This window comes from Frigoribacterium sp. AC512 (assembly GCF_979258295.1).
In genome coordinates this window covers 795,405-909,730 of the sequence record NZ_OZ409850.1, presented here as the reverse complement: position 1 = coordinate 909,730, position 114,326 = coordinate 795,405, and the positions used below count along the sequence as shown (strand labels likewise).

Here is a 114,326-nt window from a genome sequence, read left to right as displayed (position 1 = left end):
AGGCCCTGCTTGCCCGAGTTGCCCCGGAAGATGTCGCCGAAGCGCGAGCTCAGCACGACGTCGAAGCCGAAGTCGCGGAGCGCCCAGACGGCGTGCTCGCGGCTCGAGCCGGTGCCGAAGTCGGGGCCGGCCACGAGCACTCGCGCGCCCTGGTACTCCGGGCGGTTGAGCACGAAGTCCGGGTCCTGGCGCGCCGAGAAGAAGAGCGCGTCCTCGAAGCCGGTCTTGGTGACCCGCTTGAGGAACTCGGCCGGGATGATCTGGTCGGTGTCGACGTTCGAGCGCTTCAGGGGCGCGGCCACGCCGGTGACGACGGTGAACTTCTGCACTAGGACGCGCCTCCTGCGGTCTGGCCGGTCAGCTCGGCGGCGACCTGGTCGTGGATCAGGGTCGCCGAGGCCGGGTCGGCCCCGCCGAGCGCGCCTGCCTCGTCGGCCGACAGGTCCCACGGGGACGACAGGGTGCCGCGGACGGCGGTCGCGGCGGCGACCAGCGGCGACACGAGGTGGGTGCGCCCGCCCTTGCCCTGGCGGCCCTCGAAGTTGCGGTTCGAGGTCGACGCGCAGCGCTCGCCCGGGGCGAGCTGGTCGGGGTTCATGCCGAGGCACATCGAGCAGCCGGCGAAGCGCCACTCGGCGCCGAAGTCGGTGAAGACCTTGTCGAGGCCCTCGGCCTCGGCCTCGAGCCGCACGCGGGCCGAGCCCGGCACGACCATCACGCGGACGCCCTCGGCCTTGGTCTTGCCCTGCACGATCGACGCGAACGCCCGCAGATCTTCGATGCGGCTGTTCGTGCACGAGCCCATGAACACCGCGTCGACGGGGATCTGCTTCATCGGCGTGCCGGCCTCGAGGGCCATGTACTCGAGGGCGCGCTCGGCTGCGGCGCGCTCGTTGGGGTCGACGACGGTCGAGGGATCGGGCACCGAGTCGCTCAGCGAGACGCCCTGGCCCGGGTTCGTGCCCCAGGTGACGAACGGCTCGAGCGAGTCGGCGTCGAGGAACACCTCGGCGTCGAACACGGCGTCGTCGTCGGTCGGGAGGGTCTTCCAGTAGGCGACCGCCTCGTCCCAGTCGGCGCCGGTCGGGGCGTGGTCGCGGCCCTCGAGGTAGTCGAAGGTGATCTGGTCGGGGGCGACCATCCCGGCACGGGCGCCGGCCTCGATCGACATGTTGCAGATCGTCATGCGCCCCTCCATCGAGAGGGCGCGGATCGCGCTGCCGCGGTACTCGAGCACGTAGCCCTGGCCGCCGCCGGTGCCGATCTGCGCGATGACCGCCAGGATGACGTCCTTCGCCGTCACGCCGGGGCGCAGCGTGCCCTCGACGGTGACGGCCATGGTCTTGAACGGCTTGAGCGGCAGGGTCTGCGTCGCCATGACGTGCTCGACCTCGCTCGTGCCGATGCCGAAGGCCATCGCGCCGAACGCGCCGTGCGTCGAGGTGTGCGAGTCGCCGCAGACGACCGTGATGCCCGGCATGGTGAGGCCGAGCTGCGGCCCCACGACGTGGACGATGCCCTGCTCGGCGTCGCCGAGCGGGTGCAGGCGGACGCCGAACTCGGCCGTGTTGCGGCGGAGCGTCTCGATCTGCGTGCGGCTGGTGAGGTCGGCGATCGGCTTGTCGATGGCGAGGGTCGGGGTGTTGTGGTCCTCGGTGGCGATCGTCAGGTCGGTGCGCCGCATCGGCCGCCCTGCCTGCCGGAGCCCGTCGAAGGCCTGCGGGCTCGTGACCTCGTGGAGGAGGTGGAGGTCGATGTAGAGAAGGTCGGGGGCGCCGTCCTCGCCCTTGACGACGACGTGGTCGTCCCACACTTTCTCGGCAAGCGTCCTGCCCACGGGCACGCCCCTCTCCTCGGGTGTCTCGGTCGGAATGATCGTCGAAGTCTACGCCAGCGCCTCCCGGCCCCTGCCCGACGCGCTGCCGGGTGCAACGCGGCCGCGGGCGCCCGGCATTCCCCCCGGCGAGCGCCGCGGCCGAGGTCTCCGAACACGAGGTGGGCGCGCGGCACCTCGCGGGTCCTGACTGGTACCAGGTCCCCCGTCGTGCGGCGGCGGGCCCGCCCGACGAGGAGGTCGACCGAGCATGGCGCGAGACGACGCTCCCTGGCTGCCGGCCCGTCCGGCCGCGGGCCGCCGTGCCGACGTGCCGGAGGCCGGCGCGGCGCAGCCCGCCTCCCTGCCGTCCGGCTCCCGCCCCTCCCCTGCCGTGCCGCACGAGGAGGCGCCCCGACGTCGCCGCCGGACGACCGCCTCCTCGTCGTCCCGCCTGCGCTCCGCCTACCTCGCCCTCGCCCTCGCGACCACGGCCGTGCTCGTCGCCGGCGTCGCGGTCGTCCCTCGCTACGGCAGCGGCCCGGCGACCGGCACGCCCGTCGCGGACGAGCTGCGACGCCTGCCCACGGACGCCGCGTGGAGCCTCGACCTCGCCGGCCTCCTCGCGCCCGACGTGCCCCCGAGCTGCGTGCACGTCTGGCCCTCCGCCGCCGTCGACGGCCTCGTCGCGGTGGGCACCTCGGTGGACCTCGAGACCGACGACGCCGCGTCGTCGCCGGGCTGTCGCCGCGCTGCCGTGTCCGGGAACACGAGCCGCGTGGCGCTCGTCGAGGCCGGGACGGGCCGCGTCCGCTGGGTGCACGACCTCGCGGAGGACGTGCCCGACGCGGACGCCCTGGCCATCCCGGCGACGCAGGTCGTCCCGGCCGCCGACCGCGTGCTGGTCCAGGTCCAGACCTCGGGCGGCGCCGCCCAGGTCGCTCTCGACCTCGACGGAGGCGACTCCCGGGAGGTGGCACGCGGGCGCCGCGACCTGCCCGCCGTGAGCGTCGCCGCCGTCGGGCGCCTGCAGCTCCGGGCCGTCGGCGGCACCGACGACGCGTCGCGGCGCTTCTCCCTCGTCGACGCGGGCGACCTCACCGAGCCCGTCTGGCAGGGCCGGGCCGACGTGGGCACCACTCCCCTGCTGCTGGAGTCGGGCGTCGTCCTCGAGGCGGACGGCCGCAGCTCGTTCGTCGACGGCCGCACCGGCGCGGCGCGTCCGCTCGAACGGGGCCGGGGCCGGGGCACGACCCTCGAGACGGCCGCCGTCGGCCCCGCCGGCGACGGTTCCCTCTACGTGGTCGAGCGGGCGGGACGGTCTCGTCCGACCGTGTCGGCCGTCGACCCGCTCGGCGACCGGCGGTGGACGACCCCCGTCGAGGCAGGAGCCCTCGACGTGACGGACCGGTGCGTCCTCGCCCTGTCGCCCGACGCCTCCTCCGTCACCTGCCTCGACCGGGGAGACGGTCGGGTGCTCTGGACCCGCGACCTCGGCGGCCCTGCCCGGGTCGTGCCCGTGCCGGGGCAGTCGCGGGACGACGTCTGGGTCGTGGCGCAGCGCGACGACGGCCCCGAGCTGGCCGCCCTCGACGTGTCGGACGGCTCGCGCCGTGTCGCCGTGCCGCTCGGCCCGTCCGACGAGGTGGTCGCCGCGTCGCGCACCGTCGTCTACGTCGTGACGGACGACTCCGGCACCAGCCCCGACGCGGTCAGCGCCTACGACGCGTCGAGCGGACGCCGGCTCTGGACGTCGACGTCGCCCGGCCGGGTCTCGTTCTGGGGCGGCGCCCTCGTCGTCGTGGACGACTCCGCCGCCGCCTCCCGCCTCGTCGACCGCACCCGCGTCGGGAGCACCTCGTGACGGCGCCGGGCGCCCCGTGGCAGCCCCCGCGGCCGAGGGCCGCGGTGGTCTGGGAGACGCCGACGACCGGGGCACGGACGACGGCCGCCGAGGAGGCGGAGGGCGGGCAGCAGGTCCCGCCCCCGTCCGGGAGCCCGTCGGGTCGTCCGCCGTCGCCCGGCCCGCGCTGGTGGCGCCGCCTCGCGCCCGGCCGTCGTCTCGCCCTCGGCTACCTCGCCCTGGTGGTGGCCGCCGTGGCCGTCACCGCCGCCCTCGTCCCCGGCCAGCCGGTGTACGGCGGGCTGTCGCCCTGGCAGGGCACGTCGACCGTCGACATCCGGGAGGCGCCGACCGCCTCCGGCTGGACCGTCGACCTCGCCGGGGCGCTCGCCCCCGGCGCACCGGCCCTCTGCCTGCGGTTCCCCTCGGTGCCGGTCGGCGACGACGGCCTCGTGCTCGTCCGCGCCGCACCGGCCTGGACCTACGGCTTCGCGAACGACGCGGGCTGCGGCAGCGACACCCGGCAGGTCGGGTCGCGGGTCGGGCTGCTCGACACGCGGGACGGCCGAATGGCCTGGGTGCACGACGCCCGGGACGACTTCGCCGACCTGGGCGACCTCGACGGAGCCGAGGTGCTGTCGGCCTCGGCGATCGGCCCGGCGGGCGACCCCGACCGCCTCCTGCTGCGCACCTCGGGCGGCGCCCTCTCGAAGCTCGTGGCGCTGGACCCCGCGACGGGTCGGGTCGTCGACGGCTCCGCGCCGTGGACGACGACGGACAGCGACCAGTTCCAGTCGGAGGGGCAGGTCGTCCTCACGGGACGCCAGCCGTCCGCGGGCGGCGCCTACCGGTACGAGGTCCGCGACGCGGACGACCTCGGGCACGTGACGTGGCGGGGCGCCGGCACGACGACGGGCGTCGTCCTCGCCCTGCCGGACCGCGCCCTCGTCTCGACGCCGGGCGGCACGGTGGCCGTCGACCCGCGGACGGGTCGCGAGCGCGACTGGGGCACGAGGCTCGACACGCTGGTCGGGCCGCTCGTGCACGACGACCTCATCGTGTCGCCGTCAGGTCGGTCGGGGGGCTTCAAGGCCGTCGACCTCGACGGGCGCACCCGGTGGACGACCTCCCCCGACGTGCAGGGGGCGCCGAGCGCGGCACGCACGTGCCTCGTCGTGACCGACGTCGCGGACGACCGCGTCAGCTGCGTCGACTGGGACACGGGCGAGACCCGCTGGAGCCACGACCGCCGGGGAGCGGTCAGCGTCGACGGCCTCGCCGGCCAGACCGACGACGACCTCTTCGCCGCGGCGCCCGACGGGGACGACGGATCGCTCGCCCTGCGCGTCCTCGACGGGACGGACGGGGCCGCGAGGTCGGTCGTCGAGCTGCCGGGCGGTGCGGTGCCGGCCGCGACCGGACGCACCGTCGGCTACGCGTTCGCCTACGGCAGCTCGGGCGGCCGGTCGACGGTCGTCGCCTTCGACCGGTCGTCGGGCGAGCGGCTGTGGGTCTACCAGGGCAGGCTGCAGGTGTCGTTCTGGGGCGGAGCGCTGGTCGACGTCGACGTCGACGGCGTGGCGCACGAGCTCACCGGACCGGAGGCGTCCGAGGTCGTCGCGCCCCGGTGGTGATGACGACCCTGTTCGAACGCGTGTTCGAACGATCGGCTAGGCTGAGGGGCATGAGCACGACCTTCACCTCCTCCCTGCTGGACGGCCTCGACGACGACGCCGAGACGGGCGCGGACCCCGTCACGAGGCGGGGCACCGGCCTGCGCGGCCTCGACGGGGCCGTGCAGCACCTGCCCCTCGACGACGGCGCGTGGCTCGACCTCGTGCCCGGCTGGGCGACGGGCAGCGACGCGATGTTCGAGCGCCTCGTCGCCGAGGTCCCCTGGCAGGCCGACACGCGGACGATGTACGACCGGGTGGTCGAGGTGCCACGGCTGGTGTCGTCCTACGGCGAGCGCGACGTGCTGCCCGACCCCGTTCTCGGCACGGCGCGCGACGAGCTGAACCAGTGGTACTCCAGCCGGCGCGGGGCGCCCGACGAGCAGCTGTTCCGCCGCGCCGGGCTCTGCTTCTACCGCACGGGCGACGACAGCATCGCCTGGCACGGCGACCGCGTCGGCCGCACGATCGACCGCGACACGATGGTGGGCATCCTGTCCCTCGGCGCGCCGCGCACCCTCGCGATCCGGTCACGTCGCACGGGCAAGGTGCAGCGCTTCCCCCTCGGCCACGGCGACCTGCTGGTGATGGGCGGCAGCAGCCAGCGCACGCACGAGCACGCGATCGCGAAGACCCGCAAGGCGGTCGGCCCGCGCATCTCGGTGCAGTTCCGACCGGTGTGGCCTGCGTAGGCCGCCCGCGGCCGGAGCGGGCCGCTCGGGTCTGGACAGACAGGAACAGCGACCGGTGTGGCCTGCGTAGCGGCTCCCTCCCACCCGACGCTCGTCGCTCATCCGGGCCTGCGCTCGTATGCTGTGCGCACGACCGACGACGAGGTGGACGAGCATGGCACCAGCGACCCGTGACGACGTGGCGCGCCTGGCCGGCGTCTCGTCGAGCACCGTCTCGTACGCCCTCAGCGGCCGTCGGACGATCTCGGACGCCACCCGCCGTCGCGTCGAGGCGGCCATGGCCGAGCTCAACTACACGCCGAACGCCTTCGCGCGCGGCCTGGCGGGGTCGCGGGGCGGCATCCTGGCCCTGCACTACCCGTACGGCAGGCGCGGTGTGACGTCGTCCGAGTTCGAGTACGTCGCGGCGGCCACGGACCGGGCGCGGGAACGCGGCTACCACCTCCTGCTCTGGTCGACCCCGATCGACGACGTCGAGGGCCTGGAGAGCCTCGTGAGCGAGGGCCTGGTCGACGGCGTCGTCCTGATGGAGCTGACGCCGGAGGACGACCGCGTGCCCGTCCTGACGGAGGCGCGGGTCCCTTTCACGAACATCGGCCGCCCCGACGACGTGGCCGGCCTCTGGTTCGTGGACGCCGACTACGACGCGCTGGGGCGGCTCGCCGTGCAGCACCTCGTCGACCTCGGCCACGAGCGGGCGTTCTTCCTCAGCCAGTCGGTCGGCTCGCACGAGCGCGGCTCGGGCCCCCTCGCGAGGGCCTCCCGCGCGCTGGACGACGCCGCACGGCGAGCGGGCCTCGTGCTCGAGGCGCACCACGCCCCCGTCTCGATCACGGGCGGCCGGTCGGCTTTCGACGCGTTCGTCGCGTCGTCCGCACGGCCCACCGCGGTGGTGGCGTTCAACGAGACGGCGCTGGCGGGCTTCGTGCAGGCGGCCGCGTTCGCCGACTGCTCGATCCCCCGTGACGTCTCCGTCGTCGCGCTGAGCATCGGCGACCTCGCCGCGGACATGACCTCGCCGCCGCTCACGACCGTCTCGCCCCCCGGGGTCGAGCTCGCGGCGGCCGCGGTGGACCACCTGGTCGACCGGCTGGAGGGACGCCGACTCGGTGCACCGCACCTCCTCGTGGCCCCGCAGCTCGTCGTCCGGGGCAGCTCGGCGCCCCCGTCCCACGACGGGCGCGGTGCCCTCCGCGCCGCCGTTCGTCCCGCTGCGACGCGCCGCTAGCACGCGTTGTTGCGCGCCTCCTGCGCGTGTGTGACACTCATCGTCGACGCGCGTCGACGACGACGCGCGCGGCAGTGGCCCGGCTCGGCAGCACGAGCAGGCCACGTGCATCGCAACTCGACGAGGAGATCACCATGCGAGCATCCCTGCACCGCAGGTTCACGGGCCCCCTGGCCATCCTGGCTGCATCCAGCTTCCTGCTGGTCGGCTGTTCCGGCAGCGCCGACCCCAACGACCCCAACGCGGGCGGCGACGCCGGCGGGACGGTCGGCACCGCCGACGGCGTCGTCAACGTCTACGGGACGATCAACGGCGACGAGGCGACCCTGCTCGAGGAGTCCTGGGCCGACTGGGAGGCCGAGAACGACATCGAGATCAAGTACACGGGCGACAAGGAGTTCGAGAAGCAGATCGGCATCAAGGTCCAGGGCGGCGACACCCCCGACCTCGCGATCTTCCCGCAGCCCGGCCTGCTCGCCGACACGGTGAAGTCGGGCAAGGTGCAGGAGCTCCCGGCCGACGCGCTCGCGAACGTCAAGGAAGGCTGGTCGGAGGACTGGCAGAAGTACGGCCAGGTCGACGGCACGCAGTACGGCGCTCCGCTGATGGCCAGCGTCAAGGGCTACGTCTGGTACTCCCCCGCCAAGTTCGCGGAGTGGGGCGTCGAGATCCCCAAGACCTACGACGAGCTCGTCGAGGTCTCGAAGACCATCCAGGAGAAGACCGGCACCGCTCCCTGGTGCGCCGGCTTCAACTCGGGCGAGGCCTCGGGCTGGCCCGGCACCGACTGGGTCGAGGACCTCGTGCTCCGCGGAGCCGGACCCGACGCCTACGACTCGTGGGTCTCCGGAGACATGAAGTTCACCGACCCCGAGATCAAGGACGCGTTCGACTCCGTCGGCACGATCCTGCAGGACCCGACCATGGTCAACGCCGGCTACGGCGACGTGAAGTCGATCAACTCGACCGCCTTCGGCGACGTCGCGACCAACGTGGCGAACGGCAGCTGCGCGCTGACGCACCAGGCCTCGTTCTTCGAGGGCTTCCTCACCGCGGCGAACAACGCCGAGGGCACGCCCGCCACGGTCGCCGAGGACGGCGACGTGTGGGCCTTCCTCACCCCGCCCATGAAGGAGGACGACCCGGCTGCCGTCACCGGCGGCGGCGAGTTCGTCGCCGCGTTCTCGAACGACGACGACACCGCCAAGGTGCAGGCGTACCTCGCCAGCGCCGACTGGGCCAACAGCCGCGTCTCGCTCGGAGGCGTCATCTCGGCCAACAAGGGGCTCGACCCCGAGAACGCCGGCAGCGACCTGCTGAAGAGCGCCGTCGAGATCCTGCAGGGCACGGACACCACGTTCCGCTTCGACGGCTCCGACCTGATGCCGAAGTCGGTCGGCTCCGACAGCTTCTGGAAGGGCATGGTCGACTGGATCGACGGCACGGACACCGACTCGGTGCTCGAGGAGATCCAGGCCGGCTACACCAGCTAGCCCGCAACCCCACCGTGAGGGGCCGTCGCCGTGCGGCGGCGGCCCCTCACGCGTCCCCGTCGCGCGCAGCCGCCTCCTCTCGCCTGCGTCCGAGCGCCCCCGTACCCGAACGTGAAAGGGACAGCGATGTCCAGTTTCTTCCAGTGGTTGGCGGGCATCCCGCCCCTGGCCCAGATCCCCCTGATCCTGCTCGCCTTCGCTGCGCTGGTCGGCGTGGTGCTCGTCTTCGTCGAGTTCGCGCCCCGCCGCGGCCGGCAGTACACGATCCTCCGCCTCGCCGTCTGCGTCGTCGTCCCCGTCGTGGTGCTGCTCGCCTTCGGCCTCTACCAGTCGGTCATCTGGGTCGCGGCGATCGCGGCCGTCCTCGGCGGCGGGCTGTTCCTGCTCGACTACCGCTCGAAGCGCGGCGCCGGCTACTCGCTGCAGCTCATCGCCTTCATGACCCCGGCGGTGTTCTTCCTGCTGATCGGCCTGATCTACCCCACCATCACCACCGCGGGCCAGGCCTTCATGAAGAACGACGGCTCGGGCTTCGCGGGCCTCGACAACTTCGTCTGGGTCTTCACGAGCCCCGACGGCCTCACCGCCTTCGGGAACACGCTGATCTGGGTGCTGCTCGCCCCGATCACCGCGACCGCCATCGGCCTCGCCTACGCGGTCTTCATCGACAAGAGCCGCGGCGAGAAGTTCCTCAAGCTGCTCGTCTTCATGCCGATGGCCATCTCGTTCGTGGGCGCGTCGATCATCTTCAAGTTCTTCTACGACATCCGCCAGGGCGACCAGATCGGCCTGCTCAACGGCATCCTCGTCGGCTTCGGCGGCCAGCCCGTCGACTGGCTCGGCCTCGAGCCGTGGAACACCCTGCTGCTCGTGATCGTGCTGATCTGGACCCAGGCCGGCTTCGCGATGACGGTGCTCTCCGCCGCCATCAAGGGCGTCCCCGCCGAGCAGCTCGAGGCGGCCTCGCTCGACGGGACCAACGGATTCCAGGCCTTCCGCCACATCACCGTGCCGGGCATCCGCACGACCATCATCGTCGTGCTCACCACGATCTCGATCGCGTCGCTGAAGGTCTACGACATCGTCTCGGCGATGACCGGCGGCCGCAACGACACGACCATCCTCGCCTTCGAGATGGTCCGCCAGTTCCAGCTCGGCAGCCGCACCGGCTACAGCTCGGCGCTGGCCGTGATCCTGTTCGTGCTCGTCCTGCCGATCGTCGTCTACAACGCCCGCCAGATCCAGAAGCAGAGGGAGATCCGATGACCGCCACCCCCACCCCCGTCGGGGTCGCCGTCGGCTCGGGCACCGAGCGTCAGCTCAAGCGCGGCCTCGCCGCCGTCGAGAGCTCGAGCGGCAAGCTGAAGAAGGGCACGACCAGCCGCGGCGCCACGATCGCCGCGCTCGTCATCGCCGCCATCTGGACGCTGCCGACGGCCGGTCTGTTCATCTCGTCCTTCCGACCGGCGAACGACATCAAGACGACCGGCTGGTGGACCGTCTTCGCCAATCCCGGGTTCACGCTCGACAACTACGTCAACGCGTTCAACTCGGGCGACAGCCTGACGCTCGGCAAGGCCTTCTTCAACTCCCTCGTCATCACGCTGCCCGCGGCGCTCATCCCGATCACGATCGCCAGCCTCGCGGCGTACGCGTTCGCGTGGATCGACTTCAAGGGCCGCAACACGATGTTCGTGCTCGTCTTCGCGCTGCAGATCGTGCCGATCCAGATGGCCCTCGTGCCGCTGCTCCGGCTCTTCTCCGACGGTCTGCGGGTCGGGGGCCTGTACATCCTCCCGGGCCTCGGGGTGAACGGGCTCGACGGCTCCTTCGCCAAGGTGTGGATCGCGCACACGATCTTCGCGCTCCCCCTGGCGATCTTCATGCTGCACAACTTCATCTCCGAGATCCCGGCGGAGGTGATCGAGGCGGCCCGCATGGACGGCGCCGGACACGGCCAGGTCTTCTTCCGCATCGTGCTGCCGCTGTCGATGCCGGCCATCGCCTCCTTCGGCATCTTCCAGTTCTTGTGGGTGTGGAACGACCTGCTCGTGGCGACGGTGTTCACCTCGGGGCAGGGGTTGCCCATCACGAAGGCGCTGCAGGACCTGTCGGGCTCGTACGGCCAGTCGTGGGAGCTGCTCACGGCCGGGGCGTTCATCTCGATCATCGTGCCGCTGATCGTGTTCTTCGCCCTGCAGCGGTTCTTCGTCCGCGGTCTGCTGGCCGGCGCCACGAAGGGCTAGATCGCCCTGGCGGTGCTCGATCTGCCTCTCGGCGGGACGGCCCCGGCGACGTCACCCCGACGTCGCCGGGGCCGTTCGCGTTCGAGCTGCCCTCGCCCTGCCCCGCCTGCTCCGTCAGCCCCGCCTGCCCCGTCAGCCCCGGACCGGCCACGCCACGCCGCGCCGACTGGTCACGTGCGGTCCCGCTGCGGCGCCCGGAGGACAGCAACTGACCACTCGCCACAGGGGCCATCCGGAGGCGAGGGCCAGGTCGGCTCGTGGGCTGGCGGATTCGGCCCAGGAACGACGAAACCGCCCGGCTGAGTGCCGGGCGGTTCGTGGTGGTGACCCCAACGGGATTCGAACCCGTGTTACCGCCGTGAGAGGGCGACGTACTAGGCCGCTATACGATGGGGCCGTATTTGCAACTCGTCGAGTATGCCACAGCTGTCGAGCCGGTCACAAATCGAGGCCGCCCCGCGTGTCGCGGGCGGTCTGCGGGCGCTCAGGAGGCGGGGTCCCGGTCACCGACAGGGGGTCGCCGCGGCCTGCGGCGGGCGTACAGTCGGCCTCATGCGCCTCACGAAACTCGAACACGCCTGCCTCGTCGTCGAGAAGGACGGGCGCAAGCTCGTCGTCGACCCCGGCTCGTTCACCGCTCCCCTGGTCGACCTGCACGACGTCGACGCCGTCGTCGTGACCCACGAGCACGCCGACCACTGGACGCCCGACCAGCTCGCGCACCTCCGCGAGACGAACCCCGACGCAGTCCTGTACGGACCGCAGGGCGTCGCGGACGCGGCGGACGGGTTCGACGTCCACGTCGTCACCGACGGCGACACGGTCGAGGCCGGTCCCTTCACCCTCTCGTTCCACGGGACGCGGCACGCGGTGATCCACGAGAGCATCCCCGTGATCGACAACGTAGGCGTCCTGGTCGACGGCTCGCTGTTCTACCCGGGCGACCAGTTCACCGTGCCGGACGTGCCCGTCGAGACCCTGGCGACGCCCGTGGGGGCGCCGTGGCTCAAGGTGGCCGAGGTGATCGACTACGTGGCGGCCGTGAAGCCCAAGCTGGCCTTCCCGACCCATGAGCAGACCCTCTCCGGCCCCGGCCTGGCGATGCACTTCGACCGCATGAAGGCGAGCGCGCAGTCGGTCGGCGGCGACGCGGTGCAGCTCGCGGCCCACGAGTCGATCGAGCTCTAGGCGCGGCCGCTCCCCCACGCACAGCACGACGCCCCGGCGCCGGTCGCGAGACCGGCACCGGGGCGTCGTGCTGTGGTGCAGCCTGTCGGCTACAGCGTGACGTCGATCTCGCGCAGCAGCTCGGCGTCGATCGCCGTGCGCAGCTTCTCGAGCAGGTCGTCGGGCGCGGGGCTGTCGATCGTGAGCACGCTGAGGGCCTGGCCCCCGGCGCTGCGGCGGGCGATCTGCATGCCGGCGATGTTGATGCCGGCGTCGCCGAACTCCTTGCCGTAGACGGCGACGATGCCCGGGCGGTCGCCGTAGACCATGACGAGGTGATGGGCCGCGATCGGGACCTCGACGTCGTAGCCGTTGATCTCGACGATCTTCTCGACCTGCTTCGTGCCCGTCAGGGTGCCCGAGACCGAGATCTGGCCGCCGTCGGCCAGCGAGCCGCGGACGGTGAGGACGTTGCGGTACTCCTCGCTCGTGGGGTCGGTGAGCAGGCGCACGGTGATGCCGCGCTGCTCCGCGAGCAGCGGCGCGTTCACGTAGCTGACCGACTCGCTGACGATGTTCGTGAAGATGCCCTTCAACGCGGCGAGCTTGAGGACGCTCACGTCGTACTCGACGAGATCGCCTCGGACCTCGACGTCGACGCTGGTGAGGGGCGAGTCGGCGAGGGCGGCGAAGACCTGACCGATCTTCTCGAGCAGCGGGATCCCGGGGCGCACGTAGGGGTCGATGACCCCGCCGGCGACGTTGACGGCGTCGGGCACCAGCTCGCCGCCGAGGGCGAGGCGCACCGACCGAGCGACCGAGACGCCGGCCTTCTCCTGGGCCTCGTCGGTCGAGGCGCCGAGGTGCGGGGTGACCACGACGTTCTCGAGGCCGAGCAGCTTCTGGTCGACCGGGGGCTCCGACACGAAGACGTCGAGGCCCGCACCCGCGATCTCGCCCGTGGTCAGCGCCGTGTAGAGGTCGTCCTCGTCGATCAGGCCGCCACGGGCCACGTTGACGACGAACGCCGTCGGCTTCATCGCCTTCATCTGCTCGAGGCCGATCATGCCGGTCGTCTCCGCCGTCTTCGGCATGTGGATGGTGACGAAGTCGGCGGTGGCGAGCAGCTCGTCGAGCGAGAGCAGCGTGACGCCGAGCTGCTGGGCACGGGCCGGGGTGACGTAGGGGTCGTAGGCGACCACGTTGACGCCGAAGGCCTGCAGGCGGGCCGTGATGAGCGCGCCGATGCGCCCGAGGCCGACGATGCCCACCGTCTTCTCGAACAGCTCGACGCCCGTGTACTTCGAGCGCTTCCACTGGCCCTGCGCGAGGGCGGAGTGCGCCGCGGGGATGTGCCGCGCGAGGCTGAGGATGTGCCCGACCGTGAGCTCGGCCGCGGAGATGATGTTCGAGGTGGGCGCGTTGACCACCATGACGCCGGCCGTCGTGGCCGCCTTGATGTCGACGTTGTCGAGCCCGACGCCCGCTCGGGCGATCACCTTGAGGCCGGGAGCCGCCGCGATGGCCTCGGCGTCGAGCTGCGTCGCGGAGCGGACGAGGACGGCATCGGCCCCCGCGAGGGCGGAGAGCAGGGCCGCCCGGTCGGTGCCGTCCACCGACCGGACGTCGAAGTCGGGGCCGAGAGCCTCGACGGTGGCGGGTGAGAGTTCTTCTGCGATCAGCACGACGGGCTTGGCCACGGAGACGATGTCCTAACGAGAGGGGTCTGGGGTGAACGCCGCGACGCGCCGTGGGCGCGGCTGCTGTGCACTCTATCGACTCGGGCGGCGCATGACGCGCACATGACGCCGGCGCACGGCCGGGCCACGCCCGCGGCATCGGGCACGGCCGCAGCGCCGACCCGGGGCCGGTCAGCTCAGATGCTGAGCACGTACGCGGTGATCGTGAGCGACACCGAGCCGACGAGGGCGAGCGCCGCGACGAAGGCGAGCACGACCTGCCAGAGCGGCCGTCGGCGCGCCACGACGAGGGCGCCGACCCACGCGACGACCGGCAGCAGCACGTTGGCGACGAGCGCGGCCCAGGGCGGGGAGGCGGCGAGGCCGTCGACCCCGACCTCGTCGAAGAACTCGTTGTTCTGGTAGCGGACGTCCTGCGGCACGAGCACGAGGTTGGTGATCGCCTCGTACAGGTCGTAGGCGAAGAACAAGGCGGCCAGGGCGGCGACCACGACGACGCCGATGCGGGGGCCACGACGGCGTGAGGCGGCGGCGGGGCCGGCCGGCTGCGTGGCCGGGCCGGTCTCGCGGGCGGTCACGCGCCTCCTCCGATCACCAGCGGCCACGGCGCCAGGGCGACCGCCCCGACGGCGAACACGAGGAGGCGGCGCGACGACCGCGACTGCGGCACGAGCAGGATCGTGGTCATGAACCACACCGCGGGCGCGACGATCGCCAGCGCGACGCCGAGCAGCCACAGCGCCGTCTGCACGCGGTCGACCGGGGTGCCGCCGAACGAGAGGAGGAACTGGTCCCTCGACACGATCCAGCCGACGCAGGACAACAAGGCGACTCCGCCGAAGACCCCGTGGCCCACCAAGGAGGCGCTGCTCATGCCCCCGGGGAGCTCGTCGTCGGCCTCGGGATCGGCCTGCGAGACGGGCACGGGGCCCTCGACGTGGCTGGCGTCGCGCTCGTCGCCCCAGCTGAGGGCGTCGTCGTGATCGTCGATCTCGTCGTGCTCGTCGATGTCGTCGTGCTCGTCGATGTCGTCTGGCTCGGGGCGTGCCGGGGACGGGTCGGTCATGCCGCCGTCTTCGACGAGACCGCCTCCAGCAGGGCCGAGAACAGCGGGTGGCCCTGCTCGACGCCCGTCAACGTGACCGTCAGCTCCTCGTCGGGGAGGCCCGACGCGAGCAGCGCCTGCAGCTCGACGCTCTCGGAGTCGTCCGGCACGTCGAAGTCGAGCGCCGCACGGACCGCACGGACCAGCGCGTCGTGGCCGAGCCCGCGCTCGGCGAGCTGCGTGGCCGGGCCGACGAAGCGCTCGTGGCGGCTGAGCTTCCGCAGCGGACCGCGGCCGACCCGCTCGGTCGTGTCGGGCAGGTGCGGGTTCGAGATGCGCACCAGGTTCTTCTCGACGTAGGCCTGCTGCTCGTCGAGATCGAGGTCGTGCTTGGCGACGAGCAGCTCGGTGGTCTCGCGGAGCGCGCCGCGGACCTCGGCCAGCACGGCCTCGTCGGCCAGTGCCTCGCGGATGCTCTCGAGGCCGCGCGAGAAGCCGTGGTAGGCGGCGGCCGCGTGGGCGGTGTTGACCGTGAAGAGCTTGCGCTCGATGAACGGCGCCAGGTCGTCGACCCAGGTCACGCCGGCGATCTCGGGACGATCGGCGCCGAAGGGCGCGCTCTCGACGACCCACTCGAAGAACGACTCGATGGTCACGTCGAGCGAGCCGCCGGCCTGCTCGGGGACGATGCGGTCGATCGCGCAGTTGGCGAAGACGGCGTTCTCGGCCGGGTCGGCCTGGCGGACGGCCTCGGCCAGGGAGTCGGTGGCGTTGATCGCGTTCTCGCACGCGATCACGGCGAGCGGCGCGAGGGAGGCGTCACGGGCGGCGAGCCCGCGCGCGATCACCGGAGCGACGAACGGGAGGATGCGGGCGCCCACGGCGGTGGTGACGACGTCGGCGGTCGCGATCTCGGCGACCAGCGCCTCCTCGTCGGTGCGGCTGTTGATCGCCCGGTAGCCGTCGACCACGGTGGTGCGGCTCTCTTCGCCGACTTCGTGCACCTCGAACGACGGCTGCTGCTGCAGCAGGCCGATCAGCTCGTCGTTGACGTCGGCGAACACGACCTCGTAGCCGCTCGCGTGCAGGAACTGCGCCACGAAGCCCCGACCGATGTTCCCCGCACCGAAGTGCACTGCCTTCTTGCTCGCTGCCATGCCCTAGATCATGCCACGACAGCCCGTGAGCCCCGGACGGCCGAGGGGCCCCGCTCCGGGTGGAGAGGGGCCCCTGCGGGTGGAGAGGGGGTCAGCGCGCAGCGCTGCCGTCGCCCGTCGGCGGAGCCGACCAACGTGGCCGGGTCGCCCCGGACTGCGTCGACGTCAGCGCGCAGCGCTGCCGTCGCCCGTCGGCGAAGCCGACCAACAAGGCCAGGTCGCCTGGACTACGTGGGCGTCAGCGCGCAGCGCTGCCGTCCACGTAGTCCGTGTCGGTCTGCTTCCAGGCGAAGAGTGCGCGGAGCTCCTGGCCGGTGGCCTCGATGGGGTGCTCCTCGCCCTTCTTGCGCAGCTCGGCGAACTCGGGCGCGCCGGCGTCCTGGTCGTCGATGAAGCGCTTGGCGAAGGCGCCCGACTGGATGTCGGCCAGGACGGCCTTCATGTTCTCCTTCACGTCGGGCGTGATGACGCGGGGGCCCGAGACGTAGTCGCCGTACTCGGCGGTGTCGGAGACGCTCCAGCGCTGCTTGGCGAGGCCGCCCTCCCAGATGAGGTCCACGATCAGCTTGAGCTCGTGCAGCACCTCGAAGTAGGCGATCTGCGGCTGGTAGCCGGCCTCGGTGAGGGTCTCGAAGCCGTACTGGATCAGCTGCGAGGTGCCGCCGCAGAGCACGGCCTGCTCGCCGAAGAGGTCGGTCTCGGTCTCTTCGGTGAAGGTCGTCTTGATGCCGCCGGCACGGAGGCCGCCGATGCCCTTGGAGTACGACCAGGCGAGGTCCCAGGCCGAGCCGGAGGCGTCGTTCTCGACCGCGACGATGACGGGGACGCCGCGGCCGGCCTCGAACTCGCGGCGGACGGTGTGGCCGGGGCCCTTGGGCGCGACGAGCAGCACGTCCACGTCGTCGGGGGCCTCGATGTAGCCGAAGCGGATGTTGAAGCCGTGGCCGAAGACGAGCGCCTTGCCCTCGGTGAGGTTCGGGGCGATGTCGTCCGCGTAGACGTGGCGCTGCACCTGGTCGGGCGCGAGGACGACGATCACGTCGCCCCAGGCCGAGGCCTCGGCGGGGGTGTGGACCGTGAAGCCGGCCTCCTCGGCCTTGGCGCGGCTCTTCGAGCCCTCCTTGAGGCCGATGACGACCTCGACGCCCGAGTCGCGCAGGTTGAGCGCGTGGGCGTGGCCCTGGGAGCCGTAGCCGATGACGGCGACCTTCTTGCCCTGGATGATCGACAGGTCTGCGTCGGTGTCGTACACGATCTCAGTCACGGTGGTGGTTCTCCTTGTGTGGGGCGGTGGGGTGGAGCAGGGAGGCGGCGGGTACGAGCCCGCGCCGGTCACTGGGCCTTGGGGACCCTGTCGGTGATCGCCTTCGAGCCGCGGCCGATGGCCAGCAGGCCGGACTGCGAGATCTCGCGGATGCCGTAGGGCTCGAGCACGCGCAGCAACGCCGTGGTCTTGCCGGTGTCGCCGGTGACCTCGATCACGAGCGAGTCGGTCGAGACGTCGACCACGGACGCACGGAAGAGCGTGACGGCCTCGAGCACCTGCGACCGGGTGGTGGCGTCGACCCGCACCTTGATCAGCATGTGCTCGCGCTGCACCGACTGCGAGTAGTCGAGCTCGACGATCTTGATGACGTTGATCAGCTTGTTGAGCTGCTTCGTCACCTGCTCGAGCGGCAGTTCCTCGACGTCGACGACGACGGTGATGCGGCTGAGGCCCTCGACCTCGCTCTTGCCGACCGCGAGGCTCTCGATGTTGAACCCGCGGCGGGCGAAGAGCCCCGCGACTCGGGTCAGCAGACCGGGCTTGTCCTCGACGAGGAGGCTCAGGACGTGGCTCATGCGTGCTCTCCTGTCATGTCGCCGTCACGGGTCGTGTCGGAGGCGCTGCTGCCGGGGGCCTCGTCGTCCCACTCCGGGGCGAGGGCCCGGGCGTGCTGGATCTCGGAGTTGGAGACGCCCTGGGGCACCATCGGCCAGACCATCGCGTCGCGGCTGACGACGAAGTCGATCACCACCGGGCGGTCGTTCGTCTCGAGCGCGAGCTGGATCGCGGCGTCGATCTCGTCCTCGCGCGTGACGCGGATGCCGAGAGCCCCGTAGGCGTCGGCGAGCTTGACGAAGTCGGGCACCATCCGCGTCTCGTGGCCCGTGTTCAGGTCGGTGAACGAATGGCGTCCCTCGTAGAACAGGGTCTGCCACTGGCGCACCATGCCGAGCGACGAGTTGTTGATGATCGCGACCTTGATCGGGATGTCGTTGATGACGCAGGTGGCGAGTTCCTGGTTCGTCATCTGGAAGCAGCCGTCGCCGTCGATGGCCCACACGACGCGGTCCGGCTGGGCCACCTTGGCGCCCATCGCGGCCGGCACCGAGTAGCCCATCGTGCCTGCGCCTCCCGAGTTCAGCCAGGCGTGGGGACGCTCGTACTCGATGAACTGCGCGGCCCACATCTGGTGCTGGCCCACTCCGGAGGCGTAGATCGCCTCGGGACCGGACAGCTGCCCGATCCGCTGGATCACGGCCTGCGGCGAGAGGAGGCCGTCGTCGGGCTGGGTGTAGCCGAGCGGGAACTGCTCGCGCAGCCCCTCGAGCTTCTGCCACCAGGCCGAGGTGTCGGCGCGGTCGGCGGCGGGGATCTCGGCGAACGCCGCAGCGAGGTCGGGGATGACGACCTTCGCGTCGCCCACGATGGGCACGTCGGCGAAGCGGATCTTCGAGATCTCGGCCGGGTCGATGTCGACGTGGACCACCTTGGCGCCGGGGGCGAAGAGGTCGGCCTTGCCGGTGACGCGGTCGTCGAAGCGGGCGCCGAGCGCGATGATGAGGTCGCTCTCCTGCAGGCCGAGGACGGCCGGGACGGTGCCGTGCATTCCCGGCATGCCCAGGTGCTGCGCGTGGGTGTCGGGGAACGCGCCGCGAGCCATCAGCGTCGTGACGACGGGGGCGCCGGTCAGCTCGACCAGCGTCTTGAGCTCGGCCGACGCCCCGGCGCGGATCACCCCGCCGCCGACGTAGAACACGGGCTGCTCGGCCTCGGCGATCATCTGGGCCGCCGCGGCGATCTGCTTGCCGTGCGCCTTCGTGACCGGCCGGTAGCCGGGTAGGTCGACGACGGGCGGCCAGACGAAGGGCGCCGAGTTCTGCTGGGCGTCCTTGGTGATGTCGACGAGCACGGGGCCGGGCCGGCCGGTGCTCGCGATCTGGTAGGCGGCCGCGAGCGTCGCGGGGATGTCCTCGGGCTTCGTCACGAGGAACGAGTGCTTGGTGATCGGCATCGTGATGCCGACGATGTCGGCCTCCTGGAACGCGTCGGTGCCCATCAGGGTCGAGAAGACCTGTCCCGTGATCGCGAGCAGCGGCATGCTGTCCATGTAGGCGTCCGCGATGGCGGTGACGAGGTTGGTGGCCCCCGGACCGGAGGTGGCGATCGCGACGCCGACCCGTCCCGAGGCCGCGGCGTAGCCCTCGGCCGCGTGGCCGGCGCCCTGTTCGTGGCGCACGAGGATGTGGCGGATGGCGGTCGACGCCATCAGCTCGTCGTAGAAGGGGATGATCGCGCCGCCGGGGAGGCCGAAGACGTCGGTGACCCCGAGGTGCTCGAGCGACTTGAGGATCGCACCGGAGCCCGTGAGGACGACCGGCTGCGTGGTCGTCGCGGAGCTCGTGGGGCCGGCGGCGGGGGCCGGCCGGGCGCCGGGGCGCGCGGGGGCGCCGGGCTGAGGTGTCGTGTCGTTGGGCATCAGTGCCGATTCCCTCTTCGTGGTGGTGGTGGAGCGGTGACGACGGTGCCGGTCGACGGCGGTGCGCTGTGCGGAGCGGCGAGCCGGGCGCCCCGTCCGGCGCCGGCTCGGGCGGCGGTGCCGCGCCGAGCCGGTCGGGACGAGATCAGTACGTGACTGCGCCCTCGGCCGCGGACCGGACCTGGCGTGCGTACTTGGCGAGGACACCGCGGGTGTAGCGCGGAGGGAGGGGGGCCCAGCCTTCTCGGCGGGCCTCGAGCTCAGCGGCGTCGACGAGTAGGTCGATCGAGCGAGCGGCGATGTCGACACGGATGAGGTCGCCATCACGCACGAAGGCGATGGGACCGGAGTCCACCGCTTCGGGTGCTATGTGGCCGATGCAGAGGCCGGTTGTGCCGCCCGAGAATCGTCCGTCCGTCAAGAGTAGTACATCCTTGCCGAGCCCAGCGCCCTTGATGGCCGCCGTGATGGCGAGCATCTCGCGCATCCCCGGGCCGCCCTTCGGGCCCTCGTAGCGGATGACGACGACGTCGCCCGCCTCGATCCGACCGGCGGTCAGGGCGTCCATCGCGCCGCGCTCGCGCTCGAAGACCTTGGCCGGGCCCTCGAAGACGGAGGCGTCGAAGCCCGCGGTCTTGACGACGGCGCCCTCGGGGGCGAACGACCCGCTGAGCACCGTGAGCCCGCCGGTCGCGTGGATCGGGTTCTCGAGGGTGCGCAGCACCTCGCCGTCGAGCGGCTTCGGCTTGATCGCCTCGAGGTTCTCGCGCACGGTCTTGCCGGTGACGGTGAGGCAGTCGCCGTGCAGCAGGCCCGCGTCGAGCAGGGCCTTCATGACCACGGGGACGCCGCCCATGCGGTCGACGTCGTTCATCACGTACTTGCCGAAGGGCTTGAGGTCGCCGATGTGCGGGATCGTGTCGCCGATGCGGTTGAAGTCGTCGATGGTGAGGTCGACCTCGGCCTCGTAGGCGATCGCCAGCAGGTGCAGCACGACGTTGGTCGACCCGCCGAAGGCCATGGCCACGGCGATGGCGTTCTCGAACGCCTCCTTCGTCAGGATGTCGCGGGTGGTGATGCCGAGGCGCAGCAGGTTCACCACGGCCTCGCCCGAGCGGTGGGCGAAGTAGTCGCGACGGCGGTCGGCCGAGGGCGGCGACGCCGAGCCGGGCAGGCTCATGCCGAGCGCCTCGGCGACGCTCGCCATCGTGTTGGCGGTGTACATCCCGCCGCAGGCGCCCTCGCCGGGCACGATGGCGCACTCGATGGCCTTGAGGTCGTCGTCGCTGATGGTGCCGGCCTTGTGCGCGCCGACGGCCTCGAACGAGTCGATGATCGTGACGTTCTTCTCGGTGCCGTCGCTGAGCTTGACCCAGCCGGGGGCGACGCTGCCCGCGTAGAGGAACACGCTGGCGAGGTCGAGGCGCGCGGCGGCCATGAGCATGCCGGGCAGCGACTTGTCGCAGCCGGCCAGCAGCACCGAGCCGTCGAGGCGCTCTGCGTTCATGACGACCTCGACGCTGTCGGCGATGACCTCGCGCGAGACGAGGGAGAAGTGCATGCCCTCGTGGCCCATCGAGATGCCGTCGGACACGGAGACGGTGCCGAACTGCAGCGGGTAGCCGCCGCCGCCGTGCACTCCCTCTTTCGCGCCCTGGGCGAGCCGGTCGAGCGACAGGTTGCAGGGGGTGATCTCGTTCCAGCTGCTGGCGATGCCGATCTGCGGCTTCTCCCAGTCCTCGTCGCCCATGCCGACGGCGCGGAGCATGCCGCGCGAGGTGGTGGCCTCGACCCCGTCGGTGACGACGCGGCTGCGGGGCTTGATGTCGATGGGCGCTGCGTCGATGGGCGTTGCGTCGATGGGCGCTGCGTCGATGGGCGCTGCGTCGATGGGCGCTGCGTCGATGGGGCCTCGGGCGGCTGCGTCCGACGGCTGGCTGTCATTCACGGGCATGGGTCGAGTTTAGGGCCAGCCGGCGACGCCCTCAGCCGAGGCCGGGATCGGGGGCGTGGTGGTGCCCGCCCTTGACGTGCAGCGGGGCGTCGTGCTCGCGCTCCCGGGCCTCGTCGTCGTGGGCGTCGTCGTCGCCCTCGGAGTCGTCGAGCCCGTCGGCCCGGTCGAGCTCGACGGCCAACGCGTCGGCCGACCCCACCGGCAGGGTCGACGGGTCGACGTCGGAGAGCGACTGGCCGTCGGCCACGAGTTCCTCCCCTGCCCGGGCGACCGCCTCGTCGAGCTCGTCGACGACGAGCATGTCGCGGCGGAGGTCGCCGTTGCGGTAGCCGGCCCGGCCGATCATGTGCGCCGAGATCGGCGCCGTGAGCATCTGGAAGACCAGGACGACCACCAGGGAGGCGATGGTCCCGAGGTTGTGCTGGTCTAGGGCGATCGCCGACAGCATCAGGATCAGCCCGAAGATCTGCGGCTTCGTGGCCGCGTGCATGCGAGTGAGGGCGTCGGGGAACCGCAGGAGGCCGACGCCGGCGGCGGCGGACAGCGCCGCACCGGCGACCAGCAGGACGGCGCTCGAGATCGTGTAGAACTGGTCGCTCATGACGGGTCCTGCCTCGACACGTAGCGCGCCACGGTGATCGAGCCGAAGACGGCCGTCAGGGCGAGCACGATGATGACCGGCAGGGTGCGGGTGTGGTTCCCGAGCACCATGTCGGCGGCGAGCACGCAGATGAGGGTCGTGAGCAGCATGTCGCTCGCGATCATGCGGTCGAGGATGGACGGCCCCCGCACGATGCGGAGCACCGAGGCGAGCGCGGCGAACGCGAAGAGCACGCCGACGACCCAGGAGACGATCGTCACGAGGCGACCCCCTTGTTCTTCTCGTTCACGGGCAGCTCGGCGCCGGACCGGTCGGTCGGGGCGTCCTCGGTGGCGGGCGTCCCGTCGGCGATGCGGCGGAGGTCGTCGGCGCTGCCGAGCGCACGAGCGATGCGCTTCTCGAAGCCGAGCACCCTCTTCCGCACCTCCTCCACTCCGTCCGCGTCCTCGACCGCGAGAGCGTGCATGTAGAGGATCGACCGCTCGCGGTCGGCCTCGACGACGAGCGAACCGGGCACCAGCGACACGGCCTCGGCGACGAGCGTCATGATGAAGTCCGACCGGGTGTGCAGCTGGACGGCGACGATCGCGTTGCTCGTCACGCCTCGGGGCCGCACGGCCGTCCAGGCCACCTCGACCGACGCGACGACGAGGTCGAAGACGAAGCGGCCGAGGAACACGAGCGCCCAGCCGAGGTTGAACCGCCCGCTCAGCTCGACCGGCGGCAGGAAGAAGACCCGCGTGACGAGCAAGGCCACGAGGACGCCCGTGACGAACGAGAGCACGGTCAGCTGGTTCCAGAGGAACATCCAGAGGACGACGAGGCCGACGAGGAGGGGCAGCTGACGGAGCAGGCTGCGTCCGACCTCGTGGGCCGAGGGCCGGGCGGTCACGGTGCGCTCCCCTCGTTGTCGGCGGTGTCGCCCTCGCCCTCGGGGAAGACGAGCTGCACGTACGAGTTCGACCCGTAGACCTTGCCCGCCGCGCGCTCGGCGACCCCGTAGAGCGGACCCGCGAAGACGGTCAGCACGAGCGAGACGCCGACCATGCCGACGGTCGCACCGATCATGGTGCGCGGGTTGGCGCGCTTCGCCTGGACGGCGGTGCGGCCGGGCGCCTCCTCGAGACGCTCGGTGAGGGGCGACTCGTGGTCCTCGACGTCGCTGCCGGGACGCCAGAAGGCGAGGTTCCAGGCCCGCATCAGGGCGTAGAGCGTGAGCAGCGACGTCACCGCGCCGGCACCGATCAGCACGTAGACGAGCGGGTCGTCGAGGCGCGCGCCGGCGTCGAAGAGCGCCACCTTGCCGATGAAGCCCGAGAACGGCGGGATGCCGCCGAGGTTCAGGGCCGGGATGAAGAAGAGCACCGCCACCACGGGCGCCGCCTTCAGCAGCCCGCCGAGCCGGAGCACCGAGGCCGTCCCGCCCCGCCGCTCGATCAGCCCCGCCGCCAGGAAGAGCGTGGTCTGCACCGTGATGTGGTGGACCACGTAGTAGATAGTCGCGGCGAGGCCCTCGACGGTGCCGAGCGCGATCCCGAAGATCATGTAGCCGATGTGGCTGACCAGGGTGAACGACAGGAGGCGCTTGATGTCCGCCTGCGCCACCGCGCCCAGGATCCCGATCACCATCGTCAGCAACGAGATGATCAGCAGGTAGACGTTGACGTTGCTCTCGACGAAGAGCACCGTCTCGGTCCGGATGATGGCGTACACGCCGACCTTCGTCAACAGGCCCGCGAACACCGCCGTGACCGGGGCCGGCGCGGTCGGGTACGAGTCGGGCAGCCAGAACGACAGCGGGAAGATCGCCGCCTTGATGCCGAAGGCCGTCAGCAGCATCACGTGGATGATCGTCTGGACGTCCGGCGGGATGGTGTCCATCTTCTGCGCGATGTCCGCGATGTTGACCGTGCCGAGGGCGCCGTAGATCATCGCGATCGACGCCAGGAACAGCACGCTCGACAGCAGGCTCACCACGATGTACGTGACGCCCGCCCGGATGCGCTGCTCGGTGCCGCCGAGGGTGATCAGCACGTAGCTCGCGATCAGCAGCATCTCGAAACCGACGTAGAGGTTGAAGAGGTCGCCCGCAGCGAACGCGTCGAAGACGCCGGCGGCGAGGATGAGGTACGTGGGGTTGTAGATCGAGACGGGGGCGTCGCCGTCGCCGTCCGCCGAGCCCTGCCCGACGGAGAACACGAAGACCGCCAGCAGCACGATCGACGAGATCGTGAGCATCAGCGCCGCGAGGCGGTCGACCACGAGGAGGATGCCGAAGGGCGCCTCCCACCCGCCGACCTGGACCGCGATCGCGCCGTCACGGTCGACGACGACGAGGAGGACGGCGCTGATGGCCACGACGACCGCCAGCGCGGCGATCGTGAGGACGGCCTGGAGCCGGGGCCGCCGGGTCGCGACCAGCGCGGCGCCCGCACCGATGAGGGGCACGAGCACGACGAGCGGGACGAGGAAGTCGAGGTTCACGGTCGGCCTCCTCTCGGATCGTCACGGTAGGTGCCGCGGTCGCGGTCTCGTTCGGGGTGGGCCGGGTCGTGGTCGGGAGCGTGCTCCGGGTCGGCCACCGGGATGGTCTCGCTCGGGGCGTGGTCCCAGGGGTCGTCGTCGTCGAAAGACGACTTCGGCACGGCGGCCTCGGCGTCCGGGCCGAACTCCGTGTCGCCGTCGCTCTCGTCGTCGCCGTCGCCCTGCGTCTCGTCCTCCGCGGGCACCCCGCGGATGCCGATCTCCAGGTCTTCGAGGTCGTCGGCCACGTCGTCCTCCTGCGCGAGCCGCCAGGAGCGGTAGATGAGGGCCAGCAGGAAGGCCGAGACGCCGAACGTGATGACGATGGCCGTGAGGATGAGCGCCTGCGGCAGCGGGTCGGCGAAGCTCGACTCGGGCACCTGGCCGTCGGCGATCGGCGCCTCGCCGCTGCGGCCGGACATCGTGAGGATGAGGATGTTCGTCGCGTTGCCCACGAGCAGGAAGCCGAGCAGCACACGGGTCATGCTGCGCTCGAGCATGAGGTAGATGCCGCAGGCGTAGAGCGCTGCCATCACGACGATCAGGATCAACGACGCGCTCATGCGGGGCCCTCCGCCTTGGTCGTCGCCGTGACCGAGGCGTCGCCGCGGTCGTCCTCTTCCTCTTGCCGGTCGACCTCGGCCCCCAGGCTGCGGAGCACGTCGAGCACGAGGCCGACGACGACGAGGTAGACGCCGATGTCGAAGAACGTCGAGGTGACGAACTCGACGTGGCCGAGCAGCGGCACCTCGCCCTCGAACCAGGTCGAGGTGAGCGCGTCGGCGCCGAAGAAGAGGGGCACGACGGCGGTGGCCACGATCACGAGCAAGCCGGTGCCCAGCACCTTGCCGGCGTCGAGGGGCGCCGCGGCGCCGAGCTCGAAGCGCCCGCCCGCGAGGTAGCGCGCCACGAAGGCCATGCCCGCGACCAGGCCGCCGGCGAAGCCGCCGCCCGGCAGGTTGTGGCCGGCGAAGAGCAGGTAGATCGAGACGACGACGATGGCGTGGAAGAGCAGCCGGACGACGACCTCGAGCAGGATCGAGCGGTTCTGCGGCGCCAGCTTGCGGCCGGCGAGCAGCCAGGCGCGTCGGTCGCCCTCGACCTCGGAGCCGACCGCCGTGCTCGACGAGGCGTCGGCCCGGTCGGCCTGGCTGCCGCCGGCCTCGGAGCCGGGGACGACGGGCGCGGGCTCGAGGGCCGGGCGCACCCGGGCGAGGAAGCGCTGGGCACGCGTACGGCGGGCCGGACGCGGCAGCATGTCGGTGCGCGAGGTGAGGAACACGAGGCTCGCGACGCCGGTCGCGGCCGCGATCAGCACGCTGATCTCGCCCATCGTGTCCCAGCCGCGGATGTCGACGAGGGTGACGTTGACGACGTTCTTGCCGTGGCCCCCGACGACGGCGAGCTCGGGGAACGCGCTCGAGATCGTTCCGCCGCTGCGGGCGCCCAGGGCGACGACGGCGATGGTCGCCATGACGCAGCCGACCGAGACGCCGATGACGGCGCGCAGCGCGCGGTGCGAGCGACCGTTGCGGTCGCCGAGGCGGGCCGGCAGGCGCCGGAGCACGAGCACGAAGGCGATGAGGGTGATCGTCTCGATCAGGGCCTGGGTGAGCGCGAGGTCGGGGGCGCCGTGCAGGGCGAACAGCGCGGCCATGCCGTAGCCGGTCACGCCGACGAGCACGACGGCCTGGAAGCGCTTGTTCGACCGCGCCGCGGCCACGGCGCCGACGATCATCAGGCCGCCGACGGCCAGCTGCGCCGGGTAGTCCCAGATGACGGCCGCGTCGGGCCAGCTGCGGTTGGACGACAGCGTGACGATGCTCGACACGACGAAGACGACGAGGATCGTGCCCAGGTAGAACGGCAGCGAGCCGCGCTGGGTCGCCGCCGTCGTGCGCGACGCCGTCTTGTCGATGCCGGTCATGATCCGGACGTAGCCGTCGGAGGCGCGGGGCAGGAACGAGACCGCCTTCTGCGCTGCGGACACCCGCTCGCGCTGCCAGAACATGACGGCGCCGAGGACGAGCGAGAGGACGGTCAGGCCGAGGGCCGGCTCGAGGCCGTGCCAGAGGGCGAGGTGGTAGGGGCCGTGCTCGCCCTCGACGTGCGGCAGGGTGTCCGCGTAGCGCGCCATGACGGAGTCGACGGGGGCCGCGACGAAGCCGAGCGCGAGGCTCAGCACGGCGAGGACGGCCGGCGCGGCGAGGAAGTCGATGTGCTCGCGGACGAAGTCGACCGGGGCGACGTCGCGCTTGCGGGCGAACGCCCCCCAGAGGAACCGCAGGCTGTAGGCCGTGGTGAGGACGGAGCCCACGACGACGCCGACGAGCGCGACCACGCCCCAGGCGCTGCCGTGCTCGGCGTCGGCGAGCAGGGCGGAGAGCACCGCCTCCTTCGCCACGAAGCCGAACGTCGGGGGCACGCCCGCCATCGACGCGAGCGCGATCACGGTGATGACGACGAGGACGGGAGCCTGCCGACCGAGGCCGCTCAGCTTGCGGAGGTCACGCGTCCCGGTGCGGTGGTCGACGATGCCGACGACGAGGAACAGCGTCGCCTTGAACAGCGCGTGCGCGACGAGCAGCGCGAGCGCCGCGAGCCCCGCGTCCCGGGTGCCGTAGCCCGCGATGATCGTGAGGAAGCCGAGCTGGCTGACCGTGCCGTAGGCGAGGACGAGCTTCAGGTCGTGCTGGCGGAGGGCACGATAGCCGCCGAGGAGCATCGTCACGACGCCGACGGTGACGACGACCTCTTGCCAGCCGGGCGAGTCGTGGTAGCCGGGAGCGAAGCGGGCGACGAGGTAGATGCCCGCCTTGACCATGGCCGCGGCGTGCAGGTACGCGCTCACCGGGGTGGGGGCGGCCATGGCCGCGGGCAGCCAGAAGTGGAACGGGACGAGGGCCGACTTCGACAGCGCGCCGACGAGCACCAGGATCACCGCGACGGTCACGGCCGTGCCGCTCGGCGGCGACGCGACGAGGGCCTCGATCGAGGAGGTGCCGCCCTGGACGCTGAGGACCACGAGGCCGACCAGCATGGCCAGCCCGCCCGCCGTCGTGACGATGAGGGCCTGGAGCGCGGCCCCGCGGCTCGCCTGCTTGTTCGTGTAGTGACCGATCAGCAGGTACGAGAAGACGCTCGTGGCCTCCCAGAAGACGAAGAGCACGAAGACGTCGTCGCTGGTGACGAGCCCGTACATCGCCCCGGCGAAGGCGACGAGCACGGCGGCGAAGCGGGCGAGGCTCTTCTCCCCGGGCTTGAAGTAGCGAGAGCAGTACACGAGCACGAGCCCGCCCACGCCGGTGACGACGAGGGCCAGCACCCACGACAGGACGTCGAGGCGGAGGGTCAGCGTGATGCCGAGCTGCGGGATCCACGGAACCGACTCGACGACCTGCCCCTGCGACAGGACCTGCGGCCCCTGCAGGGCGGTCATCACCATGGCGGCGAACGGGACGGCCGAGGCCCACAGGAAGAGCGACGGCCCGAGGCGGCGCCCCAGTGCGGCGACGACGATCGAGGCGACCGCGAAGGCCGCGAGAGCAGCGATCATCATGGTGCACCTCCGTCGGCTGGCGAGTTCGTCGGTCGTTCGGGCTGATCGGCGACGAGGAGTCGGGCGGAGAGGTCAGCCTACCTTGCAGTCACCTGGGAGGACCGCCCGACCACGGCGACGCCGGTGGACACATGCGTCCTCAGGCATGCCCCAGGTGCTCGCGCAGGTCGGCGAGCTCGCCCAGCAGCCGCCCGATCGCGGCCGGGTCGGCGACGCGGTGGCTCGCGGCGGTCTCGCCCGGCCCCACCCGGATGCCCAGGTCGCCCTCGCCGAGCGACCGCAGGGCGTCCTCGTCGGTGACGTCGTCGCCGGCGAAGAGCACGGCGGTGGCGCCGACGGCCTCGCGCAGACGGGCGACCCCGTCGTCCTTGCCGGTCGGGCGGACGGCGTACTCGCGCACGTTCTTGCCCTCGCGGCCGTGCACGCCGGGCTCGTCGGCGAGGCGCTGCCGGACGGCCTCGCGCACCTCCGTCGTCGTCGCCTCGTCAGCGAGCCGCGTGTGGAGGGCGAGGCCCGCCGGCTTCTCCTCGACGAAGACGCCCTCGCGGCCGTCGGCCGCCGTGTGCAGCGCCTCGGAGATGACGGCGCGACGGGCGAGCTCGTCCTCGGTCAGGGAGGTCACCTCTCCCCCGATCCGCACCTCGATGCCGTGCGAGCCGACGAGCAGCACCTGCTCGGGCATCTCGCTGATGCGGTCGAGCGACGCGAGGTCGCGACCGGAGACGAGGGCGACGGAGGTGCCCTCCATCTCGAGCAGGCGACGGATCGCCTCCTTCGACTCGGGCAGCGGGCGGGCCGCCATCGGCTGGTCGACCTCGGGCGCGAGGGTGCCGTCGAAGTCGAGGGCGACGAGGAGGCGCGGGGTCGTCGCGAGACGGCCGAGCGCGTCCGAGAGGGCCCGCGACTCGTCGTCCGTGGTCAGGGGGGTCGTGGTCACGAGTCGTCCTCCTCGGCGGGTGCCGTGATCTGCTGGCCGGGGCGCACGTTCTCGAGCGCCTGCAGGAACGACGCGGACCAGCTGGCCACGTCGTGCTCGAGCACGCGCCGACGGAGGGCGCGCATCCGCGTCGTCCGGTCACGGCGCGGCATCTCGATCGCCCGCATGATGGTGTTCTTCAGGCCGCCGATGTCGTGCGGGTTGATCAACAGCGCGCTCTTGAGCTCGTCGGCGGCGCCGGCGAACTCGCTGAGCACGAGCACTCCGTCGTTGTCGCGGCGCACCGCCACGTATTCTTTCGCGACGAGGTTCATCCCGTCGCGGAGGGCGGTGACCAGCATGATGTCGGCGGCGAGGTAGAGGGCCACCATCTCTTCACGCGGGTAGCCGTGGTGGTGGTAGCTGATGGCCGTGTGGCTCATCGTCGCGTAGTCGCCGTTGATCCGGCCGACGGTCAGCTCGATCTCGTCGCGCAGCGTCTTGTACGTCTCGACCCGCTCGCGGCTGGGGCTCGCGACCTGCACCAGCGTCGCGTCCTCGACGCTCAGGCGGCCGTCGGCGAGCAGCTCGCCGAACGCCTTCATCCGGTGGCGGATGCCCTTGGTGTAGTCGAGCCGGTCGACGCCGAGCATGACCGTCTTCGGGTTGCCGAGGCCGGCGCGGATCTCGGCAGCCCTCGCCTGGATGTCGGGCCGCGCGGCCAGTTCTTCGTAGCTGGCGGCGTCGATCGAGATCGGGAAGTGCTTGGCGAGGACCCGGCGCACCTTCGTGCCGCGGCGGGACAGGTGCGAGGACCCCGTGGTCGCGTCGTCGTCGACCGGCACCTCGACGTAGGGGCGGGTCGTCCCGTAGCCGAGCAGGTGGCGCACCGCCCGCGAGAAGTTCGAGGCGTCGTCGCCGCGCTGGAACCCGATGACGTCGGCGCCGAGCAGCCCCTCGAGGATCTGGCGGCGCCAGGGCAGCTGCGAGAAGATGCCGAGCGGCGGGAACGGGATGTGGTTGAAGAAGCCGATCGTCACGTCGGGACGCGCCTCGCGGAGCATCTTCGGGACGAGCTGCAGCTGGTAGTCCTGCACCCAGATCGTGCCGCCCTCCTCGGTGATCTCGGCGGCACGGTCGGCGAAGCGCTGGTTCACCTGCACGTACGCCTCCCACCAGAGCCGGTGGTACGTCGGTGCGGCGATGACGTCGTGGTAGAGCGGCCAGAGCGTGTCGTTGCTGAACCCCTCGTAGTAGCGCTGCACCTCTTCGGCGCTGAGGGGCACGGGCACGATGTGGATGCCCTCGTCGACGAACGGCTCGAACTCGAGCTCGGGCTGGCCGGCCCAGCCGACCCAGGCCCCGTCGTTCGCCTTCATGACGGGCTCGAGGGCGGTCACGAGCCCCCCGGGCGAGTGCTGCCAGGACGCGGAGCCGTCCTCGGCGACGACGCGGTCGACGGGGAGGCGGTTGGAGACGACGACGAAGCCGTAGCGCTCAGCGGTGTCAGACATGGGGGTGATCAGCTCCGTTCGACCCCCGGGAGACGGGGGACGGCCAGATTATCAGCGCGCCCGTCCGGCCCCCCGGCGCGGCCTGTCCCCCGGGCGTCCAGCTCAGACGAGCCGCAGCACCTGTCGCGCCGCCTCGGCGAGCGCGCGGCCGTAGCTCCGGCCGTGGCCCGCCGCGTGCACCGCGAGCGGGTGCAGCTGGTGGAGCGGCACCCGGTCGCGCCAGCCGTCCCGGAGGGGCGACGCGTCCTGGTAGCCGGCCAGCGCCTCCTCGAGGAAGGGCAGGCCGAACAGCTGCAGCATCGCCAGGTCGGTCTCGGGGTGGCCCCCGTGCGCGGCCGGGTCGATGAGGACGACGCCGCCCGCGTCGACCAGGACGTTGCCGCTCCAGAGGTCGCCGTGCAGGCGGGCCGGCTCGACGTCGTCGTCGAGGGCGCCCGACGCGACGGCCCCGCAGGCACGTTCGACGAGGTCGAGCTCGTCGCGCGTCAGCGCCCCTGCCTCGACGGCCGTCCGGGCGAACGGCAGCACGCGCTGGGCGGCGTAGAACGCGCCCCAGCTGTCGCGGGGCGTGCACTCCTGCTGCCGTCGGCCGATGAAGACGGGGCCCTGCCAGCCCGCGGGAGGCGCCCCGAAGGCGTCTGCGCCGGCCGCGTGGGTGGCGGCGAGCGCCGCGCCGAACCGCCGTGCCGCCTCCGGCGTCGGTCGGGTCTCGTGCACGGCCTCGAGTGCGATGCGGCCTGCCGAGACCGACTCGACGGCCACGATCCTCGCGCCTCCGCGGGGCGTGGCGTCGGCCAGCCAGGCGAGCCCTGCCGCCTCGGCCTCGAAGAAGTCGTCAGGGGCGTCGGCGCGCTGCTTCACGTGCGAGGTCACGTGGATAGCATGCCCCCATGACCGAGGCCCCGACCGCGACCCGCACCCCGACCCGGACCCGGGCGTACCGGGAGGGGCGGCTCGTGGCCGAGGGGTTCCCCCTCGCCGACGTGAGCGACCACCTCGCCACCGACGGCTGCACCGTGTGGGTCGACCTCACCGACCCGACCGCGGCGGATTTCGACGACCTCGAGGACGAGCTGGGGCTGCACGAGCTCGCCGTCGAGGACGCCCTGCAGGACGGCCAGCGGCCGAAGGTCGACCGCTACGAGAACCACCTCTTCGCCGCCCTCTACGACGTGTCGTTCGACGCGGCGTCGGGAGAGCTGACGACGAGCGAGGTCAAGGCGTTCGTCACTGCCAGGGCGCTCGTGACGATCCACCACGCCGACTTCGACGCGCGACGGCTCCACGAGGCGTTCGACAGGAGCCCCGGTCTCGCCTCCCACGGCGTCTCCTTCTTGCTCTGGGGCGTGCTCGACGTGGTCGTCGACCGGCACTTCCACGCCGTCGACGCGCTCGACGACGAGATCGAGGGCATCGCCGACGACCTGTTCGACCCCGCGCCTCGCACCCTCGACGTGCAGAAGCGGTCGTTCGCGCTGCGCAAGAGCCTCGTGCGGCTGCGACGCGTCGCGTCGCCGATGCGCGAGGTGCTTAACACGCTCCTGCGGCGCGACCTGCACGACCTCGACCCGGTGATGCAGCCCTACTACCAGGACGTCTACGACCACGTGGTCCGCGTCGCCGAGCAGAACGACTCGCTCCGCGACCTCGTCTCGACCATCCTCGACACCAACCTCAACCTGCAGTCGAACCGGATGAACGGGATCATGAAGAAGGTGACGAGCTGGGCGGCGATCATCGCGGTGCCCACCGCCATCACCGGCTTCTACGGCCAGAACGTGCCCTACCCCGGCTTCAGCACGGTCGGGGGCTTCGTCACCTCGTGCGTGCTCATCGTCGGCGTGGGCGGCGTGCTCTGGTGGCAGTTCCGCAAGCGCGACTGGCTGTAGGAGGCGGTCGGCGGCCCCGAGGGCGTTCCCCGGTCGTTCGCCGGACGTTCATCCCTGCTCGGCTCCCCCGCCGCGGGCCCGGTCGTAGCCTGGCCGCGTGATCACGGTCGGAACGAGCACGTCCTGCGTCTCCCCGCTGCCCGTCGACGAGGCGTTCCGCCTCGCGAGGACCACAGGCTTCGACGGGGTGGAGGTGATGGTGACCGCCGACCGGGCGAGCCGGGACGCCCGGCTGCTCCGCGCCTCCTCGGCTCGCTGGGGGCTGCCCGTGCTGTCGGTGCACGCACCGGTGCTGCCGCTCGCCCACTTCGCGCTCGGCCGCGACCAGGGCGAGAAGCTGCGGCGCTCGGCCGAGCTCGCAGCCGAGCTCGGCGCGGCCACCGTGGTCGTGCACCCGCCGTTCCGCTGGCAACGACGTCATGCCGCACGGTTCCTCGACCTGGTCCGCGAGCTGGCGGCCGCGACGGGCGTCGAGCTCGCGGTCGAGAACATGTTCCCGTGGCGGCTGGGGCCGGTCGTCGCCGACGTCTACTCCCCCGGCCACGACCCGTCCACCCTCGACGTCGACGCGGCGGTGCTCGACTTCTCGCACGCCGCCGTCGCCGGGCGCGACGCGCTCGACCTCGCGCTGGCGCTGGGGCCGCGCCTCCGCCACGTGCACCTCTGCGACGGGCTCGTCTCGCCGCGGCCCGGCGGCCTCGTCGACCAGCACCTCGTCCCGGGCACGGGCGACCAGCCGGTGGCCGAGGTCCTGAGGCACCTGGCGCAGTCGGGCTGGTCCGGCTCGGTCGTCGCCGAGGTGCACTCCCCCGGCCGGGCCGCGGACGAGGCGGTGCTCACGGACATGCTGCGGCGCACGCTGAGGCACGCGCGAGCAGCGCTGGCCGCCGGCGCCGCGTCCGCGGGCGGAGCCGCGGCGGCCTACGCCCCGACGAGCACCGTGGCGACGACGGCGAGCGGCACGGCGACGACCGCGACCCCGAGCCCGCCCAGCACGACTCCGCGCCACCTCACCTCGACGCCCATCGACGTCAGCCGGCCGTGCCAGAGCAGCGTCGCGAGCGAGGCCCACGGCGCCACGAGGCAGCCGACGTTGACGCCGACGAGCACGGCGACGAGCCGCAACGGCGAGCCGGCGACGGGCTCGAGGGCGAGGTAGGCCGGCAGGTTGTTCGCGACGTTGGCGGCGGCCGCGCTGCCGGCCGCGAGGCGCAGCAGGTCGGGCAGCCCGTCGCCCGAGCCGACGAGCACGGCGAGCGCGTCGGCGAGCCCGAGCGAGTGCGCCGCCTCGACGACGACGAACAGGCCGCTGGCGAAGACGATCGTGCCCCAGGGGACGAGGCCGAGCCGCAGCGTCGACGGCCGCCGCACGGCGCTGACGACGACGAGGACGAGCGCGGCGAAGGCTGCCGGGATCCACACCTCGATCCCGCTGACGAGCGCCGGCACGAGCAGCGCCACGGCGACGGCGGCCACGACGAAGAGCACGCGGTCGCCGGCCTCCTCCCGCGCAGGAGCCTCGAAGCGCCCGCTCAGCTCGCGGCGGTAGCGCAGGCCGACCGCGACGACCGGCACGACGGCGGCGACCACGGCCGCCGGCGCCACGAGCGCGGCGAAGGAGGCGGGCGACGGCGACCCGAGGGCGTCGAGGGCCAGCAGGTTGGTCAGGTTCGACACCGGCAGCAGCATCGAGCCGCAGTTCGCGAGCCACACCGTCGTGAGGGCGAACGGCATCGGCGGCAGCCCGACGCGCCGGGCGACGAGCACCACCACGGGGGTGAGCAGCACGGCGGTCGTGTCGAGCGACAGGAAGATCGTGCAGCCGAGCGCGAGCGCGACGACGAAGGCCCAGAGCACGACGACCCGGCCGCGCGCCGCTCGTGCCGCGAAGCCGGCCAGCCACGAGAAGAGGCCCGCCTCGGCCGCGAGCTCCGACACGATCGTCAGCGCGACGACGAAGCCGAGCACCGGCGCCACGCGCTCGACGAGCGTGCCCAGCTCGTCGAGCGTGAGCACCCCGGCGAGCAGGGCGACGAGCCCGACGACGAGCAACGCTGCTCCGAGCACGGCAGTGCGCACCAGGTCTCCTCCGGCCGACGAGCCCGGACCGGGCGAGCCGGGCAGCTCACCCTACGACCCCACGCGGTGCACGCACTGCACCGATCCGCCCCGGTGCGCTCCGCGGCCTGACGAGTACGGTGGAGGCACCGATCACCAGGAGAGAACCGTGCGCAAATTCCTTTTCAACGGAGCGATCATCAGCTCGCTCTTCTCGGGCGTCAGCCTGCTCAAGAGCCTCAGCTCCGGCCCCCGCGACTGGCGGCTGCTGCTCACCGCCGTGGCCTGGGCGGCCACGACGGCCATCGCGGTCGGCAACGTGGTCGAGGCCGCGAACGAGAACGACTGACCGTTCCGCCCTCGGCCGGCTGACCTGCCGGCACAGGCACGAAGGAGGCGCGTCCCCCGACCGGGGGCGCGCCTCCTTCGTGCGTCGAGACCGGGCTCAGTGGTCGGGGCGGCCCGTCGGACGGCCGTCGAACGAGCGGTCGACGTGGGGGTCGCGCTCGTCCTCGGCGCCCATCGTCGCGGCGTAGGGCCGCGGCTCGGGGTCGGCGTCGCGCTGGACAGGGATCGCCTGGGTGAAGAGCTGCGTGCGCTCCGACCCGGCGTTCTCGCCCGAGAACAGGCCGCCCGACTCTGAGGTCGACCGGGACGGACGGCGCGTCGTCGGCTCGGGCTCTGCCTCGACCGTCTGGACGCGGGTGCGCGGCACGGCCTGGGGCGAGACGCGGTGCAGCCACGAGACGAGGTCCTCGCGCACGAGGCAGCGCAGGTCGAAGAGGGTGCCGGCGTCCTTGGCGGTGACGAGCACCCGGACGCGCACCCAGCCGCCGGTCGCGTCGGTCACCTGGAGCACCTTCGTCCGGCGGTCCCAGAGGTCGGTGCGCTCGAGGATGCGGTCGAGCTCGTCGCGCATCGCCCCGGGGTCGACGCGCCAGTCAAGGTCGAGCTCGACGGCGCCGAGCAGCTCGCTGTTGCGGCGGGTCCAGTTCTCGAACGGCGTGGTGGTGAAGTAGGTCGACGGCAGCACGAGACGACGGTCGTCCCAGATGTGCACGACCACGTACGAGAGCGTGATCTCCTCGATCAGGCCCCACTGCCCCTCGACCACCACGACGTCGTCGATGCGGATCGCGTCGCTGAAGGCGAGCTGGATCCCGGCGAACACGTTCGCGAGGGTCGACTGCGCGGCGAGCCCCGCCACGACCGAGACGAGCCCGGCGCTGGCGAGGACGCTCGCACCGACCGCCTCGACCCCGGGGAAGCCGAGCAGGATCGCCCCGGCCGCGATGACCACCACGACCACCATCGTGAGGCGACGGAGGATCAGCACCTGCGTCCGCACCCGCCGCGCGATCCGGTTGTCGGCGGTGTCGATCCGGTACCGCGCGAGTCCGAGGTCCTCGAAGAACAGGGCCAGGGCACCGACGAACCAGGCCACGACGACGATCACGGCGACGCGGAACAGCTGCGCCACGACGTCGTCCCCGGCGTACGGGGAGCCGAGCAGGGCCGGCAGGGAGGTGCGGAGCGCGATCGTGAGGAGGACGACGAGCAGCGTCCACCGGAACGGACGGCGCATGCGCTCGACGAGCGCCGCGGCCCACTCCTTCTTCTTCGCGACGAGCCCCACGACGAGGCCGACCACGGCGGAGACGAAGAAGGTGAGCACGACGGCAGCGGCCACCGAGATGAGCAGTTGGATCCAAGGCATCCGTCCACCCTGTCGCACGGGGAGGGCGCCCGGCCGACCTCGCTGCCGTCAGACTGGGACCGTGAGTCGATCCACAGGTTCCCGTCACGACGACGCCACGTCCTCGTCACCTCCCGGACGCCGACGTCGCGGGTCGCCGCGCAGCCGGACGCGTCGCGTGCTGAAGGCCGTGGCCCTGGTGCTGTTCGCCGTGGTCGTCCTGGTGGCGACCGGCTTCTTCGTCTGGGCCAAGACGCCGATGTCGGCCACCGCCTCTTCGCTGGCCGCCGTCGCGGACGACCCCCGCGTCGACGTCGTCGACCGGCCCGACGTCGTCGTGATGCGCCCGGCGCGGACGGCGGCGCTCGACCAGGGCCTCGTCTTCGTCGCCGGCGCCCGCGTCGACCCGCAGGCATACGAGCAGGTGCTCGCCGGGCTCGTCGCCACCGGCGTCACGGTCGTCGTCGAGCGACCGCTGCTCGGCTTCGGCATCCTCGACCCGCGTCCGCTCAGCCACTTCACCGACCTCGCGCCCGAGGTCACGAACTGGGCCGTGGGCGGTCACTCCCTCGGCGGGGTGCGGGCCTGCCAGTACGCCGCTGACGACCCTGCCGTCGACGGCCTCGTCCTCTTCGGCTCGTACTGCGCGACGACCGACCTGTCAGGGCGCGGCGACCTGCCGGTGCTCAGCCTCGGCGGCGGCGAGGACGGGCTCAGCACCCCCGACGACATCGAGCGCTACCGCGACATGCTCCCGGCCGACGCGACCGTCGTCGGGATCCCGGGCCTCGCCCACGCCCAGTTCGGCAGCTACGGCGAGCATCCGGGCGACGGAGAACCGTCGATCAGCGACGAGGAGGCGCGGGCCCGGATCGACCGCGAGCTCACGTCGTTCTTCGCGGGCGTGGGCGACTGACGCACCCGTCACCGACCTCGGGCCTCGCGACGACGACGACCCCGAGGCCCCCGAGGCCCCCGGCGACGGATCAGACGGAGCGCTTGCGAAGGCGCAGCGCCTCGAGTGCCATGCCGAGCGTGGCGTAGCGGCCGACTTCTTCGGCCCAGGCGGGGTTCGGCCCCTTGAGGGCCACGTGCACGCCGCCCTCGTCGCGGACGTGGCCGAGGACGCGGTCGGGAGTCGACACCTGGACGAGACCGCCGGAGACGATCCGGGTGCTGAGCTGCGCGCTGCGGCGGAGGGGCTCGACGGCGATCGTGGTCACGGGGTGGTGCCTTTCGTGGGGGACGTGCGAGACCGACGCTACCCGCGCCTCCCCTGTTCTCTCCTGGGGCTCTGCCGTGCGTCCCCGGTGGTCCGCCTGTGCGGACGCCCGGCACCGGGGTACGACCACGCCCCGCCCGGCAGAGCCGGGCGGGGCGAGATCGTGCCCGCAGGGCGCGGGACGAGGAGGTTCGGGTCAGCTGGTGAGGCCGTCTACGTAGTCCTGGTTCTCGGCGATCCACTCGTCGACGACCTCGGTGTAGTCGCTGCCGTCGACACCGCTGTTGAACATGGCGTTCTCGAGCGACGAGAGCGTCTCGGTGTCCATCTCGAAGCCCTCGAGCCACTCGGTCAGCTGCGGGAAGTTCGCCGTGAAGCTCTTGCCGCCGAACGAGTGGATGCCCTCGGCGTCGCCGAGCGTGCCCTTCGGGTCGGCGAGGTCCTTGATCGGGAACGCGTCGTACGCCCAGTGCGGGCTCCACAGGGTCACGGCGATGTTCTCGCCGGCCTCGGTGGCGCTCTTCAGCTCGGTGAGCATGGCGGCCGTGGACGAGGTCTGCAGCTCGAGGGCGTCGATGCCGTAGTCGGGGATGGTCGCGTCCTGCACGGCCGTCGTCAGGCCGGCGCCGGGCTCGATGCCGACGATCGAGCCGCCGAAGAGGTCGGCGTTCGCGTTCAGCTCCTCGAGCGAGTCGATCGGGGCGTCGGCGTTGACCGCGACGGCGAGCTTGGCGTCGTCGTTCCACGCGCCGAGGTCGGTCAGGTCGTCGCCGTACTGCTCGACGTAGTCCGCGTGGGTGGTCGGCAGCCAGGTGTCGAGCACGACGTCGTAGTCGTCGGTGGTGAGGCCCGAGTAGACGGGAGCGACGTCGGCCATCTGCAGGTTGACCGTGTAGCCCTCGTCCTCGAGCACCGACTTCCAGAGCCACGACGCGGCGATGCCCTCGTCCCAGCCGTTGAAGACGGCCAGCTCGACGACGCTCTTGTCGCCGTTGTCGAGCGTCTCGGCCGACGACGAGCTGCCGGGAGGCGAGCAGGCGGCGAGGCCGAGGACGGCGGTGGTGCCGAGGGCGACGGAGGCGGCGATGGTGCGCTTCTTCATGGGTGTCCTTCCGGGGACGATCGGGGTGTTCGAGGTGCTGGTGCGGGTGCGGGTGCTGGTGCTGGTGACGGGCTGCGGGCTCACGCGCCGGCCCCGACGGGGACGGGCTGCTCGCTGTCGGCGGTGCGCGCCTCCTGGGTGCTCGGCGACGGGGCGGGAGCGTCGTCCCGGCCGGCACCGCTGCGGAGGGGGCGTCGCCGTGCCCGACGGTCCGCGCCGAGGGCCGCGGTCATCCGGTCGAGGATGATCGCGAGCACGACGACCGAGATGCCGGCCTCCGCCCCGAGCGCGATGTCGATCCGGTTCAGGCTCGCGACGATGTCGCCGCCGAGCCCGCCCGCGCCGACCATGCCGGCGATGACGACCATCGAGAGCGAGAGCATGATGACCTGGTTGACGCCGGCCATGATGCTCGGCTTCGCGAGGGGCAGCTGGATCTGGCGGAGGATGCGCCAGGGCGACGAGCCGAAGGCGTGGCCGGCCTCGACGACCTCCTTGTCGACCCCGCGGATGCCGAGCTCGGTGAGCCGGACGCCGGGAGCCATCGCGAACACCACGGTCGCGACGATGCCGGGGACGACGCCGATCCGGAACAGCAGCAGAGCGGGGATCAGGTAGACGAACGCCGGCGTCGTCTGCATGAAGTCGAGGACGGGACGGATGATCTGCGACGCCAGGTCCGACTTGGCCGCGAGCACGCCGAGCGGGATGCTCAGGGCGATCGCGACGGCTCCCGCGACGAGGACCAGCGCGAGCGTCGACATGGCGTTCTCCCACTGGCCGAGCGTGCCGATGAAGAGCAGGCCCGCCGCGGTGCCGAGGCCGAACTTCCAGCCCTTGGCGAGGAACGCGAGGGCCGCGATCACGATGACGACCGCCCAGAAGGGAGGTGCGCTCAGGGCGTACTCGACCCACTCGTAGAAGAACGTGACGATCGCGCGGATCACGGAGAAGAAGCCGCCGAGGTGGGTCGTGACCCAGTCGACGACGACGGCGACGGCGTCGCCGAAGGGGATGCGGAGGTACTCGTTCATCGGAGGGCTCCCTCGGTGGTCGCGGTCGGGACGCCGGCAGGCGCGGCGAGGGTCTCGTCGAGCTCGCTCTCGGAGTAGCGGGTCACGGGCTCGAGCACGGGGATCGGCGACGTCGAGGTGTCGACCCCGCCGAGCGCGGCGAGCAGCGTGACGCGCGGGATGACGCCGATCAGGCGGTCGCGGTCGTCCACCACGGCGATGGGCAGGGGGCTCTCGACGGCCAGCTCGAAGAGGTCGACGAGGGCGGCGTCGGGGCCGACCTTCGCGAACTCGGCGTTGACGATCGAGGCGAGGTCGGTGTCGGCGGCCTTGACCTGGCGCATCACGTGACCGTCGCGCACCCAGCCGAGGAGCTTGCGGTCGCGGCCGAGCACGAACAGCGCCGCGGTCTGCAGGTCACGCAGCGTGCGGAGCGCGCCCCGCGGGCCGGCGGTCAGCTGGACCACCGCGCGGGCCGGCTCCATCACGCTCGACGCGGTGAGCACCCGCGCACGGTCGACGTCCTGCACGAACTGGGCGACGTAGTCGTTCGCCGGGTCGGTGAGGATGTCCTCCGGCGTGCCGATCTGCACGATGCGGCCGTCGCGCATGACGGCGATCCGGTCGCCGAGGAACATCGCCTCGTTGAGGTCGTGGGTGATGAAGACGATCGTCTTGCCGAGGGTCGCCTGCAGCTCGAGCAGCTGCTCCTGCATCTCGCGGCGGATGAGCGGGTCGAGGGCGCTGAACGCCTCGTCCATCAGCAGGATGTCGGTCTCGGCGGCGAGCGCCCGGGCCAGGCCGACGCGCTGCTGCATGCCGCCCGACAGCTCGGAGGGCAGCTTGTCCTCCCAGCCGCCGAGGCCGACGACCTCGGTCATCTCCCTCGCCTTGGCGAGACGGTCGGCCTTGGGGACGCCCTGGACCTCGAGGCCGTAGGCGACGTTGTCGAGCACGGTGCGGTGCGGCAGCAGTGCGAAGTGCTGGAACACCATCGACACGTTCTGACGCCGCACCTCGCGGAGGCGCGCCGCGGGCACGTCGGAGATGGCGGACCCCGACACCTCGACCGAGCCGGAGGTGGGCTCGAGCAGGCCGTTGAGCATCCGGATGAGCGTCGACTTGCCGGAGCCGGACAGGCCCATCACGACGAAGATCTCGCCGGGCTGCACGTCGAAGGAGGCGTCGATGACGGCGGCCGTGCCGAGGGACGCGGCCTCGGCTCGGGTGGCGCCCGCCTCCAGGCGGGTCACGGCGTCCTTGGGGCGGCGGCCGAACACCTTGTACAGGTTCCGGGCTCGCACTGCGGGGGTGGTGGTCACGGGCTCTCCATGCGCACGCCGAGGGGGGCGTCCGGCCGCTCGGGCCGGAGCCGTCGGCGGCGTCCAGGTCGGGCGGACGGGTCGACGGCACGTGCGGGACGGACCGGCTCAAGCGGCGCGTGACCGGCGTCGTGCCTGGTCTGCCTCGCGAACCCGTACCCCGCTGGGGCCGGTCACGGGACCGGCGCCGGCGCCACCAGACCGTACGTCGCCTCGGCCCGGTGGTCGTGGGGGCCGACGGCAGCGCGTCCTGATGATGACGGACCCGGCTGACCGGGTCGACACGACGGTAGCGTGGACGACACGTGACGACCAAGTCGCCGACCCCCTCCCTGGGGACCGTGCGCGTCCCCCGCGACGGCGTGTCGCCCGTGCCTGCCGGGATCTCGATCGAGACCCCATCGTTACAGAGCCTGCACGGACCGGGCCGCGCCTCCTGGTCCCGCGCGCTGCGGCGGGGGAAGGTGCACATCGTGCACCGAGGGGTCTACGGTCGTCCCATGACGAGCCCCTCGAACGAGGGTGGCCGCGCCGCCGCCCCCGACCACGTTCCCCAGGATTTCTCGCACGAGCAGGAGGGGTTCCACCAGGGCCTCAAGCCGCGCCAGCTCCAGATGATCGCCATCGGCGGTGCGATCGGGACAGGACTGTTCCTCGGCGCCGGCGGCCGGCTCGCCTCGGCGGGCCCCGCGCTGGCGATCGTCTTCGCGGTCTGCGGCGTCTTCGCCTTCTTCATCCTGCGCGCCCTCGGCGAGCTCGTGCTGCACCGCCCCTCCTCGGGGTCGTTCGTCTCGTACGCCCGTGAGTTCTTCGGAGAGAAGGCCGCCTACGCCGCCGGCTGGATGTACTTCCTCAACTGGGCCATGACGGCCATCGTCGACGTCACCGCCGTGGCGCTCTACCTGCACTACTGGAGCGCCTTCACCTCTGCGCCGGACTGGCTGCTCGCCCTCGTGGCCCTCGCCGTCGTGCTGTCCGTCAACCTGCTGGCGGTCAAGGTGTTCGGCGAGATGGAGTTCTGGTTCGCGATCATCAAGGTCGCCGCCCTCGTGGTCTTCCTCGTCGTCGGGGTCGTCTGGCTCGCCGCGTCGTTCCCCGTGACGAGCGGCGGGGAGTCGATCGACACGGGCTGGTCGGTGATCGCGGCGAGCGGGATCCTGCCGAACGGCATCCTGCCGGCGGTCATCGTCATCCAGGGCGTCGTGTTCGCCTACGCGGCGATCGAGCTCGTCGGCACCGCGTCGGGCGAGACGCAGCACCCGGAGAAGGTCGTCCCCCGGGCGATCAACACCGTCATCGTCCGCATCGCGGTGTTCTACGTCGGCAGCCTCGTGCTGCTGTCGCTGCTGCTGCCCTACACGTCGTACGAGGCCGGCCAGAGCCCGTTCGTCACGTTCTTCGGCAGCATCGGCAGCCCCGAGGTGGGCGAGGTCGCCGGCTCGATCATGAACTTCGTGGTCGTCACCGCCGCGCTCTCGAGCCTCAACGCCGGCCTCTACTCGACCGGCCGCGTGCTGCACTCGATGGGCATGAACGGCTCGGCGCCGAAGTTCACGACGAAGATGTCGAAGGGCGGCGTGCCCTTCGGCGGCATCCTGCTCACCGCCAGCATCACCCTGCTCGGCGTCGTCCTCAACGCGGTCGTCGGCGCGAACACCGCGTTCGAGATCGTCCTCAACATCGCGTCGCTCGGCATCCTCACCGCGTGGGGCACGATCATCCTCTGCCAGATGCGGCTGCGGCAGTGGGCCAAGGAGGGCAAGGCGGAAGAGCCGTCGTTCCGCCTGCCCGGCGCGCCCGTGACGAGCTACCTCACGCTGGCGTTCCTGCTCGCGGTCGTCGTGCTGATGGCGATCGACTGGCCGATCGGCTCGTTCACCGTCATGTCGCTCGTCGTCATCATCCCGCTGCTGATCCTCGGCTGGCACCTCCAGCGCGACCGCATCCTCGCGGCGGCACGGCTGCGCGAGGGCATGACGGGCCCCTACCCGGTCACCGGTCGCGACGCGTCGTCGCAGCTGCCCCGCGACGACCGCGGACAGGACTAGACCGCGGCGCCCGGGCAGCCGAGGTCAGAACAGCGGCCAGGGGACGGCGGGTGCCTGGCCCTCGGGCTCGGGGAAGGCGCCCGTCGACCGGAGCCGGGCGCACCGGGCCTGGAGCGCCGCGAGCTCGGCCTCGGTGACCAGCCCGCCGAGGACGGCCCCCAGCTCGCCGTCGAGCTGCCGCTCGACCCGGGCGACGCCGTCGAGCTCGTCGCCCGTCAGGGGCTCGCCTGCCCAGCCCCACAGGACGGTGCGGAGCTTGTGCTCGACGTGCAGGGTCAGGCCGTGGTCGACTCCGTGTCGTCGGCCGTCCGGCATCGCCAGGACGTGGGCGCCCTTGCGGTCCGCGTTGTTCACGACGACGTCGAAGACGGCCATCCGGCGGAGGGCGGCGGAGTCCTCGTGGACGAGCGCCACCGGTTCGTCGTCCTCGTCGAGCCCCTCGAGCACCGTGCGCCAACCCGCCTCCGGCACGTCGGCCGAGGGCAGCAGGTCGACGGCGTCCTGCTCGGGGTCGACGTCGCACCAGAGCTGCACCATGCCGGGGCCGAGCGGGCCGTCACGGAGCCAGGTGCGCGGGACGACGTCCCAGCCGAGCGCCTCGGACACGTGCCAGGAGGCGACCTCCCGGGAGGCGAGGTCGCCGTCCGGGAAGTCCCACAGGGGTCGCTCGCCCGCGACCGGCTTGTAGACGACGACCACGCCGTCGACCTCGCCGACGAACGTCGCGTTGGAGGCGGTGGTCACCCGGCCCGTGAGCGTCAGCTCCCCCGTCACCAGGTCGGGCCCGGTCGTCACCAGGAGTCGCCGGGGACGGCGCAGACGTGGCCCTCGGGGTCCATGGGGGCGCCGCAGAGGGGGCAGAGCGGCCGACCGGCGCCCACGACCTCGAGGGTGCGGGCGGCGAAGGCCCTGGCGGTGCCGACGGGGAGCCTCAGGGTCATCATCTCGACGGGCTCGCCGGCGTCGTCCGGGTCCGGGTCGAGATCGTCGTCAGGATCGGCGAGGGGGTAGGCCTCGACGACGACCTGGGCGGTGGACGGGTCCCAGCCGAGGCTCAGGGCGCCGACGCGGAACTCGGCCTCGACCGGCTGGTCGAGGGGCGCGTGGTCGACGAGCTCCTCGGGCGTGGTCTCGGGGACGCTGGCGGGGTTGCCCTCGACGCGGCGCACCTCGTCGAGGATCTCGTCGATCTTGTGGGCGAGGACGGCGGACTGCTCCTTCTCGAGGGCGACGCTGACGACGCGTCGGCCGTCGCGGGCCTGGAGGTAGAAGGTGCGGGCTCCGGGCAGCCCGACGGTGCCGACGACGACGCGGTCGGGCCAGTCGAACCCGTGGACGATGGTGGGCATGTCGCCATCCTACGAGCGGTGCGGACGGGTGTCCGGGGCCGGCTCTCAGACGGTGCCCGCGCCTCCCCCGACCGCGGCGTCGGCGCTCGGCGCCGAGCCCCGCAGCCAGCTGAGGTCGCCTCCGTCGGTGTTGGTGGCGAGGACGTCGGTGCGGTGCGCGCCGTACCGGAGGATCGACACCGAGGCCGGTCCGACCGAGATGCGCTGGAACAGGTCCAGGTGCGCGCCGAGCGCGTCGGCGAGGACCGACTTGATGATGTCTCCGTGGCTGACCGCGAGCCAGACGGCGCCCGGGCCGTGCTCACGCTCGACCGCGGCGTCGTGGGCGCGGATCGCGCTGACGGCGCGGTGCTGCATGCCCGACATCGTCTCGCCGCCCGGGAAGGTCACGGCCGACGGCTGGCGCTGGACCGTCTGCCAGAGGTCCTCGCCCGCGAGCTCCGAGAGGGGCCGGCCCTGCCAGTCCCCGTAGTCGCACTCGGTGATCGCGTCGTCGACCAGCACGCTGAAGGCGGCGTCGGCGGACTGCTGCGCCACGATGGCCTCGGTCGTCTCCCGGCACCGCTCGAGCGGAGAGGTCACGACCCGGGCGAACGGCACTACGGCGAGCCTCGCCCCGGTCGCGGCGGCCTGCTGCCGTCCGACCTCGTCGAGCAGCACCCCGGGAGTCCGCCCCGCGAGCACCCCCGTCGCGTTCGCCGTCGTCCGCCCGTGCCGCACCACCACAACAGTCGCCATCCGGCCACCCTAGGCCCCGCCCCTGCCCTCGCCTCCCCCGTCGCCGAAGGGGGGCCAGCGAAGCGCCGCCCCCACCCCACCATCGCCGAAGGGGGCCAGCGAAGCGCCGCCCGACTCATCCGCCGCCGAAGGGGCCCGCGAAGCGCCGCCCCGAGCCCCGAGCCACCAGCACCTGGCGGGCACGAGTCTCGGTGCCGCCCAGCCCGAGCCGCACGTCGCCGGAGGCGACGAAAGGCGTGGAACAAAATCCCCCGCGAAGAAGCGCAGCTTCGAACACGGGGGATCAATTTTGTGGTGCACCCCCTCGGACTTGAACCGAGAACCCACTGATTAAGAGTCAGTTGCTCTGCCAATTGAGCTAGAGGTGCCTGTTCCGGATCACTCCGCAACGAGGAATGACTCTAGCATGAGAATCGACCCCCTGAGAGCCACCGGTGCCCCCGTGCGCCGTGAGATCGGAGCACCATGTCCACGAAGCTCGAGAAGGGCGCCGCGGCGCCCTCGTTCACCCTCGACGACGAGTCGGGCGCGCCCGTCTCGCTGTCGGACTTCGCGGGTCGCAAGGTGATCGTCTACTTCTACCCGGCGGCGTCGACGCCGGGCTGCACGACGCAGGCGTGCGACTTCCGCGACAACATCAACTCGTTGGCGGGCTCGGGCTACCAGGTGCTGGGCGTGTCGAAGGACGCCCCGGAGGCGCTCCGCCGGTTCAAGGACGAGCAGGGCCTGAACTTCCCCCTCCTGTCCGACCCGGAGCTCACGGTGCACCAGGAGTACGGCGCCTGGGGCGAGAAGAACAACTACGGCCGCGTCGTCACCGGCACGATCCGGTCGACGTTCGTGCTCGACGAGCAGGGCGTCGTGCAGCTGCCGTTGTACAACGTGAAGGCGACGGGCCACGTGGCGTCGCTGCGGAAGAAGCTCGGCCTGGACTGAGCGCTCCCGATCACGCCCCGCCCTGCCGCGCCGTTCAGTACGTGCGAGGCGGGGCGTCGTCGCGAGCGGAGGTCACGGCGACGACGCTGGGGACGAGCAGCAGCACTACGACGAGCACGGCGGGCACGATGAGCCAGAGCCCCACGGAGGGGTTGGCGAATGTGCCCTGCAGGCTTCCGACGCCGACGGCGATCTGCAGCACCTGCCACACGATCGCGGCTCCCCTGATCCAGCCTCGGCCCCGGAGCGCGCCGACGACGATGGCGCCGAGCCAGACCGTGGCGATGAGGGTGAGCAGCAGGATCGCCGCGGCGGCCGCGTAGGAATCCGGCTGCACCGTGAGGATCTCGATCAGGAGGTATGCCGTCGCCACGGCGAGCAGCGCCGCCTCCGCCGCGAGCAGCAGGACGAGCAGCCAGAAGAGTGCGGGACGCGACGGTGTCGCAGAACGACCTGTCCTCTCGGGAGGGGTGTCTCCGGACTGTTCGGTCACGCTCGATCCCTCCTGAGAATCCTTGATCTGGCGGTTCCAGTATGCGACCATATTCGAGGTCGAAGTGACGCGTACGTCGTGGTGCGCGCCTCCCAATGAATCGAAGTCTCTCGGCTTTCTTCCCCCCACCGGAACCCGGCGCTTCGACGTGCCCGGTCCAGCACCCAAAGGAGTACCCATCGATGGATTGGCGTGACAAAGCCGCCTGCCTGACCGCTGACCCGGAGCTGTTCTTCCCGGTCGGCAACACGGGCCCCGCCGTGGACCAGATCGAGAAGGCGAAGACCGTCTGCGGCCGTTGCACGGTCACGGAGACCTGCCTGCAGTACGCCCTGGAGACCAGTCAGGACTCCGGCGTGTGGGGCGGGCTCAGCGAGGACGAGCGCCGAGCGCTGAAGCGCCGCGCAGCCCGCGCCCGCCGCGCCAGCTAGGCGACGGCAAGACGACCACGAGGCCGGCTCCCCCACGGGGGAGCCGGCCTCGTCGCGTCCGGCCCTCCGGGCCGTCGCTCCTGGCGCGTCTGACGTCGATCGTCAGGACCTGGTCAGCCACCGGAACGGGATCTCGATGGTGACCTCGGTGCCGTTCCCGACGAGCGTGTGCCAGTCGATGGTGCCGCCGAGCTCGCCCTGGATGAGCGTCCGGACGATCTGCGTGCCCAGACCGGAGCCGACCTTGCCCTCGGGCAGGCCGACGCCGTCGTCGCGCACCTTCACCGTCAGCTGCTCGTCGTCGCGTTCGGCGGAGATCTCGACGACTCCGTCGCGACCGTCGAGGCCGTGCTCGACGGCGTTGGTCACGAGCTCGGTGAGCGCCAGCGCCAAGGGGGTCGCGTACTCGCTCGGGAGCGCGCCGAAGCTGCCGGTCCTGGTGGGTCGCACGGTGGTGGCGTGGCTCGACGCCACCTCGGTGATCAGCATGAGGACCCGGTCGAAGACCGTGTCGAAGTCGACGTTCTGGCTGAGGCCCTCGGACAGGGTGTCGTGCACGACGGCGATGGAGGCCACGCGGCGCATGGCCTGGGTCAGGGCCTCGCGGGCCACGTCGGTGTGCGTCCGTCGGGCCTGGATGCGCAGGAGCGACGCGACGGTCTGCAGGTTGTTCTTGACGCGGTGGTGGATCTCGCGGATCGTCGCGTCCTTGGTGATGAGCTCGCGCTCCTGGTGGCGCAGCTCGGTGACGTCGCGGCAGAGCACGACGGCGCCCACGCGCTCGCCCTTGTCGCGCAGCGGGATGGCTCGCAGCGAGACCGTCACGCCGCGCGCCTCGATGTCCGTGCGCCACGGCGCCCGCCCCGTGACGACGAGCGGGAGCGACTCGTCGATGACGAGCTTGCCCTGCAGCAGCCCGGTCGTCACCTCGGCCAGCGACTCGCCCTCGAGCTCGCCGGCGAAGCCCATCCGGTTGAACGCCGACAGGCCGTTCGGGCTCGCGAAGGTGACCATGCCGTCGACGTCGAGCCGGAGCAGGCCGTCGGAGGCGCGGGGAGCGCCCCGGCGAGGGCCGGTCGGAGCGCCGAGATCGGGGAAGTCCCCCGCGGCGATCATCGCGAACAGGTCGTTGCTGCACTGGTTGAAGGTGAGCTCCTGGCGGCTCGGCGTGCGCGCCTCGCTCAGGTTCGTGTGTCGCGTGATGACCGCGATGGGCGCCTCGGTCACGTCGGGTCGGCTCGCGCCGAGCCGGCGGAGGACGGGCACGGCCCGGACACGGGTCGGGGTCTCCTCGTACCAGTCGGGCGCCGCCGAGTCGACGATGCGCGTCGTCTCGAAGGCCTGCTGGATCTGGGATCGCCACTCGGGGCGCACCTCCTGGCCGACGAAGTCGCGGTAGAAGAGCGTGGCCGAGCTCGAGGGTCGCGCGTGCGCGACGGCGACGTAGCTGTCGGTGTCCGTGGGGACCCACAGCACCATGTCGGCGAAGGCGAGGTCGGCGAGGAGCTGCCAGTCGCCGACCAGGAGGTGCAGCCACTCGACGTCGGCCTCGCTGGAGCGGCCCTGGGCGAGAACGAGATCACTGAGCGTCGACACCCGACCAGTCTAGGTCGACCTCCAGCGGCCGTCGGCCGAGGGCCGTGCGCCCGTCCCGCAGCCGCGACTTGTCCACATCGGCGGCAGGTCGGGACAGACCCGTCTGGGCATGTCATATGTTGAACTCCACACCACCGACGAAAGTCCGAGCCCCATGACTCCCCCTCTCGCCCTCCTGTCGTCCGAGCCCGACGAGCCACGTGGGCTGGACGAGCCCCCACAACGGACGGACGGGCCTCATCGTCCCGCCGAGCTGTTCCTCGTCGAGCCGCTCCCACCGGAGCAGAGGACGCACCCGGAGCAGACGACGGCCCCGGAGCCGGAGCTCCACCCGGGCCTGGCCGCCGAGGGCCTCGCCCGCTCGGTACTCGAGGTCCTCGCCGGCGCCCGTGACCTCCAGCAGCTGACCCGTTGGGTCACGGCCGAGGTCCACGCCGTCCTGCGCGCCCGGGTCCAGCTGTCCGCCCGGGCGCGCTCCGTGCTGGCCGACCGCCCCGTCCGGCCCGTCCTCCGGATCGGCACGGTGAAGGTCGCCCGTCCCGTGCCGGGCGTCGCCGAGACGGTCGTGGTCGTGCACGGTCGGGGTCGCGCGCGGGCCGTCGCGATCCGGCTCGAGATCGTCGGCGGGCGCTGGCAGGCGAGCGCGCTGCACATCCTCTGACCAGCACAGCCTCTGACGAGCACAGTCTCTGACCAGCACAGCCGCTGACCAGCACAGCCTCCGACGAGCACAGCCTCCGACGAGCACAGCCTCCGACGAGCACGGCGACGGGGCTGCCCACCAGAGGTGGGCAGCCCCGTCAGGGTCGTGCGGGCAGCGTCGTGCCGGCGGCGTCAGCCGTTCTTCTTGCCGGCTGCGCGACGCTCCGCGCGGTTGACGGGCGAGCCGGCCGCCCCGCCGCCCTGCGTCTGGCCGAAGGCCCCGCGAGCAGCCGGCTTGGACGTGGTGGTCGCTTGCGCGGCCGCGACCTCCGGGTCGTCGCCGCGCTCGGCGTCGTCCTGGGCCTTCTGCGCCTTGGCCGTCGCCGCCTGCTCGAGGCGCCCGCGCTGGTCGCGGACCTCGACCTCGCCCGCGATGTTCGGGGCGGAGTACTCGAGCTTCGGCTGCTGCTTCTCGCCGTCGAGGCCCTTGGCGGCGATCACGGGCGTCTCCGCCGCGCCGACCTGCGACTGCACCTCGACCTCGAGGTTGAACAGGAACCCGACCGACTCCTCGCGGATCTGGCCCATCATGCTCTGGAAGAGCGCGTAGCCCTCGCGCTGGTACTCGACGAGCGGGTCGCGCTGCGCCATGGCCCTCAGGCCGATGCCGTCCTTGAGGTAGTCCATCTCGTACAGGTGGTCGCGCCAGCGCCGGTCGATGACCGACAGCACGACGCGGCGCTCGAGCTCGCGCATCGCGGGCTCGCCCAGGGTCTCCTCACGGGCCCCGTAGGCGACCTTGGCGTCGGAGAGGATCTCCTGGCCGAGGAAGTCGCGCGTCGCCTTGCCCTTGGACCCCGCCTCGGTGATGACCTCGTCGATGGTGATCGAGATGGGCCACAGGGTCCGGAGCTCGGTCCAGAGGGCGTCGAGGTCCCAGTCGTCGGGGCTGCCCTCCCCCGTGTGCTGGTCGATGACCTCGTTGACGACGTCCTCGAGGAACCGCTGCGAGCGGTCCTGCAGGTCGTCGCCCTCGAGGATGTGTCGGCGGTCTCCGTAGATGGCCTCGCGCTGACGGTTGAGGACGTCGTCGTACTTCAGGACGTTCTTGCGGATCTCGGCGTTGCGCGACTCGACCTGCGACTGGGCGGAGCGGATGGCACGGCCGACGATCTTGTTCTCGATCGCGAGGTCGTCCGGCACGTTGCCGCGGCCCATCAGCGACTCGGCGGCGCCCGAGTTGAACAGGCGCATCAGGTCGTCCGTGAGGGACAGGTAGAACCGGCTCTCGCCCGGGTCGCCCTGTCGGCCGCTGCGTCCGCGCAGCTGGTTGTCGATGCGACGCGACTCGTGCCGCTCCGTGCCGAGCACGTAGAGACCACCGGCCTCGATGACCTTCTCGGCCTCTTTGGCGACCTCGGCCTTCTTGGCCGCGAAGACGTCGTCCCAGGCGGCCTCGTACTCGTCAGGCGTGTCGGAGGGGCTGAGGCCCTTCGTGTTCATCTCCGCGACGGCGAGGAACTCGGCGTTGCCGCCCAGCATGATGTCGGTGCCTCGACCGGCCATGTTCGTCGCGACCGTGACCGAGCCGAAGCGACCGGCCTGGGCGACGATCGCCGCCTCCCTGGCGTGGTTCTTGGCGTTCAGCACCTCGTGCTTGACCCCGCGCTTCGCGAGGAGGCGGGACAGGTACTCGCTCTTCTCGACGCTCGTGGTGCCGACCAGCACGGGCTGGCCCTTCTCGTGACGCTCCACGATGTCCTCGGCGACCTGCTCGAACTTCGCGGTCTCGTTCTTGTAGACGAGGTCGGTCTGGTCGATGCGCTGCATCGACTTGTTCGTGGGGATGGGGACGACGCCGAGCTTGTAGGTGCTCATGAACTCGGCGGCCTCGGTCTCGGCCGTTCCCGTCATGCCCGACAGCTTCTTGTAGAGGCGGAAGTAGTTCTGCAGGGTGACGGTCGCGAGCGTCTGGTTCTCCGCCTTGACCTCCACCCCCTCCTTGGCCTCGATGGCCTGGTGGATGCCCTCGTTGTAGCGGCGGCCGCTGAGGATGCGGCCGGTGTGCTCGTCGACGATGAGCACCTCGCCGTTGATCACGACGTAGTCCTTGTCGCGCTTGAAGAGCGCGCTCGCCTTGATGGAGTTGTTGAGGAACGAGATGAGGGGGGTGTTGGCCGACTCGTAGAGGTTGTCGATGCCGAGGTAGTCCTCGACCTTCTCGATGCCGGGCTCGAGCACGCCGACGGTGCGCTTCTTCTCGTCGACCTCGTAGTCGGTGCCGGCGACGAGGCGCTTCGAGATCGTCGCGAACTCGGCGAACCAGCGGTTGGCCTCGCCCGAGGCGGGACCCGAGATGATGAGGGGCGTCCTCGCCTCGTCGATGAGGATCGAGTCGACCTCGTCGACCACGGCGAAGAAGTGGCCGCGCTGGACCATGTCCTGCGACTGCCACGCCATGTTGTCGCGCAGGTAGTCGAAGCCGAACTCGTTGTTCGTGCCGTAGGTGATGTCGGCCGCGTACTGCTCGCGGCGCTCGGCCGGCGTCTGCCCGGCGAGGATGCAGCCGGTCGTCATGCCGAGGGCACGGAAGACTCGGCCCATCAGCTCGGACTGGTAGCTCGCGAGGAAGTCGTTGACGGTGATGACGTGGACGCCGCGGGAGGCGATCGCGTTGAGGTAGGCGGCGGTCGTGGCGACGAGCGTCTTGCCCTCACCGGTCTTCATCTCGGCGATGTTGCCGAGGTGGAGGGCCGCGCCGCCCATCAGCTGGACGTCGAAGTGGCGCATGCCGAGGGTCCGCTTCGCGGCCTCCCGGACGGCGGCGAAGGCCTCGGGCAGGAGGTCGTCGAGCGACTCGCCGCCCGCGTAGCGCTCGCGCAGCTCGACGGTCTCGTTCTTGAGCTCGTCGTCGGTGAGCGTCGTGAAGTCGTCCTCGAGCTCGTTGACGGCCGCGGCGTACGCCTTGAGCCTGCGGAGTGTGCGCCCTTCACCGACGCGGAGGACCTTCTCTAGGACGTTGGCCAACGGATGCTCCCTGGTTCTGGACGTGTCCGTCCCCTCGCGGGACGATCACGGAATGGTGACAAGACTAGCGGCCACCGCCCTGGGAGGAGGAGGGAGGACCGGCGCGGTCCTCCCTCCTCCGCCGTGGGCGTGGCCGCCTGGGTCGACGCCGCGGCGGGGCGTCGGGGCGTCAGCCGGCGAAGCCCGCCTTCAGGGCCGTCGCCGCCTCCTGCAGCTCAGGAGCGCTCTGGTCGAGGCCGATGACCCCGTAGTCCCACCCCTTGCGGCGGTAGACGACGCTGGGGCGATCGGTCTCGGAGTCGATGAAGAGGTAGAAGTCGTGACCCACGAGCTCCATGTAGTACAGCGCGTCGTCGACGGTCATCGGCGTCGACGCGAAGACCTTCTTGCGGATGACCACGGGCGTGTAGACCTCGTCCTCCTCCTCGGCCACCTCGCCCTGCACGGTCGGGACGCTGCCCGTGCGGACCGCGTCGAGAGTCTCGGCGGCGGCCGGGACCACCCCGAGGGTGCTGAAGTCGGCGCTCGAGGCCTCCTGCAGCGACGTTGGCCTGTGCTGGCCCCGGTGCACCTTCTTGCGGTCCTTCGCCCGGCGTATCCGCTCGAGCAGCCGCGCGACGGCGAGGTCGAAGGCGACGTACTTGTCGCCTCCCGTCGACTCGGCCCGCACGAGGGGGCCCGGGCCGATGAGGGTGAGCTCGACGCGGTCGTCGCCGGCCTGGCCGCTCGCCTTCTCGTTGTGGCGCGAGACCTTGATCTCGAGCGCCAGAGCCTTGGTGGCGAGCTGTGCCACCTTGTCGGCCTTGTCAGTGGCGTAGTCGCGGAAACGATCGGTGATGCCGACGTTTCGACCCGTGACGGAAATTTCCATGACGACCTCCTATGGCTATCGACGTGCCGCCTGTCAGCCAGGCGGATGTCCTTTCACGCCTTTGCCCCACCGTAGCCAGGTCGACGCCTCCCTGTCACCTCCCGTCCACCCGCGCGTCGCCCTCCGGCGGCCGCGAGCCCGGCCCGGGGGCGTCACGACGCGGCGTGCGCGGCGAGCGGCGTCGACGCGAGGCAGACCGCGGCGACCACCTCGGCGCCTGCGTCCTCGAGGGCCCTCCGCGCCTCCTGCACGGTGCTCCCGGTCGTGAGGACGTCGTCGAGGACGACCACCCGGTGCCCCGTCAGGTCGACCCGGCAGCGCAGGCTGCCCCGACGGGCCCGGGCGCGCTGTTCACGGTCCAGGCGCTTCTGGGACGACGAGCGGCCGGGCCGGACGACGAGGACGCCCGAGGACGCGGAGACCCCCGCGGCCCGCGCGAGGGTCGTCACCGGGTCCCATCCCCGCCCCCGCCGCCCCGACGGGGACGGGGGCACGGCGACCAGCGCCGTCGGCGCGGCACCCGGGGGCAGGGCGACGTCCACCGCGGCGCGCAGGGCCGGGCCGAGCTCGGCCGCGAGCCTCAGCCGGCCGCGTTGCTTGTAGGCCAGGACGGCCTCGCGGACCTCGAACTCGTACCGGAGCGCCGTGACGACGCGGAGGCCGGCGTGCACCGCCTCGACGGGCCGGGGACGCAGGAGGAGGCGGCAGCTGCCGCAGACCTCGAGGTCGGGGGCGCCGCAGCCGGCGCAGCTGACGGGCGACACCACGGCCAGGGCGCCCCGGAGGGCCGACGCGAGGGCGGGACGGAGGACGAGCGGCACCTCTCCAGCCTGGCCGCGTCGCGAGGCCGCCTCCTGCCGGACCGGCTGCGGACGGGGACGACGTCGCGACGACCGGCCCCGGGGAGGGACGACGCGCCCGACCGGGCGCTCAGCGCTGGGTCGCGAGCAGGTCCGCCACGACGCCCGTGTCCTGCCAGCTGCTCCCCCGGGGCTCGAGCACGGAGCCCTCCGCCGTCAGCACGCGCAGGCTGGACGCGCCGTTCCCGCCGACGATGGTCGTGGCGCTGCCCGAGGGCTGCCCCGACCCCGCCGACGCCCCGCCCACCTCGGCGAGCGAGACGAGCGAGCCCTCTCCCGTGTCGGTCAGGGAGGCGACCGTCAGCTGGTCGGCCCACGTCGCGTCGACGGGGCGGCCCGTCGGCGCCGCCAGCTCGACCGGCGGGCCGAACGCCGTCGGCACGCCGCGGGAGTCACGCAACAGGGCGACGACGAGGAGGCGGGACTCGCCCTGGTCGTCGAGCAGCACGAGCGCCCTGGCCCCGTCCCGCGACACCCGGAACGCGACGACCGCCGGCCCGGCGGGCAGCGTGGACGTGACGGCGTGGGGCACCCCGTCCGCGCCGGTGGCCGTGACGGCCCGGGCGTCGTCGACCGGCACCGACCAGACCCAGCCGGCGTCGTCGAGGGTCGGCGGGGCGAGCCCCGCGCGTCCGTCGACGAGCAGGCTCGAGCCGTCCGCTCCGACGCGCAGGGCGCCGCGGTCCGTCCCCACGACGACGACGGACAGGTCCGCCGACGCCTCGGCCGAGGTCGGGGCCAGGGCGCCGACGACGGGGCCGAGCCCGGGGAGGGGGCTGACCGACGACCGGGAGGCGAACCCGAGCACCCCGTCGGCGACCACCAGGGGCCGCGCGTCGACCGTGGGGTCGCGCAGGGGCGCCGACCCGCCCAGGTCGGGCACGTCGAGGACGGTCGACTCGACGCTCAGGTCGACCGCCGTGATCGTCGAGAGCGTCGAGAAGCTCGCCAGCAGCTGGGCCTGCATGCGTGCGCGGGCGGTGTCCGAGGCTGAGAGGGCGTCGCTCGTGAGGTCGACCCTGGCCGTGCCGTCGTCGACGGTGATCGCGGTGAGCGAGAGCTGCGTGCCCTCGGGGAACGCGGAGACCACGGCGCCCTGCAACCAGGTCGAGGGCCCGTCGAGGAGCGCCGAGGCGATGCGCGTGCTCGTCGACGACCGGGCGAGGAACCACCGCTGGTCGGGCACGAGGTACCGGAACGAGGGGTCGTAGAAGTAGACCGCGTGCGCCCGGAAGATGGACTGGAACGTGGCGGGGTTCAGCACCGTGCCGTCCGGGGCGTCGCTGATCCGCCACTGGCCGTCCTCCTGGACGAACGAGTAGCCGAGGCTGGTGGGCACGGAGGTGGTGGCGGGGACGTAGTGGCCGCCGCCGTCGAGGGTGGCCGTCGCCGTGAAGGCGTACTCGAGCTCGTCGTCCCCGACGCGCGTCGTGGCGCCGCCGCCGGGCCGGACGGTGACGCTCGCGCGCGCGTCCCAGGCGTCGGCGAAGCCGGCCGAGAGGTACTCGCGCGCGACTGCGTAGTTGTCCTGCGGGCCCGTGCCCGCCGAGATGAAGTCCCGGAGGATGCGCTCCTGCGAGCTGTCGGCCACGGGGCCCTTCGGGGTGTACACGACGTCGCTCGGCACGTCGGCGGTGATCGGGTCGCCCTCCTGCACCGGGCCGCTGTCGGGGATGGAGGCGCAGCCCGCGAGCACCGTCGCCACGAGGACGACGCCGGCCACGAGGGCACGCAGGCGGTCACGCCCTCTCACGGCGCACCTCCTCGTGGTCGTCCGGGGCCGGTCGGGTCGCCGTCGCCTCGGGCAGGGCACCTGCCCAGGGCTCCGAGCCGTGGTCGGCCAGGTCGTCCGCGTCGCGCGGCACGACGGCCAGGGGCGAGGAGGTGGTGGCCGCGCCCGCCACGCGGGGCAGCGTCACGACGAACCGGCTGCCCTCGCCCAGCCGCGACCACACCTCGAGGCGCCCGCCGTGCAGGACGGCGTCCTCGAGGCTGATGGCGAGCCCGAGGCCGGTGCCGCCGATGGTCCGACGACGGGACGGGTCGGCGCGCCAGAACCGGTCGAACACCCGCTCGACGTCGCGCTGGCGCATCCCGATCCCGTGGTCGCGCACGGCGACGGCGACGGACTCGGCGTCGCTGTCGACCTCGACCTCGATCGGCCTGCCCTCGCCGTGCTCGATCGCGTTGCCGAGCAGGTTGCGCAGGATGCGGCGCAGCCGCCGCGGATCGACCTCGGCCTCGAGGTACCCGCCCCGCGCGTCGATGGTGACGACGCTGCCGGCCTCGGCGGCGAGCGGCTCGAACTCGGCCACGCCGTCCTCGACGAGCGCGACGACGGTGGTGCTCTCGAGGTCGAGCTCGACCGCGCCCGCGTCGAAGCGCGAGATCTCGAGCAGGTCGGCCAGCAGCAGCTCGAAGCGGTCGACCTGCGTGTGCAGCAGCTCGGCCGTGCGCGCGGCCGACGGGGTGAACGACCCGCGCTGGTCGTAGAGCACGTCGCCGGCGAGGCGGATCGTCGTGAGCGGCGTGCGCAGCTCGTGCGACACGTCGCTGACGAAGCGCTGCTGCACCCGCGACAGCTCGGCGAGCTGCGAGATCTGCCGCTGCATCCCGTCCGCCATGCCGTTGAACGAGCGCCCCAGGGTGGCGACGACGTCCTGGCCCTTCTCGGGGATGCGCTGGTCGAGGTCGCCCGCCGCGATGGCCTGGCTCGTCTCGGCCGCGACGCGCACGGGGCGGACGACCGTCCGGGCGACGACGTACGTGATGACGCCGATCAGGACGACGAGCGCGAGCGAGCCGAGGGCGAGGGTGCGCTGCATCAGGGCCAGCGTCGTCGCGGCGTCGCTGAGGTCGTAGACGAGGTAGAGCTCGTACTGGCCGGCCGTCGGGACCTGGAGGGTGCTGCCGACGACGATGCCGGGCACGGACCCTCCGTCGGCCCGGGGCAGGGCCACGGGCTGCATCGAGAGCGCACCGGTGTCGGAGGCCACGCGCTCGCGGAGCTCGGGCGTCAGCTCGGCTCCGGGGAAGTCGGGGCTCGCGATGTCCTGCACGGTCTGCGCGGTCGACTGCCCCGGCGTCCTCAGGATCGCGATGCTCGTGCCGCCCGGGCTCGACGTCGAGCCGAGGATGGTGCTCTGGGCCTCGTTCTGCAGGGAGTCGAGCTCGACCTGGTCGGCGTCCTCCGTGGCCGTCGCCGAGTCGAAGATCGACTGGGCGAGGATCGTCGCGCGCTGGGACTCGGACTGCACCTGGTCCCGGCGCTGGTCGTACAGGTTCGCGCTGATGCTGACCGAGATGGACGTGGCGATGATCGACGCGCCGGCCCCGGCGAGCACGACGGTGAGGGCGACCGTGCGGAACTCGAGCGACCGGCGCCACGCCGAGAGCAGGTGGGGGCCGACGTCCCGCCAGGCGCCCCGGCGTCGCCACCAGGCCCCGGGGCCGAGCGCGCCGACGACGGAGCCCCGCCAGCCCGCGCCCCCGCCCTGTCCGGCCACGACGGGCTGCTAGGCCCCGCCGCCGGCGCGGTAGCCGACGCCGCGGACGGTCGTGACGATGCGCGGCGCGTCCGGGTCGTGCTCGACCTTGGCCCGCAGCCGCTGCACGTGGACGTTGACCAGTCGCGTGTCGGCCTTGTAGTGGTAGCCCCAGACCTGCTCCAGGAGCATCTCGCGGGTGAAGACCTGCTGCGGCTTGGACGCGAGGGCCAGCAACAGCTCGAACTCGAGGGGCGTCAGGGCGATGACCGCGTCACCGCGACGCACCTCGTGCGCCGCCACGTCCAGTCGCAGGTCGCCGACCGTGAGCACGTCGTTGGTGGGCTCGGTCGGCGGACGCAGCCGCGTCCTGATCCGCGCCACGAGCTCCTTCGGGTTGAAGGGCTTGACCACGTAGTCGTCGGCGCCGCTCTCGAGCCCGCGGACCACGTCGACCGTGTCGCCCTTCGCCGTCAGCATGATGATCGGCACGCCGCTCTCGGCCCGGATCGCCCGGCACACCTCGAGGCCGTCCTTGCCCGGCAGCATCAGGTCGAGCAGCACCAGGTCGGGAGAGGCGTCGCGGAACGCGGCGAGCGCCCCGTCGCCGTCGGCGCAGAAGTGCGGCTCGAACTCGTCGGCCCGGAGCACGATGCCGATCATCTCGGCGAGCGCGGGGTCGTCGTCCACCACCAGGATGCGCGGGGTCATGGTCTCCGTCTTCGGCTGGGCCGCTCGGGTCGCGGCACGTCGACCCAGATTAGTGCAGGAGGCGCGGATCGGCGGCGAAGGAGGCGCAGGTCGGCTGGCACGCCCGCCGCGCCTGTGGAAACATGGGCGCACGAGCGAGGACGACCTCGAGCGCGGACCACCGGGGGAAGCCATGACCGATCCGAACGACTGGGCGGCCCCCGGGGCGCAGGACGCACCGCGCTGGGGCGAGCGCGTCCCGTCCGCGCCTCCCGCTCCTCCGTCGGCTCCGGGCGCCGGCCCGGGACAGCAGCCGCCCGCCTACGGACAGCAGCCGCCCGCCTACGGACAGCAGCCGCCCGCGTACGGACTGCAGGCCGCGCCGCAGCCGCAGTTCGGTCCCGGTGCCTGGACGCCGCCTCCTCGTCCCGGTCTGCTCCCCCTCCGTCCCTTCACGTTCGGCGAGATCCTCTCCGCGTCGTTCCAGGTGTTCCGGCGCAACCCGCGCACCACCTTCGGCACCGCCCTGCTCGCGCAGGTCGTGCTGCTCGTCGTGACCGTCGGCGCCGCCGGGGGCAGCGCCTTCTTCGCGTTCTCCCGCGTCGAGTCGGCCCTGCCCGAGGACCGCGACGCGGTGGCGGCGGGGGCCGTCGCCACGGTCGTGCTCGCGACGCTCGTCCCCGTGCTGCTCACGGTGGTCGTCAGCGCCCTGCTGCAGGGGCTCTTCGTGCTCGAGACCTCCCGTCAGCTGCTCGGCGAGCGCCTCCGGCTGGGCGGCCTCTGGACGCTGGCCCGCGGGCGGATCGGCGCGCTGACGGGCTGGTCGGCCCTGCTCACGCTCGCCTACCTGGTCGCCGCCGGCCTCGTCGTCGGCGTCGTGGCGATCGGCGTCGTCGTCGGCACGGGTCCGAGCATCGGCGTCGGCATCGGGGTGGGCGTGCTCCTCGGCCTCGGCCTGCTGGTGCTCGGCGTCTGGCTCACCGTCAAGCTGAGCCTCGTGCCGAGCGCCCTCATGCTCGAGCGCATGCCCCTGCGCGCGGCCGTCGCTCGGTCGTGGTCGCTCGTCCGCAGCTCGTTCTGGCGCACCTTCGGCGTCGTCGCGCTCGTCTTCGTGATGATCCAGATCGCGACGCAGGTCGTGACGGCGCCGTTCTCGCTGCTGTTCGGCGTGTTCGGCAGCCTCATCTCGCCCACCGGCGACGTCGACGGCAGCGCGATCGCGGTCGCGGCCGTCGCGTACGTCCTCACCATCGCCGTCAGCGCCGTCGTGACGGCCATCGGCTCCGTCGTCCAGGCCGCCTCCGTCGGCCTCGTCTACGTCGACCGTCGGATGCGGACCGAGGGGCTCGACCTCGAGCTGGTGCGCCACGTCGAGGCCCGCGGCCGCGGCCAGGTCGACCTGCCCGACCCGTGGCGCTCCCCTGCGCAGCAGTCGCAGCCGCAGCAGCAGCCCGCGCCGCAGCTGCCCGAGCAGCACCGCCCCGAGCAGCACCGCCCCGACGGCCAGGGCGGGGCACCTCTGCAGTGACGCCGCCGACGACCGTGCTGGCCGCCGCCCCTCTCGACCCCGACCCCGACGAGGCGCGCCGGCTGCTGCTGCGCGAGCTCACGGGTCGTGACTACGTCGCGGCGCAGCCCACCTGGCTCGACCGTGCCGCCGACGCCTTCTGGAACTGGCTGAACGGCATCCGCTTCGGCGGGGTCGAGGGCGCACCCGCCGTGGCCCTCGTGGTGCTGCTCGTCGTCGTGGTCGTCGTCCTCCTGGTGGTGCTCGCGGTCTACGGGGTCCCCCGGCTGAACCGGCGCTCGACGCGCGGACCCGAGCTCTTCGGCGAGGGCGACGACCGCGACGCCGACCGCCTCCGCCGGGCCGCGGCCGAGGCAGCGGCCGCAGGCGACCTCGTGCTCGCCGTCACCGAGTCGTTCCGCGCACTGGCGCGCGGCCTCGTCGAGCGCGACGTCCTCTCGACGACTCCCGGCACGACCGCCCGCGCGGTCGGCGCCCGGGCAGGGCAGGTGTTCCCCGGCCTCGCCGACCGCCTGGCCTCGGCCGCCGACAGCTTCGACGGCGTGCGCTACCTCGACCGGCCCGGCTCCGAGGCCGCCTGGCGCGAGATCAGCACGCTCGACCTCGAGCTCGAGCGACTCGCCCCCGTGGCCGCCTCGTGACGGCGACGACGCAGACGGTGCGCGCCTCCGCGCGTCGGGCACGGCCCTGGGTCGCGCTGGCCGTCCTCGCGCTGCTGGGTGCCGTCGCGGCCGTTCTCCTCAGCGGCTCGGACGCGACGGGCGGCCGGGCCCTCGGCCCCGAGAACCCCGCGCCGGCCGGGACGAAGGCGCTCGTCGAGGTCCTCCGCGACGAGGGCGTGTCCGTCCGCGTCGTGTCGTCGCTCGACCAGGCGCGACAGGCCGCTGCGCGTCCGGACACCACCGTGGTCGTCGACGACGCGGGCTCGTACCTCGTCGCCGACCAGTGGAGCGAGCTCGGCGACGCCGCGAGCTCGCTCGTCCTCCTCGCCCCGGGCGCCACGGCGCTGGACGCGGTCGCCCCCGGCGTCTCCGCGGTCGCCGAGGTCGCCGACGGGGTCCGTGACCTGGGCTGCGACGTGCCCGAGCTGTCACAGGTCGAGCGAGTCCACGCCGCCGGCCTCGCCTACTCCGCCGCAGGCGTCGACCCCGGCGCGGGCGTCGACGTGACGACCTGCGTCCGCGATCCCGACACCGACGGCTCCGGGCTCGTCGTGCTCGCCGACGGCGACCGCCGCGTCACGGTCGTCGGCACGACGACCGCCCTGACGAACGGCACCGTCGCCACGGCGGGCGCGGACGACGCCGCCTACGCCCTCGCCCTGCTCGGACGGTCCGACCAGCTCGTCTGGTACCTCCCCGGCGTCGAGGACGTGCCCGAGGGCGCCGGCACCCTCGCGACGCTCACGCCGAGCTGGGTCACGCCCGTGCTGCTCCTGCTCACCGCGACCGCGGTCGCCGCGATGGTCTGGCGGGGCCGCCGGCTCGGTCCCCTCGTCGTCGAGCGCATGCCCGTCGTCGTCCGCGCGTCCGAGACGACGGAGGGGCGAGCTCGCCTGTACGAGCGCTCCGGCCAGCGTCGGCACGCCCTCGACCAGCTGCGCATCGGGACGCTCGGCCGCCTCGCCCGCCTGACCGGCCTCTCGTCCACGTCGTCGGTGGACGAGGTGATCGACCGGGTCGCCGGCCTGGTCGGCGCAGATCCCCGCGGGCTCCGGCACGTGCTCGTCGACGCCGACCCTGCCGACGACGCCGAGCTCGTCCGCCTCAGCGACAGCCTGCTCGACCTCGAACGGGCGACGGCCAGGGCGGCGGCTCCCTCGTGACCGGCGCCGCGCCTCCTCGTCTGCCGGCCGGCCCCTCGCCGGACCGGCCCGGGCCGGACTGCCCCGGGCCGGCCTGGCCCTCGACCGCCTCCACCGCCCCTCGCCCTGCGACCACCACCGGGAGAACCGCCGCATGACCACCGAACTCCAGCAGACCTTCGCCCGCGTGCGCACCGAGGTCGGCAAGGCCGTCGTCGCCCAGGACGGCGCCGTCACCGGCCTGATCGTCACCCTGCTCGCCCAGGGCCACGCCCTGCTCGAGGGCGTCCCCGGCGTCGCCAAGACGCTGCTCGTCCGCGCCCTCAGCCACGCCACCTCGCTCGAGACGAACCGGGTGCAGTTCACGCCCGACCTCATGCCCGGCGACATCACCGGCTCGCTCGTCTACGACGCCAAGGCCGGCGAGTTCGAGTTCCGACCCGGTCCCGTCTTCACCAACATCCTGTTGGCCGACGAGATCAACCGGACGCCCCCCAAGACGCAGTCGGCGCTGCTCGAGGCCATGGAGGAGCGGCAGGTGTCCGTCGACGGCGTCTCGCGTCCGCTCCCCCAGCCGTTCCTCGTCGCCGCGACGATGAACCCGGTCGAGTACGAGGGCACCTACACGCTGCCCGAGGCGCAGCTCGACCGGTTCCTCATGAAGCTGACCCTCGACCTGCCGCCCCGCGACGCCGAGGTCGAGGTGCTCACCCGCCACGCCGCGGGCTTCTCGCCGCGCGACCTGCGCGCCGCCGGCGTCACCCCCGTGCTCGGGCCGGCCGAGCTCGCGCGGGCGCAGGCCGAGGTCGGCCTGGTCGGCGCCTCGCCCGACGTGCTCGCGTACGTCGTCGACCTGGCTCGTGCCACCCGCGAGAGCGCGTCCGTCAAGATCGGCGTCAGCCCCCGCGGCTCCACCGCCCTGCTGTCGGCGAGCAAGGCCTGGGCCTGGCTGACCGGGTTCGACCGGATCACGCCCGACCACGTCCAGGCGATGGCCCTGCCCGTGCTGCGCCACCGCCTGCAGCTGCGCCCGGAGGCGGAGCTCGAGGGCGTCGACGCCGACGCCGTGCTGCGCTCGGTGCTGCAGCAGGTGCGGGTCCCGATCTGATCATGGCCGTCACCGGATGGTTCGTCGCGCTCGTCGCGCTCGGCGTCGTGCCGATCGTGGCGACGGGGAGCGCCTGGGCGCTCGTGGGCTGGCTCGTGCTCGTGCTCGCCCTCGGGGCGCTGGACGTCGCGCTGGCCGCCTCGCCGCGCCTCCTGCGCATCCGTCGCGAGCTGCCCGGCCCCGTCCGCCTCGGCGAGACGACCTCGGCGGAGCTCGTCGTGGTCAACGAGGGCCGTCGCACCCTTCGGGGCGTCGTCCGCGACGCCTGGCAGCCGTCGGCCGGCGCCGCGGTGACGCGCCGTGCGCTCGTCGTCCGGCCGGGTCGGGCCTGGCGCGTTACCACGACGCTCACCCCGTTCCGTCGGGGCGAACGGCGAGCCGAGGAGGTGACGGTCCGGTCGATCGGACCGCTGCGCCTCGCGGGCCGCCAGGCCGGGCACGCCGTCCCCGGCGCCGTCCGCGTGCTGCCGCGCTTCTCGTCCCGCCGCCACCTGCCGTCCCGACTCGCCCGCCTCCGTGAGCTCGACGGACGCACCAGCGTCATGATCCGCGGCCAGGGCACCGAGTTCGACAGCCTCCGCGAGTACGTCCGCGGCGACGACGTACGCTCGATCGACTGGAGGGCGACGGCCCGGCGCAGCGACCTGGTCGTCCGCACCTGGCGGCCCGAGCGCGACCGACGCGTCGTGATCGTCGTCGACAGCGGCCGTACCTCGGCTGCCCGCATCGACGACGAGCCGCGGCTCGACACCGCGTTCGAGTCCGCCCTGCTGCTCGGCGCGCTCGCGTCGCGCGCGGGCGACCACGTCGACCTCGTCGTCGTCGACCGCCGTGTGCGGGGACGCGTGCAGGGCGCGACCGGCGCCGCCCTCCTGTCGACCATGGTCGAGACGATGGCCCCGATCGAGCCGGAGCTCGTCGAGACCGACTGGTCGACCGTGCCTGCCCTCGTGCGCTCGGTGACCACCCAGCGATCGCTCGTCGTGCTCGTCACGCCCGTCGACTCCCCCGGCTCGGCGCGCAGCCTGCTCGCCGCCGTGCCGCAGCTGAGCCGGCGCCACCTCGTCGTCGTGGCGTCGGTCACCGACCCCGACCTCGCCGTGGCCGCCGTGAGGAGGACGAACCGCGACGAGGTCTATCGCGCCGCGTCCGCCGAGCGTGCCCGGCTCGACGTCGCCCGCGTCGCCGCCGCCCTCGGCCAGGTGGGAGCCGACGTCGTGTCCGGCTCGCCCGCCGACCTCCCGCCCGCGCTCGCCGACCGGTACCTCGCCTACAAGGCCGCCGGCCGCCTCTGACCCGCGCCCCCCTCCTCATTCAGGAACTTCTGTCCTGATCCGCGCGACGGGGGGCTGCGGGGTCCTGATCTGTGCACGATTCAGGACCAGACGCGCCCGCGTTCCTGAGTTCTGGTGACCAGGCGGGCTCCAGGCCGGGGCCGTCGCGGTCAGCCGGCACAGCGGCCTCCGCGCGCCGTCAGCCGGGACAGCGGCCTCCGCTCGCGCTCAGCCCGCGACGAGCTCCGTCGCCCCGGCTTCGAACTCGTCGAGGTCGCCGGTCTGGCCGGCGCGGTGCGCGCGTCCGCCGAGTACCCACTGGTAGGCGAGGAACCCGGCCAGCGCGACGGTGCCGATGCCGATCTTGATCGGCCACGGCCAGTCCTGGCGCGTGACGAACCCCTCGATCACGCCCGACACGAGCAGGGCCAGCATGAGCCCCACGGCGACGGTGATGAGCGCGCGGCCGTCCTGGGCGAGCGCCTGCCCGCGGGTACGGGCGCCGGGGGCGACCCACGACCAGAAGATCATCAGCCCGGCGCCTCCCGCGACGAAGATGCTGTACAGCTCGAGCTGGCCGTGCGGGAGGATGTACAGGAAGAAGTACTCGAGGCGCCCCTGCTCGGCCATCAGGCCCGCCGAGATGCCCACGTTCATGGCGTTGTTCAGCACGACGTAGGGCACCCAGACGCCGGTGATGCCGAACGCGACGCACTGGGCGGCGATGAACGCGTTGTTCGTCCAGACCTGGCCGGTGAACGACGAGGGCGCGCTCTCCGAGTAGTAGTCCACGAAGTCCTCGGTCGCGAACTGGCGACGGAACTCCTCCGAGCCGAACGACGCGAGCACCGCGGGAGACCCGGCTGCCCAGACTGCGAACGACGTCGCCACGACCACCGTGACGAGCAGCACCGCGATCGACGCCCAGCGCACCCGCCAGAGGGCGGCAGGCAGCTGGGCGACGAAGAAGGCCGGCACCTGCGAGGCGAGGTTCCGCCCCGCCCCGGTGAACCGGAGCCGCGCACGCGACAGGGTCAGCGACAGCCTGTCGGCGACGACGGACGGGCCCGCGGCCGTCTGCAGCGCCGACAGCTCGGCAGCCCCCGACTGGTACAGCCGGATCAGCTCGTCGGCCTCCGGGCCGGTGAGGCGTCGACGGCGCGCCAGGGCCTCGAGTTCGGTCCACTCGTGACCGTGGGCGGCGGCGTAGGCGTCGAGATCCATTCTGCTTAGATACTAGGCATGTCCGACCCGACGACGCACCAGCCGCCGGCGCCCCGGCCGACGCGGCGCCGCGAGCACGGCCCGCGCGGGAGGCGCGCCTCGCGGTCGACCTCGACGCCGACGCTGCGTGCCGACCAGGTCGACTTCTTCGACGGTGCCGACGACCAGCTCGTCACGGGCGAGGCGGTCGGCCTCGACCGGCGTCCGACCGGCTTCGTCCTCCGCGTCGCGGGTGCACTGATCGACTACCTCACGTACGTCGTCGTGCTCGTGGGCCTCGTGCTGCTGGTCGTCTCGCTCAACGACCGCGGCGCCGTGGACGACGCGACGGCGCAGGCCCTCATGGTCGCGTCGATCGTCGTCTGCCTCATCGGCCTGCCGACCGTGGTCGAGACGGCGTCGCACGGGCGGTCGCTCGGCAAGCTGGCGACGGGTGCCAGGATCGTCCGGGCCGACGGAGGCGCGATCGGCCTCCGGCACGCGCTCACCCGGTCGCTCGTCGGCATGCTCGAGATCGTGATGACGACAGGCGGACTGGCCGTGGTGGTCGCCCTCCTCAACCGGTCGTCGCGCCGCCTCGGCGACCTGATGGCCGGCACCTACAGCCGCAACGAGCGGGCGCCCCGCATGGGACGGGTCGTGGTCCAGGTGCCGCCGCACCTGCTGGGCTGGGCCGCCGTGGCGGACGTGGCGCGCCTCCCCGATCCCCTGGCCCGTCGCGTCTCGTCGTACCTGCAGCAGGCTCCGGCCCTCCGCCCCGACAGCCGTCAGCGCATCGCCGACGCCCTCGCCGCCGAGCTCTCGCCGTTCGTCTCGCCCCTGCCCGCGACGGACCCGGAGTCGTTGCTGGCGGCCGTGTCGGCCCTCCGGCGAGAGCGCGAGGGCGTCGCCCTCGGGCGTGAAGCAGCGCTGCTCGACCGGCTCGAGCCCGCCCTCACGGGGACGGTGCGCGGGTTCCCGCGGCGCTGAGCAGCCCCCGTCGCCCGCGGCGCTGAGCAGCCCCCGTCGCGCGCCGCGCTGACCCGGCTCTCGCGCGCCGCTCGGGCCCGCACGCGAGAACGCCCCCGCTCCGTCTCGACTACGGGGAGGGGGCGTTCGTGCACCTGCGGCTCAGTACCGGTAGTGGTCGACCTTGTAGGGCCCGTCGACGCTGACGCCGATGTACTTCGCCTGCGCGTCGGTGAGGGTGGTCAGCTCGACGCCGAGCGCGTCGAGGTGCAGCCGCGCCACCTTCTCGTCGAGGTGCTTGGGCAGCACGTAGACCTCGGTCTCGTAGTTCTCGCGGTGAGCCCAGAGCTCGATCTGCGCGAGGACCTGGTTCGTGAAGGAGTTGCTCATCACGAACGAGGGGTGGCCGGTCGCGTTGCCGAGGTTCATCAGGCGGCCCTCGCTGAGCACGAGCACGCTGCGCCCCGTGGGGAGGCGCCACTCGTGCACCTGGGGCTTGATCTCGACGCGCTCGGCGCCGGCGAGCGACTCGAGCCCGGCCATGTCGATCTCGTTGTCGAAGTGGCCGACGTTCGCGACGATCGCGAGGTGCTTGAGCGCGAGGAGGTGGTCGACGGTCACGACGTCGAGGTTGCCGGTGCCCGTGACGAGGATGTCGACCGTCTCGACGACGGACTCCAGACGGGCGACCTGGTAGCCGTCCATCGCGGCCTGGAGGGCGTTGATCGGGTCCACCTCGCTGACGATGACGCGCGCACCCTGGCCGCGCAGCGCCTCCGCGGCGCCCTTGCCCACGTCGCCGTAGCCGGCGACGAAGGCGACCTTGCCGCCGATGAGCACGTCGGTCGCCCGCATCAGCCCGTCGGGCAGAGAGTGGCGGATGCCGTACTTGTTGTCGAACTTCGACTTCGTGACGGAGTCGTTCACGTTGATGGCGGGGAACAGCAGCTCGCCGGCACGGGCGAGCTCGTACAGGCGGTGCACGCCCGTCGTGGTCTCTTCCGTGACGCCCTGCAGCTCGGCGCCGATGGTCGTCCAGCGGTCGGTCGACTCGGCCAGCGAGCCGCGCAGCACCTCGAGGATCACCCGCCACTCGTGGCTGTCGCCGGGGGCGTCGTCGGGAACGGCGCCGGCGAGCTCGTACTCGCGGCCCTTGTGCACGAGCATCGTGGCGTCGCCGCCGTCGTCGAGGATCATGTTCGGGCCGGCGAACGAGGCGCCTGCCTCGGCGGCCTCGGCCGACCAGTCGAAGATCTGGGAGGTGCACCACCAGTACTCGTCGAGCGTCTCGCCCTTCCAGGCGAAGACGGGCACGCCCGCCGGCTGCTCGGGGGTGCCGGTCGGGCCGACGACGATCGCGGCCGCCGCCTCGTCCTGCGTGGAGAAGATGTTGCAGCTGGCCCAGCGGACCTGCGCGCCGAGTGCTGTGAGGGTCTCGATCAGCACGGCGGTCTGCACGGTCATGTGCAGCGAGCCGGCGATGCGGGCACCGGCGAGCGGCTGCGTCGGGCCGAACTCCTCGCGGAGGGCCATGAGGCCGGGCATCTCGTTCTCGGCGAGCCGGAGCTGGTGTCGACCGGCCTCGGCGAGGGACAGGTCGGCGACCTTGTAGGGCAGCGTGGTCGTGTCAGTGGGCATGGGTCCATTCTCGCCCACCCTGCCGCGTGTGTCGCCCAGGTTCGGGGAGCCGCGTGGGTCCGGCCCGGGGTCAGGAACGCACGAGACGGGCGATCGCGGCCGACGCCTCCGCGATCTTCTCGTCGGCCACCGCCCCGCCCTCGCGAGCCGCCTCGGCGACGCAGTGCGCGAGGTGGTCCTCGAGCAGCTGCAGGGCCACCGTCTCGAGCGCCTTCGTGGCCGCGCTCACCTGCGTGAGGACGTCGATGCAGTAGACGTCGTCCTCGACCATCCGCTGGATGCCGCGGACCTGGCCCTCGGCACGGCGGAGGCGCGTGACGATCTGCTGCTTCGAGCCGCTGTAGCCGGGAGATGCCGGCGGCGTCGTGCTCGGGTCGGTCGTCACGATGCCCGGATCAGCGCCAGGACCTCGTCGCGCACCGCCTCCATGCCCGAGCGCGTCGCCGCCTCGGCGTTCAGGCGGAGCAGCGGCTCGGTGTTCGAGGGGCGGACGTTGAACCACCAGAAGCCGCCGTCCGCCGACGACCCCGACACGGTGAGGCCGTCGAGCTCGTCGAAGTCGCCCCGGCCGGTGAACGCCTCGACGACGCGGGTGTAGGCGGCGGGCACGTCGGTGACGGTCGAGTTGATCTCGCCGCTGGCGGCGTACGGCGTGTAGCGATCGGTCAGGGTCGACAACGGCTCGTCCTGGTGACCCAGCTCGGCGAGCACGTGCATGGCGGCCAGCATGCCGTTGTCGGCGCCCCAGAAGTCGCGGAAGTAGTAGTGCGCGGAGTGCTCGCCGCCGAAGATCGCGCCGGTCGTGCGCATCTCGTCCTTGATGAGCGAGTGCCCGACCCGGGTGCGGACGGGCACCGCCCCGGAGGCGACGATCGCCTCGGGCACGGCGCGCGAGGTGATCAGGTTGTGGATGACGGAGATGGAGGCGTCCGGCTCGGCCGCCCGGACCCGGGCGATCTCGCGCACCGCGACGATCGCCGCGACGGCGGACGGGGTGACCGCGTCGCCCTTCTCGTCGACGACGAAGCAGCGGTCGGCGTCGCCGTCGAAGGCGAGGCCGAGGTCCGCGCCGTGGGCGACGACCGCGGCCTGGAGGTCGACGAGGTTGGCCGGCTCGAGCGGGTTCGCCTCGTGGTTCGGGAACGTGCCGTCGAGCTCGAAGTAGAGCGGGACGATCTCGAGGGGCAGCGCCGGCAGCCCGGCGGCGGCGCCGAGGACCGCGGGCACGGTCAGGCCGCCCATCCCGTTGCCGGCGTCGACGACCACCTTCAGGGGCCGGACGCCGGCCAGGTCGACGAGCCCGCGCAGGTGCGCCGCGTAGCCCGGCAGCGCGTCGTGCTCGCGGAGCGACCCCGGCACCTCGACGGACGAGATGCCGTCGGCGAGGTAGGCGGCGGCCCGGTCGCGGATCGAGGAGAGGCCCGTGTCGAGGCTGATCCCCTGGGCGCCTGCACGGCTCATCTTGATGCCGTTGTAGGTCGCGGGGTTGTGGCTCGCGGTGAACATCGCCGCCGGCGCGTCGAGCGAGCCCGAGGCGAAGTAGGACTCGTCGGTCGAGCAGAGCCCGAGGGCGACCACGTCCGCGCCCCGGGCCAGGGCGCCACGGGCGAAGGCCGCCGCGAACGAAGGCGAGGAGTCGCGCATGTCGTGGCCGACCACGAGCTCGTTCCCCGCCGCGCCCACCTCGTCCGCGAAGGCGGCCCCGAACGCCTCGACTACGTCGTCGGTGAGCTGGCTCCCGACCAGCCCGCGGACGTCGTAGGTCTTGACGAAGGCGGAGAGGTCGACGGTGTCTTCAGTGGTCATGGCCCAAAACTACCCGGCGCAGCACCTGCCAGCCCTGGGGGACGGACAGGGACGACGCGTGTCGGGCGCACAGGTCGTACCCGTGCGGCTCGACCCGGTCGCTCAGGGGGCCGACGACGACCATGGAGTCCGCGTACACGTAGGTGAGGGTCGACACCGCCTCGTCGTGGCAGGTGACCTTGCTGCAGGGTCGTGGCTCCATGGACCGCCACGATACCGCCGGACTACGATGGCGAGATGTCGAGGCCACGTCGAGTCCGCGTCACCGACCGCTCTCGCCGTCGGGACCGACACGGCCGTGGCCTGCGCTCCTCGGCCGCCGGCCCCCACCTGCCGTTCCTGCGCACGAGGGTCGAGCTCTTCGACGACCTCGTCGCCGAGACGGCGGACCACCTGCGCGAGCTGTGGCCCGACGACCTCGCGGACGTGACGTTCGAGGTCGCCGGCCTGCCTGCGGCCCCCGACCCGTCCCGCGTCGAGCGCTGGCGCGTCGACCGGGCCGCCCGCAACGTGGTCGTCTACCGTCTGCCCATCGAGCGCCTCTCGCACGTGCCCGAGTCGCACCGGCAGGTGGACGACGAGTGGCAGCACCGGGTCCTCGTGGAGGGCTGGGTGCTGCAGGCCGTCGGCGACCTCCTCGGCAAGGACCCGTGGGATCTGTCCCCCGACCGCTGGCGCGACCGCTGACCTACGGGTAGACGACCACCGGGGTCGACGCCGGGAGGGCCGAGGTGACGGGCCACGACGCGACGGCGCCGGCGGCTGACCAGCTCACCGCGGCTCGCAGACCGTCGGCGTCGCGCAGGGTCAGGACGTCGCCGCCGGACACCGTGACGCCGACGGTGCTGCCCGCCGGGACCGTCACCCGCTGCTCCGCGTCGCCGATCTCGACGACCGCCATGGCCGCCTCCGTGCCGGGGTTCGCGATCGACAGGGTGGGGCCCTCGCCCTGGGGCACCTGCACGAGCGTGTCACCACCCAGCGCCGGGGCCCCAGCCGCCCAGGCGAGGTCGACCGCGCCCTCGGCCGAGATCGTGGAGGTGCGGGCACCGGCCACGACGGGGACCTGCGACACCAGCGTGGCGGTCCAGGTGCCGTCCGCGAGGCCGTCGACCGGCACGTCGGTGACGCGCCCGGCCTCGACCCTCGTCTGGAACGTCGCGCCCGTGCCGTCGGCAGTCGAGAGCGTGATCGAGACCTGCGCGGCCTCGTCGCCGGGGACGTAGATCCGGACGACGCTCTGCAGGTCGGCCGACGAGGGCTCGGTGAGCGCGCCCTCGAGCGCCGCGGAGTCCCGGACGACGATCCCGGGGACGACCACCTGGCGGGCGGGCGGGGCCGCGCCGCTGACGATGTCGACGCCGCCGGGGTCGAGGGTGCGCACGACGCTCTGCTGCAGCGAGGCGACGATGCGGCCGCCCCGGCTCTGGACGTGGACGACGGGCGACACGAGGCCCGTCGCGAAGCCGGAGAGCGGGACGACCTTCTGGCTGCGGGGGGCGACGACGATGCCGTCGATGCCGGGGCCCTGCACGCGGCCGTTCTCCGCGGCGATGCCGAGGTCGACGGTCGCGTTGACGTCCGTGGGGTTGACGAGCACGACGAGCGACACGCGTCCGGTCTCGGTCGAGCCCCCGACGAGCCAGGTCGAGCTCGTCGGCTCGGTGCACGGGGCGGCCGCGAAGCCCACGAGCTCGCCCTCGGAGACGGACTGGCTCTGGGCGGCGGCGACGAGCGGGACGTCGTCGCCCTCCACGGGCGTCGTCCACAGCACCGGGTCGGAGTCGCTCCCGTCCGCCCCGGCGAGGGCGGTGCTCTCGTCGTCGCCCGAGCTGGAGGCGGACTCGACCTGCGCCCGACCGACCGAGCTGGCGGTCGTCGCCTGCTGGCCCTCGTCGTCCGAGAGCTGGAGCAGCCCTCCCGTGCAGACGCGCTGCTGGTCGACCGCCACCGGGGCGACGAGCTGCCCGGCGGGCACGGTCTGCAGCGTCGGCAGCGGCAGGACGCCCGCGGCGCCGACGACCACGGCCGCGACGGCGAGGCCGGCCGCGCCGAGTCCGACACGTCGGGTGCGCGCGATGATCGGTCGCTCAGTCATCTCTCTCCTCGTCGAAGGTGGTGGCAGGCTGCTCCGACTCGGGCACGCCGGCCCGGGAGCGTCGGCGTCGCGGCGTCGTCGGCACGGCCAGCAGCAGCGCGGAGCCGAACACGAGGGCCCAGCTGATCAGGACGACGGGGCGGAGCGGCCCGGCGTCGTCGCGGTCCGGAGCGGCGCCCGAGGCGTCGACCCAGCGCCACAGCAGGCCGTTCGTGGTCTCGCCGACCGGCTGGAACGCCGCGGTCCCGTCGAGCGCCTCGCTCGCCCGGCGCTCCAGGGCCCGCGCCTCGTCGTCGCCGTCCGCCGCCTCGCCGAGGAGGACGAAGCCGACCCCGAGCTGGTCGAGGTCGTCGGACGGGTCGAAGCCGCTGATGCTCACGAGGTTGCCCGCGAGCACCGTCAGGTCCTCGTTGGTCGAAGTCAGTCGCTGCGCCGTCGCGTCGAGGGTCGACTGGTCGTCGAGGGTCGCGCCCTGGCCGTGCTCGAGGGACACGGCGAGGGAACCGTCCGGCTGGGGCGTGAGCACCAGGGTGCCCACCTCGGGCGACGCCTCGGCCTCGGCCGTGACGTACGCCGACAGGATGCGGCCCGAGCTGGGGCGCACGTCGCCCGTGCCGAGGTAGGAGGCGACCACGAGCGGGAACACGGACGCCACGGTCACCGCGGCGACGACGACGCCCGCCGTGGGCGCCACGCGCGGCAGACGGTCGAGGGTGACCGCGGCGGCGCCGACGAGGCCCAGCAGGTAGAGGCTCAGCCCGCTCCCGGCCCAGACCGAGGTCGTCTCGCTGCCGACGCCCGAGATCGAGAGGTGGGTCGCGGCGACCGCCGTGACGAACCCGAGCAGGGCGAGCGACAGGGCGGGAACGGCACGCCGCGCCTGGCCGACGAAGGGCGCCGCGACGGCGAGGAGGGCCAGCGGGACGAAGGCCGCCGCCACGACGACGGCGGCCGTCGAGCCGGTCACGCCCAGCCCGGCGAGCAGGGTCGTCCAGCCGTTCAGGCCGGTCTCGGGCGAGGCGACGAGCAGCTGCCACGGCGACGCGGGATCGATCCGTGCGGGGACGCCCGGGTCGGCGAGGAGCCCCCACCAGGTGCCCCGCGAGATCTGCGCGACGGCGAGCGGCACGAAGAGCACCACGGCGGGCAGCGGGACGGCGAGCATCCGGTGGATGCCCCGGGGCCGGGTGGCGAGCGACCCGAGCCAGATGACGACGAGGGCCGGCCACAGCGACGGGGCGCACGCCGCGACGACCGCGAAGAGGAGGGAGGCGGTCGCCCCGGCGGCCCACGACCGGGCCGACCCGATGAGCGCCCAGATCAGGAACGGCAGGGCGACGTGCGCCACGACCGCGCCGATGTGGCCCGACTGCAGGCCGGACAGCAGGGGGGACGAGAGCCCGTAGACCGCGGCGACGACGGCGGGGGTCCACGCCCGGCTCGTGACGCGACGGGCGGCGAACCACGCGCCGAGGGCCGAGGCCGGCAGCGCGACGAGCCAGAGCACGAGCACCGCGGTGGAGGGCGACCAGAACGTGATCGAGCCGAGGACGGCGAGCACCGCGGTGAACGGGTCGCTCGGCCCGACGAACCCGGTGCCGATCTCGTGGCGCCCCCACCCGACGTTGTCCCACAGCTCGGCGACCGAGGTGCTGAGCGGCAGGAGGCCACCACCCGTCAGGGCCGGCTGCGGCAGGAACTCGAGGAACGCCACGACGCCCACGACGGCGGCGACCAGCACGACCCAGAGGCCGCCGGATCCGATGAAGCTCGCCCGCGGGTCCGTCGCGTCCTCACCGTGCGCCACGAGGGCGTCACGGTCGCTGACGCGCCTCTCGCGGATCAGGTTGAAGGAGGCGCGCAGCGGCTCCACGGACGACCAGCTGGTCGTCCGGGTGCGCGCGAGCGCCCGCCGCGCGGGCAGCACCCGAGACCCGCCGAACGCGGCCGTCAGGGCGGTGGCGAACTCCCCCGGGACCGCCCCGGGGTTCTTCGTCAGCAGGTGCCAGACCGACCGGACGAAGGCGAGGGGCACGAGCGAGAGCCAGTGCAGCGGCAACGCGGCAGGGGGCGAGTAGACGAGCCGCCGGTGCAGCTGGGCGGCACGGTGGAGGCGGGCGGCGCGGGCGTGCCCCCCGGGGGCCTGCCCGAAGTCCTCCGGCTGACCGGCGCTCGACACCCGCGCGTCGGGCACGAGCACGACGCGGTGCCCCGCGAGGCGCGCGCGGACGGAGAGGTCGAGGGCGGCGTCGACGTGCGGGAGGCCGGGGTCGAAGCCGCCGAGGGCCGTCCACACGCTGCGGCGGACGAGCATGCCCGCAGCGGCCACGCCCAGGACGTCCTCGTGGTGGTCGTGCTGCCCCTGGTCCAGCTGGCTCTCGACGAGGGGCATGGACGCGCCGTAGCGGGTCATCGTCTCGCCGAACTCGGCGATGACGGTCGGGTCGTCGAGCCGCATCAGCTTCGGCCCGGCGACCGCGACCGAGGGCGACACCTCGACCTGGGACAGGAGGCGGTCCAGCGCCTCGGGTCCGGGCACGTTGTCGTGCCCCAGGAACCACAGCCACTCGTCCGCGTCGACGGCGCCGTCGCGGGGAGAGTCGCCCGGCCCCGACACGCGCACGCCCTGCGCGAGCGCCTGGACGAAGGTCGTGGAGGCGGGCACGCTGGTCAGCTGTGCCGCCCCGCTGAGCGAGAGGCGCCCGGCCTCGCTGTCCTTGCCGCCCGCGTCGACCACGACCAGGGACTCCGGCGGGCGGGTCTGCCGCGACAGCGCGTCGAGGGTTCGGTCGAGGTAGGTCGCTCCACCAGGGGCGACGAGGATCGCTGTGACTCTCGGCTGCATGACCTGAGCAGCCTAGGTCGGGTGCCCCGCGCCTCCGCCGCGCCGCGCCGGTCCCTCCCCACCTGTGAGGAGCCGATGACGGGCGAGCCGCACGAGAGTCGACGGCCCGGGACGACGACGACGCCCGTCCCCCTCAGGGACCGGGCGCCGTGGTGACGTCAGGGGAACGGACTAGGCCCGCTTGCGGAGCTTGCGGCGCTCACGCTCGGACAGGCCGCCCCAGATGCCGAAGCGCTCGTCGTTCTGCAGCGCGTACTCGAGGCACTGGGCGCGCACGTCGCACGAGGCGCAGATCTTCTTCGCGTCGCGGGTCGAGCCGCCCTTCTCGGGGAAGAACGCCTCGGGGTCGGTCTGGGCGCAGAGCGAGTCGACCTGCCAGGACAGCTGGGCCTCGTCCTCGTCGCCGGACCTGCGGACACCGGGGACCCCCAGCAGCACCGGGTCGACGTGCCAGTCGTCGGGCACACCCGCTCGGACCGGTGCGACGAGGTCTCGGTCGTCACGGCTCTCGTCGATCGCCATGGCACATCTCCCCTCGTGTCGCTCGCTCCCTGGACGGCTGCGATGTGCCAATTACACCGGTGTAGTTCGGCCACGTCAAGTCGGACCCCATAAACCCTGCACCCCTCATCGAGGGTCAACCGGGCTCCGGCGTGTCGGACCGGGACCCGGCGAACGCCGACACGGCTCCGAGGAGGCGGTCGTCGCGTCAGGGACGCGGTGCCGCGTCCCAGGCGCTGGTCACCATCTCGAGCAGCGTGTGGCGCATCTCCCAGTCGAGATCGCGGGCCGCCAGCGCTCCGTCGGCGACGATGCGGTCGGGGTCGCCGGGGCGACGCGGGCCGACCTCCGGGGTGAAGTCGACGCCGGTGCCCTCGCGCATCGCGTCCATGATCTCGGCGACCGACACCCCGCCTCCGGAGCCCAGGTTGTAGGCGGCCTCGACGGGCTCGCCCGCGTCGAGACGACGCGCCGCGGCGACGTGCGAGACGGCGAGGTCGGCGACGTGCACGTAGTCGCGGACGCAGGTGCCGTCGGGCGTGTCGTAGTCGTCGCCGTTGATCCGCGGCGAGCGCCCCGCGGCGAGCGCGTCGAAGACGAGCGGGAACAGGTTGTGCGGGCTCGCGTCCCAGAGCTCGGGCGAGCCCGAGCCGACGACGTTGAAGTAGCGCAGGCTCGTGTGCCGGAGGCCGACGGCCGTCGCCTGGTCGCGGAGCAGCCACTCGCCGATGAGCTTGCTCTCGCCGTAGGGCGAGGCGGGGGCCTTGGGGGTGTCCTCGGTGACGACGTCCGTCGGCGGGGTGCCGTAGACGGCGGCGCTCGAGGAGAAGACGACCCGGTCGACCCCGGCGTCGGCCATGGCGCCGAGGAGCACCTGCGTGCCGGTCACGTTCTGCTCGTAGGTGTGCAGCGGGCGCTGCACCGAGACTCCGGCGTACTTGTAGCCCGCCACGTGGACGACCCCGGTGACCCCGTGCTGCTCGATCGCGGCGGCGACGGCGTCGCGGTCCAGGATGCTCGCACGGACGAACGGCACGCCCTCCGGCACGAAGGCCTCGAGGCCGGACGAGAGGTCGTCGAGGACGACGGCGTCCATGCCCGCCCCCGTGAGCTCGCGGACGACGTGGGACCCGATGTACCCGGCACCGCCGGTGACCAACCATGACATGGCGTCAGCCTAGCGAGACGAGGAGGCGCCTCCCGGTCCGCAGCACCGGCCCGCGACGAGCGCGCCCCCGTCGCGAGGGAACCGCGTCAGGCGGGCGTCGCCACCCACAGCAGGCCGCCGCCGCTGACCGCGAGGCGGACCTCGTCGGGGGTCACGAAGGCGGACTCGCCCCGGGTGAGGTGGATGGTGCCGTCCTGTCCCTTGACGTCGACCTCGCCGTCGGTGACGAGCAGGATGCTCGGCCCGCCGATCTCGACGACCGCGCCCGCGCCTCCTGCGTGGACCCGCAGCAGGGCGAAGCCGGTGCCCTCGGGGGCGAAGCGCTCGACCCCGCGGGCGACCTCGACGGGGCGGAGCCACGGGACGGGCAGCGGGGAGAACTCGAGCACCCGCAGCAGCTCGGGCACGTCGACGTGCTTGGGGGTGAGGCCGCCGCGCAGCACGTTGTCGGAGGGCGCCATCAGCTCGATGCCGAGCCCGCCGAGGTAGGCGTGGACGTTGCCCGCCGGCAGGAACAGCGCCTCGCCGGCCCGGAGCGAGACCCGGTTGAGCAGCAGCGCCACGACCACGCCGGGGTCGCCCGGGTAGAGGCGGTCGAGCTCGACGACGGTCGCGGTGCTCGGGCTCGGGTCGGCGACCCCCCTCGCCAGCTCGGCCACCGCCCCGACGACCCGTCGAGACTCGTCCGAGCCGTCGAAGAGCCAGGCCAGCGTCGACTCGAGCGACGCCGCGACGCTGCCGCGGAGTGCCGAGAGACGACCGGTGCCCGCGTCGATCACGTCGATGTCCGCGAGGGTCTCGGCCGGGTCGCGGAAGCCGCAGAGCGCGTCGAAGCGCTCGCTGAGGGCGACGATGATCTCGGGCTTCGGGAACCGGTCCTTGTAGTTGCGGTGCGGTGCGTCCAGGGGGACGCCCGCCGCCTCCTCCCGCGCGAAGCCGTCCTCGGCCTGCTCGGGCGTCGGGTGCGCCTGGATCGACAACGGCTGGTCGGCGGCGAGCACCTTGAGCAGGAACGGCAGCTCGGTGCGGTCCCGCCCGAGCGCCCTGGCGGGCTCGGCCTCGAACCAGTCGGCCAGGGTGTCGGCACCGTCCACGACGGCGGGGGCCACGACGATGCTCGGCGACCCGGGGTGCGCGCCCAGCCAGAGCTCGGCCTCCGGCCTGCCCGACGGCCGGCGCCCGAGCAGCTCGGAGATCGCGGTGCGGGAACCCCACGCGTAGTCGCGCGGGGTGTTCGTGATGGCGAGGAACATGGTTCTCCGAGCGTGTCGTGGGTCGTGCCCGTCGGGCGGCGTGCGCGGCGACCGGGCGGCCGGGCTTGGGGCCCCTCTACAAAGGGCCGAGCGCGCCGGCCGGGAGGCCTTGGTCAAAACTACCAAGCTCGTTGCCGCCCCCGGCCCTCCTGCCTAGGCTCGCCGCGTCTCACCCGGGACGGCGACGCGGGCGTCGTCGTCGCCACCACGACACGGAGCAACGGAGCCACCTGATGTCCACATCGACCCTCACCTCGTTCACCTCGCTCGCCAGCGACTTCTACGGGTACGAAGACCTGCTCACCGACCGCGAGAAGTCGGTGCTGGCCGACCTGCGGCACTACCTCGAGACGGAGGTGAAGCCGATCGTCAACGACCACTGGGCCCGGGCGGAGTTCCCGACGAGGATCGTCAAGGGCCTCGCCGACCTCGGCATCTTCGCCCTCCCCTGGGAGGAGACCCGTCCGTTCGAGAACTCGGCCGTGTTCCGCGGCTGGGTCGCGCTCGAGCTGGCCAGGGTCGACGCCTCGGTGGCGACCTTCGTCGGCGTCCAGAACGGGCTGGCGATGGGGTCGATCAGCGTCGGGGGCTCCCCCGAGCAGCGCGCCGAGTGGCTGCCCCGGCTCGCGAGCGGCGAGCTCGTCGGCGCCTTCGGCCTCACCGAGCCGCTGTCGGGATCCGACTCGGCGCAGGGCCTCCGCACGGTCGCGACACGCGACGGGGACGACTGGGTGCTCACCGGGTCGAAGCGCTGGATCGGCAATGCGACCTTCAGCGACCTCACGATCATCTGGGCGAAGAGCGCCGAGGACGGCCAGGTCAAGGGATTCATCGTCCCCACCTCGACCCCCGGCTACACGGCGACCAAGATCGAGGACAAGCAGAGCCTGCGGATCGTGCAGAACGCCGACATCGTGCTCGACGGGGTCCGGGTGCCCGAGAGCCTGCGCCTCCAGCAGGCGAACTCGTTCCGCGACACGGCGGCGGTGCTCCGGCTCACGCGGGCCGAGGTCGCCTGGGCCGCGGTCGGCAACTCGATCGGTGCCTACGAGGCGGCCCTGGCCTATGCCGGGGAGCGCATCCAGTTCGGCAAGCCGATCGCCGCGCACCAGCTCGTGCAGGACCTGCTGGTCAAGTGCATCGGCAACATCACGGCCTCGCTCGGGATGGTGGTCCGCGTGTCGCAGATGCTCGACGACGGCAAGCAGCGCGACGAGCACGCCTCGCTCGCCAAGGCCTACACGACCGCCCGGATGCGCGAGACGGTGGCGCACGCCCGGGAGGTGCTGGGCGGCAACGGGATCGTGCTCGACTACGACGTCGCGCGCCACTTCGCGGACGCCGAGGCCCTCTACAGCTACGAGGGCACGCGCGAGATGAACACGCTGATCGTCGGCCGCAGCATCACCGGCCAGGCCGCCTTCGTCTGAGCGGCGGCCCGCCGCGGGGGCGCCGTCGTCTAGCCTGGTCCGCATGACGACGACGCTCCCCGCTCGCCGTGCCGCGCCCGCGCCTCCCGAGCGTGCCCGCACGCTCTTCGCCACGCTCGTCTTCCTCGTCCTCCTGGGCGGCGACGTGCTGCGCAACGGGACGAGCTTCTGGGGCTGGGGCGTGGTCTGCGGCGTCATGGTGATCGCCGCGGCGGTCGTCGTCGTGCGGCACCCGCCGCGGGTGCGCACGCTGCCGCGCCTCCTCGTGCTCTGGCTGGCCTTCGCCGTCGTCTCGCTGGCCTGGTCGCAGTACCCCGCCGCCTCCGCCATCGGCATCGTCGCGACGCTGGCGACGACCCTCGGGGCCGTCGCCGTCACCTCGACGCTGCCCTGGCCGTCGATCGTGATCGCCCTGGGCCGGGCGCTGCGGCTGCACGTCGGGGCCTCGCTGCTCTTCGAGCTCGTCGTCGGCGTGTTCTTGCGCCGGCCCGTGTGCCCGGTCTACCTCGACTGCACGGGCGGCGTCCCCGACGCCTTCTTCTGGTCGCGGGCCGAGCTGTTCACGGGCGGCCGCATCCAGGGGCTGCAGGGCAACAGCAACATCCTCGCCGTGTTGGCCCTCCTCGCCCTGGTGGTCACTGCCGTGCAGCTCGCCGCCGGCCAGGTGACGAAGAACGCCGGGCGGGTCGGCATCGCCGCGGCCGTCGTCGCGCTCCTGCTCACGCGATCGGCCACCACCGTCGTCTGCGCCGTCGCCGTCGCCCTGGTGCTGCTGCTCGTCACGAGGCTGCGGGCGACGCCCGTCGAGAGGCGCGGGCGGGTCTACGGCGCCGCCGCGGTCCTGGCCGTGCTCGCGGCGGGGCTCCTCGTGCTGGCGCGCCAGCCCCTGCTCGCCCTCGCCGGCCGCAGCGGCGACCTCACCGGCCGCACCGACATCTGGGCCGCCGTGCTCGACCTCGGCGTGCAGCACCCCGTCGTCGGCTGGGGCTGGGTCAGCTACTGGATCCCCATCTCCGAGCCGTTCATCGACCTCGCCGAGCGCAACGGCGTCGTGTACCTGCAGGCGCACGACGCGTACCTCGACGTCTGGTTCCAGCTCGGCTGGGTCGGCCTCGTGCTCTTCCTGCTCGTCGTCGTCGGCGTGCTGCTGCGGGCGTGGTCCTGGGCGACGGACCGCCGCGTCCTGGGCGTGGGGCGCGAGGCGGCGTGGTCCGCGCTCGACCTGCTGCCCGTGCTGCTGCTGACCCTCCTCCTCGTGCACGGCCTCACCGAGTCGCGGCTGATCGTCGAGTGGGGCTGGGCGATCTTCGTGGTCGTCGTCGTGGTCACGCGACGGGACGCCTACGGCTGGACGGACCGCGACCGGTGATCGACGGGCTCGGCCCGCGACGCCGCGACCCCCTGCGGCGGTACCTCTCGGCCTGGGTCGGCTTCTCCGCCGGCGGCCAGTTCTCCCAGGCGCTCTCGGTGGCGATCGTGCTCTTCGCGTTCTCGACGCAGGCCATCCGCTCGGTGATGGGCTGGCCGGGCGCGGTCGCCGTGCTCGCGACGCTGCTCGTGCTCGCGGCGCTGTCGCTCTTCGGCGGCCGGCACCACGTCGAGTGGCACGGCATCCTGCCGGTGTCTCTCATCGCGCTCTTCGGCTTCATGGCCATCAGCGTGCTCTGGAGCGAGTACACCTGGGTCACGGTGGGAGGCGCCGCCTACGCCGCGGGGTTCGGGGCGCTCGGCCTCTACCTGGCGCTGGGACGGGACCTGGTCCAGGTGGTGCGAGCCGTCGGCGACGCGCTGCGGATCGTCCTCGTCACCTCGATGTCGCTCGAGGTGTTCGCCGGGCTGCTGATCGACCAGCCGATCGGGTTCCTCGGCATCCGGGGCGACCTGGCTCTCGGCGGGCCGATCCAGGGGCTCGCGGGCACGCGCAACTACCTCGGCTTCTTGGCGGCGCTCGCCCTCGTCACCTTCGTGGTCGAGTTCCTGACCCGGTCGGTCCCCCGGTCGCACGCCGCCGCGTCCGCCGTGCTGGCCGCCGTGACCCTCCTGTTCGCGCGCTCGCCCGTGGCTGCGCTGGCGGTCGTGGTCCTCGTCCTGGCCGGCCTCGCCCTCCGTGCCCTGCGCAAGGCGCCCGAGCACCGGCGTCCCCTGCTCCAGAGCGTGCTGGCCGTCGTGGTCGTCGTCGGCGGCGCGATCTCCTGGGCCCTCCGTGACTCCCTGCTCGCGAGCGTCGACGGGGCATCGGACCTCAGCGCACGATCCCTCCTCTGGGCGCGCGTCCGGAGCCTCGCCAGCGTGCACGACATCACCGGGTGGGGCTTCGTCGGCCAGTGGCCCGCCGAGATCTTCCCCTTCTCGACGGTCCTGGCGCCGGACGGCCGCCCCTACGCGACGGCCCTCAACGCCTTCTTCGACGTCTGGCTGCAGCTCGGCCTCGTGGGCGTGCTGCTGCTCGTCGTCTCGGGGGCCCTCGCACTCGTGCGGAGCTGGGCGACCGCCTCCGGCCACCCGATCGTCGCGTACGTCTGGCCTGCCCTCGTGCTGGTGCTGATCGGGGTCACCGCCCTCGCCGAGAGCTTCGTGCTCTTCGAGGGGACGCTCATGCTGTTCGTCGCCATCGCCACGATCGCTGCCCGCAAACGGTCGTGGCGCTCGCGCCTGCCGCAGCTGGCCGCGCCCCCGCGCGGGTCGGACCGCTAGTCGCCCCGGCCGCTGGTCGCCCCGGTCGTGCTCAGCGCTCGACGACCCAGTCGGGGCCCGGTCGGCGACCCAGCAGGGCCGCCAGACGCCGCTGCACGCCCCAGACGGTGACCCGGGCCATGGCCTCGACGACGATCGCCTGGCTCATCTTGGACTCGCCCAGCTCGCGTTCACGGAACTCGATCGGCACCTCCACGACGCGACCGCCGCCGTCGAGCGTGCGGAGCGTCATGTCGACCTGGAAGCAGTAGCCCTTGGAGTCGATCCCCGCGAGGTCCATGGCTGCGAGTGCGTCTCGGGTGTAGACGCGGAAGCCCGCCGTCACGTCCTTGAGACGGAGACCGAGGGCGAGCCGCGCGTACAGGTTGCCGCCACGGCTCAGCAGCTGGCGCGAGACGGGCCAGTTGACGACGGAGCCGCCGGGCACCCAGCGGCTGCCGATCGCGAGGCTCGGGGTCCAGGCATCGTCCCCGGTGACCCGCGAGATCATCTCGGGCAGCGCCTCCGGCGGGTGGGAGCCGTCGGCGTCCATCTCGATGACGAAGTCGTAGCCGCGCTCCAGGCCCCAGCGGAAGCCCTTGACGTACGCCGAGCCGAGGCCGAGCTTGCCGGTGCGGTGCTCGACGTGGATGCGGGGGTCGGCGGCGGCCATCCGCTCGGCGAGCTCGCCCGTGCCGTCGGGGCTGCCGTCGTCGACGACGAGCACGTCGACGTCCGGCGCGGCGGCGAAGAGACGCCCGAGGATGATCGGGAGGTTCTCGACCTCGTCGTAGGTGGGGAGGACGACGAGGGCGCCTGCGCCGGTGTGGGCGGTCATGCGTGGATCCGTTCCTGTGCGGGGACGTGGCCTTGGGGCCGACTCGACTCTAGACGGTCGCCCCGAGTGCAGGTCGCGACCCCCAGTTCGGGGCGCCCGAGCTCCTTCTGGGGCGATCGACCGTCCTGTAGCCTTCGCGAGATCAGGACAGGGCCGCCTCGGTGTGCCCGGACACCACCGAGGGGAACATCACTTGCGCACGACCATCTCCACATTCGCGGGGGCGCTGACCGCCGCGGCACTCGTCGGGGCCTGCCTCGTCGGGGCGCCGCAGCCCGCGCTCGCCGCCCCGAGCACGCCTCCTCCCACGGCGGCGCCGACCACGTCGCCGTCACCGACCGCGGCGCCGTCACCGTCGGCGACGCCTCCGGCTGCCCCCACCGCTCCCACGACCGCCGACGGCTCGTTCGTCGACCTCGATCCGTCGTTGGCCGAGATGAACGCGGCAGAGAACCACACGATGGGGTCGACGGTCCCGTCGAACGAGCCCCAGCCCGCGGCCCCGCGCTCGCAGCAGCGTCAGCTGTCGGCCCAGGCGGCCTTCCCGCCCGGCGTCCCCGGCCTCGACGTGAGCGGCTGGCAGGAGAACGTCGACTGGAACGGCGTCTGGGCCCAGGGCGCCCGGTTCGCCTACGTCAAGGCCACCGAGGGGCTCACCTACCGGAACGGACAGTTCCCCCAGCAGTACAACGGCTCCTACGCCGTGGGCATGATCCGGGGCGCCTACCACTTCGCCCGCCCCAACATCTCGAGCGCCACCGCCCAGGCCAACTACTTCGTCGCGAACGGCGGCGGATGGGTGGGCGACAGCCGCACCCTGCCGCCCCTGCTCGACATCGAGTACAACCCCTACGCGGCCAGCGACGGCACCAACTCCTGCTACGGCCTCAGCCCGGCAGCCATGAGCCAGTGGATCGCCGAGTTCTCGCAGCGCATCCAGACCCTGACCGGTGCTCGCCCGGCCATCTACACGACGACGGACTGGTGGCGCACCTGCACCGGCAACAACCCGACCTTCGGCGCCAACCCGCTCTTCATCGCTCGCTACCCGGCGAACCTCGCCTCGGGTGCGGGGACCCTGCCCGCCGGCTGGTCGTCGTACACGATGTGGCAGTACTCGAGCACGGGCCCGTTCCCCGGCGACTCGAACACCTTCAACGGCAGCCTGGCCACCCTGCAGCAGCTGGCCCTGAACGGACTGCCCATGCAGCAGCCGGCGGTCGGGGCAGGTGACCTGAACGGCGACGGGAGACCCGACGTCATGGCACGTCGGCCGGACGGGACCCTGTGGTTCTACCCGGGTGCCGGGAAGTCGGGCTCGGGCGTCGCCTTCGGCTCGGGGGTGCAGATGGGCTCCGGATGGGGCGTCTTCAACCAGATCGCCGGCGTCGGCGACGTCACGGGCGACGGCAAGGCCGACGTCATGGCCCGCAAGCCCGACGGCAGCCTGTGGCTCTACGCCGGGACCGGTGCCAGCTCGACCGCCGGTGCCGGCCTCAGCGCCGGCCGTCAGGTCGGCTCCGGGTGGGACGCCTTCACGGACTTCGTCGCCACCGGCGACTCGGACGGCGACGGCAAGCGCGACCTGCTCGCCCGACACCCTGACGGCTCGCTCATCCTCTATCCGGGACGGGGCGACGGGACCCTGTCCGCGGGCGTCCTCGTCGGCACCGGCTGGAACGGCTTCTCCCAGGTGGTCGGCGTCGGCGACGTGAACGGCGACGGTCTCGACGACCTGGCCGGGTTCCGCACGAACGGCAGCCTCACCCTCTACACGCGCTCGGGCGGCTCGTACGCGAGCGCGGCCGTGCTGGGCACGGGCCTCGTCGGCAGCGAACTGCTCCTCGCTGCCGGCGACGCGGACGGCGACGGTCGCTCCGACCTCTACGCCCGGACCCGCAGCGGCGAGCTGCTCTTCCTCGCGGGCATCACCGGTCAGGAAGCAGCGTTCGGCAACGGCCAGCAGGTCGGCAGCGGCTGGAACGGCTTCGCTTCGTTCTTCGGGGCGGGCGACCTCAACGGCGACCGAGCAGCGGACGTCGTCGCCATCGCGAAGGACGGCGGACTCTGGTACTACGCCGGCTACGGCACCAACGCCGGCGTGCACCTCAGCTACCGACCGGGCCAGCGCATCGGCGAGGGCTGGGGATCGTTCCGCAAGGTCGTCGACGGCGGCGACGTCGACGGCGACGGCAGACGCGACCTGGTGGGCATCCGCAACGACGGCAGCCTCTGGATGTATCCCGGCACCGGCACGGTCTCGACGAACGGCGTCGCCTACGGGCAGCCCGTCCAGCTCGAGGCCACCGGCTGGTCCGGGGTGAGCGACCTCGCTCTCGGCGACTTCGACGGCGACAAGAAGGTCGACGTCGTCTCGGTCGGGGCAGGAGGCGCGGTGACGGGCCGCCAGGGACTCGCCAGGACGACCGCCGGCTCCCCGTGGTTCGGAGCGGCCACGTCGCTCTCCAAGGCCTCCGTGCCGGGCTTCGCGCCCAAGAGCACGGGAGACCTGAACGGCGACGGCAAGGCGGACCTGACCGCACTCGTCGGGGGCGGGGGCCTCGTCGTCCTGCCCGGGACGGGATCCGCGGTCGGCGACGCCGGCTTCGCCGCTCCGTTGACGGTCGGGAGCGGCTGGACCGTCTTCGACGTGGTCACCGGCACCGGGGACGCGGGAGTCCGCTCGGGTGACCTTCTGGGTCGCCGGGCCGACGGGACGCTCTGGTGGTACCCGGGCACGACGCGGGCCGGCCTCACGCGCTCGGGCTGGGCTGCAGGAGTGCCGGTCGGCAGCGGTTGGAACATCTTCGGCTGATCGTCCACGCACACGAGAGGGCCCCGCACGTCGCTGACGTGCGGGGCCCTCTCGTGTGCGTGCGGGCTGCTCAGTTCCCTGCGAGCGACGCAGCGTAGACCACGCCGCTCACGACGGCCAGCGAGACCGGCAACCAGGCACGCTGACGGCTGAGCAGGACGCCGGCGCACAGCATGAACGCGGGGAGCATGGCCAGGCCGTAGCGGTACGGCAGCTCGAAGTAGTAGCCGCTGACGACGATCGACCCCGCCGCCAGCACCGGACCCGCCGAGACCGCGGCGACGAGGGCGGCCCGCGCGAACCACGTCGACTCCGCGTCGTCCCGACCGACCGCGACGAGTCCGATGACGCCGGCGATGGACAGCCACGAGACGAGCGTCCCGGCGGTCACCAGGGCGATCGAGTTCGCGACGTCGGTCGGGTCCTGGGCAGTGAGCGGCAGGAACTTGAGGACCTCGGCGAGCAGGCCGTGGACCGTCACCGGCAGCGCGACGGACTGGTCGGGATAAGGTCCCGTCGCGATGGCCGAGCGGACGACGGCCCACACGACCTGGAACACGACAGCCACGACCAAGCTCGCGACGACCGTCAGGGTCTCGCGCGCCAGGAGCGCCCGCACGACCCAGCCGCCCCTCCTCGCGTCGTGGCCTCGCTCCGCGAACGCCCTCGCGGCCGTCCAGCCGACCACGGCGAGACCGGCGACGGCGATGCCGAGCAGGAACTGGGCCTTCAAGACCACCCCGACGAGGCTGACCAGCACGAAGGCGACCTTGCCCGACCGCCCCTGGATTATCCGGACAGCCAGCCAGAGGAGGCTGCCGCCCACCGCGAGGGCCGGGGCGTCGGTGCTCACGTACGTCGACGACCAGAAGGCGCCGGGCGACGCGGTCACGAGCGCGCCGAGGGCCACCGCCACGGTCCGGCCGACGCCCAGCCTCCGCATCGCCGCGAAGAGGAAGAGGAGCCCGACGGAGAGCCAGACGGCCCCCGCGTACGACGCCGCGTCGAGGAGGTCGTCGACGCCGAAGAACTGGATCGTCTTGGCCATGACCCACGTGACGGCGAAGTAGGCCGGCGTGTAGATGTCGGCCGACGTCACACCGCCCATGGGGAGGTCGGAGTCCTTCTCGGTGCCGGCGGCCACCTGGGCACAGAGCACCGGGTTCTCGTCGAGGGCCAGGCGCACCCCGTTGCAGGCCAGCTCGGACCGTGCGAACTCGCCCGTCTCCTCACCCCGCGTCACGACGCCCTGCGTCGGCACCTTGTCGAGGTAGTCGGCGTAGACCCACTCGTCGATGGGCGACAGGGCCTCGTTGTCGGGCACGTGCACGCCCACGGAGACACAGGCGACGAGCACGAGGAGGAGCGGGGCGACGAGGGCGACGAGGCGCTCTCGGGTGACGAAGCGGGGCATGACGGCGGAGGATCCTCCCGGGAACGCGGAGCCGGTCCCGGGCGGAGAGCCTCGTCCCGGCCGGGACCGGACCAGGCTACCGGTCGACCTCGCCCCGGCCGGACACCACGGAGTCGAGCTCGGCGTCGTCCGGTCCACGGTCGTCCGGGGACAGCTCGCGGAGGACGAGCACGGTCGCGGCGATCGCGATCAGCCCTCCCCCGATGACGATCAGCGCCCACACGGTCGTCGACGCGCCCGGCGGGTGCCAGGGGGTGTCGCCGAGCATGGCCAGCCACGACTGGGAGAAGCCGACGGAGTTGCGGCGCAGGAACGTCAGCTCGGCGATCACCGTGCAGATCGGGAACAGCACGACCAAGACGGCGGTGAGCCGACGGACGACCACGCGGGACGCGCGTGCCAGGACGGGATCGGCGACGATGGCGGCGAGCACGGCCAGTGCGAGGAAGTAGGGCAGCACGTAGCGCCCCTGCCAGACGTAGCCCGACTCCGTGACCGTGGCCGCCTGGACCAGCGGCGGCACGAGGAGGAAGAGCGCCACGCCCAAGGCCAGCGCGGCTCGGGGAAGCCTCTCGCCGGGGGCGAGGAGGGGGACCGCGAGCAGCACGCCGGTGAGGACGAGGAAGGCGTAGATCGTGTAGAGGGGTGCCGGGGTGTCGAGCCAGCCGAGGGACCCGACCATCCCCAGCGCGTAGTCGACCGTGCGCTCGAGCATCTCGACGAAGCCGCCCACGAACGTCGTGCCCTGTCCGGGGAATTCTCCTACCGAGGCGACCGAGTTGGTTCTCGACGCCCAGATGAGGGCGAACACGGTCGAGACGGCCACGAGCCCGACGGCGCCCAGGACGCGGGGCAGCCTAAGCAGCTCCACGAACCTCGGCCAGCCGACGAGGACGACGCCGAGGATCACGATGAGCCCCAACCACAGAGGGGACAGCCCGCGGATGTGCACGAGGAGCGCGCCCGAGGCTGCCATCACGGCGACCATCGGCCACGACGGCGGGGACGATCTCCCGAGGAGGACGACGAAGTAGGACGCCGCGAAGGAGAGCGCGACGGTGGCCTCGAGCCCGTTGGGGTTCACCGACCCGGCGAGGAACCACATGGTCGGCGTCACCGAGGCGATCGCGACCAAGACCGGCAGCACGGGCCGGCGCAGGCGCGACAGGCAGGCTATCGCCGTCGCGAAGGAGAGCGAGCAGAGCAGAGCGCTGACCAGCCGCATGCCGATCAGGGCGGCCTTGCCGTCGAGCACGACCGACGGCCAGCCGACCAGGACGTAGTACACGGGGTTGTAGAGGCCCGCACTGGTCGTCGCGTCCACGATCTCTGCCGGGTCCGCCGGGTACGCCGGAGCACAGTCCGCCGTCGTCTCGGGGAAGTGGGCGTAGCAGATGGCGTAGGCCGCGTACGCGATGCCGGCCGGTACCTCGACGGACTTGACGGGAGGACTGTCGGTCGCCTCCCCGATGAGCTGGCCGCGCACCACCGAGGCTGCCTTCATGATGTGCGCCGGCTCGTCGGGGCTCGCCCCCGTCGGGCTCGTGAGGGCCCACGTGCCGCTGACGACCGCGAACGCGACGAAGGCGAGGAGCCAGACCCTCAGCGTGCGGCGGCCCGCCCGAGCGGCAGGGTGCCCGCCGGTTCCGCCGTCGCGGCGTCCACGACGGCGGTCTCGGGTCTCCTCGGTCGAGGCGGCGCTCACTCGGCCATCCGCCGGGCGCGCTCACGACGCTCCTGCACCTTGCCGACGACGGCCTGCACTCCCCCTTCGCGGGCGAAGTGCACGACGCGGCCCAGGTCGTGACGAAGACCGTAGGTCTTGGCCCGCCGAGGGACGACGACGGCGCCGCCGTGCGACGGGAGCGCCGCCCTGCCCTGCCGACGTCCCGACCGGTCCGCGGCGCGGAGCGGGTTGCGGCAGAACTCGACGAGGGGGGCCATCGCCTTGTCCCAGGTGAACTCCTGACGCACCCTCGCGACGTTCCGTCGTGCCGTGTCGGCCGCCTCCTCGTCGAAGAGGACGCTCTCCAGGGCCGAGGCCAGGGCGTCGACGTCGCGCTCGGGCACGGTGGCGCCGAGGCCCTCCTTCTCGATCAGGTCGGCGAAGGAGTCGCCCACCGTGCTGACCATGGGGAGTCCGGCCCAGAGGTAGTCGAGGATGCGCGTGCGGAACGAGAACGTCGTCTCGAGGTGCTGGTAGTGGGTCGAGACGCCCGCGTCCGCCTCGAGGAGGTAGTTCTGGCGCTGGTCGTAGTCGACCCACGTCTGGTTGAAGAAGACGTTGACGCCGAGGAGCCCGAGCTCGGCGGCCAGGGCCTGCGACTGCCCGACGATGTCCATCTCGGGCACGTCGGGGTTGGGGTGCTGCACGCCCATGAAGAAGAGGCGCACGTTCGGCCGCCGCTCGGCGAGCTGCCCGATGGCGCGGATGAGGGTGATCGGGTCGAACCAGCTGTAGAGCCCGCCGCCCCAGATCACGAGCTTGTCGTCCTCGCCGATCCCGGGCACGACGCCCTTGACGACCGCCGTGCTGTGGACCGGGTCCTCAGTCGTCATGCCGAACGGCGCGATGGCGATGAGGGAGTTGAGGTCTTCGTCACGCGAGTAGGTCTGCGCGTTGACGCGGCCGAGCCCGGCGAGCTGGCCGAGCCAGAAGAACCGCTGACGCTCGGAGGCGCAGAGGAAGAAGTCGCCGATCGCGAGCTGCAGGTTGAGGGCGGACGTCGCGTCGGAGATCTGCGCGTCCCACTGGTCGTGGCCGTGCCCGCGGCCCTGCTCGAGCTGCTCGAGGTGCAGCGGGTCGTAGACGTCGACGACGACGATCTTGTCGGTGTGCTCGAGGACCGGGAAGAGGTTGAGGGCGTGCCCCTGGACCACGATGACGTCGGCCCAGGCCTCGTGCGGCTTCATGGACGACTGGTGGTGGTGGGAGGCGGTCGCCAGCTCGAACGACTGGCCGCGGTCCACGGCCTTGCTGAGGCTCAGCAGCCGCACGTCGTGCTCCTCGGAGAGGAGCTCTGCGATGTTCCAGGCCCGGATGGCCGGCCCGGCCATGCGGTCGCCGATCGCGTCGCCCGTGACGACCAGGACCCGCCGACGCCCGGAGATCCGGAGCGGGTCGAGGCTCGCGACCAGCTTGTCGTAGCCCGAGAGGTAGTCCTCGATCGGGTATGCGGGCTCGTCGCGCTTGCCGAACAGGCCGATGAGCTGGCGGTCGGACACGACCCGGTTCGCCTGGATCTCGCGGCGCGACTCCGTCAGCGACGGGATGTTCTCGACGAGCTGGTCGATGCCGAAGATCCCGGCCATCGTGTTCTTCGAGACGGGGACGGTGCCCTGGTCGTCGCCACCCGCCCGACGGATGTCGAGCATCTCGGAGTCCAGCTCGCCGCGTGCCACGGCCCGTCGAACCGCGAGCGCGAGCGCGGCGGGGAACACCGTGGCCAGGGTCTCGTCGTCCAGGTTCTTGTAGAGCGTGTACAGCGCGTTGCGCTCGAGCAGGTAGGTCTCGCGGAAGTCGCCGAACTTGTTCATCGACGCGTGGTGCTTGTGGAAGGCGATCGACTGCGGCACGTAGCGCACCCGCCACCCGGCGAGGTTCAACCGCCAGCCCAGGTCGACGTCGTCGTAGAACATGAAGTAGCGGTCGTCGAACCCGCCGAGCTCGCGGAACGCCTCGGTGCGCACGAACATGGCCGCGCCGGTGCCGAAGAGGACGTCACGGGCCACCTCGTGCGAGCCGTCGTCGGGCTGGCCCGCCGTCGGCTTGTAGCCCATCCCGTACCAGGTGACGGCCGCGTCCGCGAAGTCGATGTCGACGCCGTCCCAGTCGAGGACCTTGCTCGCCACGGCTCCGATGCCCTCGTCGCCCTCGAGGACGGCCATGGCCTCGGCGATCCAGCGAGCGTCGGGTCGCGCGTCGTTGTTCAGGAAAGCGACGACTGAGCCGCTGGCGTGGTCGACGCCCAGGTTGCAGCCGCCGGTGAAGCCGAGGTTCTCCTTCGACCGGATGATCGTGGCCGACGTGCCCGCCGCCTTGAGCCGTTCGTAGCTGTCGTCGCCCGACCCGTTCTCGACCACGATGATCTGTAGCCGCGCGGCGGGCCACTCGACCTTCTCCAGCTCGGCGATGCAGGTCAGCGTGTCGTCCGTGCCCCGGAAGTTGACGAGGACGACGGAGATTACTCCGTCACGAGTTTTCTTCACGGCGTGGCCTTTCGGAACAGGACGGCCGCGGGCGCGGTCTATCCTCGTGGATGCGGTCTGTGACGACCACAACCCTAGTTCGGATCGGGCCGAGGGCTCGTGACCTAGGATCACCCGATGTCATCGACCACAGAAGGAGGGCTGCGTTGAGCCTCAACCATGCCGACCGAGTCGAGCGGGTCATCGCCGACGACCTGGTCCAGGTAGGAGATCGACGCGGGCTGTTCCGGGGCACCGTGGACAGCGTGCGCGGCGTCCTCGAGTACCGCGAGCTGCTCGGACTCCTCGTCCGTCGCGAGATCCGTGCGCGCTACAAGAACAGCGTCCTCGGCATCGTCTGGTCCCTGATGCGCCCCATCGTCCAGCTCCTCATCTACTACGTCGCGCTCGGCCAGTTCCTCGGCGCAGCCAGGGCGACCCCCGAGTTCGCGGTGTTCGTCTTCACCGGCCTGACGATCTGGGGGCTGTTCGCCGAGATCGTCGCGGGCGGCACCAGCTCCGTGGTGAACAACTCGGGACTCATCAAGAAGGTCTTCCTGCCACGGGAGATCTTCCCCCTGAGCGCCGTCGGCAGCGCGCTCTTCAACTTCGGCATCCAGTTCGTCATCCTGATCGCGGCGACCGTCCTCTCCGGCTCGTTCCCGCTGCACCGCGACCTCCTCTACGCTCCCCTCGCGATCGCCCTGGTCATCGTGCTCGGCAGCGCCATCGCGTTCCTGCTGTCCGCGCTGAACGTGTACCTGCGCGACACGCAGCACATCGTCGACATCCTCGTCCTGGTCCTCTTCTGGGCCTCGCCCATCGTCTACAACTTCACGTTCGTGCACGACCGGCTCGTCGGGACCTTCGCCGAGTCCCTGTACCTGGCCAACCCGCTGACGCTCGCGACGCTGGGCATGCAGAAGGCCATCTGGCTGGCCGGCACGGAGGACCCCACGATCTACTGGCCGCCCCACCTCGGCCTCCGCCTGCTGATCGCCCTGGCCATCAGCCTCGTCCTCCTCTGGATCTGCCAGCGCGTCTTCTCGCGCCTGCAGAGCAACTTCGCTCAGGAACTGTGATGACCCCGACCGCCGCACCTCCCGCCGCTGCCGACGCGCGGCCGATCATCTCCGTCCAGGACGTCTCCAAGCGCTTCGTGATCCACAAGGACAAGTCGATCAAGGAGAGGATCGTCAACTTCCGCCAGTCGCGAGACCTGAAGGACGACTTCTGGGCCCTGCGCGACGTCTCGCTCGACATCTTCCCGGGGCAGACGGTCGGGCTGATGGGCCACAACGGCTCCGGCAAGAGCACGCTGCTCAAGGCCATCGGCGGCATCATCCACCCGACCAGCGGATCGGTGATGCGACGTGGCCGGATGGCCGCCCTGCTCGAGCTGGGGGCCGGGTTCCACCCCGACCTCACCGGCCGGGAGAACGTGTTCCTGAACGCCTCGATCCTCGGGCTGTCGAAGCAGCAGACGGAGGACGTGTTCGACGACATCGTCGACTTCTCCGGCATCGGCCAGTTCATCGACACGCAGGTGAAGTTCTACTCGTCCGGGATGTACGTGCGGCTCGCCTTCGCCGTCGCCATCAACTCGGACCCCGACCTGCTCCTCGTCGACGAGGTGCTGGCCGTCGGTGACGAGCCGTTCCAGAAGAAGTGCATGGACAAGATCCGGCAGTTCCAGCGCGAGGGCCGCACCATCGTCGTGGTGAGCCACTCGGTCGAGCAGGTGGCCGACCTCTGCGACCGCATCATCGTCCTCAAGGCCGGCGAGGTCGTCCACGACGGCAGCGCCGAGTCCGGCGTGCGAGCCCTCCGGGGCACGTTCGAGGAGGACCGCATCGCCGAGTTGCCCCCCGAGCAGGTCGACTCGGCCGGCCAGCCCTTGCCCGCCGTGACCATCGACGACGTCGTGGTGCTCGTGGACGGCGTGCCCCACGACGGCGTGATCGAGCCGGGCTCCGCCCTCGAGGTCGTGGCCACCTGCACGGTCCACGACTTCGGCCCCTGGATCGCCGGGCTCAGCATCGCCACGCCTCCCGGGCACCTGGTCTACCGAGTGAACTCGGAGGGCTTCGACCACCCGCTGCCCGACGAGCCCGGCACGTACGATCTCCGTTTCACGATGGAGGACATGTCGCTGGGCGGCGGCCAGTACGTGGTCCAGTTCGGCGCCGAGCGGCCTGCAGGCCAGCGGCTCGACCTGAACGAGAACGCCGCGTTGATCGAGTTCGCCCGCGACCCGCACGGTGCCGGCGACGTCCAGTTCACGGGTGAGTTCCGCGTCGAGCGCTCTGCCGCCGTCGTCGAGGCACCGGGCAGCCGCAGCCGCTGACCGCGGGGCGGCCGCCCGCGACGGGGCCGCCCGCCCCGCGGCCGCCTCGTGTCCGGGTGATCAGCGGTGGTCGCGCGAGAGGGCCTCGGACACCCGCCGGAGGGCCGCCGTGGAGCGCCACGACCTCGACTCGTGCACGGCGGTGAGCGCGGCTTCCGCCCGCAAGGCCCTGTCCTCCTGGGCTGCGCGCTGTGCGGCCGTCTCGACGAGGTGCTCGTGCGAGACCCTCAGCTCCTCACGCAGGCCGCGCAGCACCTCCGCGTCCGCCTCCGCCCGGTCCCGTGCCCGGCCGAGAGCGGCCAGGTGCTCGGACCTCAGCCGGTCGACCTCGTCGGCGAGCGCGCGCTCGACGAAGTCCGGCCGGACCCCGACCTCGTCAGCCACGGAGCGCCTCCGCCGCCACGGCCCGCCCCCGCGACGAGGCCTCCTCGACGAGCTCGCGACCGTGTGCCACCTGCTCTGGGCTCCCGGCGGCGGCCAGGGCCGAGCGCACCGCTTCCGGCACCTCGTCGAGCGTCACCCCGGCGGGGAGGTCGGGGTCCCAGGTCGTGGCGTACCTCGTCACCTTGTCGACGTCCAGGCTCACCCGCGGCACGCCGTAGGCCGAGCTCACGATGCGCCCGTGCAGCGATGAGCCGATCCAGCAGAAGGCACTCGCGACGACCTGCGCGAGCCCCAGCGGGTCACGAGTGCTGACGACGCGCGCGTCGACGTCGGGACCGAGCGTCCGGACGGCGGAGAGCAGCTCGTCGTACTGCTCGGGGCTGTCGTGATGGCGCGCCGTGCCCGCGGGGAAGAGCAGGACCCTGGCGTCGTGCTCGGTCGCGATGCCCACCAGGACCCCTGCCAGTTCCTCGGCGCCGTGGTGGTGGACGAGCCCGCGGTTCATCTGGAACACGAGGGAGCGACGCTCGTCGCCGACGGTCGACGTCCGGGCTGCCAGGTCCGGGAACAAGGCAGGGAGGGCGTGGACGAGGTCGGGCGACGTCGAGACGGGGATGCCTGCCCCCTCCGCCGCGGCCCGTGAACCGTCCTCGCGCACGGTGACGCTCGTGGCGCCCCGCAGGGCGACGGCCTCCCGGCCCGTGATCGCGCCGTCCGCGTCCCGCTCCGCCCCCGTCAGGCCCACCGAGTGCACCACGAGACGCGTGCCGGCGGCGCGGGGGTAGCGGCCGAGCTCGGGGAGGTACGCGGGCGCCTGGCCGTCCAGGCCCGAGACGAACGCGTCGAAGTCAGTCCGGTCGGCGGGCGACAGCTGCTCGTACTCGCTGCCGAGCGGGTCGGCCAGCGACATGGGCAGGGCGTCCTGGACGGTGACGCCGCCGATCTCGCCCCCCACGACCCAGACCGCACGCCACGACGCGGCGCGCAACGCGGCGTCCGTCGAGACCACGCGTCGACCGAGGACGTCCGTCATGTCGGACGAGATGACCGAGGAGGCGAGGGCACGCCCCTCGAGGAGGCGCTCGGTCGCCAGCAGGAAGAGCGAGTCCCCGAAGTTGTCGCGTTCGTACGCGCCCACCAGGAGCACGTCCCGTCGCGTCGTCGTGGTCATGCGGTGTCCTCCCTGCCGACGGTGCCCGACCGGCCCCGACGAGCCGTCGACGTTAGCAGGGCGACCTGCTCCGGAGCCGAGCGCGGCCGCGTCGACGGCGCACGTCTCGCTAGGCTGGGCTCTCGTGTCCCCCCCTCTGCGCGTCGCCACCGTCGTGGTCACCTGGAACGGCCGAGACCGCCTGGGGTCGTGCGTGCGGTCGCTCGTCGACCAGAAGGTCCCCGACGGCTGGGAACACCAGGTCGTGGTCGTCGACAACGGCTCCGTCGACGGCTCGGCCGACTGGGTGCGCACCGCCTTCCCCACCGTGACGGTGCTGCGCCGCGAGCACAACGGAGGCTACGGTGCGGGCGCGAACACCGGTGTCCGAGGCGTCGACGCCGATGTCGTCGCCGTCGTCAACGACGACGCCCGTTACGAGCCGACCTTCACGGCCGCACTCGTCGCTCCCCTGCTCGCTGACGCCTCCGTCGGGGCCACGACGGCCACCGTCGTCCTCGAGGGCGCCTTCGTGCGTGCGCCGGACGGGGACTTCGTCGGGCACGACGGCACCCGCTGGCGGCGGGACGCGTCCGGGCGGGACGACGCCGTCCCGCTGCTGAACAGCACCGGCAACCTCGTCTCCGTCAGCGGCAACGGCCGGGATCGCGGGTGGCTCGCACCGCTGGGGACCGACTACGACGCCGATGTGTTCGGCTTCCACGGCGGAGCGTGCGCGCTCCGCCGCGCAGCCCTCGACGACGTCGGCCTCTTCGACGAGACGCTCTTCATGTACTACGAGGACACGGACCTGTCGTGGCGGCTCCGCCGCCACGGGTGGTCCGTCCGCTGGGCCCGGGACGCGGTCTCGCACCACGCCCACGCCGCCTCCTCGGGCACGGGCAGCCGTCGTTTCGTCCGCTGGAACACCCGCAACCGCGTCGTCGTCGCGCTCCGGAACGCCCCCGCCTCGACGCTGCCGGGCACCCTCTCCCGTGCCCTCGGGAGCGTCGCGTCGACAGCGGTCCGCGCCGCGCGCACACCCGGCGACGCGGCCGCACGCGAGGAACTGCTCGGCCGGCTGGGCGGCGTGGCCGACGTCGTCGTCCGCTTCCCGTCCGCCCTCCGTGCCCGTCGGTCCCTCGACCGCCGTGCCCGCGTCCCCTCGTCTCGGCTGCGGGGACACCTCGTCCCTGACTCGTGACCGGAACCGACCGGGGGCCGCGCGCGGCTCGTTATGCTTGACGACGCACGACAGCGCGAGATGAGGTCCAGGACATGCCCAGCACCACGCCTGTCCTGATCGACGCCACGGCGATCCCCGCCGAGCTCGGAGGCGTCGGCCGGTACCTCGAGGGCCTCGTCACCGGCCTCGTCGACGCAGGTGCGGACTTCTCGCTCGTCGCGCGCCCGGAGCACGCGTCGCGCTTCCGGACTCTGGCGCCTGGTCGTCGTGTGCTCACGTCCCCTGCGTGGACGTCGAGGACGCCCCTCCGACTCCTGTGGGAACAACTCGGCCTGCCCCTCCTCGCCCGTCGCGTCGGCGCCCGTCTCGTCCACTCGCCGCACTACACCAGGCCGCTCGTCCGCAGGGGGCCGCGGGTCGTCACGCTGCACGACGCGACCTTCTTCAGCGACCCCGAACGTCACGGCGCGCTCAAGCGCGGGTTCTTCTCCGCCTGGACTCGCCTGGCCCTGCGCGATCGGCGCACCGTGTGCGTGGTGCCCAGCGAGGCGACGGCGTCCGAGCTGCGGCGCTTCGTCCGGGGGGCCCGCGCCCATGTCGTCGTCGCGCACCACGGGGTGGACGCCGCGCTCTTCCGGCCACCGACGGCCGCCGAGACGGAGGCCGCGCGACCGCTGCTCGACCTCGCCCCCGGGCGCCCGTGGATCGCGTTCCTCGGGACGATCGAGCCGCGCAAGAACGTCGGGGTCCTGATCGAGGCGCACCACCGCCTCCGCGACGCCGATCCCGACTTCCCCGACCTCGTGATCGCCGGGGGCCGCGGCTGGGACGACGACGCGCTCGCCCTGCTCGACGCCCGACGCCCGGGCGACGGGCTGCACGAGGTCGGCTACCTGCCCCTGGAGACGCTCCCGGCGCTGCTCGGCGGGTCCGAGGCCGTCGTCTACCCGAGCGTCGCCGAGGGCTTCGGCCTCCCCGTCCTCGAGGCGATGGCCACGGGAGCCTGCGTCCTCACCACCCGGTGGACGGCCATCCCCGAGGTCGGCGGCGACGCCGTCGCCTACACGGACGTGAGCGTCGACGCCCTCGTCGAGTCGTTGAGGTCCTTGATGGACGACGAGGCCCTGCGGGGCCGGCTCGGCCGGGCGGGCCGGGCCCGCGCGGCCGAGTTCACCTGGCGGCGGACGGCAGACCGTCACCTGGTCGCGTACGAGGAGGCGGCGTGACGGCCTCGCTCGCGGTCGTCGCCGTCGCGTACGGGTCGGACGACACCATCGGCGCCTTCCTGACCTCGCTGGGCGAGTCCCTCCGGCGCGCCGGACAGCCGGACGCGGAGGTCGTCGTCGCCGACAACTCCCCCGTGCCCTCCGCGACGGTCGTCCAGCTCGTCGAGGCCTCGGGTGCCCGGTACCTCCACCTGGCGGCCAACGCCGGCTACGGGGCGGGCGTCACCGCCGCGGTGGCGGCCCTCGAGCGACAGGCCACCTACCTCGTGGTCTCCAACCCCGACATCGTGGTCGAGCCCGACTGCCTCGCCCTCTTGCTGTCGGCGGCCGAACGGCTCCCCGACGCCGGCGCGCTCGGCCCGCGCATCCTCGACGACGACGGCGGCACGTACCCGTCAGCCAGGAGCCTCCCGTCGCTCCGCACCGGGGTCGGCCACGCCGCCCTGGGCAGGGTCTGGCCGACGAACCCCTGGTCGACGTCCTACAAGGCCGAGCGCGAGCTCGATCGTGAGCGCGATGCAGGCTGGCTGTCGGGCGCGTTCCTCTTGCTCCGCCGCTCGGCCTTCGACGAGGTCGGCGGCTTCGACGACTCGTACTTCATGTACTTCGAGGACGTCGACCTGGGCCAGCGACTCGGCCGGGCCGGCTGGCGAAGCGTCTACGTGCCGACCGGCACGGTCGTCCACGCCGGGGCGCAGTCGACGTCGCAGAACTCCGTCGTCATGGAGCGCGTCCACCACGAGAGCGCCTACCTCTACCTGTCCCGGAAGTACCACGGACGCGTCCTCGCTCCGCTCCGGCTCGCCCTGCGCCTCGGGTTGGCCGCGCGCGCGCGATGGGTCACCCGTCGGCGGCGCCGCGCCTCCTGAGCCTCACCGCCGACCGGCGAGGCACGTGAGGCGCGATGGCGCCGGTCGCCGGGGTCAGACGGTGGGGGTCGGGACGTCCGGCCCGGGGAACGGGTGCCCGTCCGGGGTGTCGGGACTCGCCTGGATGTCGAGTTGCAGTGCGCTGATGAGCATCTGCACGCCGAGCATGAGGGGCAGGGCGGCGAGCATCACCGTGGCCGCCGTCGCGATGACGCTGTTGAGCGACAGGAACGCCAGCCACACCGACACGGCCAGGCCGAACCCGAAGAGGACGATCCCGAGCACGAGCAGCAGGGCGATGGGGCTGAACGACCACAGCACGTAGCGGTACCAGATCCGTCGCCAGAAGCCTCGCCCGAGCAGGTTGACGAGCTCGGGGACCACCTTGGAGAGCTTGATGCTCGAGACCTCGTCGCCGTAGACGGCCGGGATCGGCACGTCGACCGCGGGCACCTGGAGGATGTTCAGGTGGATCAGCAGGTCGTTCTCGAAGGAGTACCGCTTCGCCACGTTCTTGAGGGGCAGCCGCTGCAGCACGCTGGTGCGGATGGCGGTGTAGCCGTTCTGGGGGTCGAAGAGGTGCCAGTACCCCGAGGCGAGCTTGGTCATGAACGACAGCCCGATGTTGCCCAGCACACGGTAGCGGGGCATCCCGTCGAAGGACTCCGGCGAGAAGAACCGGTTGGCCTTGGCGAAGCCGTAGCCGCCGTCGGTCACCTGCTCGAGGAGCGCAGGCAGGTACGCCGGATCCATCTGGGCATCACCGGCCATGATGACGTTCACGTCCGCACCGAGTTCCATGGCCCGTTCGTGACCGGTGATGATGGCCCCGCCCACGCCCTGGTTGACCTCGTGACGGATCAGGTCGACCCGCGGGTCGGTGCTGCGCCGGACGACGTCGCTCGTGGCGTCGGGACTGCAGTCGTCCACGATCACGATGTGGTCGACGTAGTCGGGCATCGTGTCGATGACCCGGTCGATCATCGACTCTTCCTTGTACGCCGGCACGACTGCGGCTACGACTGCTCCTTGGAACACGGTCAGACCTCCTGGGTGGGCGCCGAGGTCGACGCCGCGTCACTGCGAGGGGCCGCGAAGACCCAGTACCTGTAGATGAAGAAGTTCCAGACGGTGGTGACCGCGGTCGTCACGACCTTCGCGCCCACCCACCCGATCGGGGTGACGGCCAGCAGGGCCACCAGGCCCGACGTCGCCACGAGGTTGACGGCCACCAGGATCGTGTACCGGACGAGGGCGGTGCCGTGCGTCCGCTCGGAGCGGAAGGCGAGTCGCTGCAGAGTGTACGTGTACGCGAAGCTCAGCAGGAAGGCGACGGCGGTCGCGATCCACACGGGCCATCCGAGCAGCTCGTGGAACAGCGCGAGCAGCCCGAGATCGACCACGAAGGCCGACCCGCCGACGAGCAGGTACCGGACGACCCCGTTGTCGAGGAGCGCACGGAAGCCGCGAGGCGACGGCCTCGCGTCGCCGCCGTGCACGCGCTCGGCGCCGCCGGGACCCCCGGCGCTCACTCGGCCGAGCCGTGGAGGACGCGGTCGACGACGACGTGGGCGGGCAGGAGACCTGCGCGCTCGGCTGCGGCGTCGCCCTCGCCCCGGGCGAGCGACATGAAGCGCTCGAACTGCGCGGTGAGCGGCTCCTGGCTCGTGACCATCTCCGGGATCTCGATCACGGTCTGCTGCTTGTAGCCCCGGCCCTCGCCGTCCGCCGAGTTCTCGGAGACGTGGTGGTAGACCGTGACGTCGCGACGGAGCAGGTCGATCTCGACCAGACGGTCGAGCTCGTAGACGCTGATCTGTCGGATCTTCCGCTGGCCGACGCGACTCGCGGAGACGTGGGCGACCCCGCCGTCGGCGTAGCCGAGGACCGCCTCGGCGACGTCCTCCGAGTCCGGACCGGACGTCGGGTGGAAGTGCCCGAGGGACGACGTGACGGTCGTCGGCTCCGTCCCGAGGAACCGGAGGCTGAGGTCGACGTCGTGCACCAGGAGGTCCCAGCCGACACCGGTCCGGATGCGCGGCGCGTAGGGCGAGTGGCGGACCGACGACATGTGCAGCGGCTGCTCGATGATCGACGCGGCGGTGAGGACGGCGGGGTTGTAGCGCTCGAGGAAACCGCACATGAGCGGGACGTCCCGGGAGTCCGCCTCCGTCACGATCTCGCGGGTGACCCCGAGGTCGGCGGCGACCGGCTTCTCGATCAGCAGCGGGGTCCCCGAGCCCAGCACCTCGAGCGCGATGGGGCGGTGGTGCTCGGTGGGCGCGGCGACGACGACCGCGTCGACGTCGTCGAGGTCCGGCAGCTCCGGCAACCAGGTGGCTCCGTAGCGTCCCGCGACGCGACGGCCGCCCTCCTCGAACGGGTCGACGAGGGCGACCAGGTCGGACTCGGACGACTGCGAGATGACGCGGGCGTGGTGGCTGCCCATGATGCCGGCCCCGACGAGCACGACGCGCTGGCGGGCCATCAGGCGTTCACCCCGACGCGAGCCGCGATGCGGTCGGCGATGAGCGCGACGCCGTCGTCGCCGACGTGCGGGTGCACCGGGAGCGACAGCACCTGGCCGACGACCTCGGCGGCGACGGGGGTCTCCTCCGTGCCGATCTGCGGGTGGCCACGGTAGGCCGCGTAGTCGCCGATGAGGGCCGGGTAGTAGACGCCGGACCCGACGCCGTCCTCGGCGAGCTGCGAGCTGAGCTGGTCGCGGCTGAGGCCCGCCTCCTCGGTGACGCGGATCGTGTACTGGTGCCACACGTGGCGGCGACCCTCGAGCTGGCGGGGCGGCACGATGCCGCCCACCTCCTCCAGGCGTGCCGTGAACGCTGCGGCGTTCCGCTGGCGTGCCTCGACGATGCCCTCGTACCGCGCGAGCTGCGGCACGCCGACGGCAGCCTGCAGGTCGGTGAGCCGGTAGTTGTTGCCGGGGAACTCGTACTGGTAGCGAGCCCGCATGCCCTGGTTGCGGAGGACGCGCAGCTTGTCGGCGACCGCGTCGTCGGAGGTGGTGATCATGCCGCCCTCGCCCGTCGCGATGTTCTTCGTCGCGTAGAAGGAGAAGGTGCCGATGCCGAACGTGCCAGCGAAGCGACCGTCGTACATGGCTCCGTGCGACTGCGCGGAGTCCTCGACGACGGCGAGGCCGTGCCGCTCGGCGATGGCCATGATGGGCGCCATGTCGGCCATCTGGCCGTAGAGGTGCACGGGCACGATCGCCTTGGTGCGCTCGGTCACCAGCGCCTCGACGCTGGCCGGGTCGATGTTGAAGTCGTCCCGGCGGATGTCGGCGAACCGGACGGACGCGCCGGTGCTGAGCACCGCGTTGACGGTCGCGACGAACGTGAAGGGGGTGGTGATGACCTCGTCGCCCGGGCCGAGGTCGATCGCCTCCATGGCGGCGATGAGCGCGGTCGTGCCGTTGTTGACGGCGATCGCGTGCTCGGCGCCGAACGCCTCGGCGAACGCCGCCTCGAACTCGGCCACCTTGGGGCCCTGGGCGATCATGCCCGACCTGAGGACCTCGAGGACGGATGCTTCTTCTTCCGGGCCGAAATCGACTCGCGAGATGGGGATCATGAGAATTCCAGACTGGGGGCCGCCCCCCGATCGCGTTTTATGCCACCGTCCAACATACCCTGGAGGCGAGCTGGCCTCAGCCAGGACACCCCCGAACGGAGCACGATGAACGACATCCACCCCACCGCCGTGATCGAGGGCGACGTCCGCCTCGGCTCGGGGAACGTGATCGGTCCGTTCGTCGTCGTGCGGGGCCCGGTCACGATCGGCGACGACAACTGGCTCGGCGCCGGCGTGGTGGTCGGCGCCCCGCCCGAGGTCCGCTCGTTCGAGCACCCGGGCCTCTCGTCGGAGAGCGCCGGCGGCGGCGTCGTCATCGGCTCGCGCACCGTGATCCGCGAGGCGGCCCAGGTGCACCAGGGCTGGAAGGGCGTCACGACCGTCGGCGACGACGCCTTCGTCATGAACCAGTCGTACGTCGCTCACGACTGCGTGCTCGAGGACGGCGTGACCCTGGCGTCGAGCGTGCTGCTCGCCGGTCACGTCCACGTCGGCGCGGGCGCCAACCTGGGCCTCGGCACGACCGTGCACCAGACCAGGTCGATCGGCCGCGGGGCCATGGTGGGCATGGGCTCGGTCGTGACGCGCGACCTGCCGCCGTTCTCCAAGTCCTGGGGCTCACCCGCGCGGGTCGCCTCCGCCAACGTCGTCGGCATGCGACGAGCGGGCCACGAGGAGGCGGTCGTCACGGCCCTGGCACGGGCCTACGAGGACGGCCGCACGTCTCCCGCCGACCTCGAGGAGCTGGGCCTCGGTCATCTGCTCGAGCCCTGACGGGTCGGCGACGGGGGCGCCACGACGAGCGAGGGGCGTGCGGATCCCCGCACGCCTCTCCTCTGGTCCGTCGCTCAGCTGCCGAGCAGCGCCGCGAGGTACACGCCGTAGCCGCTCTTGGCGAGCGGAGCCGCGAGCGACGCGAGGTGCTCGTCGTCGATCCAGCCGTTGCGCCAGGCGATCTCCTCGATGCAGCCGATCTTGTGGCCCTGACGGTCCTCGATGACCCGGACGTACTCGGACGCCTGCATCATCGACTCGAAGGTGCCGGTGTCGAGCCACGCCGTGCCGCGGTCGAGCACCTGCACCTGGAGCGCGCCCGCCTCGAGGTAGCGCTCGTTGACGGTCGAGATCTCGAGCTCGCCGCGAGGACTCGGCCCGATCGTCTTCGCGATGCGCACGACGTCGTTGTCGTAGAAGTAGAGCCCGGGCACGGCGTAGTTGCTCTTGGGAGCCGCGGGCTTCTCCTCGATCGAGACCGCACGGAACGAGTCGTCGAACTCGACGACCCCGTAGGCCTTCGGATCGGACACGTGGTAGGCGAAGATCGTCGCGCCCTCGACGTCGGCGTTCTTCTTCAAGTTCGAGCCGAGGCCGACGCCGTGGAAGATGTTGTCGCCCAGCACGAGCGCGACGCTGTCCTCGCCGATGAACTCCTCGCCGATGACGAACGCCTGGGCCAGGCCGTCGGGCGACGGCTGGACCGCGTACTCGATCGTCATGCCGAGCTGCGACCCGTCGCCGAGCAGGGCCCGGAACTGGTCGTTGTACTCGGGCGTGGTGATGACGAGCACCTCGCGGATGCCGGCCATCATCAGCGTCGACAGGGGGTAGTAGACCATCGGCTTGTCGTAGATGGGCATCAGCTGCTTCGAGATGCCCTTCGTGATGGGCCAGAGCCGCGTGCCGGAGCCCCCGGCGAGGATGATGCCCTTCACGCTGCGCCGCCCTGCTGGTCGAGGCTCGCGTAGAAGGCGCGCATGTCGTCCCACGTCGGCAGGAGACCCGCGTCCGCCGCCTCGGACAGCCCGGGGGCCGCCGTGTCCTTGGGGGAGAGCAGGGCCTCGCCCGCCTCGGGCGGGAACACGAGGCCGATCTCCGGATCGAGGGGGTCGATGCCGTGCTCGCGCTCGGCGTCGAAGGTGTCGGTGACCAGGTAGCTGACGGTCGCGTCGTCGGTCAGCGCCACGAAGGCGTGGCCCAGCCCCTCCGCGAGGTAGATGGCGCGCCGGTCGACGCCGTCGAGCAGCACCGAGTCCCACTGGCCGAAGGTGGGCGAGCCCACCCGGATGTCGATCACGTAGTCCAGGACGGCGCCGTGCGTCGCGGTCACGTACTTGGCCTGCCCGCGGGGCACGTCGGCGAAGTGGATGCCACGGACCACGCCGCGCTTGGAGACGGAGGTGTTGGCCTGGCGGAGGTCGATGCTGTGGCCGATCGTCTCCTCCAGCCGGTCGAACCGGTACCACTCGAGGAACACTCCCCGATCGTCGCCGAACTGCTTCGGCGTGATCTCGTAGCTGTCTGGGATCTTCAGTTCACGGATCTGCACCCGGACACCCTACCGCGACCGGTTCTCAGGCCGGGGTGGAGCTCCGGCGGCGACCTCGCGCCCCGCCGCCCCGCCACGCCGCCCGGTCGGATCTCCCCGGCTAGGATCGACCGACATCCGCGACCGACCACATCAAGGAACTCTCGTGAAAATCCTCGTCACCGGCGGAGCCGGCTTCATCGGCTCCAACTTCGTCCGCCGCACCCTCGAAGACGCGTACCCGGGGCTCGAAGGTGCCGAGGTGGTCGTCCTCGACGCCCTCACCTACTCGGGCAACCTCGAGAACCTGGCAAGCGTCGCCGACTCCCCCCGCTACCGCTTCGTCCAGGGCGACATCCGCGACGGCGCCCTGCTCGACACCCTCTTCCCCGAGGTCGACGCCGTCGTCCACTTCGCGGCCGAGTCGCACGTCGACCGCTCGGTGCGCGACGCCTCGATCTTCGTCGAGACCAACGTGCTCGGCACGCAGCAGCTGCTCGACGCCGCCCTGCGGAACGACCTGGCGCGCTTCGTGCACGTCTCGACCGACGAGGTCTACGGCTCCATCGCCGAGGGATCCTGGGCCGAGGACCGCCCGCTCGAGCCGAACTCCCCCTACTCCGCATCGAAGGCCGGCAGCGACCTGCTCGCCCGCAGCTACCACCGCACGCACGGCCTGAACATCTCGATCACGCGCTGCAGCAACAACTACGGCCCGTACCACTTCCCCGAGAAGGTCATCCCGCTCTTCGTCACGAACCTGATCGACGACGTCCACGTGCCCCTGTACGGCGAGGGGAACAACATCCGCGACTGGCTGCACGTGGACGACCACACCCGTGGCATCGCCATGGTGCTCGTCGGCGGCCGTGCGGGCGAGATCTACAACATCGGCGGCGGCACCGAGCTCACCAACAGAGAACTGACCGAGATGCTCCTCGAGGCCACCGGCAAGGACTGGTCGTACGTCGACCGCGTGCAGGACCGCCTCGGCCACGACCTCCGCTACTCGGTCGACATCTCGAAGATCCGCGCTGAGCTCGGCTACGAGCCGCAGGTCCCGTTCGCCGAGGGGCTCGCCGAGGTGGTGCAGTGGTACCGCGACAACCGCCAGTGGTGGGAGCCCCTCAAGGAGCGCGCGGCCCTCGCATGAGCCCGAATTCCCCTGCGAAGTACCTGGTCACCGGAGCCCGCGGCATGCTCGGGTCCGACCTCGTCGAGGCGCTCTTCGGCCGTGACGTGACCCTCCTCGGCCGGGCCGACCTCGACGTGACCGACCGCGACGCCGTCCTCGCGGCCGTCCAGGGCCACGACGTCGTCATCAACGCCGCCGCCTACACGGCCGTCGACGCCGCCGAGACCGACGAGGAGGCGGCCCTCGCGGTCAACGGGACCGCCGTGGGCCTGCTCGCCGAGGCCGCCGCCTCCGTCGGCGCGACGTTCGTCACGGTCTCGACCGACTACGTGTTCGCGGGCGACGCCACGGAGCCCTACGCCGAGGACGAGCCCCGCGATCCCCTGAACGCCTACGGTCGCACCAAGGCCGCCGGTGAGGAGGCGGCCCTCGCGGCCCACCCGGATGGCACGTACGTCGTGCGGACGGCGTGGCTTTACGGCCGCCACGGTGCGAACTTCCCGAAGACCATGCTCGGCTTCGCGGCGACCCGGGACACCCTCTCGGTGGTCGCCGACCAGGTCGGGCAGCCCACCTGGACGATGGACCTGGCCCGTCAGATCGTCGCCCTCGTCGACTCCGACGCCCCGGCCGGGATCTACCACGGCACGAACTCGGGCTCGACGAGCTGGCAGGCCTTCGCGCAGGAGACCTTCCGGCTCGAGGGCCTCGACCCCGAGCGGGTCCTGCCCACGGACAGCTCGGCCTTCGTCCGGCCCGCCGCACGGCCGGCGTTCAGCGTGCTCGGGCACGACGCGTGGGCCCGGGCCGGGCTCAGCCCGATGCGACCGTGGCAGGAAGCCCTGGCCGAGGCCTCCGCCGAGGGCGTGTTCGTCGACGACACTCCCTCCGACGGCTCCGCCGACGGACGATGACGACCCTCAGGGTCGTCATGGACCAGATCCTCGCGCCCGTCCCCGGCGGCATCGGCCGCTACACGAGCGAGCTCTCGAGGGCGCTGGTCCTCACCGCGCCTCGGGGCTGCGACGTCCAAGGGGTCGTCGCGGCGCACCCGCAGGCCGAGTACGACCGGCTCACCGACCTCGTGCCCGGGCTCAGCGGGCTGGCCAAGTCGCCCCTCGGCCGTCGTGAGCTGTCCCTCGCCTGGCAGGCCGGCATCGCCGGGCTGCCGGGGCGGGGCATGGTCCACGCCACCAGCCTGCTGGCTCCCCTCGGTCGCCACGACCGGGGCCTCGCCCCCGGCAACCAGACCGTCGTCACGATCCACGACACGGTGCCGTGGACGCATCCCGAGACGCTGACCCCCCGGGGCGTCCGCTGGCACAAGGCGATGACGAAGCGCGCCTTCCGTCACGCGGACGCCGTCGTCGTGCCCACCCACGCGGTCGCGAGCGAGCTGCTCGAGCTCTTCCCCTTCGGCGACCGCGTCCGCGTCGTCGGAGGGGCCGTCAGCGACGACCTCCGTGTACCGGCCGACGCCGACGACGTGGCGGACGGACTCGGCCTGCCCGATGCCTACGTGCTCAGCGTGGGGACGATCGAGCCTCGCAAGGGGCTCGTGCCGCTCATCCGAGCGATGGCGCACCCCGACGCTCCCGACGTCCCGCTGCTCGTCGTGGGCCCGGAGGGCTGGGGCGACGTCCGCGTGACGGACGTGGTCGCCGAGGCAGGCCTCTCGCCCGAGCGGGTGCGCACACTGGGCTTCGTCTCCGACGCCCAGCTCGCCGTCCTCCTCCAGCGCGCGTCCGCCTTCGTCTTCCCGAGCCTCGCCGAGGGCTTCGGGTTGCCCGTGGTCGAGGCGTTGAGCCTCGGCACCCCCACCATCGTCTCCGACGCTCCTGCGCTCGTGGAGGTGGCCGCCGACGGCGCCGTCGTCGTTCCCCGTGAGGACGCCGAGGGCTACCCCGAGCGACTCGCGCAGGCGATGTTCCAGGTCGTCACCGACCTCGAGCTGGCCTCCCGCCTCGGCATCGCGGGGCTCGACCGGGCCAGGGCGTTCAGCTGGCGCGACTCGGCCGACAAGGTCTGGCAGCTGCACGCCGACCTCTGAGGCGGGCCCCGAGGCCCGCCCCGGCGGCGTGCCTCGTCATCCGGCGGTCGCCGTGGCCGTGGCCGTCGCGACGTCCGCGCGGATGACGTCGTAGTCGGGATAGACGTTCGAGTAGGTCGGCGGGACGATCTCGAGGTCGCTGATCTGCTGCTCCTTGGCCTTCAGGGCCAACTGCCCGAACGCACCGAGAGCGGCCTGGGGGATGTCCGTGTCGACTGTCTGCACCCCCGCCGACGCGACCGACTGGAACTTGGACAGCACGGTGGCGGGCTGGAACTGTGACAGCAGCGCCTGCTGCACCTCGCGCTGACGTGCCATCCGGTGGTAGTCGTCCGAGCCGTGGCGGGCGCGGGCGTACCAGAGGGCGTGGTAGCCGTCGAGGACCTGCTCCCCCGGCTCGATCCACCCGTCGACGTTGATCGGGTTGCCGGCGCCGTCGACGCCGCCGTTGATGGGCAGGCGCCCTTCGGTGTTGTTCACCGAGATGCCGCCCAGGGCATCGATCAGGTCGACGAAGCCCTGCATGTCGATCAGCACGTAGTACTGGAGGGTGAGGCCGGTGACGCCCTGGACCGCGTCCCGCATGGCCTCGATGCCGGGGTTGCTGCCCTTCGACTCGGCGTCCGGGTAGAGCTCGGGGTGCTCTTCGCCGTAGGTGTAGAGGTAGCTGATCAGGCAGTCGTCGCCGCAGCTGTAGCCGTCGGGGAACTCGCCCCAGAGGGGCGACCCCTCGGAGAACGGCGCGTTGTAGAGGTTCCGGGGGATGCCCACGATCGTCGTCGCGCCCGTCTCGGCGTCGATGCTCGCGACCGAGATGCTGTCGGGCCGGAGCCCGGTGCGGTCGGCTCCGGCGTCGCCGCCGAGCAGCAGGATGTTGTACCGGCCGTTCACAGGGTCAGCTGCGGCGGCCTGGGAGGTGAAGAGCGAGTTCAGCAGACCGTGCTGGACGCTGGTCAGGTAGGCGCCCCAGGCGACCGGCCCCACGGTCGCGACGAGCAACAGCGCCATGACGCCCGCGATGAAGCCGCGCGCCGTGGGTGCCGTCCGGATGATCCTCACGAGCCTGAGCGTGTCGAGCGTGAGGACGACCCAGAGCACCGCGTAGTACACGAGGAACACCTGGACGACGGTCAGAGCGACGACGTTCGTCGCGACCTCGAGCAGGGGCGTGTTCCAGAAGAGCGCCAGGCCCACGGTGACCAGCACCACGGCCCACGACACGAGGGTCGAGCCGAGGCCCCACCGACCGAGCCGACGGCTCCCCGCGAGCACCTGGGCGGAGCCCGGGATGAGGACGTTGAGCAGCACGAGCGTCCACGCCCGCCTCGTCATGAACGAGGGGGACGTGACGTCGGGGTGCCGGACCGGCAGCGAGGCAGCGCTCACAGCGGTCGCTGCAGGGCGGCGTTCTTCTCCTCGACGAGCTCGGCGAGGCTCGTCGCGTAGTCGGCGAGCCGCGCCGACAGGACGGGATCGCCGGAGCCGAGGATGCGGGCGGCGAGCAGGCCGGCGTTGGCGGCCCCGCCGATCGACACGGTGGCCACCGGGATGCCCGCGGGCATCTGGACGATCGAGAGGAGCGAGTCGAGGCCGTCGAGCTTCGCGAGGGCCACGGGCACGCCGATGACCGGCAGGGTCGTGACCGACGCGAGCATCCCCGGGAGGTGGGCCGCGCCTCCTGCGCCCGCGATGACCACGCGGATGCCGCGACCCGCGGCCTGCTGGCCGAACCGGATCATCTTCTCGGGCGTGCGGTGCGCGGAGACGACCTCGACCTCGTGGGCGATGCCGAACTCGGTGAGGATCGCGGCGGCGCTCTGCATCGTGGGCCAGTCGCTGTCCGACCCCATGACGATGGCCACCGTGGGCGCTCGCTCGGGCGTCGGGGCGGTCTCGGGGTCGGTCGTCTGGTCGGGCACGAAGGAGAGGATAGCCGTCAGTCCTCGAAGAAACGGACAGCGGCGCGCGCCCTCCCCCGGGCGTCCTCGAGGTCCGGCCCCGTGGTCGTGACGTGTCCGACCTTGCGGCCGGGCCGGGGCTCTTTGCCGTAGTCGTGCACTTTCGCCCCCGGCTGGTCCGCCATCAGGGCGGGGAGCCGGTCGGCCATCGTGCCCTGCGCAGGGCCGCCGAGCACGTTGACCATGACGCTCCAGGCACGGTGCGGGGTCGTGTCCCCGAGGGGCAGGTCGAGCACGGCCCGGAGGTGCTGCTCGAACTGGCCGGTGACGGCGCCGTCGATGCTCCAGTGCCCGGTGTTGTGCGGTCGCATCGCGAGCTCGTTGACCAGGAGGCGGCCGTCGGCCGTCTCGAAGAGCTCGACCGCCAGGACGCCCGTGACGCCGACCTCCTCGGCGACGACGGTGGCGATCCGCCGCGCCTCGTCCGCCAGGGCGTCGTCGGCGTCGGGGGCAGGGGCCGTGACCTCGGCGCACACGCCGTCGCGCTGCACCGTCTCGACGAGGGGCCACGCGGCGATCTCGCCGGAGGGCCGACGAGCGACCAGCTGGGCGAGCTCCCGCCGGAACTCGACGAGCTCCTCCACGAGCAGGGCGTCGGAGGCGCCCGCCGCGTCCAGCGACGCGAACCAGTCGTCCGCGTCGTCGGCCGAGCGCACGACCCGGACGCCCTTGCCGTCGTAGCCGCCGCGCGGCGTCTTCACGACCGCGCGCCCGCCGTGCTCGGCGAGGAACGCCGCCAGGTCGTCGCGACCACGGACGGCCGCCCACGCGGGGACCGGCAGTCCGAGCGCCGTGAGGCGCTCGCGCATGACGATCTTGTCCTGGGCCACGAAGAGCGCCTCGGGACTCGGGTGGACCTCGACGCCGGCGTCGACCAGGGCCCGCAGCACGTCCTGAGGGACGTGCTCGTGGTCGAAGGTCACGGCGTGGACGTCCTTCGCGAACCCCAGCACCGTCTCCGCGTCGTGGTAGTCCCCCACCTGCGTGGCAGCCAGCCGAGCCGAGCTGCCCTCGGTCTCGGCCAGCACCGAGATCTCGATCCCCAGGTGGACGGCGGGCGGGACCATCATGCGGGCGAGCTGGCCGCCTCCGATGACGCCGATCCGGTAGGTCATGTCGTCTCCTCGTGGTGCACGTCGGGCAGGCGGCGCCGGACTCGCTGCGGGACCGGCTCGGACACCATCTTGGTCGATCCGGACGACCGGCCGGGTCAGGGGCGCCCGAGCCCGCGCGCCTCGAAGCCCTCCGCACGCCACGCCGCGAGGTCGAGCACGTTGCGCGCGTCGACGATGCGCCGAGCAGCCACGAGGTCGCCCACGCGGGACGGGTCGAGCTGGCGGAACTCGGCCCACTCCGTGAGCACGAGGACGACGTCGGCGTCGCGGAGGGCCGCGTCCGCGTCGGCCGCGTACTCGAGCTCGGGCGCGAGACGGGCGGCCGTCGAGTTCGCCTCGGGGTCGTAGACGCGCACGGCTGCACCGCGGGCGTGCAGCGCTCGGGCCACGTCGAGCGCGGGCGAGTCGCGGACGTCGTCGCTGTCGGGCTTGAACGCGACGCCGAGCACCGCGACGCGAGCGCCGTCCACGTCTCCGACGAGCTCCGCCGCGAGCTCGACGACCTTCGCACGTCTGCGGAGGTTGACCGCGTCGACGTCGGCGAGGAACGCCAGCGACTCGAGCCCGAGCTCGTCGGCGCGGGCCTGGAACGCCCGGATGTCCTTCGGGAGGCAGCCGCCGCCGAAGCCGAGCCCGGCGTTGAGGAACCTTCTCCCGATGCGGGCGTCGTGCCCGATGGCGTCGGCGAGCTGCGTCACGTCGGCGCCCGTCGCCTCGGCGATCTCGGCCATCGCGTTGATGAAGGAGATCTTGGTCGCGAGGAAGGCGTTGGCCGACACCTTGACGAGCTCGGACGTGGCGTAGTCGGTGACGATCCGGGGGGTCCCTGCCGCGAGGGCGGTGGCGTAGACCGCGTCGAGCCGGGCTGCGGCGAGCTCGCCGGCCGGCCCCGCGGGGACCCCGTACACGAAGCGATCGGGCGTCAGCGTGTCCTTCACGGCGAAGCCCTCGCGGAGGAACTCGGGGTTCCAGGCGAGGTCGGCGCCGGACGCTCCCGCGCGCACCTTCTCGGCCAGGCGGGCGGCCGTGCCGACCGGGACGGTCGACTTGCCCACGACCAGCGCCCCCTCGGACAGCCAGGGCACGAGGGCGTCGACGGCGGCGTCGACGTAGGTCATGTCCGCCGCCTGGCTGCCCTGGGCCTGCGGCGTGCCCACCGCGACGAAGTGCACGCTCGCGTCGGCGACCTCGGACATGTCGGTGGTGAAGCGGAGCCGACCGCTCGCGACCGCGCGCGCGAGCACCTCGGGGAGGCCGGGCTCGAAGAAGGGCGCGTCGCCGGCGGAGAGCCGGGCGACCCGGGCGCCGTCGACGTCGACGCCGACCACCTCGTGCCCCAGCTCGGCCATGCACGCCGCGTGCACGGCACCGAGGTAGCCACAACCGATGACGGATATCTGCATGGGGACGTCGCTCCTACTCCGCCGGGCGCGGCCACGCGCCCGGGGTCGACTGGTCGAGTCGGCGGCGCTGCGCGACGAGGGTCGCGTCCGCCTCCATCAGGTCGTGCAGGGTCGCCTGCACCAGGTCGGCCCCCGGCACGTCCCAGAGCACGACCGGGCGGTCGAGCCCCGTGTTCACGAGCACGTCCCCGCTGCGGAAGAGGCTCTGCACGGCGTTCTTGCGCACGGTGAGGTCGTAGCCGCGGCTGTGCAGGAGCTCCTGACGCGACCGGACGACGAATCCGCGTCGCAGGACGATGCGCCTCGTCGTGATGACGTAGCGGCGACCGAGCCAGACGAGGAGGGGCACGAGCCACAGCAGCACCGCCAAGAGCACGGCAGCCGCACGCACGATCCAGTTCTGCCACTCGAGCTCGAACCAGCTGCTGAAGTAGCCGCCTGCGGCGCACACCGCGACGAGGGCCACCGACGGCCAGAACAACGCCCGGGAGTGCGGGTGCAGGCGCGCGACGACCTCTTCTCGGGGCTGTTGCTCGGCCGTGCTCACGGGGTCATTCATACCGCAGGTGGGTGACGTCGCCGGAGGACACGGCGACGGCGCCCCCGGTCGGCGGCTCGACGACCAGACGACCCTCGTGGTCGATCGACGACGCCGTGCCGGTCAGGACCTCGCCCGAGGGCAGCTCGACGCGCACCCGGCGGCCGAGCGTGGTGCAGTCGGCGAGCACTCGGGCACGCAGCCCGCTCGCCTGGGCGTCGCCCCCCGCGGACGCGAGCACGTCGACGAGCGCGACGACGTCGGCGAGCCACGCCGACAGGACCTGGTCTGCCAGCGCCTCCGTCGTCCCCTCGGCCCCGTGCAGCGACAACGAGGTGGACACCGTCGTCGGCAGCTCGTCCCGGGTCAGCGAGAGGTTGACGCCTGCGCCGACCACGACGGCCGACGCGTCGTCGCGCGCCTGGGCGAGGATCCCGCACACCTTGAGGCCGTCCACCTGGACGTCGTTCGGCCACTTCAGGCCGACCTCGCCCGTCCGGACGACGGCCGCGAGGGAGGCGCGCATCGCGACGCCCGCGGCGAGGGGCACCCAGCCCAGGGACTCGACGGGCAGCCCCCGGCGCTCCACGAGGACGCTCACGGCGAGCGTGCGGCCCGGAGGCGCGGTCCAGGTGCGGCCGAGACGCCCGCGCCCGGCGGTCTGGGACGTCGTGGCGAGCACCGCCAGGTGCGGGGCCGACGCGTCGGCCAGCAGGTCCGCGTTCGTCGACCCGGTCTCGGCCACGTGCACCAGCCGCGGGCTGTGGGCCGCGCTCAGGGGGAAGGAGGCGCTCGTGGGGTCGGTCACGCCGCCAGCCTAGGCGTTGACGACTTCCACCATCCGAGGCACGTCGCACGCGAGGGAACCTCCAACGGCGGCCGCGGACGCCCTCGGTAGAGTGGCCGGTGTGACTTCCGACTCCGCGCCCCGCGACGACGCCTCGCAGCCCGATCTCCGCACGACGGCGGGCAAGCTCGCCGACCTCAAGGCCCGCTATCACGAGGCCGTGACGGCCAGCGGCGAGGCCGCGATCGCGAAGCAGCACGCCAAGGGCAAGATGACCGCCCGTGAGCGCATCGACGGCCTTCTCGACCCGGGCTCGTTCGTCGAGCTCGACGAGTTCGTGCGCCACCGCACCCACGCGTTCGGCATGGAGTCGAAGCGCCCCTACGGCGACGCGGTCGTCACGGGGACGGGCACGGTGCACGGCCGCCAGGTCGCCGTCTACTCGCAGGACTTCACGATCTTCGGCGGCTCGCTCGGCGAGGTCGCCGGCGAGAAGATCATCAAGGTCATGGAGCTCGCCCTCAAGACGGGCGTGCCGATCATCGGCATCCTCGACTCCGGCGGGGCCCGGATCCAGGAGGGGGTGGTCGCGCTCGGCAAGTACGGCGAGATCTTCCGGCTGAACACCCGCGCCTCCGGCGTCGTCCCCCAGATCTCGCTCATCATGGGCCCGGCGGCGGGAGGCGCGGTGTACTCCCCCGCGCTCACCGACTTCGTCATCATGGTCGACAAGACCAGCCACATGTTCGTGACCGGCCCCGACGTCATCAAGACCGTCACCGGCGAGGACGTCGGCTTCGAGGAGCTCGGCGGAGCCCTGACCCACAACAAGGTCAGCGGCGTCTCGCACTACCTCGCGAGCGACGAGGACGACGCGCTCGACTACGCGCGGTCGCTGCTGTCGTACCTGCCCGACAACAACCTGTCGGAGCCGCACGTCTTCGAGACGGCCGTCGAGCTCGAGACGACGGACGACGACCGCCAGCTCAACACGCTGATCCCGGACAGCCCCAACCAGCCGTACGACGTGATGACCGTCATCGAGCACGTCGTCGACGACGGCGAGTTCCTCGAGGTCCAGCCGCTCTTCGCGCCGAACATCGTCATCGGGTTCGGTCGGGTCGAGGGCCGGTCGGTGGGCGTCATCGCCAACCAGCCGTCGGCCATGGCCGGCACCCTGAACATCGAGGCGGGCGAGAAGGCGAGCCGGTTCGTGCGCTTCTGCGACGCGTTCGGCATCCCGATCCTCACCTTGGTCGACGTGCCCGGCTACCTGCCCGGCACCGACCAGGAGTGGACGGGCGTCATCCGCCGCGGCGCGAAGCTGCTCTACGCCTACGCCGAGGCGACCGTGCCCCTCGTGACCGTGATCACCCGCAAGGCCTACGGCG

At 72.3% G+C, this 114,326-nt stretch carries 100 protein-coding genes, 2 tRNA genes and 1 pseudogene (2 of these 103 cut by a window edge); 37 read left to right on the top strand and 66 right to left on the bottom strand.

Annotated elements, in window-relative coordinates:
* On the bottom strand, positions 1-329 hold the 5' portion of the coding sequence (leuD, locus tag ACZZ97_RS04140) for a 3-isopropylmalate dehydratase small subunit (protein WP_463472356.1). Its footprint begins 268 nt before the window's first position; only the first 329 of its 597 coding nucleotides appear in the window; its start codon is at positions 327-329; its stop codon lies beyond the left edge, outside the window.
* Positions 329-1,837 (bottom strand): 3-isopropylmalate dehydratase large subunit, encoded by a 1,509-nt coding sequence (leuC, locus tag ACZZ97_RS04135; protein WP_463473755.1) that lies wholly within the window; start codon positions 1,835-1,837, stop codon positions 329-331. The genes leuD and leuC overlap by 1 nt, the downstream gene beginning before the upstream one ends.
* A gap of 247 nt (positions 1,838-2,084) precedes the next feature.
* Here leuC and ACZZ97_RS04130 point away from each other — a divergent pair, with 247 nt between their 5' ends.
* The 7 genes from ACZZ97_RS04130 (at position 2,085) to ACZZ97_RS04100 (ending at position 10,988) form a co-directional block, all read left to right on the top strand.
* On the top strand, positions 2,085-3,677 hold the full coding sequence (locus ACZZ97_RS04130; protein WP_463472355.1) for an outer membrane protein assembly factor BamB family protein: 1,593 nt from the start codon (positions 2,085-2,087) through the stop codon (positions 3,675-3,677).
* Positions 3,678-3,721: 44 nt separating this feature from the next.
* Positions 3,722-5,290, top strand: coding sequence for an outer membrane protein assembly factor BamB family protein (locus tag ACZZ97_RS04125; protein ID WP_463472354.1), 1,569 nt, complete (start codon positions 3,722-3,724; stop codon positions 5,288-5,290).
* A 50-nt stretch (positions 5,291-5,340) separates the two neighbouring features.
* Positions 5,341-6,021 carry an alpha-ketoglutarate-dependent dioxygenase AlkB gene (locus tag ACZZ97_RS04120; RefSeq protein ID WP_463472353.1) on the top strand — a complete coding sequence of 227 codons (681 nt, stop codon included), beginning with the start codon at positions 5,341-5,343 and terminating at the stop codon, positions 6,019-6,021.
* A gap of 154 nt (positions 6,022-6,175) precedes the next feature.
* Positions 6,176-7,249 carry a LacI family DNA-binding transcriptional regulator gene (locus ACZZ97_RS04115; protein WP_463472352.1) on the top strand — a complete coding sequence of 358 codons (1,074 nt, stop codon included), beginning with the start codon at positions 6,176-6,178 and terminating at the stop codon, positions 7,247-7,249.
* Between the two features lie 134 nt (positions 7,250-7,383).
* On the top strand, positions 7,384-8,742 hold the full coding sequence (locus ACZZ97_RS04110) for an ABC transporter substrate-binding protein (protein WP_463472351.1): 1,359 nt from the start codon (positions 7,384-7,386) through the stop codon (positions 8,740-8,742).
* A 126-nt stretch (positions 8,743-8,868) separates the two neighbouring features.
* Positions 8,869-10,008: a carbohydrate ABC transporter permease gene (locus ACZZ97_RS04105; protein WP_192042008.1), complete on the top strand. Its 1,140-nt coding sequence runs from the start codon at positions 8,869-8,871 to the stop codon at positions 10,006-10,008.
* Positions 10,005-10,988 carry a carbohydrate ABC transporter permease gene (locus tag ACZZ97_RS04100; protein WP_314101209.1) on the top strand — a complete coding sequence of 328 codons (984 nt, stop codon included), beginning with the start codon at positions 10,005-10,007 and terminating at the stop codon, positions 10,986-10,988. The genes ACZZ97_RS04105 and ACZZ97_RS04100 overlap by 4 nt, the downstream gene beginning before the upstream one ends.
* Positions 10,989-11,309: 321 nt before the next feature.
* On the opposite strand, the gene ACZZ97_RS04095 is transcribed toward ACZZ97_RS04100, so the two are convergent.
* A tRNA-Glu gene (locus tag ACZZ97_RS04095) sits at positions 11,310-11,385 on the bottom strand.
* 155 nt (positions 11,386-11,540) lie between these two features.
* Between ACZZ97_RS04095 and ACZZ97_RS04090 the strand changes: the two genes are divergently transcribed.
* Complete coding sequence (locus ACZZ97_RS04090; RefSeq protein WP_463472350.1) at positions 11,541-12,176, top strand: MBL fold metallo-hydrolase; 636 nt, start codon at positions 11,541-11,543, stop codon at positions 12,174-12,176.
* Positions 12,177-12,265: 89 nt separating this feature from the next.
* On the opposite strand, the gene serA is transcribed toward ACZZ97_RS04090, so the two are convergent.
* From serA to ACZZ97_RS04005, 17 genes are all read right to left on the bottom strand, one after another.
* A complete protein-coding gene (serA, locus tag ACZZ97_RS04085; RefSeq protein ID WP_463472349.1) occupies positions 12,266-13,855 on the bottom strand; it encodes a phosphoglycerate dehydrogenase in 1,590 nt (529 codons plus the stop codon).
* 176 nt (positions 13,856-14,031) lie between these two features.
* The gene (locus ACZZ97_RS04080; protein ID WP_463472348.1) at positions 14,032-14,433 is read right to left on the bottom strand and encodes a hypothetical protein; all 402 of its coding nucleotides are present in this window, start codon (positions 14,431-14,433) and stop codon (positions 14,032-14,034) included.
* Positions 14,430-14,921, bottom strand: coding sequence for a hypothetical protein (locus ACZZ97_RS04075; RefSeq protein ID WP_463472347.1), 492 nt, complete (start codon positions 14,919-14,921; stop codon positions 14,430-14,432). Before ACZZ97_RS04075 ends, ACZZ97_RS04080 begins: the two co-directional genes overlap by 4 nt.
* Entirely contained in the window at positions 14,918-16,057 is a 1,140-nt protein-coding gene (locus ACZZ97_RS04070; protein ID WP_463472346.1) for a mannitol-1-phosphate 5-dehydrogenase, read from the bottom strand. The genes ACZZ97_RS04075 and ACZZ97_RS04070 overlap by 4 nt, the downstream gene beginning before the upstream one ends.
* 238 nt (positions 16,058-16,295) lie before the next feature.
* Positions 16,296-17,321: a ketol-acid reductoisomerase gene (gene ilvC / locus ACZZ97_RS04065; RefSeq protein WP_463472345.1), complete on the bottom strand. Its 1,026-nt coding sequence runs from the start codon at positions 17,319-17,321 to the stop codon at positions 16,296-16,298.
* Between the two features lie 68 nt (positions 17,322-17,389).
* Positions 17,390-17,899: an acetolactate synthase small subunit gene (ilvN, locus tag ACZZ97_RS04060; RefSeq protein ID WP_123546473.1), complete on the bottom strand. Its 510-nt coding sequence runs from the start codon at positions 17,897-17,899 to the stop codon at positions 17,390-17,392.
* Complete coding sequence (locus ACZZ97_RS04055) at positions 17,896-19,800, bottom strand: acetolactate synthase large subunit (protein WP_463472344.1); 1,905 nt, start codon at positions 19,798-19,800, stop codon at positions 17,896-17,898. Before ACZZ97_RS04055 ends, ilvN begins: the two co-directional genes overlap by 4 nt.
* Before the next feature lie 145 nt (positions 19,801-19,945).
* Positions 19,946-21,754: a dihydroxy-acid dehydratase gene (gene ilvD, locus ACZZ97_RS04050; protein ID WP_463472343.1), complete on the bottom strand. Its 1,809-nt coding sequence runs from the start codon at positions 21,752-21,754 to the stop codon at positions 19,946-19,948.
* A 31-nt stretch (positions 21,755-21,785) separates the two neighbouring features.
* Positions 21,786-22,355 carry a monovalent cation/H(+) antiporter subunit G gene (gene mnhG / locus ACZZ97_RS04045; RefSeq protein ID WP_123546476.1) on the bottom strand — a complete coding sequence of 190 codons (570 nt, stop codon included), beginning with the start codon at positions 22,353-22,355 and terminating at the stop codon, positions 21,786-21,788.
* Positions 22,352-22,615: an MrpF/PhaF family protein gene (locus tag ACZZ97_RS04040; RefSeq protein ID WP_123546477.1), complete on the bottom strand. Its 264-nt coding sequence runs from the start codon at positions 22,613-22,615 to the stop codon at positions 22,352-22,354. Before ACZZ97_RS04040 ends, mnhG begins: the two co-directional genes overlap by 4 nt.
* Positions 22,612-23,247, bottom strand: coding sequence for a Na+/H+ antiporter subunit E (locus tag ACZZ97_RS04035; RefSeq protein WP_314101186.1), 636 nt, complete (start codon positions 23,245-23,247; stop codon positions 22,612-22,614). Before ACZZ97_RS04035 ends, ACZZ97_RS04040 begins: the two co-directional genes overlap by 4 nt.
* Entirely contained in the window at positions 23,244-24,839 is a 1,596-nt protein-coding gene (locus ACZZ97_RS04030; protein ID WP_314101184.1) for a Na+/H+ antiporter subunit D, read from the bottom strand. Before ACZZ97_RS04030 ends, ACZZ97_RS04035 begins: the two co-directional genes overlap by 4 nt.
* A complete protein-coding gene (locus ACZZ97_RS04025; protein ID WP_314101182.1) occupies positions 24,836-25,441 on the bottom strand; it encodes a Na(+)/H(+) antiporter subunit C in 606 nt (201 codons plus the stop codon). The genes ACZZ97_RS04030 and ACZZ97_RS04025 overlap by 4 nt, the downstream gene beginning before the upstream one ends.
* A complete protein-coding gene (locus ACZZ97_RS04020; protein ID WP_463473754.1) occupies positions 25,438-28,434 on the bottom strand; it encodes a Na+/H+ antiporter subunit A in 2,997 nt (998 codons plus the stop codon). Before ACZZ97_RS04020 ends, ACZZ97_RS04025 begins: the two co-directional genes overlap by 4 nt.
* Before the next feature lie 142 nt (positions 28,435-28,576).
* Positions 28,577-29,374 (bottom strand): trehalose-phosphatase, encoded by a 798-nt coding sequence (gene otsB / locus ACZZ97_RS04015; RefSeq protein WP_314101180.1) that lies wholly within the window; start codon positions 29,372-29,374, stop codon positions 28,577-28,579.
* Positions 29,371-30,867 carry an alpha,alpha-trehalose-phosphate synthase (UDP-forming) gene (locus tag ACZZ97_RS04010; protein WP_463472342.1) on the bottom strand — a complete coding sequence of 499 codons (1,497 nt, stop codon included), beginning with the start codon at positions 30,865-30,867 and terminating at the stop codon, positions 29,371-29,373. The genes otsB and ACZZ97_RS04010 overlap by 4 nt, the downstream gene beginning before the upstream one ends.
* Positions 30,868-30,969: 102 nt before the next feature.
* A complete protein-coding gene (locus ACZZ97_RS04005) occupies positions 30,970-31,740 on the bottom strand; it encodes a fructosamine kinase family protein (protein ID WP_463472341.1) in 771 nt (256 codons plus the stop codon).
* A 17-nt stretch (positions 31,741-31,757) separates the two neighbouring features.
* Between ACZZ97_RS04005 and ACZZ97_RS04000 the strand changes: the two genes are divergently transcribed.
* Both ACZZ97_RS04000 and ACZZ97_RS03995 read left to right on the top strand, forming a co-directional pair.
* The gene (locus ACZZ97_RS04000; RefSeq protein WP_463472340.1) at positions 31,758-32,756 is read left to right on the top strand and encodes a magnesium transporter CorA family protein; all 999 of its coding nucleotides are present in this window, start codon (positions 31,758-31,760) and stop codon (positions 32,754-32,756) included.
* 196 nt (positions 32,757-32,952) lie between these two features.
* Positions 32,953-33,528 (top strand): annotated as a pseudogene (locus ACZZ97_RS03995) (sugar phosphate isomerase/epimerase family protein); the annotation flags it as partial.
* Positions 33,529-33,677: 149 nt separating this feature from the next.
* On the opposite strand, the gene ACZZ97_RS03990 reads toward ACZZ97_RS03995, so the two are convergent.
* Positions 33,678-34,835: an SLC13 family permease gene (locus tag ACZZ97_RS03990; RefSeq protein ID WP_463472339.1), complete on the bottom strand. Its 1,158-nt coding sequence runs from the start codon at positions 34,833-34,835 to the stop codon at positions 33,678-33,680.
* Positions 34,836-34,983: 148 nt separating this feature from the next.
* Between ACZZ97_RS03990 and ACZZ97_RS03985 the strand changes: the two genes are divergently transcribed.
* Positions 34,984-35,163: a hypothetical protein gene (locus ACZZ97_RS03985; protein ID WP_123546487.1), complete on the top strand. Its 180-nt coding sequence runs from the start codon at positions 34,984-34,986 to the stop codon at positions 35,161-35,163.
* A gap of 96 nt (positions 35,164-35,259) precedes the next feature.
* Here ACZZ97_RS03985 and ACZZ97_RS03980 read toward each other — a convergent pair whose 3' ends face one another.
* Complete coding sequence (locus ACZZ97_RS03980; protein ID WP_463472338.1) at positions 35,260-36,531, bottom strand: mechanosensitive ion channel family protein; 1,272 nt, start codon at positions 36,529-36,531, stop codon at positions 35,260-35,262.
* A 61-nt stretch (positions 36,532-36,592) separates the two neighbouring features.
* Here ACZZ97_RS03980 and ACZZ97_RS03975 point away from each other — a divergent pair, with 61 nt between their 5' ends.
* Positions 36,593-37,426, top strand: coding sequence for an alpha/beta hydrolase (locus ACZZ97_RS03975; RefSeq protein WP_463472337.1), 834 nt, complete (start codon positions 36,593-36,595; stop codon positions 37,424-37,426).
* Between the two features lie 70 nt (positions 37,427-37,496).
* Here ACZZ97_RS03975 and ACZZ97_RS03970 read toward each other — a convergent pair whose 3' ends face one another.
* The 4 genes from ACZZ97_RS03970 to ACZZ97_RS03955 form a co-directional block, all read right to left on the bottom strand.
* The gene (locus ACZZ97_RS03970) at positions 37,497-37,733 is read right to left on the bottom strand and encodes a hypothetical protein (RefSeq protein ID WP_123546489.1); all 237 of its coding nucleotides are present in this window, start codon (positions 37,731-37,733) and stop codon (positions 37,497-37,499) included.
* A 195-nt stretch (positions 37,734-37,928) separates the two neighbouring features.
* The gene (locus ACZZ97_RS03965; RefSeq protein ID WP_463472336.1) at positions 37,929-38,918 is read right to left on the bottom strand and encodes a glycine betaine ABC transporter substrate-binding protein; all 990 of its coding nucleotides are present in this window, start codon (positions 38,916-38,918) and stop codon (positions 37,929-37,931) included.
* Positions 38,915-39,868 (bottom strand): ABC transporter permease, encoded by a 954-nt coding sequence (locus ACZZ97_RS03960; RefSeq protein WP_314101920.1) that lies wholly within the window; start codon positions 39,866-39,868, stop codon positions 38,915-38,917. The genes ACZZ97_RS03965 and ACZZ97_RS03960 overlap by 4 nt, the downstream gene beginning before the upstream one ends.
* Positions 39,865-41,169, bottom strand: coding sequence for a quaternary amine ABC transporter ATP-binding protein (locus ACZZ97_RS03955; protein ID WP_192042031.1), 1,305 nt, complete (start codon positions 41,167-41,169; stop codon positions 39,865-39,867). Before ACZZ97_RS03955 ends, ACZZ97_RS03960 begins: the two co-directional genes overlap by 4 nt.
* A 500-nt stretch (positions 41,170-41,669) precedes the next feature.
* Between ACZZ97_RS03955 and ACZZ97_RS03950 the strand changes: the two genes are divergently transcribed.
* Complete coding sequence (locus ACZZ97_RS03950; protein WP_314101924.1) at positions 41,670-43,217, top strand: amino acid permease; 1,548 nt, start codon at positions 41,670-41,672, stop codon at positions 43,215-43,217.
* A gap of 24 nt (positions 43,218-43,241) precedes the next feature.
* Here the strand turns inward: ACZZ97_RS03950 and ACZZ97_RS03945 are convergent, their stop codons facing one another.
* The 4 genes from ACZZ97_RS03945 to ACZZ97_RS03930 all read right to left on the bottom strand — a co-directional run bounded on the left by ACZZ97_RS03945 (position 43,242) and on the right by ACZZ97_RS03930 (position 45,672).
* The gene (locus ACZZ97_RS03945) at positions 43,242-44,012 is read right to left on the bottom strand and encodes an SCO1664 family protein (protein ID WP_463472335.1); all 771 of its coding nucleotides are present in this window, start codon (positions 44,010-44,012) and stop codon (positions 43,242-43,244) included.
* Positions 44,009-44,566, bottom strand: coding sequence for a DUF3090 domain-containing protein (locus ACZZ97_RS03940; RefSeq protein WP_314101927.1), 558 nt, complete (start codon positions 44,564-44,566; stop codon positions 44,009-44,011). Before ACZZ97_RS03940 ends, ACZZ97_RS03945 begins: the two co-directional genes overlap by 4 nt.
* Before the next feature lie 45 nt (positions 44,567-44,611).
* Positions 44,612-45,304 (bottom strand): MSMEG_4193 family putative phosphomutase, encoded by a 693-nt coding sequence (locus ACZZ97_RS03935; protein WP_314101929.1) that lies wholly within the window; start codon positions 45,302-45,304, stop codon positions 44,612-44,614.
* A gap of 292 nt (positions 45,305-45,596) precedes the next feature.
* A tRNA-Lys gene (locus ACZZ97_RS03930) sits at positions 45,597-45,672 on the bottom strand.
* 97 nt (positions 45,673-45,769) lie between these two features.
* On the opposite strand from ACZZ97_RS03930, the gene bcp reads away from it, so the two are divergent.
* Positions 45,770-46,240 (top strand): thioredoxin-dependent thiol peroxidase, encoded by a 471-nt coding sequence (bcp, locus tag ACZZ97_RS03925; RefSeq protein ID WP_133737769.1) that lies wholly within the window; start codon positions 45,770-45,772, stop codon positions 46,238-46,240.
* Between the two features lie 34 nt (positions 46,241-46,274).
* Here bcp and ACZZ97_RS03920 read toward each other — a convergent pair whose 3' ends face one another.
* Positions 46,275-46,733 (bottom strand): hypothetical protein, encoded by a 459-nt coding sequence (locus tag ACZZ97_RS03920; RefSeq protein WP_233568972.1) that lies wholly within the window; start codon positions 46,731-46,733, stop codon positions 46,275-46,277.
* Between the two features lie 182 nt (positions 46,734-46,915).
* On the opposite strand from ACZZ97_RS03920, the gene ACZZ97_RS03915 reads away from it, so the two are divergent.
* Complete coding sequence (locus ACZZ97_RS03915) at positions 46,916-47,164, top strand: WhiB family transcriptional regulator (RefSeq protein WP_314101931.1); 249 nt, start codon at positions 46,916-46,918, stop codon at positions 47,162-47,164.
* A gap of 102 nt (positions 47,165-47,266) precedes the next feature.
* Here the strand turns inward: ACZZ97_RS03915 and ACZZ97_RS03910 are convergent, their stop codons facing one another.
* Entirely contained in the window at positions 47,267-48,760 is a 1,494-nt protein-coding gene (locus ACZZ97_RS03910; RefSeq protein ID WP_123546497.1) for a sensor histidine kinase, read from the bottom strand.
* 154 nt (positions 48,761-48,914) lie between these two features.
* On the opposite strand from ACZZ97_RS03910, the gene ACZZ97_RS03905 reads away from it, so the two are divergent.
* On the top strand, positions 48,915-49,421 hold the full coding sequence (locus ACZZ97_RS03905) for an Rv3235 family protein (protein ID WP_314101932.1): 507 nt from the start codon (positions 48,915-48,917) through the stop codon (positions 49,419-49,421).
* 173 nt (positions 49,422-49,594) lie between these two features.
* Here ACZZ97_RS03905 and secA read toward each other — a convergent pair whose 3' ends face one another.
* The 6 genes from secA to mtrA all read right to left on the bottom strand — a co-directional run bounded on the left by secA (position 49,595) and on the right by mtrA (position 58,356).
* On the bottom strand, positions 49,595-52,429 hold the full coding sequence (gene secA, locus ACZZ97_RS03900; RefSeq protein WP_314101934.1) for a preprotein translocase subunit SecA: 2,835 nt from the start codon (positions 52,427-52,429) through the stop codon (positions 49,595-49,597).
* A 169-nt stretch (positions 52,430-52,598) separates the two neighbouring features.
* The gene (gene hpf, locus ACZZ97_RS03895) at positions 52,599-53,300 is read right to left on the bottom strand and encodes a ribosome hibernation-promoting factor, HPF/YfiA family (protein ID WP_123546500.1); all 702 of its coding nucleotides are present in this window, start codon (positions 53,298-53,300) and stop codon (positions 52,599-52,601) included.
* 152 nt (positions 53,301-53,452) lie between these two features.
* Positions 53,453-54,121: a ComF family protein gene (locus tag ACZZ97_RS03890; RefSeq protein ID WP_463472334.1), complete on the bottom strand. Its 669-nt coding sequence runs from the start codon at positions 54,119-54,121 to the stop codon at positions 53,453-53,455.
* Positions 54,122-54,230: 109 nt separating this feature from the next.
* Complete coding sequence (locus ACZZ97_RS03885; RefSeq protein WP_463472333.1) at positions 54,231-55,913, bottom strand: LpqB family beta-propeller domain-containing protein; 1,683 nt, start codon at positions 55,911-55,913, stop codon at positions 54,231-54,233.
* Entirely contained in the window at positions 55,900-57,666 is a 1,767-nt protein-coding gene (gene mtrB, locus ACZZ97_RS03880) for an MtrAB system histidine kinase MtrB (RefSeq protein ID WP_463472332.1), read from the bottom strand. The genes ACZZ97_RS03885 and mtrB overlap by 14 nt, the downstream gene beginning before the upstream one ends.
* Positions 57,667-57,675: 9 nt before the next feature.
* Positions 57,676-58,356 carry an MtrAB system response regulator MtrA gene (gene mtrA, locus ACZZ97_RS03875; RefSeq protein WP_123546504.1) on the bottom strand — a complete coding sequence of 227 codons (681 nt, stop codon included), beginning with the start codon at positions 58,354-58,356 and terminating at the stop codon, positions 57,676-57,678.
* A 172-nt stretch (positions 58,357-58,528) separates the two neighbouring features.
* Between mtrA and ACZZ97_RS03870 the strand changes: the two genes are divergently transcribed.
* The 5 genes from ACZZ97_RS03870 to ACZZ97_RS03850 all read left to right on the top strand — a co-directional run bounded on the left by ACZZ97_RS03870 (position 58,529) and on the right by ACZZ97_RS03850 (position 64,070).
* Positions 58,529-59,863: a hypothetical protein gene (locus ACZZ97_RS03870; RefSeq protein ID WP_463472331.1), complete on the top strand. Its 1,335-nt coding sequence runs from the start codon at positions 58,529-58,531 to the stop codon at positions 59,861-59,863.
* Entirely contained in the window at positions 59,860-60,504 is a 645-nt protein-coding gene (locus ACZZ97_RS03865) for a DUF4129 domain-containing protein (protein WP_463472330.1), read from the top strand. Before ACZZ97_RS03870 ends, ACZZ97_RS03865 begins: the two co-directional genes overlap by 4 nt.
* Complete coding sequence (locus ACZZ97_RS03860; RefSeq protein WP_463472329.1) at positions 60,501-61,688, top strand: DUF4350 domain-containing protein; 1,188 nt, start codon at positions 60,501-60,503, stop codon at positions 61,686-61,688. The genes ACZZ97_RS03865 and ACZZ97_RS03860 overlap by 4 nt, the downstream gene beginning before the upstream one ends.
* A 133-nt stretch (positions 61,689-61,821) precedes the next feature.
* On the top strand, positions 61,822-62,775 hold the full coding sequence (locus tag ACZZ97_RS03855; protein WP_314102416.1) for an AAA family ATPase: 954 nt from the start codon (positions 61,822-61,824) through the stop codon (positions 62,773-62,775).
* 2 nt (positions 62,776-62,777) lie between these two features.
* Positions 62,778-64,070 carry a DUF58 domain-containing protein gene (locus tag ACZZ97_RS03850; protein WP_463472328.1) on the top strand — a complete coding sequence of 431 codons (1,293 nt, stop codon included), beginning with the start codon at positions 62,778-62,780 and terminating at the stop codon, positions 64,068-64,070.
* Between the two features lie 207 nt (positions 64,071-64,277).
* Here the strand turns inward: ACZZ97_RS03850 and ACZZ97_RS03845 are convergent, their stop codons facing one another.
* Positions 64,278-65,273: a stage II sporulation protein M gene (locus tag ACZZ97_RS03845; RefSeq protein WP_463472327.1), complete on the bottom strand. Its 996-nt coding sequence runs from the start codon at positions 65,271-65,273 to the stop codon at positions 64,278-64,280.
* A gap of 18 nt (positions 65,274-65,291) precedes the next feature.
* On the opposite strand from ACZZ97_RS03845, the gene ACZZ97_RS03840 reads away from it, so the two are divergent.
* Complete coding sequence (locus ACZZ97_RS03840; RefSeq protein ID WP_463472326.1) at positions 65,292-66,242, top strand: RDD family protein; 951 nt, start codon at positions 65,292-65,294, stop codon at positions 66,240-66,242.
* 141 nt (positions 66,243-66,383) lie between these two features.
* On the opposite strand, the gene ahcY is transcribed toward ACZZ97_RS03840, so the two are convergent.
* From ahcY to ACZZ97_RS03820, 4 genes are all read right to left on the bottom strand, one after another.
* Complete coding sequence (gene ahcY, locus ACZZ97_RS03835) at positions 66,384-67,859, bottom strand: adenosylhomocysteinase (RefSeq protein WP_123546512.1); 1,476 nt, start codon at positions 67,857-67,859, stop codon at positions 66,384-66,386.
* 70 nt (positions 67,860-67,929) lie between these two features.
* A complete protein-coding gene (locus tag ACZZ97_RS03830; protein ID WP_314100572.1) occupies positions 67,930-68,181 on the bottom strand; it encodes a metal-sensitive transcriptional regulator in 252 nt (83 codons plus the stop codon).
* Positions 68,182-68,240: 59 nt separating this feature from the next.
* Positions 68,241-69,665 carry a phosphomannomutase/phosphoglucomutase gene (locus tag ACZZ97_RS03825; RefSeq protein ID WP_463472325.1) on the bottom strand — a complete coding sequence of 475 codons (1,425 nt, stop codon included), beginning with the start codon at positions 69,663-69,665 and terminating at the stop codon, positions 68,241-68,243.
* A complete protein-coding gene (locus tag ACZZ97_RS03820) occupies positions 69,655-69,867 on the bottom strand; it encodes a DUF3499 family protein (protein ID WP_133737779.1) in 213 nt (70 codons plus the stop codon). The genes ACZZ97_RS03825 and ACZZ97_RS03820 overlap by 11 nt, the downstream gene beginning before the upstream one ends.
* 35 nt (positions 69,868-69,902) lie before the next feature.
* Here ACZZ97_RS03820 and ACZZ97_RS03815 point away from each other — a divergent pair, with 35 nt between their 5' ends.
* Positions 69,903-70,352 carry a hypothetical protein gene (locus tag ACZZ97_RS03815; RefSeq protein ID WP_463472324.1) on the top strand — a complete coding sequence of 150 codons (450 nt, stop codon included), beginning with the start codon at positions 69,903-69,905 and terminating at the stop codon, positions 70,350-70,352.
* A gap of 1 nt (position 70,353) precedes the next feature.
* Here ACZZ97_RS03815 and ACZZ97_RS03810 read toward each other — a convergent pair whose 3' ends face one another.
* The 5 genes from ACZZ97_RS03810 to manA all read right to left on the bottom strand — a co-directional run bounded on the left by ACZZ97_RS03810 (position 70,354) and on the right by manA (position 77,530).
* A complete protein-coding gene (locus tag ACZZ97_RS03810) occupies positions 70,354-71,763 on the bottom strand; it encodes a DUF5719 family protein (protein ID WP_463472323.1) in 1,410 nt (469 codons plus the stop codon).
* Positions 71,756-74,608 (bottom strand): glycosyltransferase, encoded by a 2,853-nt coding sequence (locus tag ACZZ97_RS03805; protein WP_463472322.1) that lies wholly within the window; start codon positions 74,606-74,608, stop codon positions 71,756-71,758. Before ACZZ97_RS03805 ends, ACZZ97_RS03810 begins: the two co-directional genes overlap by 8 nt.
* Before the next feature lie 171 nt (positions 74,609-74,779).
* A complete protein-coding gene (locus ACZZ97_RS03800; protein ID WP_133737781.1) occupies positions 74,780-75,130 on the bottom strand; it encodes a WhiB family transcriptional regulator in 351 nt (116 codons plus the stop codon).
* A gap of 187 nt (positions 75,131-75,317) precedes the next feature.
* Positions 75,318-76,277 carry a UDP-glucose 4-epimerase GalE gene (galE, locus tag ACZZ97_RS03795; RefSeq protein WP_463472321.1) on the bottom strand — a complete coding sequence of 320 codons (960 nt, stop codon included), beginning with the start codon at positions 76,275-76,277 and terminating at the stop codon, positions 75,318-75,320.
* 86 nt (positions 76,278-76,363) lie between these two features.
* On the bottom strand, positions 76,364-77,530 hold the full coding sequence (gene manA / locus ACZZ97_RS03790) for a mannose-6-phosphate isomerase, class I (protein ID WP_463472320.1): 1,167 nt from the start codon (positions 77,528-77,530) through the stop codon (positions 76,364-76,366).
* 233 nt (positions 77,531-77,763) lie between these two features.
* Here manA and ACZZ97_RS03785 point away from each other — a divergent pair, with 233 nt between their 5' ends.
* The 3 genes from ACZZ97_RS03785 to ACZZ97_RS03775 are packed head-to-tail and all read left to right on the top strand — an operon-like array spanning position 77,764 to position 81,654.
* Positions 77,764-78,960: an acyl-CoA dehydrogenase family protein gene (locus ACZZ97_RS03785; RefSeq protein WP_314100520.1), complete on the top strand. Its 1,197-nt coding sequence runs from the start codon at positions 77,764-77,766 to the stop codon at positions 78,958-78,960.
* 43 nt (positions 78,961-79,003) lie between these two features.
* Positions 79,004-80,329, top strand: coding sequence for an O-antigen ligase family protein (locus ACZZ97_RS03780; protein WP_463472319.1), 1,326 nt, complete (start codon positions 79,004-79,006; stop codon positions 80,327-80,329).
* The gene (locus ACZZ97_RS03775; RefSeq protein WP_314100522.1) at positions 80,326-81,654 is read left to right on the top strand and encodes an O-antigen ligase family protein; all 1,329 of its coding nucleotides are present in this window, start codon (positions 80,326-80,328) and stop codon (positions 81,652-81,654) included. The genes ACZZ97_RS03780 and ACZZ97_RS03775 overlap by 4 nt, the downstream gene beginning before the upstream one ends.
* A gap of 31 nt (positions 81,655-81,685) precedes the next feature.
* Here the strand turns inward: ACZZ97_RS03775 and ACZZ97_RS03770 are convergent, their stop codons facing one another.
* Positions 81,686-82,471 (bottom strand): polyprenol monophosphomannose synthase, encoded by a 786-nt coding sequence (locus tag ACZZ97_RS03770; RefSeq protein ID WP_314100523.1) that lies wholly within the window; start codon positions 82,469-82,471, stop codon positions 81,686-81,688.
* A 193-nt stretch (positions 82,472-82,664) separates the two neighbouring features.
* Between ACZZ97_RS03770 and ACZZ97_RS03765 the strand changes: the two genes are divergently transcribed.
* A complete protein-coding gene (locus tag ACZZ97_RS03765) occupies positions 82,665-85,286 on the top strand; it encodes a GH25 family lysozyme (protein WP_463472318.1) in 2,622 nt (873 codons plus the stop codon).
* Between the two features lie 70 nt (positions 85,287-85,356).
* Here ACZZ97_RS03765 and ACZZ97_RS03760 read toward each other — a convergent pair whose 3' ends face one another.
* From ACZZ97_RS03760 to ACZZ97_RS03750, 3 genes are all read right to left on the bottom strand, one after another.
* On the bottom strand, positions 85,357-86,700 hold the full coding sequence (locus ACZZ97_RS03760) for a hypothetical protein (RefSeq protein ID WP_463472317.1): 1,344 nt from the start codon (positions 86,698-86,700) through the stop codon (positions 85,357-85,359).
* A gap of 76 nt (positions 86,701-86,776) precedes the next feature.
* Positions 86,777-88,405 (bottom strand): DUF2142 domain-containing protein, encoded by a 1,629-nt coding sequence (locus ACZZ97_RS03755; protein WP_463472316.1) that lies wholly within the window; start codon positions 88,403-88,405, stop codon positions 86,777-86,779.
* Entirely contained in the window at positions 88,402-90,909 is a 2,508-nt protein-coding gene (locus tag ACZZ97_RS03750) for a glycosyltransferase (RefSeq protein ID WP_463472315.1), read from the bottom strand. Before ACZZ97_RS03750 ends, ACZZ97_RS03755 begins: the two co-directional genes overlap by 4 nt.
* 146 nt (positions 90,910-91,055) lie before the next feature.
* Here ACZZ97_RS03750 and ACZZ97_RS03745 point away from each other — a divergent pair, with 146 nt between their 5' ends.
* Together ACZZ97_RS03745 and ACZZ97_RS03740 are read left to right on the top strand one after the other, a co-directional pair.
* Positions 91,056-91,970 carry an ABC transporter permease gene (locus ACZZ97_RS03745; RefSeq protein ID WP_463472314.1) on the top strand — a complete coding sequence of 305 codons (915 nt, stop codon included), beginning with the start codon at positions 91,056-91,058 and terminating at the stop codon, positions 91,968-91,970.
* Positions 91,970-93,235: an ABC transporter ATP-binding protein gene (locus tag ACZZ97_RS03740; RefSeq protein WP_314100529.1), complete on the top strand. Its 1,266-nt coding sequence runs from the start codon at positions 91,970-91,972 to the stop codon at positions 93,233-93,235. Before ACZZ97_RS03745 ends, ACZZ97_RS03740 begins: the two co-directional genes overlap by 1 nt.
* A gap of 60 nt (positions 93,236-93,295) precedes the next feature.
* Here ACZZ97_RS03740 and ACZZ97_RS03735 read toward each other — a convergent pair whose 3' ends face one another.
* Positions 93,296-93,619: a hypothetical protein gene (locus tag ACZZ97_RS03735; RefSeq protein WP_314100530.1), complete on the bottom strand. Its 324-nt coding sequence runs from the start codon at positions 93,617-93,619 to the stop codon at positions 93,296-93,298.
* The gene (locus ACZZ97_RS03730; protein WP_314100531.1) at positions 93,612-94,790 is read right to left on the bottom strand and encodes a polysaccharide pyruvyl transferase family protein; all 1,179 of its coding nucleotides are present in this window, start codon (positions 94,788-94,790) and stop codon (positions 93,612-93,614) included. The genes ACZZ97_RS03735 and ACZZ97_RS03730 overlap by 8 nt, the downstream gene beginning before the upstream one ends.
* A 124-nt stretch (positions 94,791-94,914) precedes the next feature.
* On the opposite strand from ACZZ97_RS03730, the gene ACZZ97_RS03725 reads away from it, so the two are divergent.
* From ACZZ97_RS03725 to ACZZ97_RS03715, 3 genes are all read left to right on the top strand, one after another.
* The gene (locus ACZZ97_RS03725; RefSeq protein WP_314100532.1) at positions 94,915-95,973 is read left to right on the top strand and encodes a glycosyltransferase family 2 protein; all 1,059 of its coding nucleotides are present in this window, start codon (positions 94,915-94,917) and stop codon (positions 95,971-95,973) included.
* Positions 95,974-96,047: 74 nt separating this feature from the next.
* Positions 96,048-97,181 carry a glycosyltransferase family 4 protein gene (locus ACZZ97_RS03720; RefSeq protein ID WP_314100533.1) on the top strand — a complete coding sequence of 378 codons (1,134 nt, stop codon included), beginning with the start codon at positions 96,048-96,050 and terminating at the stop codon, positions 97,179-97,181.
* Positions 97,178-98,050 (top strand): glycosyltransferase family 2 protein, encoded by an 873-nt coding sequence (locus tag ACZZ97_RS03715; RefSeq protein WP_314100534.1) that lies wholly within the window; start codon positions 97,178-97,180, stop codon positions 98,048-98,050. The genes ACZZ97_RS03720 and ACZZ97_RS03715 overlap by 4 nt, the downstream gene beginning before the upstream one ends.
* A gap of 54 nt (positions 98,051-98,104) precedes the next feature.
* Here the strand turns inward: ACZZ97_RS03715 and ACZZ97_RS03710 are convergent, their stop codons facing one another.
* The 4 genes from ACZZ97_RS03710 to ACZZ97_RS03695 are packed head-to-tail and all read right to left on the bottom strand — an operon-like array spanning position 98,105 to position 101,644.
* Complete coding sequence (locus ACZZ97_RS03710) at positions 98,105-99,088, bottom strand: glycosyltransferase family 2 protein (protein WP_314100535.1); 984 nt, start codon at positions 99,086-99,088, stop codon at positions 98,105-98,107.
* 2 nt (positions 99,089-99,090) lie between these two features.
* Positions 99,091-99,582, bottom strand: coding sequence for a GtrA family protein (locus ACZZ97_RS03705; RefSeq protein WP_463472313.1), 492 nt, complete (start codon positions 99,580-99,582; stop codon positions 99,091-99,093).
* Positions 99,579-100,538: a Gfo/Idh/MocA family protein gene (locus ACZZ97_RS03700; protein WP_314100537.1), complete on the bottom strand. Its 960-nt coding sequence runs from the start codon at positions 100,536-100,538 to the stop codon at positions 99,579-99,581. Before ACZZ97_RS03700 ends, ACZZ97_RS03705 begins: the two co-directional genes overlap by 4 nt.
* The gene (locus ACZZ97_RS03695; protein WP_463472312.1) at positions 100,538-101,644 is read right to left on the bottom strand and encodes a DegT/DnrJ/EryC1/StrS family aminotransferase; all 1,107 of its coding nucleotides are present in this window, start codon (positions 101,642-101,644) and stop codon (positions 100,538-100,540) included. The genes ACZZ97_RS03700 and ACZZ97_RS03695 overlap by 1 nt, the downstream gene beginning before the upstream one ends.
* Before the next feature lie 105 nt (positions 101,645-101,749).
* Between ACZZ97_RS03695 and ACZZ97_RS03690 the strand changes: the two genes are divergently transcribed.
* The gene (locus ACZZ97_RS03690; RefSeq protein WP_463472311.1) at positions 101,750-102,418 is read left to right on the top strand and encodes an acyl-ACP--UDP-N- acetylglucosamine O-acyltransferase; all 669 of its coding nucleotides are present in this window, start codon (positions 101,750-101,752) and stop codon (positions 102,416-102,418) included.
* A gap of 74 nt (positions 102,419-102,492) precedes the next feature.
* Here ACZZ97_RS03690 and rfbA read toward each other — a convergent pair whose 3' ends face one another.
* Both rfbA and ACZZ97_RS03680 read right to left on the bottom strand, forming a co-directional pair.
* Positions 102,493-103,356 (bottom strand): glucose-1-phosphate thymidylyltransferase RfbA, encoded by an 864-nt coding sequence (rfbA, locus tag ACZZ97_RS03685; RefSeq protein ID WP_463472310.1) that lies wholly within the window; start codon positions 103,354-103,356, stop codon positions 102,493-102,495.
* The gene (locus tag ACZZ97_RS03680) at positions 103,353-103,970 is read right to left on the bottom strand and encodes a dTDP-4-dehydrorhamnose 3,5-epimerase family protein (protein WP_314100541.1); all 618 of its coding nucleotides are present in this window, start codon (positions 103,968-103,970) and stop codon (positions 103,353-103,355) included. The genes rfbA and ACZZ97_RS03680 overlap by 4 nt, the downstream gene beginning before the upstream one ends.
* A 145-nt stretch (positions 103,971-104,115) precedes the next feature.
* On the opposite strand from ACZZ97_RS03680, the gene rfbB reads away from it, so the two are divergent.
* Genes rfbB through ACZZ97_RS03665 form a run of 3 tightly spaced genes read left to right on the top strand, consistent with a single transcriptional unit; the run spans position 104,116 to position 107,134 of the window.
* Positions 104,116-105,102 (top strand): dTDP-glucose 4,6-dehydratase, encoded by a 987-nt coding sequence (rfbB, locus tag ACZZ97_RS03675; RefSeq protein WP_314100542.1) that lies wholly within the window; start codon positions 104,116-104,118, stop codon positions 105,100-105,102.
* Positions 105,099-105,998 (top strand): dTDP-4-dehydrorhamnose reductase, encoded by a 900-nt coding sequence (rfbD, locus tag ACZZ97_RS03670; RefSeq protein ID WP_463472309.1) that lies wholly within the window; start codon positions 105,099-105,101, stop codon positions 105,996-105,998. Before rfbB ends, rfbD begins: the two co-directional genes overlap by 4 nt.
* Positions 105,999-106,015: 17 nt before the next feature.
* Positions 106,016-107,134, top strand: coding sequence for a glycosyltransferase family 4 protein (locus tag ACZZ97_RS03665; RefSeq protein ID WP_463472308.1), 1,119 nt, complete (start codon positions 106,016-106,018; stop codon positions 107,132-107,134).
* Positions 107,135-107,170: 36 nt separating this feature from the next.
* Here ACZZ97_RS03665 and ACZZ97_RS03660 read toward each other — a convergent pair whose 3' ends face one another.
* From ACZZ97_RS03660 to ACZZ97_RS03635, 6 genes are all read right to left on the bottom strand, one after another.
* Complete coding sequence (locus tag ACZZ97_RS03660; RefSeq protein ID WP_463472307.1) at positions 107,171-108,520, bottom strand: LCP family protein; 1,350 nt, start codon at positions 108,518-108,520, stop codon at positions 107,171-107,173.
* Positions 108,517-108,984, bottom strand: coding sequence for a 5-(carboxyamino)imidazole ribonucleotide mutase (purE, locus tag ACZZ97_RS03655; protein ID WP_463473753.1), 468 nt, complete (start codon positions 108,982-108,984; stop codon positions 108,517-108,519). The genes ACZZ97_RS03660 and purE overlap by 4 nt, the downstream gene beginning before the upstream one ends.
* Before the next feature lie 86 nt (positions 108,985-109,070).
* Positions 109,071-110,207 (bottom strand): 5-(carboxyamino)imidazole ribonucleotide synthase, encoded by a 1,137-nt coding sequence (locus ACZZ97_RS03650; RefSeq protein ID WP_463472306.1) that lies wholly within the window; start codon positions 110,205-110,207, stop codon positions 109,071-109,073.
* Positions 110,208-110,302: 95 nt separating this feature from the next.
* Positions 110,303-111,610: a UDP-glucose dehydrogenase family protein gene (locus ACZZ97_RS03645; protein ID WP_314100547.1), complete on the bottom strand. Its 1,308-nt coding sequence runs from the start codon at positions 111,608-111,610 to the stop codon at positions 110,303-110,305.
* Between the two features lie 13 nt (positions 111,611-111,623).
* Entirely contained in the window at positions 111,624-112,157 is a 534-nt protein-coding gene (locus ACZZ97_RS03640; protein ID WP_314100548.1) for a PH domain-containing protein, read from the bottom strand.
* Positions 112,158-112,161: 4 nt separating this feature from the next.
* Positions 112,162-112,956 carry a biotin--[acetyl-CoA-carboxylase] ligase gene (locus tag ACZZ97_RS03635; RefSeq protein ID WP_463472305.1) on the bottom strand — a complete coding sequence of 265 codons (795 nt, stop codon included), beginning with the start codon at positions 112,954-112,956 and terminating at the stop codon, positions 112,162-112,164.
* Between the two features lie 100 nt (positions 112,957-113,056).
* On the opposite strand from ACZZ97_RS03635, the gene ACZZ97_RS03630 reads away from it, so the two are divergent.
* Positions 113,057-114,326, top strand: the 5' portion of a protein-coding gene (locus tag ACZZ97_RS03630) for an acyl-CoA carboxylase subunit beta (RefSeq protein WP_314100550.1). It continues 347 nt past the right edge of the window; 1,270 of the gene's 1,617 nt are visible here — the first part of the coding sequence; the start codon lies at positions 113,057-113,059; its stop codon lies off the right edge, out of view.

Excerpts from the sequence above, each read along its gene's own strand:
- ACZZ97_RS04130 (WP_463472355.1), top strand. The coding sequence starts at position 2,085 with ATGGCGCGAGACGACGCTCCCTGGCTGCCGGCCCGTCCGGCCGCGGGC.
- ACZZ97_RS04120 (WP_463472353.1), top strand. The coding sequence starts at position 5,341 with ATGAGCACGACCTTCACCTCCTCCCTGCTGGACGGCCTCGACGACGAC.
- ACZZ97_RS04115 (WP_463472352.1), top strand. The coding sequence starts at position 6,176 with ATGGCACCAGCGACCCGTGACGACGTGGCGCGCCTGGCCGGCGTCTCG.
- ACZZ97_RS04110 (WP_463472351.1), top strand. The coding sequence starts at position 7,384 with ATGCGAGCATCCCTGCACCGCAGGTTCACGGGCCCCCTGGCCATCCTG.
- ACZZ97_RS04105 (WP_192042008.1), top strand. The coding sequence starts at position 8,869 with ATGTCCAGTTTCTTCCAGTGGTTGGCGGGCATCCCGCCCCTGGCCCAG.
- ACZZ97_RS04100 (WP_314101209.1), top strand. The coding sequence starts at position 10,005 with ATGACCGCCACCCCCACCCCCGTCGGGGTCGCCGTCGGCTCGGGCACC.
- ACZZ97_RS04090 (WP_463472350.1), top strand. The coding sequence starts at position 11,541 with ATGCGCCTCACGAAACTCGAACACGCCTGCCTCGTCGTCGAGAAGGAC.
- ACZZ97_RS04075 (WP_463472347.1), bottom strand. The coding sequence starts at position 14,921 with ATGACCGACCCGTCCCCGGCACGCCCCGAGCCAGACGACATCGACGAG.
- ACZZ97_RS04070 (WP_463472346.1), bottom strand. The coding sequence starts at position 16,057 with ATGGCAGCGAGCAAGAAGGCAGTGCACTTCGGTGCGGGGAACATCGGT.
- ilvN (WP_123546473.1), bottom strand. The coding sequence starts at position 17,899 with ATGAGCCACGTCCTGAGCCTCCTCGTCGAGGACAAGCCCGGTCTGCTG.
- ACZZ97_RS04055 (WP_463472344.1), bottom strand. The coding sequence starts at position 19,800 with ATGCCCAACGACACGACACCTCAGCCCGGCGCCCCCGCGCGCCCCGGC.
- ilvD (WP_463472343.1), bottom strand. The coding sequence starts at position 21,754 with ATGCCCGTGAATGACAGCCAGCCGTCGGACGCAGCCGCCCGAGGCCCC.
- mnhG (WP_123546476.1), bottom strand. The coding sequence starts at position 22,355 with ATGAGCGACCAGTTCTACACGATCTCGAGCGCCGTCCTGCTGGTCGCC.
- ACZZ97_RS04025 (WP_314101182.1), bottom strand. The coding sequence starts at position 25,441 with ATGAGCGCGTCGTTGATCCTGATCGTCGTGATGGCAGCGCTCTACGCC.
- ACZZ97_RS04020 (WP_463473754.1), bottom strand. The coding sequence starts at position 28,434 with ATGATCGCTGCTCTCGCGGCCTTCGCGGTCGCCTCGATCGTCGTCGCC.
- ACZZ97_RS04010 (WP_463472342.1), bottom strand. The coding sequence starts at position 30,867 with ATGTCTGACACCGCTGAGCGCTACGGCTTCGTCGTCGTCTCCAACCGC.
- ACZZ97_RS04000 (WP_463472340.1), top strand. The coding sequence starts at position 31,758 with ATGACCGAGGCCCCGACCGCGACCCGCACCCCGACCCGGACCCGGGCG.
- ACZZ97_RS03980 (WP_463472338.1), bottom strand. The coding sequence starts at position 36,531 with ATGCCTTGGATCCAACTGCTCATCTCGGTGGCCGCTGCCGTCGTGCTC.
- ACZZ97_RS03960 (WP_314101920.1), bottom strand. The coding sequence starts at position 39,868 with ATGAACGAGTACCTCCGCATCCCCTTCGGCGACGCCGTCGCCGTCGTC.
- ACZZ97_RS03950 (WP_314101924.1), top strand. The coding sequence starts at position 41,670 with ATGACGAGCCCCTCGAACGAGGGTGGCCGCGCCGCCGCCCCCGACCAC.
- ACZZ97_RS03940 (WP_314101927.1), bottom strand. The coding sequence starts at position 44,566 with ATGCCCACCATCGTCCACGGGTTCGACTGGCCCGACCGCGTCGTCGTC.
- ACZZ97_RS03935 (WP_314101929.1), bottom strand. The coding sequence starts at position 45,304 with ATGGCGACTGTTGTGGTGGTGCGGCACGGGCGGACGACGGCGAACGCG.
- bcp (WP_133737769.1), top strand. The coding sequence starts at position 45,770 with ATGTCCACGAAGCTCGAGAAGGGCGCCGCGGCGCCCTCGTTCACCCTC.
- ACZZ97_RS03915 (WP_314101931.1), top strand. The coding sequence starts at position 46,916 with ATGGATTGGCGTGACAAAGCCGCCTGCCTGACCGCTGACCCGGAGCTG.
- ACZZ97_RS03905 (WP_314101932.1), top strand. The coding sequence starts at position 48,915 with ATGACTCCCCCTCTCGCCCTCCTGTCGTCCGAGCCCGACGAGCCACGT.
- hpf (WP_123546500.1), bottom strand. The coding sequence starts at position 53,300 with ATGGAAATTTCCGTCACGGGTCGAAACGTCGGCATCACCGATCGTTTC.
- mtrA (WP_123546504.1), bottom strand. The coding sequence starts at position 58,356 with ATGACCCCGCGCATCCTGGTGGTGGACGACGACCCCGCGCTCGCCGAG.
- ACZZ97_RS03870 (WP_463472331.1), top strand. The coding sequence starts at position 58,529 with ATGACCGATCCGAACGACTGGGCGGCCCCCGGGGCGCAGGACGCACCG.
- ACZZ97_RS03855 (WP_314102416.1), top strand. The coding sequence starts at position 61,822 with ATGACCACCGAACTCCAGCAGACCTTCGCCCGCGTGCGCACCGAGGTC.
- ACZZ97_RS03850 (WP_463472328.1), top strand. The coding sequence starts at position 62,778 with ATGGCCGTCACCGGATGGTTCGTCGCGCTCGTCGCGCTCGGCGTCGTG.
- ACZZ97_RS03845 (WP_463472327.1), bottom strand. The coding sequence starts at position 65,273 with ATGGATCTCGACGCCTACGCCGCCGCCCACGGTCACGAGTGGACCGAA.
- ACZZ97_RS03840 (WP_463472326.1), top strand. The coding sequence starts at position 65,292 with ATGTCCGACCCGACGACGCACCAGCCGCCGGCGCCCCGGCCGACGCGG.
- ahcY (WP_123546512.1), bottom strand. The coding sequence starts at position 67,859 with ATGCCCACTGACACGACCACGCTGCCCTACAAGGTCGCCGACCTGTCC.
- ACZZ97_RS03825 (WP_463472325.1), bottom strand. The coding sequence starts at position 69,665 with ATGACCACTGAAGACACCGTCGACCTCTCCGCCTTCGTCAAGACCTAC.
- ACZZ97_RS03820 (WP_133737779.1), bottom strand. The coding sequence starts at position 69,867 with ATGGAGCCACGACCCTGCAGCAAGGTCACCTGCCACGACGAGGCGGTG.
- ACZZ97_RS03815 (WP_463472324.1), top strand. The coding sequence starts at position 69,903 with ATGTCGAGGCCACGTCGAGTCCGCGTCACCGACCGCTCTCGCCGTCGG.
- ACZZ97_RS03810 (WP_463472323.1), bottom strand. The coding sequence starts at position 71,763 with ATGACTGAGCGACCGATCATCGCGCGCACCCGACGTGTCGGACTCGGC.
- ACZZ97_RS03805 (WP_463472322.1), bottom strand. The coding sequence starts at position 74,608 with ATGCAGCCGAGAGTCACAGCGATCCTCGTCGCCCCTGGTGGAGCGACC.
- ACZZ97_RS03800 (WP_133737781.1), bottom strand. The coding sequence starts at position 75,130 with ATGGCGATCGACGAGAGCCGTGACGACCGAGACCTCGTCGCACCGGTC.
- galE (WP_463472321.1), bottom strand. The coding sequence starts at position 76,277 with ATGTCATGGTTGGTCACCGGCGGTGCCGGGTACATCGGGTCCCACGTC.
- manA (WP_463472320.1), bottom strand. The coding sequence starts at position 77,530 with ATGTTCCTCGCCATCACGAACACCCCGCGCGACTACGCGTGGGGTTCC.
- ACZZ97_RS03785 (WP_314100520.1), top strand. The coding sequence starts at position 77,764 with ATGTCCACATCGACCCTCACCTCGTTCACCTCGCTCGCCAGCGACTTC.
- ACZZ97_RS03780 (WP_463472319.1), top strand. The coding sequence starts at position 79,004 with ATGACGACGACGCTCCCCGCTCGCCGTGCCGCGCCCGCGCCTCCCGAG.
- ACZZ97_RS03770 (WP_314100523.1), bottom strand. The coding sequence starts at position 82,471 with ATGACCGCCCACACCGGCGCAGGCGCCCTCGTCGTCCTCCCCACCTAC.
- ACZZ97_RS03760 (WP_463472317.1), bottom strand. The coding sequence starts at position 86,700 with ATGCCCCGCTTCGTCACCCGAGAGCGCCTCGTCGCCCTCGTCGCCCCG.
- ACZZ97_RS03740 (WP_314100529.1), top strand. The coding sequence starts at position 91,970 with ATGACCCCGACCGCCGCACCTCCCGCCGCTGCCGACGCGCGGCCGATC.
- ACZZ97_RS03730 (WP_314100531.1), bottom strand. The coding sequence starts at position 94,790 with ATGACCACGACGACGCGACGGGACGTGCTCCTGGTGGGCGCGTACGAA.
- ACZZ97_RS03720 (WP_314100533.1), top strand. The coding sequence starts at position 96,048 with ATGCCCAGCACCACGCCTGTCCTGATCGACGCCACGGCGATCCCCGCC.
- ACZZ97_RS03700 (WP_314100537.1), bottom strand. The coding sequence starts at position 100,538 with ATGGCCCGCCAGCGCGTCGTGCTCGTCGGGGCCGGCATCATGGGCAGC.
- ACZZ97_RS03695 (WP_463472312.1), bottom strand. The coding sequence starts at position 101,644 with ATGATCCCCATCTCGCGAGTCGATTTCGGCCCGGAAGAAGAAGCATCC.
- ACZZ97_RS03690 (WP_463472311.1), top strand. The coding sequence starts at position 101,750 with ATGAACGACATCCACCCCACCGCCGTGATCGAGGGCGACGTCCGCCTC.
- rfbD (WP_463472309.1), top strand. The coding sequence starts at position 105,099 with ATGAGCCCGAATTCCCCTGCGAAGTACCTGGTCACCGGAGCCCGCGGC.
- ACZZ97_RS03665 (WP_463472308.1), top strand. The coding sequence starts at position 106,016 with ATGGACCAGATCCTCGCGCCCGTCCCCGGCGGCATCGGCCGCTACACG.
- purE (WP_463473753.1), bottom strand. The coding sequence starts at position 108,984 with ATGGGGTCGGACAGCGACTGGCCCACGATGCAGAGCGCCGCCGCGATC.
- ACZZ97_RS03650 (WP_463472306.1), bottom strand. The coding sequence starts at position 110,207 with ATGACCTACCGGATCGGCGTCATCGGAGGCGGCCAGCTCGCCCGCATG.
- ACZZ97_RS03645 (WP_314100547.1), bottom strand. The coding sequence starts at position 111,610 with ATGCAGATATCCGTCATCGGTTGTGGCTACCTCGGTGCCGTGCACGCG.